Below are 115,343 nucleotides of genomic sequence, written 5' to 3'. Positions count from 1 at the left end.
TTTACCACGCAAAGAACACGCGCTCCGTTCGCATCGTCTGGCTGTGTGAGGAGCTGGGCATCCCATATGAACTGAAGACACTCAATTTTGCGCCCGCCGATCTTCAATCGGAGGCCTATCTCGCGATCCACCCTCTCGGAAAAGTTCCTGCCGTGGACGAGGACGGGCTGATCCTCAATGAATCAGGCGCGATTACCCAATATCTTCTCGCAAAACACGGCAATGGCCGGCTCGAACCGAAACACGGCACGCCCGAACACGCCCAATTCCTGCACTGGTTTCATTTCGCCGAGGCAACCTTCATGGGTCCGCTCGGCAACATCGCCCAGCACGCCTTCATCCGTCCGGAAGCAGACCGCATTCCGCAGATAGCTCTCGAAGGCCAGCAGAACGCAAAGAAGATGCTCGACGTGCTGGAAAAGGAACTGTCGGACAAGCCTTATGTTTGCGGCGCGGAGTTTTCGGCCGCCGACATCATGCTTGGATATGACCTTCTGCTCTGCAAGCTCTTCGGGCTGCTCACGCCAGACCATCCGAAGGTCAGCGCCTATTTCGCACGCCTGAGCGAACGCCCGGCCTTTCAAAAGGCAACCGCCTGACCGAAGGAAGGAACGCCACATGACAATCCAGGTGAAGCCGATTTCCGGCGCTCTCGGCGCTGAAATCGAAGGCGTGGACCTGTCCAAGGACCTCTCCAACGAGACTTTCGACGATATCCATCAGGCATTTCTCGACCATGTCGTGATTTTCTTTCGCGACCAGCAACTCAGTCATGAACAGCACAAGGCTTTCGGCCGGCGCTTCGGCACGCTGAACATCCATCCTTACGTGAAGGGAATGGAGGGGCACCCGGAAATCATGCAGATCGTGAAGGAGCCGGAGGATCGCTTGAATTTCGGCGGCGGCTGGCATTCCGACATGTCGTTTCTCGAAGAGCCGGCTCTCGGCTCGATCCTTTATGCGAAGGAAGTCCCTCCCTATGGCGGCGACACGCTATGGGCGAACCAGTATCTCGCTTATGAAACACTGTCGGACGGCATGAAGGCGACGCTCGACGGTCTGAAGGCCGTACATACGGCAAAGGGCGAATACAGCGAGCGGGGCGCTTCCGCCCAGGCACGAAAATCCATGGATGTCGCAACTGCCGGTGACGACACACCCTCCTATGAGCACCCTGTGGTGCGCACGCATCCGGAAACCGGCCGCAAGGCGCTTTATGTGAACCCCGCCTTTACCGAAAAATTCGTCGGCTGGACGAGGCGCGAGAGCCGGCCGCTTCTGAATTTCCTGTTCGAGCACTGCACGCAGGAGCCTCTCACGTGCCGCTTCCGCTGGACAGCGAACGCCCTCGCCTTCTGGGACAACCGCGCCGCGCAGCACTTCGCACTGAACGATTATCACGGCCATCGCCGTCATATGGAACGAGTGACCGTAAACGGCGACCGGCCTTTCTAGGCCGGAATCGCGCAGTTGTGATGCAGCAAGGCACCTCCCGAACCGCTATGCTCCACTTAACGGAACGGAGCCGGCTGCATGGAATCCCTCTATTACGTCCTTACCTATGCGTGCCATCGCAAGTGCAGGCATTGCTACGACACGCGCTTCCGGCCCTATGTCCGCGATGAATTGAAAGCTGTCGTCGGCGAAGGCACCGCCAACTTCAAACGTATCATCGCGAACCTTCCCGACAGAATGACCTATCTCGACCCGGCACATCCAAATCCGGACGGTACGCCGTCGGAGCGGGTCGGCCGCCTGATCATGGCGGGCGGCGAGCTGTTGCTCGATCCTGTTCGCGAGACGCTCTTCTATCCCGCCCTCGAAGCCGCGCGAGAAAAATATGGCTCCCGGGGCGTCCGGCTCAGCATGCAGACGACCGGAGATATCGTGACCCCGCGGATGCTGGATGAACTGCGGGAGCGCGGAATCTGGATGATCGCCATCGCGAGCCTCGACGATTACCACGTCGGCATGGAAGGCGATAAGCGGATTATATTCGTGGAAAAACTGACAAGCATGCTTGAAGCGGCCGGCTTCAACGCGGTGCCCGATCCCGCCAGCGGGCGCGACCATCTCACAGAGGACGGCCCGTTTTATGTTTTCTTTGGCGCACAGCCCGGAAAGTGGATCGCTGAACTCTGGCCACGCGGCCGTGCCTGGGAGGACGGTCTCTCGAGCGCCGACATGAAAACCAATTTCTGTGCGCGCTGGTCCGGTGGAAAAAATTTCCTCAATCATGGCTGGGCGGGCGCGGAGGTTTCGATCGAGCCGAACGGCGATGTCTTTCCCTGCTGCCTGAAAACGAAACTCCCGATAGGCAACCTGACTGAAGAACGCCTGGTCGACATCCTCGACAGCCTGAAGGGGCATCCTGTGTTCGAGGCACTCAATGCAGGAGAGCCATGGCGCATGGGCGAGAGTCTGGGATGGAGCAGCGAGGCTTTCCATGCGGCCGCTCACACCACAACGCCGCAAGGGAAGCCTTATGCCAATCTCTGCATTGGCTGCGACCGCTTCCACGAGGAAAGGCTCGGCCCGGTCATAGCCGCGATAAGGGAAAAGCGCCGCGCCCTAATACAGACGGCGGATTGAAAGCAAGATTTTCCCTTGGAACCTCCGACCCGGGCAGGCATCATCGCCATGAATCGGAACGGACGGGGGAAAACGTGGCCGGATCATCGAAACTTGCACAAAAACTCATGTTTGTCGTTGCCGCGCTGGTACTGATGCACGGCTCGCCTGTCATGGCCGAAACCGCCTTGCCGCCGGAAAGCGACCCTGCGGCGCGCGGCCTCGCCGTCGTCGAGGAAATGGATGGCCGGGACCGTGGCTGGGGCGACGCGCGCGCGAAGCTGAAAATGATCCTGACCAACTCGGCGGGAGACACGAGCGAGCGTGAACTTCGCCTGATGATGCTGGAGGTGACGACGGCCAATGAAGGCGACTTGAGCCTGATGATTTTCGACAAGCCGCGCGACATCGAGGGGACGGCATTGCTGACCCATGCGCATGTGAATGCGCCGGACGATCAATGGCTATACCTTCCTGCCGTGAAGCGCGTGAAGCGTATTTCCTCCGCCAATAAGGCAGGCCCCTTTGTCGGCAGCGAATTCGCCTTCGAAGACCTCGCGGCCCAGGAGGTTGGAAAGTTCACTTACAAATGGCTTCGCGATGAAGCCTGCGGCGCCCTCACCTGCCATGTCGTCGAGCGGGTGCCCGCCTATGAAGGTTCCGGCTACACGCGCCAGATCGTATGGATCGATACCACCGACTACCTTCTGCGCAAGACGGACTATTACGACAGAAAGGAAAGCCTGCTCAAGACGCTCGAGTTTGGCGAATACAAGAGCTATCTCAACGGTATCTGGCGTCCGCAAACGCTCGAAATGGCGAACCATGAAACCGGCAAGAAAACAAAACTCGTCTGGGAAAGCTACGAGTTCAAGACAGGGTTAACGGGAAATGATTTCTCCACGGCAAGCCTCGAAAGAGCCCGCTAATCGCCGAGGGCGTTCGCGGACGGTTAAGGCTGTTTGCGTAAGATAGTTGCTTCGGTTGCGTTACGAGGTTGGGTCGGTGGCGGGCGCAGGTTCAGAATCAGGGCGAAGAATCCCGTACTTATTCGTTGCAGCGGCCCTCGCTCTGCCGGGCGCCGTCAATGCGGGTGAGTTCGAGCTGCGCGGCATGATTGAGCCCGAAGCGCGCATCTTTACGCAAACAGCATCCAGCCCGAGACAAAAAGACACGACACTGGCGATAGCGGCCGAAGCGACCGCAAAATATTTCTGGGACAATGCCGATCAGTCCTTCGTCTTCACGCCCTTCGCGCGCCTCGATCAGCATGATAACCGCCGAACCCATTGGGACATTCGCGAAGCGCGCTATGCCCTCTATTCGGGTAAATGGGAGCTCCGCGTCGGTTTCGACAAGGTCTTTTGGGGCGTCACCGAAGCCGTTCACCTTGTTGATGTGGTGAACCAGACCGATCTGCTCGAGGACCCGGTCAAACAGGAAGTGAAGCTCGGGCAGCCCATGCTACGGCTACGGACGGCTCAGGAGTTCGGAACCTTCGATGTTTTCCTTCTTCCCTACTTCCGGGAGCGCACCTTTCCCGGAGCGGATGGCAGACCGGCAACGGACATTCCCGTCGATACGAACCTGACGACCTACGAGAGCAGCGCCGAAGAATGGCATACCGACTTCGCCGGCCGCTACAGCAACACATTGGGCCCATTCGACATTGGCCTCGGCTATTTCCAGGGAACGGCTCGCGATCCAATTCTGCAGCCGGCATTCGATGGCGCCGGTAATCTCGTTCTGGCGCCCTTCTATCCCCAGATGAAGCAGGCATCGCTGGATCTGCAGGCGACCATCGGCGCATGGCTTTACAAGTTCGAAGGGTTCGGGCGGCGTGAGCTTGGCGACAACTATGCCGCCGCAACAGGCGGCATCGAATATACATTTTATGGTGCCTTCGGCAGCGATGGCGACCTCGGCACGGTGGTGGAATACAGCTATGACAGCCGGGGCATGAACCAGCGCAACCCCTACCAGAATGACGCATTTCTCGCGCTGCGCTGGAGTGCCAACGATACGGCGTCGACGAGCATGCTTGGCGGCATTGCAGTCGATACGGAGACCGGCGCGCTGGGGTTTCGCCTGCGCGGCGAACGGCGGCTCGCGGAAGACTACCGGCTCTCCATCGAGGCTTATGTTTTCGGTAACGTACCCACGCGTGACCCCGTCTACCACATCGCCGACGACGATTATGTGCAGATCCGTATCGCTCGCTTCTTCTGAGCTGCCTTATACCTACTCGGCCGGCGCCGGAGAAACGCGCGCCGCCTTTGCGGCAATGCGCCGCTCGCGCGCTCCGGCGATCAGAAGATAGACGGTCGGCACTACGAAGAGTGTCAGCAGTGTGCCGAAACTGATCCCGCCCACGATCACGAGGCCGATCGAACGGCGGCTTTCCGCGCCCGCTCCGTCAGCAAGCGCCAGCGGCAAGGCGCCAAGCACCATCGCGCCCGTGGTCATCAGAATGGGCCTCAATCTCAGTCCTGCCGCTTCCACTACAGCGTCGTAAACGGAGCGGCCCTTCTCGCGCAGCTGGTTCGAGAACTCGACAATCAGAATGCCATGCTTGCTGATGAGACCGACAAGGGTAATGAGCCCAACCTGACTGTAGATATTAAGCGTCGTGTTGGTCAGGAACAGCAGCAACAACGCACCTGCAATCGAGAGCGGAACGCTGACGAGAATAATCAGCGGGTCGACGAAACTTTCGAACTGCGCCGCAAGCACGAGATAGATGAACAGCAACGCCAGCACGAACGTGACCGCGATAGCGCCGGATGACTTCACGAATTCACGAAGCTGGCCATCGACATCCGTCTGCGCGTTGGATGGCAAAATCCGCGCCGCCGTATCTTCAAGGAACGAGAGAGCCTGCCCCATGGAATAGCCCGGCGCGAGATTTGCCGAAATCGTTGCAGCGCGAAGCTGATTGAAACGGTTGAGCGAATTGGGTGCAACGCTTTCGCTCACCGTCAAAAGATTGGAGAGCTGCACCATTTCTCCCTTGCCGCCCCGGACGTAGATATTGCTGATGTCGGTCGGCGTGCGCCGCTCATCTTCGGCAACCTGAACAATCACGTCGTATTGCTGCCCGCCTTGCTCATAGCGTGTGATCTGCCGGCTACCGAGCAGGGTTTCCAGCGTGCGGCCGACCGTCGACACGTCGATCCCCGCATCTACCACCTTGCTTCTGTTCACCTCGATATCAAGCTGAGGCTTCTGCAGCTTCAGGTTTGAGTCCGGATTGACGAAACCCGGATTGTTCCGGATTTCATTCATCATCAGCTCGACATAATGGTCGAGTTCTTCATAGGTACCGGATGCCTGAATGACATATTCAACGGGCTGCGAACGGCCGCTCTGGCCGAGAGAGGGCGGGTTGACGCCGAAGGCCAGAATACCGGGAATACGCGCGAGTTTGGGCTGAATCTCGTCGACAATTTCCTGCTGCGTGCGCGACCGCTCACTCCAGTGCGCGAGGCGAGAAAAGGAAACAAGATCGGTAATCTGGGGGAAACCGGAAACGACCAGATAGCCGGCAACCTCCGGAATATCGACATAGATGCTTTCGATCTGCTTCGCATAGCGCGCGGAGAACTCAAGCGTTGCCCCCTGCGGCGCCTGACCGACGACAAGCAGTGTGCCCCGGTCTTCGATGGGCGCGAGCTCCTGCTGCAGTAGAAAGAACAATCCGACGCACGACAAAGCAATGATTGCAGCGACCCCGACAACGACGCGGGTCATGGACAGGGCACGTTCGAGTGAACGCTTGTAGGCGCCATCGATGCGGTCGAGCTGCCGGCCGAGCCAGCGCTGCACTCTGCCCTCGCTCGTCTCGTGCCTTAGAAGCTTCGAACAAAGCATCGGTGTCAGAGTGAGAGCCACAAAGCCGGAAACGATCACCGTGCCGGCAAGGGTCAATGCAAACTCGAGAAAGAGCTTGCCGGTTCGGCCTTCCGCGAAACCGACGGGTGCGTACACAGCGGCAAGGGTCAGCGTCATGGCGATGACGGCAAACGTAATCTCTTTAGAACCGGTGATGGCCGCCTGAAACGGCGTCATCCCTTCTTCGATATGCCGGTAGATATTTTCCAGCATCACAATGGCGTCATCGACCACAAGGCCGATAGCAAGCACCATCGCCAGCAGCGTCAGCGTGTTGATGCTGAATCCGAGCATCAACATGATCGCAAAGCTGGTAATGAGCGAAATCGGAATCGTGACCACGGGAATGAAAGACGCACGCAGCGTTCGCAGGAAGACGAAAATGACGAGCACCACAAGGACGATCGCTTCACCGATCGTCTCGTAAACGGACTTGATCGATTCCGCGATAAAGATCGACGTATCGTAGCCGACGGCTGATGACATTCCGACCGGCAGCGTCGGCGCCAGATCGTCGAGCGCGCGCCGTACACCGGCAGCCACTTCAAGCGGATTTGCCGTCGCCTGCTTTACGACACCAAGCGAAATTGAGGTCTCGCCATTATAGGTCGCCGAGCGCCGGATGTCGGCCGCCGCCACCTCGACGCGCGCGACTTGCGCAAGCCGGACCTGAAACCCGTCAGCCTCTTTGACGACAATATTTTCGAACTGTTCCGGCGTCTGCAGCGCCGTTTTCGCAAGCACCGTGAACTCGCGGTCCAGGCTTTCGATACGGCCCGAAGGAATTTCGGCATTCTGCGCCCGGATCGCATTCTCGACGTCCTGAACCGTGAGGTTGTAGGCCGCCAGGCGCAGGCGATCTATCCAGATGCGCATGGAATATTCGCGGCCGCCGAAAATGCTTACCTGCGCGACGCCGGGCTGGTTCTGCAGACGGTCCGTCACGATACGGTCGAGATAGTCGGTAATTTCCAAAGCCGACATTCGATCGCTCTTGAAGGCGATATACATGATCGGCTGCGCGTCGGCCTCGACCTTCGCAATGATTGGCTCCTCGACGTCGTCAGGCAGTAAACCGCGCGCACGGCCAACACGGTCGCGTACGTCGCTCGCGGCCACATCCGGGTCCGTTTCCAGCGTAAAGCGCGCTGTCACCTGGCTCTCTTCGGGACGGCTGGCGGATGAGAGAACTTCGATGCCCTCGATACCCGCCATGGAGTCTTCAAGCGGTTGCGTCACTTCGCGCTCGACCACGGACGCGCTGGCACCGCGATAGACGGTCGTCACCGTCACGACAGGCTCGTCGATCGCCGGATACTCGCGTACGGAGAGTCGATCGTAGGAGACCAGCCCCAGAAGCATGAGGATAAGGCTGACCACGGTCGCGAAGACCGGGCGGCGGATAAAAAGCTCCGAAATATTCATGACGCCCGCTTTCCCCTTCGCGCTTACTCGCCCCGGGGGGCATTGGCCGCGCCGGGATCGCCGGCGGGCGAAACACCCGTCTCCGTCGCGGGCGTCGGTTCGACGGGCGCTCCATCTCTCACCTTGAGCTGACCGGCGACGATAACCACCTCGCCAGCCTCCAGCCCGGAGAGGATTTCAACACTGCCCGGAAGCCTTTCACCGATGGTGACTTCTTTCATTTGCGCGTGGCTGTCTACGACCACGAACACTGCCTTTGCTCCGGTCGGTGACGCGACGATTGCGGCCTCCGGCAGTACGATCGAGGTCCTTGTTTCCGTCACGATCTCGACGCGGCCGAAGATACCGGGTCGCAGAGCTCCCTCCTCATTGGGCAACACCGCACGCGCGCTCAATGCACGACCTTCGGTGCTGACAACAGGGTCGACGGCGCTGATGACACCTCTATAAGCGTTGCCCGGCAGCGCATCGAACAGAACCCGCACGTCCTGCCCCTTGCGAACATGCGTGAGGAACACCTCGGACACGCTGAAGTCGATCCTCAGATTGTCCACGTCGGCGAGCGTCGCAATAGGCTCTCCCGCGGTCAGATACTGCCCGAGGCTCACCTGCCGTAAACCGATGATGCCCGGAAACGGCGCCGTGATCGTCGCCTTGTCGAGAGCCGTTTTGGCGGCCGCGACTTCTGCTTCCGCCGATTTGAAATCATTGAGCGCTTCATCGCGGGCTCGCGCCGTGCCCGACCCCTGTTTGACCAGCTGCTCGGCACGCTGATAGTTCGCACGAGTGAGGGTGAGACGGGCCTCCGCCTGCATCAACCGCGCCTTCAGATCCTCATCATTTATGGTGATGACGAGATCGCCCGTATCCATCCGCTGACCGTCGACGAAATCGATGCTGGTAACGATGCCGTTTATCTCGGGTCTGATCGTGATCGCCTGATCGGCCTGAAGCGTCCCGAGAGCAGAGACCTTCACCTGAACCGGCTGCTGCGGAGCCTCCACGACCTCGACCACCGGCGGCGGGAAGGCCTGCTGCCCCTGCTGCCCGGAAAGGCGTGCATAGACCAGGTAGATAAAACCAAGCACCACAAGCGCGGCCAATGCACCAATGATCAGTGTACGCGGAGGAAGCTCTCTCAAAGACTGCATGAATGTCGCTCTCGGGGCTTTGTTCCACCTGTGGTGGCGGCCCATTATAATTCACGTGAGACAGGGCGGGGTGCTGCCGACACCGGCGCAAGACACTGGAAATAGGTCATTTGCACCGGCAGGAAAATGGCAATTTGCCAGCATATCCGCACAATTTGGCGAATGCCGTTGCGGCGGTCCGGAGTGGCAATGGTGGGCGTGACAGGGATTGAACCTGTGACCCCTTCGATGTCAACGAAGTGCTCTCCCGCTGAGCTACACGCCCATTGCCATTCGGGAGTGCGAGGCGCGGTCACGCCCCACCGGCATCAACATGCCGAAGGCCGTTCGTATATCTAGGAAAAACCGCAAAGACAAGCCGGAAACGGCGGTAATGGAGCAGCCTCAGGCAGCCGCCATCAGCCGGTCGACCTCGGCCACCAGATCGCGCAGGTGGAAAGGCTTCGACAGCACCTTCGCATCGCGGGGCGCCGCCACTTCCGGGTTTAGCGCCACCGCCGCAAAACCCGTGATGAACATGATCTTGAGGGTAGGGTCGAGTTCGGCCGCCAGCCGGGCCAATTCGATGCCATCCATCTCCGGCATGACGATATCTGTGAGCAGAATGTCGAAAATATCCTGTTTCAGACGGCCATGGGCCTCATCGCCCTTGCCGAAGGAAACGACCTCATGGCCGGCGTTTTCCAGCGCCTTGGACAGAAAACGGCGCATGGATTCATCATCTTCAGCAAGGAGAATACGTGCCATCGGCCCAGCCCAGTCGTTTTTCGTGTGGTCCACCCGTCCGGAAGCGCCCCGCGGAAGGGGAATCGCCACCTTGGCCCCGAGAGTAAGACTTGATGGGTAAACAGGATATGAAGCGATCGCAGGCGGGTGTGAGCACGCCTCCTCTTTTTCGAGGATCAGCGCAGGAGCCGGCACCACCCCGCACCCTTTTCGGCCAGCTTTTCCCGCTCACTGGTCGCTCCGGGCGAGCAGGCCGTGTATGCTCGACACATTGCGCCCCCGAGGCCGTGGATCACGAAACAGGCAGTCGGCGAACCAGAAGATGGATCTTGGTCCGGAAACAGCGGCAAGCGATTCGAACGCCGAAATGGCGCCTTTCGGAGGCGATGATGGCACGCTGTTCGAGCGCCCCATCCTGGTCGAAAGGCCGGAAACGCAACTGGTTCCCTTCGTTTTCAGCTCTCCCCACAGTGGCCGGTACTATCCGGAAGCCTTCGTAGCGGGATCAAACCTCGATCCAGTGACCTTGCGCCGTTCCGAGGACTGCTTCGTCGAGGAGCTTTTCGGCGGCGTGGTGCAACTGGGGGCGCCATTGCTCCAGGCCCGCTTCCCGCGCGCCTATCTCGATGCGAACCGCGAGCCCTATGAGCTCGATCCGACAATGTTTGCCGAGCCGCTGCCGCCTCACGTCAACACGCGCTCGCTGCGCGTCGCAGGCGGCCTTGGCACCATCGCGCGGGTGGTCGCCGATTCGGCCGAAATTTACCGCGCCCCCCTCGCCTATGCGGAGGCGGAACAGCGCATCAGGCATCTCTATATGCCGTTTCATGAAGCGCTCCGCGAGCTGCTGGAGGAAACGCTGACGGCATTCGGATGCGCGGTCCTGATTGATTGCCACTCCATGCCGTCCGTCGGCGGGCCTGCCGACGACGACAATGGCTTCGACCGCCCCGATATCGTGCTCGGGGATCGCTATGGCACCTCCTGCTCCGGCGCTTTGACAGCCGAGGCGGAACGCATCCTCAAGGACCTCGGCTACAGCGTCGCGCGCAATAACCCTTATGCCGGCGGCTTCAACACCGAACATTACGGACGCCCCTCTAGGGGCCTCCATGCCTTGCAGATCGAGATCAATCGCGCGCTCTACATGGACGAAGCCCGCCTCGAACGGACTGACGGTTTTGTGCAGGTGCGGGATGATATGGCGGCCTTCGCAGCCGAACTTGCCCGGCATGACCCATCCGCTCTCGCCGGCGCCGGCGTGCGTGGGGCGGCCTTCTGAGCGTTGCTACCCCCAGCCTTTCCGCCGGTTTTCGCTTTGGACAAAAAAAGGGGCCCTGGCGAACCAGGGCCCAAGTTTAGGGAGGAAACGCCCAGGAAGGGCTGCGGCACCAGGAGAAAGTCTCAACCAATGCCGCGATGCACAAGATGACATTGCGCTGCACACAAATCAAGTGAGAAATGATCGCGGTGCAGCAAAAAGATTCCTGCCCAACTTATTGGCAAACCGTACCTTTTTTGCCCCCGATCGGGGCATCCTATGCACGAATGTGCAGCGCAACATCACCCCTTTCCCGCCGGAAAAAGGTTTCTTAACGCCTGCGAGCCATGATGACGCCTGAAACAGCCGCGGGCTCCTGCCATGCGGCGAGGCGGGACGGGATCAATGGCTTCTCATCGGACATCGCGGGATTTCAACCTGCGCACAGGATTCTGCGGATTTCTGGCAGTGCTGATTGCAGCGACTGCCAGCCCGCATGCCGCGTTCAGCCGCGAGAGCGACGGCGCCGTGCACGATCCTGTGAATGCCTGCGAGGACGCGGCCATCCACCACGAACAGGCGAACGGCCTCCCCCGCGCATTGCTGGCGGCGGTAGCGCTTGCCGAGTCCGGCCGCTACAGCCCGACGACGCGCAAGGCACGCGCCTGGCCCTGGACCATCAACGCAGAGGGGCGCCCTTACTATTTCAAGACGAAGCAGGAAGCCATTGCGACGACGCAACGCCTCCTCGACAGCGGCATGCGCTCCATCGACATCGGCTGCATGCAGGTCAACCTTCGCTACCATCCCGACGCCTTCATCAGCCTCGAAGACGGCTTCGACCCGATGACGAACGTAGCCTATGGCGCGGAGTTTCTGATGCGCCTGCATGAGCGGGCTGGCTCATGGGAGAAAGCTGTCGCCCACTACCATTCGCAGACGGCCTCACGCGGCGGACGCTATTTCGCACGTGTCATCCGGATTTGGGAAAACGAACGCACGCGTGTCGCACAGCGCAGCTATGCTGCGGCGCCGCCGAAGATCGACGTCTCCGACTTCCTGAAGCCGGCGGTCGGACCGGGGGTGAGCGTGCTCGCAATGAACGAAGCCGCAGAGCCGACAGCCATCTCCTATCGCCCGGCACCGAAAGTTCTCGACGCGGCGCCGGAACAGAATGTGCGTGAGACGGCGAGCGCCGCAGTCGGCTTGCGCCTCTCGATTGCCGATCAAGATGTGGCCGAGGCCGCGAGCACAACCGAAAGGCGGGAGCCGCGCGTACTCGACCCGATGCCTGCCGGACCGACACGCGTCGCGGACGTTTCGATACCGGGCGCTTAAACAACGACTAAGCCGGGGGGCACCATGGTCGATAGTTTCAGCACCGCGCTTCGCAATCTCGCCGACGCCTTCAATCGTTCGGCGATCTGGCAGATCGTGGACATTCTCTCCGCACTTTTCATTCTGAGCATCGGTTGTCTGCTGCTGTCGGTCGTCGTCATCTTCATCATCGACCGTACACAGACGCAGCATGCAGTGCGGCGCAATTATCCGGTCATCGGACGCTTCCGCTATCTCTTCGAAACGCTGGGCGAATATTTTCGCCAGTATTTCTTTGCGATGGACCGCGAGGAACTTCCTTTTAACCGCGCGCAGCGCGCCTGGGTCTATCGCGCTGCGAAGGGCGTCGACACGACGGTTGCCTTCGGCTCGACGCGCGACCTCAGGCCGGCAGGCACAGTTACCTTCGCCAACTGCCCCTTTCCGACGCTCGATCAGAATGCCGCCGACACGGCCATTGTCGAAATCGGCCCCTATGCGCGCACGCCCTACCGGACGGCATCGCTCTACAATATTTCAGGCATGAGCTATGGCGCGATTTCAAAGCCCGCGGTGCTTGCCCTTTCCAACGGCGCGCGTATGGCCGGCGTCTGGATGAACACGGGCGAAGGCGGCCTCTCGCCCTTCCATCTCGAAGGCGGCGCCGACATCGTCTTTCAGATCGGCACCGCAAAATATGGCTGCCGCGACGACGAGGGATTGCTCTCCGACGAAAAGCTGAAAGCCCTTGCGGCACATGAACAAATCCGCATGTTCGAAATCAAGTTGAGCCAGGGCGCGAAACCCGGCAAGGGCGGCATCCTTCCCGGATCGAAAGTGACGCCGGAAATCGCCGCCATTCGGGGCATCGTCGTGGGACAGGATTCCATCAGTCCCAATCGCCATCCGGAAGTGAACAGCATTCCTGAACTGCTCGACCTCGTCTCCCATGTGCGCGACGTGACAGGAAAGCCGACCGGTTTCAAGCTGGTGCTTGGCGGCTATGAATGGCTGGACGAACTATGCGACGAGATCAACAGCCGCGGCATCGAGAACGCGCCTGACTTCATCACCCTCGACAGCGCCGATGGCGGCACGGGCGCAGCACCCATGGCGCTGATCGATTATGTCGGTCTGCCGATCTGGGAAAGCCTGCCGATGCTGTGCGATGCGCTGGAACGCCACAAGCTGAAGACGCGCATCCGCGTCAATGCGAGCGGCAAGCTCATCACGCCGGCCGAAGTCGCATGGGCGCTCTGCGTCGGTGCGGATTTCGTGTGTTCGGCGCGCGGCTACATGTTTTCGCTGGGCTGCATTCAGGCACTTCAATGCAACAAGAATACCTGCCCGACCGGCATCACCACGCATAACAAGAGCCTGCAGCGCGGGCTCGACGTGACGGACAAGGCGGAGCGCGTGCGCCGCTATGCCGAACGCGTGACGCATGAAGTCTGCGTGATTGCGCATTCCTGCGGCGTCAACGAACCGCGCAAACTGCGGCGCGAACATGCGCGCATCATGGGATCGGATGGTGTGTCGGTATCGCTTGCCGAATATTATCGCCGCTGGATACAGCCGGAAAGACGCCCGTCGCAGAACGGCCTTGGCCGCCCGCAATTCGACGCGGATGCCGCCTAGCCGGGAATGACGAGACGGAGAAACTGCGTGCCCTGCTCTATCGTCTGCGGCAGGAAGCCGCTGTCGTCGCCGTCAACTTCCACAGCGAGACCGTGCGGTGCGGTGACATCGATCCGCCGCGCCGGCAATACTTCCACGCTGCTCAGCCGCGCCGCAATGCCGAACCCTAGCGCGGCGAGATAAAGTGCGAAGGCGAAACGCGACTTTCCCTTGAAGAGAAAGAGAGTAAGCCCCGGCTGCGTTATGTCCGCATCCGGCGCAAGCACGAAGGGCCCCGCATAGTGGCGGCCATTGGTGACGACGACCCATGCGGCGCGCTTCTCTCGTCCGTCGACTGTGAGCAGAATGTCGCGGCCCGGGCCGCGCACCCATGCCTTGAGCCCGGACCAGATGAAGGCGCCCTTGCCCCACATGCGTTTCAGGCGCGGATCGATTGCGTGAACGACTTCGCCGTCAAAGCCGATGCCGACCATCATCAGGAATATCTTTCCCTGCACGAGGCCCGTGCCCATCAGCTCCGCGGGCCCGCCAAGCAGCATCGAGGCTACTTCCTCCGCCTGCGGACGGAGACCGATCTCGATGGCAAGCACATTTGCCGTGCCGAGCGGAAGAATGCCGAGCGGTACGCCTTGTCCAAGCAGGCCGCGCGCAACTTCATTGATGGTTCCGTCGCCGCCCGCCGCTACGATCACATCCGGCTTGCCCGATTGTGCCGCTGCTCGGGCGAGCTCCGTGGCGTGACCGGCCGCTGTCGTCAGCTCGATCGTGACATCGGCACCGGCCGCGCGAAGACGTCCGATGACAGCATCCAGCAGGTGTCTTTTGCGCCTGCCGGCGGTCGGATTGAGGATGATATGGATGAACCGGCGCAGCGCCAAAACGGGGCTCCAGAGGCCAACTGTCACGTAACTGTCACAAAACCGTTATGCGTTGCGACAAGGGATGAAATTCGATGCCGGAGGATTAGCCAGAAAAACTTGTCCCCGGTCAACCGGCCCTCTGAACCGGGGATAACCGGGCGCGATGCCGGAGGGATGTGGGGATAAAGCGGCTCGCCCGCCACCCGCCGGGCACTGTCACATAAACGTCATCGAACTGTCACAAGACCTTGTCAAAGGGCGCGCATAGTCCGGTCATCGAAAGACGGATCGGCTGGCCCGGAGGTACGGCAAGGCGCTCCGCAGACGGATGAATTGACCGGCGCATGAGGCGCAAAAACGATCGACGAGGAATATGACCCTGTTCGATACGACGATGTTCGATAGGCCGCGGCAGGCGAGCGAAACGGCGCCACCTCAATCCGCGAAGAAAGCCCGCAAGGAAGCAGCCCGTGCAAGGGCGAGGCGCGGCGGGCTCGACGAAAGATTGCTGGGGCCGCGCCCCAGGCACCGCAAACAGCACAGAACGCTTTTTCTCTCCGACATTCACCTGGGCACCCCCGGCTGCAAGGCCGAGCTGCTGCTCGACTTTCTCCGCCACAACGACGCCGACACCATCTACCTCGTCGGCGACATCATCGACGGCTGGCGCATCAAGCGGTCCTGGTACTGGAACGCGGCGCATAATGCGGTGGTGCAGGAACTGCTGCGCAAGTCGCGCAAGGGCGCGACCATCATCTATGTGCCCGGCAACCACGACGAGGCGTTGCGCGACTATACCGGCCTCAATTTCGGCGGCGTCGACGTCGTCGGCGAGGCGATCCACGAAACGGCGGACGGGCGGCAATTCCTCGTCATTCACGGCGACCAGTTCGACAGCGTGGTGAAATACGCGAAATGGCTCGCCCATCTCGGCGACCGCGCCTATGGCATGGCGCTCGCGCTCAACAACTGGCTGCACGAAATCCGCCGCTTCTTCGGCCTCTCCTACTGGTCGCTCTCGGCTTACCTGAAGAACCGGGTGAAGAACGCGGTCGAATATATATCGAGCTACGAACACGCCGTTGCCCGCTCGGCCCGCGAACGCGGCGTCGACGGCGTGATCTGCGGACACATCCACCACGCGGAAATCCGCGACTTCGACGGCGTGCTCTACTGCAATGACGGCGACTGGGTGGAAAGCTGCACCGCGCTCAGCGAAGACGAAACGGGCGCCCTCTCGCTCATCACCTGGCAGACCTTCTCCTGGGACACCGAACTCGCGAATGGCGAGACGGAACCGGCGGATGAAGACGACGCCCTGCTCGTACCCACGGCTGCCTGATATGCATGACACATCAGTAACGGCTCTCTCCCCTGCCCCGAGCAGGCGGCGGCGCGTCGCGCGCCTGCTCGGCCGGTTGCGTGGGAAGCCCTTGCCGCGCGATGTCGGCCGCTTCTGCGAGACGCTTCGCATCGTGATCGTGTCGGATGCGGCGCCGCCGCAGGTGAACGGCGTGGTGCGGACGCTGCAGCAACTGACGGCGCATCTGAAGGGCATGGGCCATGAAGTGACCTTCATCACGCCCGACATGTTCACGACCGTGCCGATGCCGACCTATCCGGAAATAAGGCTGGCGCTTTTTCCGGGCCGCAAGATCGCGCGCATGATCCGCGAGGCGAACCCCAACGCCATCCATATCGCGACCGAAGGGCCGCTGGGACTTGCCGCGCGCCGCTTCTGCGTCCGCAAGGGCATCCCCTTCTCGACCTCGTTCCATACGCGCTTCGCCGAATATCTGAATGCGCGGACCGGCATTCCGCTTTCATGGGGCTATGAATTCCTGCGCCGCTTCCACAGGAAATCCTCGGCGCTGATGGTGGCAACGCCTTCCTTGCAGAAGGAACTGAGGGAACGGGGATTCGGCGAGCCCGTGATCTGGTCGCGCGGCGTCGATACCGATCTCTACAGGCCCCGCCCGGACCTGATGGACGCGCATCCGAAGGGCCTCGCGCGGCCGGTCTGGCTCAATGTCGGGCGCGTCGCGGTGGAAAAGAATATCGAAGCCTTCCTCGAACTCGACCTTCCCGGCACGAAGATGATCGTCGGCGAGGGACCGAGGCTCGAATATCTGAAGAAACGCTTCCCGCAGGCGCATTTCACGGGGCCGCTTTTCGGCGCCGAACTCGCGGAAGCCTATGCGGCGGCGGATGTCTTCGTGTTTCCGAGCCGGACCGACACGTTCGGCCTCGTGCTGATCGAGGCGATGGCGGCGGGAACGCCGGTAGCGGGCTACCCCGTGCAGGGACCTGGCGACGTGCTCGCCTTTACACCGGATGGCATGAAAGCCGGCGCGCTGGACGAAGATTTGAAGACTGCCTGCATGGCCGCCTTGCGCCTCAACCGCGACGACGCGCGGGCCTATGCGATGAACTTCGCCTGGGAAGCCTGCGCCAAACAATTCATCGTCAACCTCGCGCTGGAGGAGATGTCGGCGGAGGAAACGGTGGAAGAGCGGGCGGCGATCGAGGTGGTGGGGTAGGTTTTCAGTTTGTCCCCTCCGCGTCATTGCGAGGAGCGGAGCGACGAAGCAATCCAGGGGCGGCAGGCGCAGTGCTTGCGGCCCCTGGATTGCTTCGCTTCGCTCGCAATGACGGGGTGAGGGAATGCACCTGTCCTGCCACCCTCCCCTTGGGGGAGGGTCGATAATTTGTGAGCGTCAGCGAAACAAATTTCGGGGCGGGGTCATCGCCCGAGCATCCGGTTCGCGAGCGATGATATTTGTCTTTTCTCCAGCGACCCCGCCCCAAACGGCTTGCAGCCGTTTGACCCTCCCCCAAGGGGAGGGTGGAAGAAAGGGACAATTCAAAATTACCCAACTAACCACCCGAACGCGCGGGCGATGGCAGCTTTGCCATCCGTTGTGACGGGCGCACCATGTGCGAACAGCAGTTTTTCGGCGGGCCAGGCGAGAATGCGCGTGATTGCTTCGCGGGCGGCGCGGCGGTTTGTGAAGGCGAGGCGGAATTTGCGTGGCACGGAGGGTTCCGGCGCGGACATGAGGTCGAGCTTCGCGACGATGGCGCGCCAGCCCGAGAACCAGCCGGCGGGAAAGTGCTGGATGATGTCGGTGAAGAGGACGGTGCCGCTCTTCACATGGAAGAACACAAGTTCGGTGGTGATGGCGTTCCCGCGCACGACCACCTGATCGATCTCGCCCGCCCAATCGGCGTCGGGCGCATCGCCGAGGTCGGCATCGAAGGCGATGTCCTTGCGTTTCTCGCGCAGGCCCGGCGGCGCGTAGAACTTCGCGGCCGGAAAAGCCTCCCGCCACTCGGGAAGAGACAAATGATGCAGCGAATTCGGCGCGACGATGTGACGAACCGGGCCGAGCGCCTCCACTTCCGCGCGCAACTCGCCGGTCAGCGACATCGGCGACCAAATGAAAAGGCCGCCATCGGCGAGCTTCACGATCGCCATGCGTGTGGGATAGCGGAAGCCGGCCACCTCGACAGTATCCGCGCTATCCGCAATCCAGATGTCGTCGCCGAAGGGTTTCAGCATGGTCATTCCACTCCTGTCGGCAAGCCGTCGATGCTTACCCGGTTCTTTTTCTGCCAGTAATCCGCGATGCCCTGCTCGCCCTGAGCGTCCGCCCAGTTGGTCAGCGAGGGGCGTTCGGCCTTGTAGTCGTGGAGGGGAACGCCGTAGCCGCAGGAGGTTTGCACGAGGTCGATGTCGAGGATGACGATCTGACGTGCGCCCGTGGGTTCATTTCCCGCGAAGGCGGAAGCGAGATGGCGCCGGTATTCATCCGTGCCCTTGCGGGCGATGCGGCCGCGTCCATAGAGGCGCAGGATCATCGGCGGGCCCGCAAAGGCGCAGAGCATGATGGTGAGGCGGCCATCGGCTTTGAGATGCGCCGCCGCTTCGTTGCCGCTGCCGGTATGATCGAGATAGACGACTTCATTGTCGCCGGTCACGCGCAGCGCATCGAGCCCCTTGGGCGAGAGGTTGATGCGGCTGTCCGCCGTGGCAGACGCCGTGAAGAAGATGTGCTGACGCCCGATGAAATCCTTGAGTTCGGGTGTGAGGCTCGGGAACTGCTTGGCCATTTATCCTCCTCTCAATCGCCGTCGATGACGGCGCGGGAATTCGTGTCGGGTATCGTCGCATAATAGGCGAGCGCCGCGAGCAGCACGAGGGCGAGGCTGCCGAAGGTCCAGCGATAGGTGAGTTCGAAGCCGAAGCCGGAGCGCAGGAGCTGGCCGATCAGCGCGCCGGTCAATCCCTGCAGCACGAAGACGCCCGCCATGTTGCCGAAATTGAGGACGGTGATGCCGCGCCCGGCGAGCCTGTCCGGAAAGAGCAACCGGCCATGCGTGAGCAGCAGCGGCGTGTAGCCCGCATTGAGGCCGAAGATCACGAAGAGCAGCGTGACGAGCCAGAGCGGCGGCGCATCGAGCAGGGCGAGGAGGCCGAGGATCGAGGCGGAGAGGAAAGCGCCCATGAGGATTGGTTTCTTGATGCTGCCGAAAAGCCGCTCGCCATAGCCCCAGAGGAGAAGGCCGACGACCTGGCCGCCCGTGATGCCGAGCAGGACATTGCCGCGGCCGCCGAGATCGAGTCCATGCACATCCGCGAGATAGGGCGAGGCCCAGAGCGTCTGCACGGTAGCGAAGCTCGCATAGCCGGTCGAGATCATCACGAAGAGCGGCGGCACGGCGGGATGGCGGATGACCTCGCCGAGCCCCTTGAGGCTTTGCCAGAATGTCTCGGGCGAGCGGGCGAGCGACGCATGGCCGGCGGGCGCGTCGCGGACGATGACGCCCATGATGATGGCGAGGACGGCTGTGAAAACGCCGGCCGCGACGAAGCTCTCCCGCCAGCCGATGGTTTCCGTCGCGTAGGCGAGCGGCGCGGTGGCGCCGATGGCGCCGATGGTGCCGATGGCGATCTGCAGGCCGGAGAGCGAGGCGAAACGCTCCGCCGGGAACCAGCGGCGATAGATCATGAGCGGGCCCATGAGCATGACCGAGCAGCCAATGCCCATGAGCACGCGGGCGAGCGTGAGCCCCGTGCGGCCCTCCGCGAGCGCGAAGGCGAAGCAGCCGAGCACGGCGATGCCGACCGAGCCGATCATGGTGAGGCGCGCGCCATAGCGGTCGAGAAAGATGCCGACCGGCACCTGCATGATGGCGAAGGAGAGGAAGAAGGCGCCGGACAGAATGCCGAGTTCTTCCGGGTGGAGGCCGAGATCCGCCGAGAGATTGGGTGCGATGACACCCGTGGACGAGCGCAGGAACTGGCTCACCGTGTAGACAAGGCAGAGAATGGCCACGAGCGCGACGATGTAGGCCCTGGAAGCGGCTGTCTGCGGCATGACGCGGACCCCTCCCTTCGGACCCTCGCGTTTTTTGGGAGGGATATGGGCAGAAACCGGCTTTCGATGCCAGAGCCATTTGCGCAAGAGGGGATGCGGGGAGCAGCGTTCTCAATCTTCCCACTCTCCCCCCAAGGGAGGGTGGGAGGTTTGGAGACTTGCCCTTGGGGCCTGAGCGCCTATCCTGACCACCCCCCAATTGTCACCGGAGTTCCGTCATGAACAGCCTTACCAGGATCGCCGCCGCGGCCGCCGCCCTCGCCTTTCTGGCGAGCCCCGCGCTTGCCGCCGAACGCTACGAGATCGACGGGTCGCATACGCATGTCGGCTTCGAGATCAACCATCTCGGCTTTTCGACGACTTATGGCCGCTTCAACGATGTGAGCGGCACCATCATGCTGGACGCGGAAAACCCCGAGGCGAGCAGTGTCGAGGTGCGGATCGTGACGGCGAGCCTCGACACGGCGCATGAGGAACGCGACAAGCATGTGAAGGGTGCGGATTTCCTCAACGTCGAGGAATTTCCCGAAATCACCTTCAAGTCCACCAAGATCGAGCGGACGGGAGAGACCACAGGGAAACTCACCGGCGATCTGACCCTGCATGGCGTGACGAAGCCGGTGACGCTGGAAGCGACGCTGAACAAGATGGGCCCCTATCCGATGGCCGAGGAAGGCCAGGAAATCCTGGCGGCGGGCTTCGACGCCAAGGGCACGCTGAAACGCTCCGATTTCGGCATGGATACCTACATCCCGATGATCAGCGACGAGGTGGTGATCGCGATCTCGCTGGAGGCGCAGAAGAAATAGGCGCGCCTCCCGGACAGCAAGATTCTCCAATCGGCCGGCAGCCTCCCGAAGTCATGATGGCGGGCGGTGCGGCGGCGGATTAGACTTGAGCCATGGTGAAAGCGACTGTCCTCAGCGAAGGTGCCGTTTCGGCGGTCGATTACCGGTGCCCGGCGGGCCCGGCCGGGGCGCCCTATGCCGAATGCCATGAGGTCTTCTCGATTTCCTATGTACGGAAAGGCTCGTTCGGCTACCGGGCGGGCGGGCAGACCCTCGAGATGGTGGCGGGCTCGGTGCTGGTGGGGCACCGGGGGGATGAATATATCTGCACACACGACCACCATGTCTGCGGCGACGAATGCCTGGCCTTCCGGCTCGACGAGGAACTGGCCGACACGGTGAGCGGCCGGCCGGAGCTGAGGCGGCTCGCGGCGCTGCCGCCACTGCCGGAAATGATGGTGCTGGGGGAACTGGCGCAGGCCGCCGCCGAGGGGCGGAGCGACATGGGTCTGGACGAGGCGGGGCTGATGTTTGCCGGCCGCTTTGCGGAGATCGCCACAGGCCGCAAGGCAGGCAAGGTGACGGCGAGCGCGCGGGACAGGAAACGCGCCGTCCACGCCGCCATGTGGATGGATGAATATGCACACCGGCAAATCGGCCTTGAAGGCGCGGCGCGGGAAGCGGGCCTCAGCCTCTATCACTTTCTCCGCACCTTCACGAAAGTGCTGGGCGTGACGCCGCATCAATATCTCCTGCGCGCGCGGCTGCGCCGCGCGGCAAGCCTGCTGGCCGACAGGGAACGCTCCGTCACCGACATTGCCTATGATGCCGGCTTCGCCGACCTGTCGAATTTCATTCGCACCTTCCGCCGCGCGGCGGGAATTCCGCCCGGCCGCTTCCGCGAGGCTGCGCGGGGCGAGCGCAATTTACTCCAAGCGAGATTGGCGCCGCCCGCCGCAAAGTGACCTCCAGTGGCGCGATGATGCGCCCGCGACGGAGGCAATATGTACGACCATATCGAATTGAAGGTGAAGGATCTCGCCAAGGCGGCCGGCTTCTATGAAGCCGTGCTGAAGCCGCTCGGCGCAAGGCTCTGCTACGAGGACGCGAACATGAAAGGCTTCGGCAAGACGAAAGTGCCCGGCCTTTATCTCGCGAAGGGAAGCGCGAACAAGGGCATCCACATCGCCTTTGCCGCGTCGAGCCGGGCGGCGGTAGACGGGTTCCATGAAGCGGGGCTCGAGGCCGGCGGCAAGGACAATGGGGCGCCCGGTATCCGCGCCGATTATGCGCCCACCTATTACGCCGCCTTCCTGATCGACCCGGACGGCAACAATGTCGAAGCCGTGTGCCTGAAATAGGAGGGATGGTCATGGCTTCGATCCGCAAGGACATAGAGATCGACGCGCCGGCAGCCGCCGTCTGGGACGCGGTGCGCGATGTCGGCCAGATCCACACCCGCTTCGTGCCGGGCTTCGTGACCGATACGAAGCTGGAGGAAGGGGCGCGCATCGTCACCTTCGCCAACGGGCTCGTGGTGCGGGAACTGATCCTCGACCTCGACGAGGACAGGCGGCGGCTCGCCTATGCCGTTTCGGGCAGCGAGATGATGAGCCACCACAGCGCCTCCTTCGAGGTGGTGCCGGAGGGAGAGGGCCGCTGCCGCCTCGTCTGGATCGCGGATTTCCTGCCGCATGAGGCGGCGGAACCCGTAGGCGGGATGATGACGGAGGGCGCCGCGATCATGCAGGCGGCGCTGGGACGGAAAGGCGGCGGCTGAGCCGTTAACCCTTGCCCGCTGCCCCCTTGCCGCAGATGCGAAGGAAGCCTTGTGGCGGGGGGACTTCCGGGCTATAAGGCGGCACATTTTTGGCCGCCCCCGCGCGCTTACGGTTTTCGCGCGGCAGGCCGCCTTTTTTACCCGGCGGTTACATGTCCATTCGGAATATCGCGATCATCGCCCATGTTGACCATGGGAAGACGACGCTGGTCGATCAGTTGCTTCGCCAGTCCGGCACCTTCCGCGACAACCAGCAGGTTGTCGAACGGGTCATGGACTCGAACGACCTGGAAAAAGAGCGCGGCATCACCATTCTCGCCAAGCCGACAAGCGTCGACTGGGTCGACGATGCGGGCGTGCACACACGCATCAACATCATCGACACGCCGGGCCATGCGGACTTCGGCGGCGAGGTGGAACGCATCCTCTCGATGGTGGACGGCGTGGTGTTGCTGGTGGACGCGGCCGAGGGCCCGCTGCCGCAGACCAAATTCGTGACCTCGAAGGCGCTGGCGCTGGGCCTGAAGCCGATCGTGCTCATCAACAAGGTCGACCGTTCCGACGGCCGCCCGGAAGAAGTGCATATCGAGGCCTTCGACCTTTTCGCCGCACTCGGCGCGACCGACGAGCAGCTCGACTTCCCCTGCATCTTCGCTTCGGCCCGCCAGGGCTGGGCCGCGGAAGACCTGAACGCGCCGGACGCGCGCGACAACGGGCTGAAGCCGCTTTTTGCCAAGATCATCTCGCATTTCCCGGAACCGGCGGCGCTGCATGACGGCTCCGAGAACGAGCCCTTCGCGATGCTGGTGACGACCATCGAGAGCGACCCCTATCTCGGGCGCATCCTGACCGGCAAGATCGAGAAGGGCACGGTCAAGACCAACATGAACGTGCAGGTGCTGCGCATGGAAGGCGGCGTTGTCGAACGCGGCCGCATCAGCAAGGTGCTCGCCTTCCGCGGCATCCAGCGCATTCCGGTGGAAGAGGCAAGCGCGGGCGACATCATCGCCATTGCCGGCCTGACACAGGGCACCGTTGCCGACACGATCTGCGACGCTTCCGTGACGGAACCGCTGAAGGCGCTGCCGATCGACCCGCCGACGCTTTCCATCACCGTTTCCATCAATGACAGCCCGCTGGCCGGCCGCGAAGGCAGCAAGGTGCAGTCGCGCGTGATCCGCGACCGCCTGATGCGCGAAGCCGAAAGCAATGTGGCCATCCGCGTCAGCGACTCGGAAGGCGGCGACGCCTTCGACGTGGCGGGCCGCGGCGAATTGCAGCTCGGCGTGCTGATCGAAACCATGCGCCGCGACGGCTTCGAACTCGGCATCTCGCGCCCCCGCGTGCTCTTCCGCGAGGACGACAAGGGCAACCGCCTCGAACCGATCGAGGAAGCAACCATCGACGTGGACGACGAGTTCACCGGCGTCGTCATCGAGAAGATGTCGAGCCGCAAGGGCGAACTGGTCGACATGCGCCCGACCGGCGCCGGCAAGACGCGCATCATCTTCCATTGCCCGTCGCGCGGCCTCATCGGCTATCACGGCGAATTCCTGACCGACACGCGCGGCACGGGCGTCATGAACCGCATCTTCCATGCCTATGAGCCCTATCGCGGCGAAATCGAAGGCCGCCGCAACGGCGTGCTGATCTCGACCGGCGACGGCGAAGCGGTGCCTTACGGCCTCTGGTATATCGAGGAACGCGGCACGCTGTTCATCTCGCCCGGCGAGAAGGTCTATCGCGGCATGATCATCGGCGAGAATGCGCGCCCCGACGATCTCGACGTGAACCCGCTGAAGGCGAAGCAGCTCACCAACATCCGCACGACCTCGAAGGACGAAGCCGTCCGCCTGACACCGCCCCGGCCGCTGACGCTCGAACAGGCGATTGCCTATATCGAGGCAGACGAGCTGGTGGAGGTGACGCCGAAGTCGATCCGGCTCCGCAAGCGCTATCTCGACCCGAACGAGCGCAAGCGTTTCGCCCGGGCAGGGTAAGGAACTCGAGCGGCACGCGAAGAATTTTTCGGGGCGGGGTTCAACCTCCGCCCCGATTTCATTTTTGCGAGTTGCTTGCCGTAGCTGCTGCAACCCCTCCCCATTTGCCTCCCCCGCCTCTCAATGCCACTCTTCTCCGAAAGAAACCGAGGGAGGAGTGAGACATGGCGGGCAATCCCGAATGGCTGGCCGAGGTCAAGGAAGCGGCGCTGGAGCCGGAACTTCCGATCGTCGATCCGCATCATCATCTCTGGGACCATCCGGGCTCGCGCTATCAGCTCGACGAATTGATGACGGATGTCGCGGAAGGCCACAATATCCGCGCGACCGTCTTCGTCGAATGCAAGTCGATGTACCGGGCGGACGGGCCGGATGCGATGAAGCCCGTCGGCGAGACGGAATATGTGAACGGCATCGCCGCGCAATCGGCGAGCGGCCAATATGGCGAGACGCGCGTGGCGGCTGGGATTGTCGGGTTCGCGGATTTGCGCCTTGGCGCGAAGGTGGACGCTGTGCTGGAAGCGCATATGGCGCGGGCGCCGGAACGCTTTCGCGGTATCCGCCATGCCTCCGCCTTCGACGACAGCCCGGATGTGCGCGCCTCGCATACGCTGCCGCCGAAGGGGCTGCTCGGCTTGCCCGAATTCCGCGAGGGCTTCAAAAGGCTTGCCGCATATGGGCTTTCCTTCGACGCCTGGCTCTATCACCGCCAGATCCCGGAACTCACGGCGCTTGCCCGCGCGAACCCGGAGACGCCGATCATCTTCGATCACTTCGGCGGGCCCATCGGCATCGGACCCTATGAGGGCAAGCGGGCGGAGATTTTCGCGCAGTGGAAAAAGGATGTGGCGGAGCTTGCCGCCTGCCCGAATGTCGTGGCGAAGCTCGGCGGCATCAACATGGCGGTGAACGGCTTCGGCTGGCACAAGCGCGCCAAGCCGCCGACCTCGGACGAACTCGTGGCCGCGACGCGCGACTGGTATCTTCATTCGATCGACGTCTTCGGGCCGGAGCGTTGCATGTTTGAAAGCAACTTCCCGGTGGACAAGCTCTCCTGTTCCTATGGCGTCTTGTGGAACGCCTTCAAGAAGATCGCGAAGGACATGAGCGCAGGCGAGAAGGCGGCGTTGTTCCACGACACGGCGGCGCGTGTTTATCGGCTGGATATATAGCTGGATATATAAACCACCCTCCCCTTGAGGGAGGGTGGAAGATTTAGAAGCGGGAATGCGCCCTCCCGCGCGAACGCAAAAGGCGTTATAAGCCCTTACACCACAGGGAACCGTCCATGCTCGATCACCAGCAAATCGACGAACTCGCGACATTCGCGCTCGAACTGGCGGATGCGGCGGCCGCCGTGACGCTGCCGCATTTTCGCTCGGGCCTCGCGGTCGACCACAAGGCGGGCGACCACAAATTCGATCCGGTGACGGCGGCGGACCGCGACGGCGAAGCGGCGATCCGCAAGCTCATCCTGGAACGCTATCCCGATCACGGCATATTGGGCGAGGAGCACGGCAACCACACGGGCACGAGCGGACTGACCTGGGTGCTCGATCCCATCGACGGCACGCGGAGCTTTATCTCGGGCGTGCCGCTCTGGGGCACGCTGATCGCGCTGAATGACGGCACGCGCCCGGTGATCGGCCTGATGGACCAGCCCTATATCGGCGAACGCTTCATCGGCAGGCCGGGCGGCAGCGAGCTGATCGGGCCGCAAGGCACCATGCCGATCAAGACCAGCGCCTGCACGAAGCTCGAGGACGCGCTGCTCGGCAATACCGATCCCGGCATGTTCAAGGTGGACGCGGAGAAGGCGGCCTTTCGCGAGATTTCCTCGAAGGTGAAGCTGCGGCGCTTCGGCGGCGACTGCTATTTCTATTGTCTCGTCGCGGCGGGCACGCTCGACCTCGTAATCGAAAGCGCGCTGCAGCCTTATGACATTCAGGCGCTGATCCCCGTGATCGAGAATGCCGGCGGCGTGGTGACGAACTGGACGGGCGGCGACCCGCAACAGGGCGGACAAGTCGTTGCGGCGGCGACGCCGGAACTGCATGAGGCGGCGCTGAAGATTTTGAGGAGCGCGGCGGCCTAGCTCTCTGTCTGCCTCTGCCACCCTCCCACAGGGGGAGGGTGAAGTTTTCTATTGATTGCCTATGCCCATGAACCTGTCGAAGGCCTGCCAGAAGGCGGCGCGGGCGGGATCGCGTTCGATCAGGATTTCGTGTTTTGCATCCGGGATCGTGACCAGCTCGCAGGCGGGGAGATGCGCCGCCGCGTGGCGCAATGCGAGCGGCGAGATGAGCGCGTCGCGCGCGGCTTCGCAGATGAGGACCGGTGTTTTTATCGAACCGAGCCAGCCGGGCGCGGCGGCCATGTCCATCGACCGGAAGGCGGCGCGAAGCCAGCCGACCGTGGCGCCGCCGAGGCCGAGTTTCGGCTCGGCCTGGACGAGAGATTGCAGCAGCGCATAGCGTTTTTCGTCGCTCGTCAGAATATTTTCCTCGAAGGGCGTCTCGTCCGCTGCTTTCGGCGTGCCGCCCGGCACATAGCGCCCGGCGAGACCCGCGGCATGGAAAGCGAAGGCGAGCGCGCGAATGGCGCGTTCGGCCGCGCGGCTGAAGCGGAGTCCAAGCATGGGCGCGGAAAGGACGATGCGAGAAAACCATTCGGGGTGATCATGCGCGGCGCGGATGAGGATTTGGCCGCCCATTGAATGCGCGAAAGCCGTCCAGGGCTTTGGAAAGGCGGGCGCCACTTCCGACATCAAAAGCGCAAGGTCGCTGTCGAAGGTGGCAAAGTCGTCTATATGGCCCTTGCGGCTGTCTGCAAGCGGACGATCCGAAAGCCCCTGCCCCCGCCAGTCGAAACTGACGACGGCGAAACCGCGCGCCCGCAACTCGCCCACCACCTCGAAATATTTTTCGACGAATTCCGTGCGCCCGCCGAAAAGAAAGACGGTGCCGCGCCCTTCCCGCGCGCCCGGCCATGTGAAGACGCGGAGCCGCACGCCCTCATTCGTGAGAAGCCAGCGCGCCTCGCCGCCTTCCGGCATCGGATTTCCGGACACGAGGATGATGGGAGCGGTCACTCCCGAAATCCGTCTTCGGTCGCATTCGACTGGCGCAGCATGATCGGCCGCAAGAGGCCGACGACATGGACATCGCCGACGATGCGGATGCGGCCCTGACGGAATGCTTCCGTGCGGTCGGCGCGCTGCTGGAAGATCGCAAGGTTGAGAACGGGGTCGATATGGACCGTGCAATCCGCCGGCTCGTCGCGGCGATGCACGACGTTCGGCTTTTTCGTGCCGTCGATGAAAACGACGCCTGCCCCCTCATGCACGAATTTGAGCTTCGCGCCGAGCGAGACATCGGGCGTGAGCGCGGCGCGGATCAGCGCCTCGATCTCGTCTTCCGCCTGCCTCGCGAGGCTGGAGGGCTTCATCTGCTTTTTGGTGTTCGCCATATGCGCTTCATCCCGTCTGCTTTTCCACAGCATATCATCCTCCGGCTGGCGCCCAACAGAGCTTTGGGCACCGGGGGATTTCCTTTAGGGTTTCGGAACTTCGCGAGACGAGGAGGATGGCCGACCGCATGAGCTGGGAAAAGGAAACGGACGAAATCCGGCGCCGCCGCGCGCTGGCCAAGCGCCAGGGCGGTGATGAAGCCGTGAAACGGCAGCATGAGAAGGGCCGCCTCACCATACGCGAGCGCATCGCCACGCTGGCCGACAAGGGCAGTTTTCGCGAACTCGGCGAGGGCGCGGGCGTGCCCCATTTCGACGAGGACGGCAATCTCGCCGATTTCGAGCCCGCCAATTACGTGCTCGGCTTTGCGACCGTGAACGGGCGGCGCGTTGCGATCGGCGGCGAGGATTTCACGCTGAAGGGCGGCTCTCCCAACCCGGCGGGCCTGCGCAAAAGCGTCTATGCCGAGGAACTGGCGCTCACCTACAAGGTGCCGCTGGTGCGGCTGCATGAAGGCGGCGGCGGCAGCGTGGCGGGATCGGCGGGCAAGGGGAAGACGCGGCCGCTGGGCGACCCTGTATTCGCGGAGCCGCGCTTCCGCTCCATCGGGCAGGTGCTGGGCGAAGTGCCGGTGGCGACGGCGGCGCTCGGCCCCGTGGCGGGAATGCCGGCGGCCCGCCTCGTCGCTTCCCATTTTTCGGTGATGGTGGAAGACGCGCAGGTGCTGATCGCGGGACCGAAGATCGTCGCCCGCGCACTCGACGAGAACCTCACCAAGGAGGAGCTGGGTGGATCGGACGTGCATTCGCGCTCCGGCGTCATCGACAATGTGACGAAGACGGAAGAGGACGCGCTGGCGGAGATCGCGCGCTTTCTCTCCTACCTTCCCGACAATGTCTGGCAATTGCCGCCGCGCATCGCCTGCACCGACCCCCGCGACCGCGCCGAGGAGGCCTTGCGCGACATCGTGCCGAAGGAGCGCCGCAAGCCGTTCAACATGCGAAAAATCCTCAAAGCGGTGATGGATGAAGGCAGCTTCTTCGAGATGACGAAGCGCTTCGGGCCCTCGCTCATCACGGGGCTGGCGCGGCTGAACGGCATCAGCGTCGGTGTGATCGCGAATGACTGCAATTTCTATGCGGGCGCGATGACCGCGGCGGCGGCGCAGAAGCTCCGGCGCTTCTCGGACATGTGCAACACGTTCCACCTGCCGATCGTTTCCTTCGTGGACGAGCCGGGCTTCATGATCGGCTCGGCATCGGAAAAGGCGGCGACCATCCGCCACGGCACATCCGCCATTGCCGCCGTGATGCAGAGCCGCGTGCCATGGGCGAGCATCATCGTGCACAAGGTATTCGGCGTGGCGGGCGCCGCGCATTTCGGACCGGACGGCTTCGTGCTGTCATGGCCGAGCGCGGTGACGGGGGCGCTGCCTGTCGAAGGCGGCGTCGCGGTCGCCTTTGCCCGGCAGATCGCGGAAGCGGCCGACCCCGAAGCGCTGCGCGCCGAACTGGAGGAAAAGCTCGCTGCCGGCCAATCGCCCTTCTCGCGCGCCGAAGGCTTTTCCGTGCATGAACTGATCGACCCGCGCGAAACGCGCGCGCGGCTTTGCGACTGGCTCGACTGGGTGGAGCCGCGCCGCGCCGTGGCGCTCGGCCCCTTCCTGACGACGATGCGGCCCTGACGCCCTGAAACACAGAAAGGCCCCGCAATGCGGGGCCTTTCCTCTTGCCCTTCCCCTCGATCAGTAATTCGAGAAGAGAATCGCGCCAGTGATGGCGCTGATGCCGAGCCACACGGCGATGTTGTTCCGGTCGCGGGCGCGGACGCGGTAGTAGTGGCCGTAATGCGGATGGTTTGTGTAATACACCGGCGCACCGAACGAGTGGTAGTGATGCTGCACCACATAGGGCCGCCAATGAGCCCAGGGCCGCGGGGCGTGATGATAATGATGCACGACGGGTGGCGGCCGATGGTGATAGTGCGGCGGCGGCGGCCTGTGATGGTAGCGAGGCGGCGGCGGCCTGTGCCCGTAGCGCGGCCCACCGCGATGACGATCGTAGCCGCGGCCATGATGATGGTGATCATTGCCGCGCACGAGCTCGACCTGGGCACCGCCCTGCACCGCTAGCGCAGGGACGACAGTCACCGCCTGGGCGGTGACGGGCGCCGCCAGACCAAGGGCGGCGGTGAAACCGGCGAGAACAAGGAATCTTTTCATTTTGTCCTCCAGATACTCGTATCAATCTCGTGCCCGTGCCAAGAATGGCCCTCCGCGACTGAACGCAGGATGGCGGCGCCGTTCATCTGGCATTCATGTTGAAACGAGGAAACGCGCCGAAAACGAAGAAGCTCCGCCGAAAGCGGAGCTTCTGCCTCTTTCCGTAATCGTGGGCATCAGTAGCGCGCGTCGAGCACCTTGCCCGTGAAGGGGCAGACCGAGAGATTGACCGGCCGGCCGCGGCCGTCGCGCGCCTTCACCGCATAGTAGTCGTCATAGGCAACGACATTGGTGAAGCTGGAATATTTCTGCTGCGTGAGGCCCTTCTGCCAGTGGCCGAAATCGCGGTATTCGGCCTGGGCGTAGGAGGGGCCGTTATAGCCGGGCGCATTGCGCGTGGAGAGCACCTTGCCGGTGCGGGCGGCGGCGCGGATCATCACCGGCTTGCCCTGGCGGTTGAGGCCACGCACCTGATAGACGCCCTTCTCTTCCTTGAGGCTCACGAGATCGAAGCTGTGATAGCCCTTGTTACGCAGCGAGGCGAGAAGCGGCGAGATGCTTGTCGCGCGGGCATCGTAACGGGGCTTGTAGTTCTTGACCGAGATACCGCCGACGGCGCCTGTCGCGGCGCTGGCCTTCGCGGTGACGAGGAAACCGCGCTGGGTGACGCCTTCGAATTCGTAGAAGCGCTTGTCGCGGCTGAGCTTGATGTCGGTGACGGTGGCGTTGGTCTTGCGCTCGAGATCGCGCACGACATTGGCCAGCGGCATGATGCGGCCCTGATGGGTGCGGTAATCATTGTAGTCGGTACCATAGCGCCAGCCGGAGGCGGCGGCAGGCAAGACCTTCGACGAACCGATGGTGATGGTGATGCCGGAACGAACATCCGCCTGTGCCGCGACGGGCAAGGCAAAGAGAGCGACGGCCAGTCCGGTCAGAGCGAGTGCCTTCTTCATGATCCTGTCTCCTTCAAATGGACCGGCTTTCCGGTCCTTGAGAGGGAGAATGGCAAGCTCGCGCTGAACCGAGGCTGGAGCGGCTATTCACAATCCATTCATTTCGGAAAATTACCCGCCGAGGAAAAGCCGGCCGACATCCGGGTTTTCAAGGAGGCCCGCCCCCTCGCCCGCCAGCGCCACGCGGCCCGCCACCAGCACATAGCCGATATCCGCGAAATCGAGGCCGCGCCGCGCATTTTGTTCGACCATCAGGATCGTCTTGCCCTGCTCCTGCTGCAACTCGCGCAGGATGTCGAACACCATGTCGATCATGCGCGGCTCGAGGCCGATGCTGGGCTCGTCCACCAGCAGGACCTGCGGCTCCATAATGAGCGCGCGGCTGATTTCGAGGAGACGGCGCTCGCCGCCGGACAAGACGCCAGCGCGCTCGCGGCGGCGCTTCGCGAGGCGGCCGTAATGCGAGAAGATACGCTCCGCCGCTTCATGCGCCTTGCCGTTATCGGCGAGGAGATAGCCGCCCATCAGCAGGTTTTCCTCGACGGTCATGTCGGGGAAGACGGAATTATCCTGAAGGATGTAGGCGATGCCGGCGCTGCGCAGCTTCTCACTCGGCGAAAGCCTGGTGACATCGCGGCCGGCGGCGAGGATGCGGCCAGCCGAAATTTTCGTGAAGCCGAATATGGAATGGAGGACGGTGGACTTGCCCGCGCCGTTCGGCCCGACAAGGCAGAGGCTCTGGCCCTTGCCGACCGCGAGATCGATGCCGTGGAGAATTTCCATCGCGCCGTAGCCCGCATGAAGCGCGTCGATGGCAAGGAGCGGTTCGCCCTTCGCGAGCGCGAGGATTTCCTCTCGCGGCACAGTGCGCGCTATCGCTTCCGCCTCGCGCGCGACATCGCCGGCGGAGAGGATGGTGCCGACAGTGCCCTCGCCATAGCCGCCTGCCAGATCTTTCCGCTCGTCTGCCATTACGCCACCCCGAGATAGGCATCGAGCACGCGGCGGTCGTCCCGGATTTCGTCCGGCGTGCCTTCGGCGAGCACCTGACCATGCGCAAGGCAGGTGATGCGATGCGCGAGGTTCATGATGACGCGCATATTGTGCTCGATCACGAGAAGGGTCACGCCGAGTTCCGTATTGGCGCGGCGCAGCCTGTCGATGAGCCCGTTGATGAGCGTCGGATTGATGCCCGCTGTCGGCTCGTCGAGCAGAAGGAGCTTCGGCTCGTTCATCAGCGCCATTGCGAATTCGAGAAGCTTCTGCTGCCCGAAGCTGAGGCGGCCTGCCTTTTCATCCCGCTTTTCATGGAGCCCCACGAAAGCGAGGAGATCTTCCGCGCGACGGATCGTGGCGGGCGGCACGGGACGGAGCAGCGCGACCAGCCCGCCATTCGTTTCGCGCGCGCTGATCGCCATGTTCTCGGCAGCGGTCATCTCGCCATAGATGCGCGTCTGCTGCCAGGTGCGGACAAGGCCAAGCCGGGCGATGGGCGCGGTGCGCAGATGCGAAATCGGCTTTCCCTCGAAAAGGATTTCACCGCTGTCGACGGCATGGGTGCCGGCAATGCAATTGAAGAGCGTCGTCTTGCCCGAACCGTTCGGACCGATGAGGCCCGCGATCTCGCCCTTTGCGACGCTGAGCGACACATGATCGTTTGCGACGACGCCGCCGAAACGCTTTGTGACATCGCGGATTTCGAGAAGCGCGCTCATGCGGACGCGCCCTTGCGCTCGCGGCGCTCCGCAACCCACCCCATGATGCCTTGCGGGAAGAAGACGACGATGATGACGATGAGGGCGCCGAGCGCGACACGCTGCCAGCCGAGAAGATAGGTCCAGAAAATTTCCTGCGTCACATGGAACACGAAAGCGCCGATGACGGGACCCCAAAGTGTTCCCTTGCCGCCGAGGATCGCCATCAGCACCATCCAGACACCGAAGGTCGCGCCCGCAAAGGCGACGTCGCGCGGGTCGATGAAGCCGATCATGTTGGCGGCGAGCCCGCCCGAGATGCCGAGAAAAAGCGCCGATACGCTCCACGCGAAAATCTTGATCTGCGTGGTGCGGAGGCCCATGGCATCGGCCTTGTCCTGATCGTCGCGTATGGCATTGAGCGCGAGGCCGAAGCGCGTGCCATAAAGCCAGCGGCAGGTGAGGAAGCAAAGCGCGGCGAGAGCGAGAAGCGAATAGCAAAAGAAGAATTCGCGCGAGCCGAGATCGCCCGGATAAAGCGGCAGCGCGAGGCCTGAGCCGGCGCCGACATAGTCCCATCCGCTCGCCGTCTCGCCTGCGGCAATGCCGAGACCGAGCGTGCCGATAGCGAAATAATGGCCGCGAATGCCGAGCATGGCCGCGCCGAAAACAACCGCCGCAAGAACCGCAAGCACGGCGCCCGCGACGAGGCCAAGCGCCAATCCCTCGAAAAAGGGAAGGCCCGCATCCCGCTGGATGACGGCGGCGGCATAGCAGCCGATGCCGAAGAAGACGATGTTGCCGAAGGAATTGTAGCCCATGCGGCCACCCAGCATGTCCCATGTGAGCGCAAAGACGACCATGAGCCAGAGGAAGGCAAGCTGCGTGACGAGTCCCGGCAGGAGGAAGGGCGCCGCAATGCCGAAAACGGCGAGCGCCGCCATGACATGCCAGTCGTTGATACGGCTCATTGGAGATGGCTCCGCTTGCGCGCCGCGCGCGCATGGCGCCAGACGAGAATGACGACCATCAGCGCGAAGACAAAGGCGATCTGGAATTCGACGCCGAGAATGAACCCTGCCGCATTCTCCAGCGCGCCGAGACCGAGCCCCGCCGCGACGACACCACCGACATTGCCGACACCCGCGACGACCACGACCATGAAGGATCGCACCGTGTAGGGCAGGCCGACATAAGGGTGGATCGTCCATGCCATGACCGCGAGGCTGCCCGCCGCGCCGCAAAGAGCGGCATTGAGCGCATAGGTCATCGCATAGACACGGTTCGTATCGATGCCGAGAATGCGCGCGGCACGCGGGTTCTGCGCCGTCGCACGAATGGCCTGACCGAGCCGCGCATGACGCAGGAAAAGCCAGAGCATGCCGCCCGCGACAAGCGCCAGACCGAAGGCGAGGATCTTGATCCAGGCAAGCGTCACCGTTCCATCGAGCATGTGAAGGGAGCCGAGATCCGCATCAACCGTTCGCACTTCGGAGCCGAACAGGAGATTGGCGAGCTGCTGGATCAGGATGGAAAGACCGAAGGTTGCGAGAATGGAGATGAAGATGTCCTTGTCCACGACGCGGAAAATGACCACGCGATAGACGAGCCAGCCGAAACAGAACATGACGACGGCGGAAACGGGCACACCGAGAAGCGGCGGCATGCCCGACTGAACGAGCAGGAAGGTGACATAGCCGCCGAGCACGACGAGTTCGCCCTGCACGACATTGACGATGTCGAGCACGCCCCAGACCAGTGCCATGCCATAGGCCGCCAGCGCGAAGATGGCGCCGATCAGCAAGCCGTTGAGAAGGACATCGGCGGCGAGCGGCGGGTACTGGAAGAAGAGCAACAGATTGTCGAACACGAATTCAGGTTCCCGGAGTTCAGCGTGTCGGCCAGGAAGGTGTTGGCCAGCGTACCTTCGCTTCGGCAAAAGCTTCCGGATAGACGACGACATATTTGCCGTCCTGTACCTGGAAGAGGACTGTCGGCTTGGAGATGTTCTTGCCGGTCTCGTCGAATTTCACGGGCCCGTAAAACGTCTTGATGTCCGTCTCCGCCAGTGCATCGCGCACGGCGTCCGGCTCGAGCGACCCGGCGCGCTCGAAAGCATCGGCGAAGACCTGCACCGCCGCGCTTGACTCCGCCGCCTGATAGGGAGCCGCGTGGCCGTAGGTTTCTTCGTAAAGCGCTGCATAGTCCGCCGCGCTGCCGAAAAGCGCGTCGGAATATTTCAGCGTCGAGGCCCATTGCGCGGCGCAGAGGGTGTATTCGGCGATCTTTCCGAACTTCTCCGCAATCTGCGCGCTGTCGCAATGCGTGATCGCGACCATCGGCACATCGACGCGCTGATCGGCAAGCTGGCGGACCACGAGCGCCGCCCCCTTGTCATGGCCCGAGACGAGCAGCAGGTCGGGCTTCAGCACCTTCGCCTTGGAAAGCGTGGCCGACATATCGTTCAGTTCCGGCGGCAGCTTGTCGTCGATCACGATCTTCATGCCGAATTTCGCGGCATCTTCCATGACGCCTTCGCGCACATCCTGCGAGAAGGGATCGTTTTCAAAGGCCATCGCGACGCGAAGCTTCGACGGGTCCTCGTTCACGCTTGCGGCAAGCTCGACCGCACCGCGCAGATATTGATCGGTGGTGGAGAGGACCGCGAAGAGATAGCGGTAGCCTTTGCGGAAGAGAGAGACGGCGGCGCCGTTCGCCTCGACCATCGGCACGCCGTATTTTTCGGTCACGGGCGCGATCGCCTCGGTGAGGCCGGAGGAATAAGGGCCGAGAAGATATTTGACCCCATCCTGCTGGATCAGCCGCTCGACAAGCTGCGCGCCGCGGGCGGGCGTCGATTCATCATCATAGTAAATGACCGCAAGATTGTAGCGCTTGCCGGCGACCGTGACGCCGCCCTCCTCATTGATGCGCTTCACGGCAAGGTCGTAGCCATTGCGTGTGAAGGCGCCGTTGGAGGAATATTTTCCTGTCAGGGAGACCGCCGCGCCGAGCCGGATGGTGCCGATTTCCTCGGCAGGGGCAGCCCCGGCCCAGAGCAAGGCCGTCCCCAGAAACAGGCTCGCTGCAACGCGCTTCATCGTCTCTCCCCCCTGCATCGAAATTCGTATTCGAGGACCTTATACCCATCTTGAAGGGACATTGGGAAATTCCCAGATATGCCCTGCCGGGCGCCGGAATACCGGGCCGGCATGGACGAGGCGGCCACCGGCCAGACGGCGGTGGGCCCCGCCTTGAAGATGATCACATCGCTTCAAGAAGGATGTAGCTATGCGCAGTTTCGACTTTTCCCCCCTTTACCGCTCGACCGTGGGCTTCGATCAGCTTCAATCGCTGCTCGATTCCGTGACCCATGAAACGGTCCCGACCTATCCGCCCTACAATATCGAGCGGACCAGCGAAAACGACTACCGGATTTCCGTCGCCGTCGCCGGCTTTGCCCAGGACGATCTCGACCTCGAGGTGAAGCAGAACGTGCTGACCATCAGCGGCAAACGCGCCGAGCCTGAAGGTGCGAACTACCTTCACCGCGGCATTGCGGGCCGCAGCTTCGAGCGCCGCTTCCAGCTCGCCGACCATGTCGAAGTGAAAGGCGCCCATCTCGAAAACGGGCTCCTGCATGTCGACCTGGTGCGCCGCGTGCCGGAAGAGCTGAAGCCCCGCCGGATCGAGATTTCCGCGCCGGCCAAGGGCCAGAAGACGCTGGAAGGCAACCTGGCAACCGCAGCGGACTAAGCGAGCGGCAGTCGAGAATGCGAGGGGCGCCCGAGGGCGCCCCTTTTGCATTTCAGGCGATCTTCAGGCGCGTCTCGACCAGCGATGGGTCGCCATCGATGCGGTGACGCGTGAAGCCGAGATCGTCGCACATGCTGAGCATGTTGCGGTTTTCGCGGAGCACATGGCCGAAAATTTCACCGATGCCGCGAAGACGCGCATAGTCGATCAGTTTCTGCATCAACGCGTAGCCGAGCCCATGACCGTGGTGATCGCTGCGGACCAGAATGGCGAATTCCGCCCGCTCCCGGTTCGGATCTTCCGAGAGACGGCCCACGGCAGCGGCTTCCTTCGACGTTTCATCGGTGAAAACAACAAAAGCCATTTCCCGGTCGTAGTCGATCTGCGTGAGACGCGCGGCGAGCTGGCGCGGCAGCTTTCGCAACGGCGACAGAAAACGCAGACGCACATCCTCTGCATCCGTGTGTTCCAGAAGATCGTCGATCAGTGCCGCATCCTCCGGGCGGATCGGACGGAGCGGGTAAGAACGGCCCTCCCGGTCGGCAAGGCTCGCTTCAAGCGAGGTGGGATAAGGCCTTATCGCGAAGCGCGACGTGCCCTTGCCTTTCGCCGGCTGGATACGGACGCGGGCGTCGAGCGCGATCACTCCGTTTTCATCCGCCCACAGGGGATTGATGTCGAGTTCGGCGACCTCCGGATTGTCGGCGGCAAGATCGCCGAGCGCCATGAGCGCGGATGCGATCCCCTCCCGGTCCGCCGGCGGGCGGCCGCGATAGCCCTCCAGCAGGCGCGAGACGCGGGTGCGGGATATGAGATCGTCTGCAAGCGCCCGATTGAGCGGCGGCAGCGCCATCGCCTTGTCGCGCACCACCTCCACCGAGGTGCCACCCTGCCCGAACAGGAGGACCGGACCGAAAGTCGCATCGTCCACAATGCCGAGAATAAGCTCGAAAGCATCCGGCTTCCTCACCATCTGCTGCACCGTGAAGCCCTCGATCTCCGCGCCGGGACAGAACCGCGCGACCCGCGAAAGCATGCGCGAGGCGGCTTCCGACACCGCCTCGGCATTGTCGAGGCCGAGCGCGACGCCGCCAACATCGCTTTTATGCGTGATGTCGGGAGATAGAATTTTCAATGCCACCGGATAGCCGATCTCGTCCGCGGTTCTGGCCGCTTCGGAGGCGGAGGAAACGATGCGCGTATCGACGACGGGAACGCCATAGGCGGCGAGCAGATGCTTTGCTTCCGCCTCACTCAACCATTCCCGCTTTTCCGCAAGCGCCGTTTCGACAAGCCGCCGCGCGGCCGGCAGATCATGGTTCGGATGCGCCGGGCCCGCGGATGGAATTTCGAGCAGAAGCCGCTGATTGCGCTCGTGCCGGACATGCAGCATGAAGGCGCGCACGGCACTTGTGGGCGTTTCGTAAGTGGGAATGCGATGCGTCTGAAATGCCTCGCGCGCGGCGCGCGCACCCTTGTCGCCCAGCCAGTTCGTAAAGACGGGCTTGCTCGACGCCTCAGCCTTCTCGATGACGGCATGGGCGGCGGAGAGATTGTTCACCACGGCGGTGGGGCAGTTCATCACCAGCACTGCATCCGTTCCTTTATCCTTCAGCAGTGCTTCCATGGCATGTGCGTAACGCTCCGCGCCCGCATCGCCGATGATGTCGACGGGATTGGCGCGGCTCTATGTACGCGGCAACACGGCGTCCAGTGCCTCGATCGTCTCCGGCGAGATATCGGCGAGCCGCCCGCCCTCGTCGATCAGGAAATCGGTTGCAATGACGCCGACGCCGCCGCCATTGGTGAGAATGCCGAGACGGTCGCCGAGGATCGGACGCCGTTCCGAACGGGCGGAAAGCGTTTCCACCGCATCGAAGAGGTCTTCGATGCCGTCTTCGCGCAACATGCCCGCGCGGCGGAAAGCGGCCTGATAGACGGCGTCCGAGCCGGCAAGCGCGCCCGTATGCGAAGCGGCGGCACGTGCGCCCGCTTCATGGCGCCCTGACTTGATGACGATGACGGGTTTCAAGCGCGACGCCTGACGCCCTGCGGACATGAACTTCCGCGCATCCCGGACGGATTCGATATAGAGCAGGATGCTTTTCGTATGCGGATCGGCGGCAAGGAAATCCAGCATGTCGCCGAAATCGACATCCGACATGCCGCCAAGCGAGGCGACATGCGAAAAGCCGATACCCCTGCTGGTCGCCCAGTCGAGGACGGCGGTGACGACGGCACCCGATTGCGACACGAAGGCGACATTGCCCTTCTCCGGCTGCACATGCCCGAAGGACGCATTGAGCCCGTTTCCCGGTGTCATGATACCGAGACAATTGGGCCCTGCGATGCGCAGCAGATGCGGCTTCGCGGCCTCCAGCATCTCCGCCTGCAAGGCGCGGCCTTTTTCGCCCAGCTCGCCGAACCCGGCCGTGATGACCACCGCGGCCTTCGTCCCCCGCGCGCCAAGCTCCGAGATGAGGCCGGGAACGGTCTGCGGCGGCGTCGCGATGACGGCGAGATCGGGCGTGCCGGGAAGGCTTGCCACGTCCTTGTAGACCTCCACCTCGCCTATTCGGCCGCCGCGCGGATTGACCGCCCAGACCGGGCCCGGCAATCCGGCCGCCAGAAGATTCCTGAGCAGCACATTGCCCACCGACCCCTCTCTGGCACTGGCGCCGACAAGGGCAACGGACCGGGGGGCGTACATACGCTCGAGATTGCGGATCGACATTCAGGCTCCTGAATTGCTCCAACTCCTGCCCGCCGCCGGGCAAAGCCACGCAAACTATTGAAAATCATGGAAAATATTTGCGCAACCTTAACACGCGAATCGATCCGGCTTAGGCACCTCTTAACTCCCTTCCTGCTATGAAAGCTGCGTCATCCGTGGGGGATGGGGGCACCTTTTAGGAGCCGGATAACCACCAATCGGGCCTTGCGCCCGGCTGAGCGACAGGGACATGCGCGGGCAAGCCTATCCCAGATTCGACTATCGCATGCTTCGCTCCCTTGTGGGGCCGACGGCCCGCGACGTCGCGCTGAAAATGTTCGCCCTCCTGATCGCGCTCGTATTGATCCAATCCCTTGTCGACTATTACCAGCTGCGCAGCGTGATGTTCACCAGTGTCGAGCAGCGGGCGTCGATGGTAGCCGACCACCTCGCCATGCGTTCGCAGCTCGATGGCGACTTCAACGTCGGCGAAGCGAGCCAGGCGGTTTCCCGCGAGGCGCTCTGGCATGATGATTTGCTGGGGGTCTATCTCATCGACGACACCGGCAATGTGCTGGAGGGCGCGGAGACGGCGCGCATCGCCAATACGCCCGCCCTGTTTGCTCATCCGGAAATCCGGACCGCGATCAACGCAAGCTTCATCCTCGAGCGCCCGCAAAGTTTCAAGGCAAGTTTTGACGGCATCGATGGCTGGGTCTATGTCGCGGCGATACCTGGAACAAGGCTGGGCAGCTTGACCGTGGTCAGCCTGCAATCGATGCAGAGCGAACTCGCCGCGGCCGCGCTCTCCTCGCTCGTGCGCAGAATGTTGACGACCGTTATTCTCATGGGTGCGCTTTTCCTGGTGCTGCACGCCGCCGTGATCGGCCCGGTGCAGAGACTGGCCACCGCCGTTCGCAATAGTGTCGGCGGATATTTCGATCCGCCCAGCGATATTCCCAAAGGCGAACTCAGCGACCTTGCCCTGCTTTTCGGCCAGGTTTTCGGCCGGTTGCAGCATAGTCTTCGCGACAACGAGCAGCTCGCGCTCGTCGCCAACGGCACTGACGCCGGTGTGCTCATAGCCGACCGCACGGGGCAGATCGTCTGGGCTAATGCGGGCTATCTGCGGATGACCGGGCTTGAGCGCGAGGACATCGAAGGACGCTTGCCACGCGACATTCTGGTTCGCCATGCAGGCATCGGCGCCTTGAAGATTCTTGCGGAAAGCGCCGCCGACGGCGAGGGCCGCAACGTCGAGATGATCGGCCTGACGAAACAGGGAACTCAATACTGGGCTTCTATCGAAATACGGCCGGTCCGCGATGCAAAGGGTTCGATCCGCAACTACATCGTGGTCGAGAACGATGTGAGCCGGGCAAAGCAGACCGAAATCAAACTGAAACGAAGCCAGCTCGAGCTTCAGGACCGCGTTCTCGACCTGCAACACACATCGCTGCAACTTGAACAGGAGCGCGCGAAACTCACTCGCACAGCCCAAGATCTCTCGATTGCGAAAGAGGCGGCGGAAAACGCGAACCGCGCCAAATCGGCCTTCCTCGCCACGATGAGCCACGAACTGCGCACTCCGATGAACGGCGTCCTGGGCATGGCCGACCTTCTTCTTTCCGGCCCTCTGACACAGGAACAGCGCGACGGCGTTACGACGATCCGCGAGTCGGGCGAATGCCTGCTGACGATCCTCAACGATATTCTCGACCTCTCCAAGCTCGAAGCAGGCCGCCTCGAACTCGAACCGGAACCGACATCGCCAATGACCGTTCTCGAGACGGTTGTCGAAGTGCTGCGCCCGAATGCGAAGGAGAAGGGGCTAGTCCTGACGAAGAGCGAAGAAGGCCATATCCCGCAACGGATCATGAGCGATCCGACGCGGCTTCGTCAGATTCTTTTCAATCTTGTCGGCAACGCGATCAAGTTCACGCCACAGGGCGAGGTCAGCGTATCTCTCGCTGCCAGGGCCTGCGACGACCCGGACACAGCCGAACTCGTCTTCACGGTGCGCGACACAGGCATCGGCATTCCGGAAGCCATGCTGCCGCGTCTTTTCACGCGCTTCCAGCAGGCGGATTCTTCGATCTCGCGCACATATGGCGGCACCGGCCTCGGGCTCGCCATTACACGAGAACTGACCACGCTCATGAACGGCACCATAGAAGTGGAGAGCACCGAAGGAAAAGGCAGCTGCTTCACTGTGCGCCTGCCTGTCCGTGTGTTGAGCGAAGGAAAGGCAGACACGCAACCGGCCGCGGCCGGACAAACCCCGCTGCCGGGAACGAATGCGCCATTGAGAGTGCTGCTCGCCGAAGACCAGCCCGTGAACCAGAAGCTCATGTGTGCGGTGATGGAGCGGCTTGGCCATCAACTGACCATTGCCGAGAATGGCGTGGAAGTTATCCGCAAGCTGCGCGAGCAAAGCTTCGACATCATTCTCATGGATATCCAGATGCCGCTGATGGACGGCATCCAGACGACGAAGGTGATCCGTGCCGTCGACGAACCCTGGAATGACATACCGATCGTCGCACTGACCGCCCATGCAATGGAGGGGCATTGCGAGCTTTATATGGCCGCGGGCATGAACGGCTTCGTATCGAAGCCGTTCAAGATCGACGTTCTGGTGGAAGAAATGGCGCGCGCTCTGTCCGAAGCCTCCATGCCGCCCTCCCCATCACGCGAAACCGAGAAAGCCGCCAGCGGGGAAGCCAAGGGTTCGCCCGCGGAGGACGCGCTTGAAAAAATGCTGGAAGAACTCGAGCGGATGGCCGGATAACCGGTCAGTCTTCGCAATCACCGGTCAGGATACGGAGCTTCTCTATGATCCGTTCGCCGGTTTCGCCGCCACTGCCGGAAATGTCATTGTCGGAAACCGTCTTCAGCATGCGGATATGCATCTGTACGATATTGAGCTCGGCCGGCGTGACGCGGGCACTGCTGCGCAGGTAGCGGCAGAAGGAAGCGCCAATGTCCGTAACGAGATCGTAGCCGAAGGAGCCGCCCTGCCCTTTGATATTGTGCGCAATGCTGTGAAGCTCGTCGAGGATAGGCTCGACGGGAGCACCGCCTTCCAGCCGCGACCAGACTTCCGCAAGAGAGGCGACGTCGATGGCGAGTTGCTGGCGATAGGTGTCGCGCAGTGCGTCGACCGCGGCTTCCGCTTGCGCGATCAGGTCCGCGAACTCCGACGCCTTTTCATCCTTCGGAATCATTTCCCACCCGATGCCCTCAGAGGCCCGATGCCTGACGGTCAGCGTAACGGAAAGTACGTTAATGAACGTTGAAACCTAACCGGCGGCGAGGCCGAGAAAGCTGTCTATTTCAGCGGCGCTGGTCTGAAATGAGGTGACAAGCCGGACGGAACGGGCCTGATCGTCGTCACCCGGCATAGGCCAGGGATGAAACCGCGCTCCGGCGTCCCGCAGATGCTTGATGAGAGAAACGGGCAGCCGCACGAAAACCTCGTTGGCCTGCGGCTCCAGATGCAGCGTGGCGCCGGCGGTTTGAGCGAGCCCGGCGGCAAGGCGCGTAGTCATCGCATTTGCATGAGCAGCCAGCCGAAGCCATAGATCATCCGTCAGATAGGCTTCGAGCTGGGCCGAGAGAAACCGCATCTTGGATAGAAGGTGTCCCGCACGCTTCCGGCGAAAGGCCAGATCCTTCGCCAGGTCCGGATTGAAGACGAGGACGGCTTCCGCTGCCAGCGCGCCGTTTTTGGTGGCGCCGAAGGACATGATGTCGATGCCCGCCTTCCAGGTCATCGATGCGGGCGAAACCTCGAGCGAGGCAAGCGCATTGGCGAAGCGCGCACCGTCCATATGGATGCGCAAGCCACGGCCCCGCGCGATTTCGGCAAGCGCTTCGATTTCGGCAATCGAGTAGACGCTGCCCATCTCGGTCGATTGGGTGACGGTAAGGGCGGATGGTTGCACATGATGGACGACGCCCTGCGGAAGCGCGGCGAGCGAGGCGGCAAGCGCGCGCGGGTCTATCTTCGCGGCAGCGCCGCCGACGGGCACAAGCTTGGCGCCACCGGAGAACATTTCCGGCGCACCGCATTCATCCACGTGAACATGCGCAAGTTCATGACACATCACCGCCCCATGGGACGGCGTGAGCGTGGCGAGAGCAAGGGCATTTGCCGCCGTGCCGGTCACCACCGGAAAGACAGCCACCTCACGCTCGAACAATTCGGAAAAGCGCCGCGTCAGGCGCGTGGTCACGTCGTCGGCGCCGTAAGAAGCCGCCGTGCCGCCATTGACGCGGGACAGTGCCTCCAGAATTTCCGGTGCCGCGCCGGCTGCATTGTCGCTCGTGAAATCCATCGCCATCCTCATTTTCCGCGCGAGTATTCACGAATATGCGGCATCTGTCAGGCGACGGCTTCAACGCGCTCCGGCTTTCCGGACCAGAACCAGGCCATGCTGGGCCGCGACAGGCCGAGCATCATTCCGCCAAGCGCGGCCGGATGAAGCCAGAGCTGGTCGGAGGGAAGATGCGGCGAACGGTCGGTGGGCCTGTCCAGGGTATATCCCGCTCCCGCCGCCATGGCGCGCTCGGCGATCAGATTGATCTGCGAGGTTTCGGCGAAAGCCATATAGAGGCTCTGGCCGAATTTCCGGAAATAGCGGTCCATCGTGGTGCCGGGCGTTGTCGGCTCGATGACTTCCAGCCGGTCGAGCTTGTCCTTCTTGAACAGTGTCAGCGTGCCGCGATAGCCGAATTTGTCGGATACGATTTCCGAGTAGTTGCCGCCGTCGAGGCCGAAAAGCTCGTTGAGCTGGCGTGCCACTCCCGGCGTATCGGCGGAAAGCAGCGTCGCTTCATATAGAAAGTCGATGAGACCGGCAGGCGCCCGAGCCTCATCGCCGCTCAACACCACGCGCAGGCCCTCGATCCCCGTGTCCGCAACATCGAGATGGAGCTGGCCACCCTCGCTGAGTGGCGCGATACCCTTGCCGCGAAGCCGTGCTTCAAGGGCGGGAAGATCGGCGCTCGCCGCCCCCGCCGCATATAAATGTCCGCCGCGCCGGGCCACAGCATCCGCAATCTTCCCCGTCCCATCCGGCTCCAGCAATTCGACGGCGCCTGTGCCGATGCGCAAGGTCAGACGTTTGGCGGCAAGCCCGCTGATCCGGTCCTCGCCTTCGGGTTCGGCGCCCAGAATGTCGACCCAGCCCTGAGATGCTTTCTTTATATCCGGCACCGCCAGTTGCACCCTGTCGATCCTGCTCAACATTCGCCTCTCCCGCTTGTTCTTGCCCCGAAAGCATGTCAGAGACAGTTGCGAGGCGAAACTGTGGATTTTTCCCCATAATATCTGTCGTTTAGCCCGCTCCGCTATAGGTCAGCATTCCTGTCTTATTTGCTTGATTCAAACCGGCGGGTTTGGCATGATCCGGCCACTGGCAAAGCTTGGCTTTTCCGGTGCGAACGGCCGACCCGAAAAGGGCACGGCCGACCCAGTAAGCCTCGGCTCCGGGCAATAGGAGCACCAAGCAGAAAGCTCCGTCGGAGATGGCGGCACTGCAAGGGTATGCGAAGAGCGCCGCTCGTCCGATTGATGGGAGGCGTCCCGGGCATACCGGAAGGTGGACCGCGAAAGCGGTCCGGCGGTGACTTGTCTCGCCGGAATTTCGGGCCGGGACTTTTGCGATAACGCGCGATCCGCTAGCGTCCCCGGCCCCGAGGAATCGGGGCTCCGGCCGGAAGGTTCGGGGAGGAGGCGGCGTGCGGATAGAGAAATGAGAGGCGACCTGCCTCGCGAATGGGCCTGAAGTCCCAGGAGCAGGTCTGGGTGGAAGGATTGATGGGTATGACGCAGAAGCGGGACGACATGAGCCGGTATCCGGCCACGCATCTGGCAGGACTGCCGGAAGCGCAGGGTCTCTATGACCCCCGTAATGAACATGATGCCTGCGGCATCGGCTTCGTGGCGAACATCCACAATCGAAAATCGCACAAGATGATCGAGGATGGACTGCGCATTCTCGAGAACCTCGAGCATCGCGGTGCTGTCGGCGCCGACCCCAAGGCGGGCGACGGCGCGGGCATCCTCATTCAGATTCCGGACGCGTTTTTCCGCAAGGAAGCGAAGAAGCTCGGCTTCGAGCTTCCCGCGGAAGGCCATTATGCCGTCGGCCACATGTTCCTGCCGAAGGACCCGGCGGAGCGCCAGAAGATTTGCACGCTTGCCGAAAAGGTCATCGTCGAGGAAGGCCAGGTCTTCCTGGGCTGGCGCGACGTGCCTATCGACAATTCGGATCTCGGCTATTCCGTAAAGCCGACCGAGCCCTTCCACCGGCAGGTCTTTGTCGGCCGCGGCACGTCCTGCAAGGACCAGGATGCTTTCGAGCGGAAACTCTTCGTCATCCGCAAGCGCATCTTCAACACGCTCTTCCATGAAGGCGGCACGATACCGAAGGGGCTCTATATCGCCTCCCTTTCGTCGCGCACCCTTGTCTACAAGGGCATGCTGATGGCGGCCCAAGTCGGCAAGTATTACACCGACCTGACCGACCCCGACATGGTGACGGCGCTTGCGCTCGTTCACCAGCGGTTCTCCACCAACACATTCCCGACCTGGAGCCTCGCGCACCCCTTCCGCATGGTCTGCCACAATGGCGAGATCAACACGAAGCGCGGCAACGTGAACTGGATTCAGGCGCGCTATTCGTCGATGCAGTCGGATCTTCTGGGCGACGACCTGAAGAAGCTTTGGCCGATCGCCGTCGAAGGCCAGTCGGACACGGCCTGCTTCGACAACGCGCTCGAACTTCTCGTCATGGGCGGCTATTCGCTGTCGCATGCGATGATGATGCTCATTCCCGAAGCCTGGGCGGGCAACCCCCTCATGGATGCGGAACGCCGCGCCTTCTACGAGTATCACGCCGCGCTGATGGAGCCGTGGGACGGCCCCGCCGCCGTGGCCTTTACCGATGGCCGCCAGATCGGCGCGACGCTCGACCGCAACGGCCTGCGGCCCGCGCGCTATTACGTTACCGACGACGGCGACGTGATGATGGCGTCCGAAATGGGCGTACTGCCGGCACCTGAAGAAAAGATTGTCGAGAAGTGGCGCCTGCAACCCGGCAAGATGCTGCTGATCGACCTTGAGCAGGGCCGGATCATTTCCGATGCCGAAATCAAGGCGCAGCTCGCGAAGCTCCATCCTTATCAGGACTGGTTGAACGCGACGCAGATCCAGCTTGAAGACATGCCGGCGCCCATCCTGCCGGCGACGCAGCCGACATATGCCTCGTTGCTCGATACGCAGCAGGCCTTCGGCTACACGCAGGAAGACATCAAGTTCTTGATGACGCCCATGGCGATGGAAGGCCAGGAAGCCGTCGGCTCGATGGGCACCGACACGCCCATCTCCGCGCTCTCCTCGAAGTCGAAGCTGCTCTATACCTATTTCAAGCAGAACTTCGCGCAGGTGACGAACCCGCCGATCGACCCGATCCGCGAAGAACTGGTGATGTCCCTCGTCTCGTTCATCGGGCCGCGGCCGAACCTGCTCGACCTCGAAGGCATGTCCTCGGTGAAGCGCCTCGAAGTGCGTCAGCCGATCCTGACCAATGAGGATCTCGAAAAGATCCGCATGATCGGCGAAGTCGCCGACAATCACTTCCGTACGCAGACGCTCGACATCACCTATGATGTGAACCGCGGCGCGGAAGCGATGGCGGAAATGGTGGAGCGGCTCGGCGCACGTGCACAGGAAGCCGTGGAACAGGGCTACAACATTGTCATCCTGTCGGACCGGCTGGTTTCGGCTGACCGTGTTGCCATCCCGGCTCTGCTCGCGACCTCGGCCGTTCATCACCATCTCATCCGGCAGGGCCTGCGCACGTCCGTCGGTCTCGTCGTCGAAACGGGCGAAGCGCGTGAAGTGCATCACTTCGCCTGCCTGGCGGGCTATGGCGCCGAAGCGATCAACCCCTATCTCGCCTTCGAGACGCTGGCCAGCATGGTTCCGCATCTCGACGAGGGCCTGACGCGCCGCGAAGTTGAAAAGCGCTACATCAAGGCTGTCGACAAGGGCCTGCTCAAGGTCATGTCCAAGATGGGCATCTCGACCTACCAGTCCTATTGCGGCGCACAGATTTTCGACGCCATCGGCCTGCGCAGCGACTTTGCCGCCAAGTACTTCACCGGCACCGTATCCATGATCGAAGGCGTCGGCATCGAAGAGATCGCGGAGGAGACCATCCGCCGTCACCGCCTGGCATTCTCCGACGCGCCTGTTCTGAAGAACGCACTTGAAGTGGGCGGCGAATATGCCCTGCGCATCCGCGGCGAAGACCACGCATGGACCTCGGACAGCGTCCGCGACCTGCAGCATGCCGTGCGCGGCAACAGCCAGGACAAGTACCGTTCCTTCGCGCGCCAGATCAACGAGCAGAACGAGCGCCTGTTGACCATCCGCGGCCTGTTCGAGATCAAGAACGCCGAAGACGACGGACGCAAGCCGATTGCCGTCGATGAAGTCGAACCTGCCGTCGAGATCGTCAAGCGCTTCGCGACGGGGGCAATGTCCTACGGTTCGATCAGCCGCGAGGCGCACACCACGCTCGCCATTGCCATGAACCGCATCGGCGGCCGCTCCAACACGGGCGAAGGCGGCGAGGAAGCCGACCGTTTCGTGCCGATGCCGAACGGCGACAGTATGCGCTCGGCGATCAAGCAGGTGGCCTCGGGCCGCTTCGGCGTAACGGCGGAATATCTCGCCAATGCCGACATGATCCAGATCAAGATGGCGCAGGGCGCAAAGCCCGGCGAAGGCGGACAGCTGCCTGGCCACAAGGTTGACGCGGTGATCGCCAAGGTGCGTCACTCGACGCCGGGCGTCGGCCTTATCTCGCCGCCGCCGCACCATGACATCTATTCGATCGAAGATCTTGCCCAGCTCATTTTCGACCTGAAGAACACGAACCCCGCCGCGCTCGTCTCAGTGAAGCTCGTGTCGGAAGTGGGCGTCGGCACGGTTGCCGCCGGCGTTTCCAAGGCCCGCGCCGACCATGTGACGATCTCGGGCTTCGAGGGCGGCACGGGTGCCTCGCCGCTGACCTCCATCAAGCATGCGGGTAGCCCCTGGGAAATCGGTCTCGCCGAGACGCATCAGACGCTTGTGATGAACCATTTGCGCAGCCGCATCACCGTGCAGGTCGATGGCGGGCTCCGCACCGGCCGGGACGTCATCATCGGTGCGCTGCTCGGCGCCGACGAATTCGGCTTCGCCACCGCTCCGTTGATCGCGGCCGGCTGCATCATGATGCGCAAGTGCCATCTGAACACCTGCCCCGTCGGCGTGGCCACGCAGGACCCGGAGCTACGCAAGCGGTTTGTCGGCACGCCCGAACACGTCATCAACTACTTCTTCTTCGTCGCCGAGGAAGTCCGCGAATTGATGGCGGCAATGGGCTACCGCACGTTCAACGAAATGATCGGGCAGATGCAGATGCTCGACAAGCGCAAGGTCGTCGAGCACTGGAAGGCGAAGGGGCTCGATTTCTCCAGGCTCTTCCACAAGCCGCCGCCCAGCCCCGGCGTCGAAATCTACCGTTCGGAAGCTCAAGACCACCGGATCGACGATGTCCTGGATCGCCGACTCATTGCCGAGGCGCAGGATGCTATCGAGCACAAGAAGCCGGTACAGATCGAACTCCCGATCAACAATACCGATCGCGCGACGGGCGCCATGCTCTCCGGCGAAATCGCGAAGCGGCATGGCCATGCGGGCCTACCGGACGAGACGATCCATGTGAAGCTCAAGGGCACCGCGGGCCAGAGCTTCGGCGCCTGGGTCGCAGCAGGCGTCACCCTCGAACTCGAAGGTGAAGCCAACGACTATGTCGGCAAGGGCCTTTCCGGCGGACGCCTCATTGTCTACCCGCCCGCCAATTGCCGCATCGTGCCGGAAGAAAGCATCATTGTCGGCAACACCGTTCTCTACGGCGCGATCAACGGCGAATGCTATTTCCGTGGCGTTGCCGGCGAGCGCTTCGCCGTCCGCAACTCCGGCGCTATCGCCGTTGTTGAAGGCACCGGCGATCACGGCTGCGAATACATGACGGGCGGCATCGTCGTCGTGCTCGGCGAAACCGGCCGCAACTTCGCGGCCGGCATGTCGGGCGGCATCGCCTATGTGCTCGACGAAGACGGCAAGTTCGAACAACGCTGCAACCTCGCCATGGTCGATCTCGAGCCGGTGAAGGAAGAGCACGACATCATGGAGCGGCGTCGCCACCAGACCGGCGATCTCGAGAGCCACGGCCGTGTCGACGTGATGAGCGACATGACCCGGTTCGATGCCGAGCGTCTGCACCAATTGATAGAGAACCATGCGCATTACACGAATTCGTCTCGTGCGCAGGCTATTCTGAATAACTGGGAAGCCATGCTGCCCAAGTTCCGCAAGGTGATGCCGGTGGAATACCGCCGCGCCCTGAAGGAAATGCAGCGCGCGCAGGAAACTGCGCAAGCCATGGCCGTAGCGGGAGAGTAAGTGTTGGGAAAGATCACAGGCTTTCTGGAAATCGACCGGCAGGACCGCAAGTATCTGCCGGCCGCGGACCGCATTCGCAATTACAACGAGTTCGTCATTCCGCTCGCCGAGGAGGCGATAAAGGACCAGGCGGCGCGCTGCATGGATTGCGGCATTCCCTATTGTCACAACGGTTGCCCGGTGAACAACCAGATCCCGGACTGGAACGACCTCGTCTATCATTCGGATTGGGCGGAAGCGTGCCGCAACCTTCACTCGACGAACAATTTTCCCGAGTTCACCGGCCGCATCTGCCCCGCCCCATGCGAGGCGAGCTGCACGCTGAACCTCACGGACGCGCCCGTAACGATCAAGACGATCGAATGCGCGATCGTCGACCGGGGCTGGAAGGAAGGCTGGATAGCGCCGCAGGTTCCGGCCGCGAAGACGGGAAAGCGTGTTGCCATCGTCGGGGCGGGCCCCGCAGGCATGGCCGCTGCCCAGCAGCTTGCGCGGCGCGGCCACGAAGTTCACCTTTTTGAAAAGCATCAGAAGGCCGGCGGCCTGCTTCGCTATGGCATTCCGGACTTCAAGATGGAGAAGCTCCACATCGACCGGCGTGTCGCGCAGATGGAAGCCGAGGGCGTGGTCTTCCAGTATGGCGTCCATATCGGCGTCAACAAGGATGCGAAAGCGCTGCTCGCCGAGTTCGACGCCGTTATCTTGACAGGTGGCTCCGAGAAGCCGCGCGATCTGCCGGTGGAAGGCCGCGAGCTTTCCGGCATCCACTTCGCCATGGAATTCCTGCCGCAGCAGAACCGCCGTGTGTCCGAGGAATCGATCGGCCAGGTCGAACCGATCCTCGCCGGCGGCAAACATGTCGTGGTGATCGGCGGCGGCGACACCGGCTCCGACTGTATCGGGACCTCGTTTCGTCAGGGCGCGGTGTCCGTGACGCAGCTCGAGATCATGCCCGCGCCGCCGGAGAGAGAGAACAAGCTGCTCACCTGGCCCGACTGGCCACTCAAGATGCGGACATCGTCGAGCCAGGCGGAAGGCGCCACGCGCGATTTCGCGGTGATGACCCGTCGCATCATCGGCAAGAACGGTCACGTCACCGCAATCGAATGCGTGCGTGTGGACGAGAAGATGCAGCCGGTGGCCGGCAGCGAATTCGAGATCAAGGCCGACCTCGTGCTGCTCGCCATGGGCTTCGTGCACCCCGTTCACGAAGGCATGTTGAAGGAACTGGACATCCAGCTCGATCAGCGCGGCAACGTGGCTGCCGACACCGCAACCTACAAGTCGAACCTCGGCAAGGTGTTTGCGGCCGGAGACATGCGCCGAGGCCAGTCGCTCGTCGTATGGGCCATCCGCGAAGGCCGCCAGGCTGCCCGCGAGGTAGACCTGTTCCTCATGGGGGAAACGACACTTCCGCGCTGACAGAATGACAACGCGACACGTCAAAGCCCTCGTGAAAAACTCGCGGGGGCTTTTTACATGAACGGAGCGAAGCTCGATGCGCCCTGCCCTGCAAGACTATGCCGACGGCATTCGCGTGATGCTGCCCCTCATCCCGGGTTCCATACCCTTCGGCATGATCGCGGGCGCGGTGGCGGCGGAGGTGAAACTTTCTGCCGCGCAAGGCATAGGCGCATCCATCATCATGTTTGCGGGCACGGCACAACTCGCCACCATGCAGCTCATTGCAGAAAACGCGCCCGCCCTGGTCGTCGTCCTGACCGGGCTCGTCATCAATTTACGGTTTGCCATGTACAGCGCATCGCTGGCGCCTCACTTCGCCGGACTCTCCAGTGCGAAGCGCAACCTGCTCGCCTATGTGATGACGGACCAGTCCTACGCTCTCAGCATCACGCGCTTTGCACGTGACAACGAAATGAGCGGCGCGGCGAAATTCCGCTTCTATATCGGCGGTGCGCTCCTCATGTGGGTTTTCTGGATCGCCGCCACCGCCGCGGGCTATTTTCTCGGCAACAAGGTGCCGCCCAGCTGGTCGCTGGATTTCGTCGTACCGCTGAGCTTCCTCGCGCTTCTCGTTCCCGGCATTCGAGATAGCTCGACGGCAACGGCCGCCGCTGTCGGTGCTGGCATCGCGGTCGCTGCCTGGACCCTGCCGTTCAACCTCGGACTCTTCCTCGCAGCCATGTGCGGGATCGCGGCAGGCTATATCGTGGAAAACAGGTCTAGCCGCAAGGACCTGGACGCCGGGAAGGATTTATGATGGACAGCAATACCGTCTGGCTCATCATCATTGCTGTTGGCATCGGCACTTTCGCGCTGAGATTGTCGTTCATCCAGCTCGCAGGCCGCGTTGCTCTTCCCGCGTGGGCAGCGCGGGCGTTGCGTTTCATACCGGCCGCAGTATTGAGCGCCATCATCCTGCCGGCCGTCTTGCGCGGCGCCGATGGCTCCCTCGACATAGCGATCGATAATCCTCGCCTCATCGCCGGCGCGTTCGCCACCCTGATCGCATGGTGGACGAAGAGCGTGCTTGCAACGCTCGCGGCCGGCATGTGCGCTCTCTGGATTCTTCAGGCTATTTTCTAGGAGCTTCAGCCCTGCCGGTCATTCAACATACCGCGCAGAAGCCCCACACCATTTCTGGTTCTCGCCCGCTCACCGTCGAGACGGGACCTGACCTCCGACCATTCCGTACGGCGCAGTTCGGCTATGCCTTCGTCCATGTAATGGGCAGGCGCATCGAAGCCGTTCTTCGACATCTGTTCGTGCCATGTGCTGGAGAGCGCCACCACCGCATTCTGCAAAGGCCCGACCTCAAAGCCGTTTACCCAGGTCACGAGCCTCTCGCTGCTGAACACGAGTAGAAGAACGACGACAATCGCGAAGGCGCGCGCTACACGCGCGACTGCCCGCCGCGTTTCCTCCGCATCCTTGAGTTCCGCGCGAGATGCGGCTTCCCATCCGTCATCCAGTTCGTTTTCTATGTCGCGAAGCAAATCGAGCATGGCGGCCTCAGAACTGGAAATAGATGAAAGGTGCGACGCCCTCCGGCGCGAGCGCCCAGATGAGCCAGATACCGCCGCCAAGCAGCATTCCGAGCACGGGTGACGGTAACCACTGGATGCCGCGCGCGAGCCAACGGCCGAGATGGCGCGGCGTGAACTGGAAGAACATCGCGAGCAAAATCAATCCAACGACGAAGGGCGTTGCATACTGGCTCGTCTCCGACCAGCGGAAGAAACCGGCGAGATAACTGCCCGCGGTCGAGAAGCTGTCGGCCCGAAAGAATATCCAGGCGAAGCAGACGAGATGGAAAGTCCAGACAATGCCGACAAGATGCTGCGCACCATTGCCGATGGACGCCAGTATCCCGGCATGAACGGGATGCGCGGGCGCGAATTCATCCAGCTTCCTTCGCGCGAAGCGTTCCAGCGCAAGCATGCTGCCGTGAAACGCACCCCAGAATACGAACGTCCATGCTGCACCATGCCAGATGCCACCGAGAAACATCGTCAGGAAAAGATTGCGGTAGGTTCTGGCTTCCCCGTGACGGTTGCCGCCAAGCGGCACATAGAGATAGTCGCGAAGCCATGTGGAAAGGGAAATGTGCCAGCGCCGCCAGAAATCCTGAAGGCTCGATGCACGATAGGGCTGGTCGAAGTTTTCAAGGAAGCGATAGCCGAGAAGCGCCGCCACACCAATCGCGATATCGCTGTAGCCCGAAAAATCACAATAGATCTGGATTGCATAGCCATAGATGCCGACGAGAAGATCGAGCGCACCGACGGCAGAGGGATCGAAAAAAACCGGGTCGACCAGCTCGGTCGCCAGATAATTCGCGATCACCATCTTCTTTGCCAGTCCCGACAGGATCAGCACCACGCCGACATCGATATGCGCCCGGGTGAGCGCCACCGGCCGGTGCAGCTGCGGCAGAAAATCCGCCGCGCGCACAATCGGTCCCGCGACGAGCTGCGGGAAGAAGGAGATGTAAAGCATGACGTTGACGAGCGACTGCTCAGCCTTCACATGCCCTCGATAGACATCGACGACGTAAGAGATGCCCTGAAAGGTGAAGAAGGAAATGCCGACAGGCAGGATCACCTGCATGAACGGTAGATCCCTCTCGAGCCCTGCCGTTTCAAGAACGGCGGCAAACGATGTCAGGAAGAATCCGTAATATTTGAAGAAACCGAGGATCGAGAGGCCTGCCGCAACGGCGACGCCGACGATCAGTTTTCGAAGCGCCACCCCTTCTGTCCGCGCCAGGGCGAGACCGGCCAGATGATTGATGAGCGTCGAAAGAAACAGCAGGCCGAGAAAACGCCAGTCCCACCAGCCATAAAAGAAATAGCTGGCGGCGAGCAGCACAAGCTTTCGGATTTCCGGCTTCCAGCGCACGGCCCAGCTGACCGTGAACACGATCAGAAAAAATATGCCGAACTCGATGGTCGGAAAAAGCATGCCGTCCGCCACTCACGCACATGTCGCCCAAACTAACCATCAGGGGGGCATGACGGCATTAACTGCATATTCCCCGGACAGACCGAAAAGCTCAATAACTCAATGCATTTATAGTTAATCCGGCGATGGTTTCGTGGGCGCACAAACACCCTCGCCATGCAAGCCGGTCATCAAAGCCTCCCATAGACGCGCCGATAGCCGCTCTGCCCCTTTCCGCCGCAGATGAACCCGGTCGGCATACATCAAAGGCGGAGAAGCACGCGCCCAATCATCGGCGCTGCACCGCCCGCCCATCGCCGCCGCACCATCCCAGAAAAAGCCGCCACGCCCCTCAGCCAGGGCACGCTGTGCATCGCGCAAGAGGGCGAGTTTCGGCGGCGTGGCCCAGCCGCCGCTGCAGGCTTCGCCTGACCCGCGTCGCGCGCCATCGAACGGTCCCAGCAGGGCGATGGACGCTTCAGGCGCCGCCGACGCCATAAGACTGATGAAGCCGCCGAGCAGGGCGCTGTAGGCTTCAACGTCGAGGCCGTTATTGTATCCCTCATTGGTGCCGTAGCCGAAAATGACAAGGTCCGGCTTCAGCGCCGCCACCTGCGCGCCGACAATATCCTTGTCCCACCGGTTGGTGATCGCTGCCGTCGCGGCAACGATGCCGTAGCTATCATAGCGAACGCCGGCCCCTTTGCGCGCCACCGCCCAACCGAGAAGATGCACAGGGCCGGAACCCGACGGCCGCAACGTAGCGCGGCGCGCATCCGCCGCCGGCACGGTAATCCGCAACAGGCCGGGCTTTGCCATGCGCGTCGCAAGCTTCAAGGCAGCGGCATTGTCGAGCTTCAGCAGCACGGCGCCCGTATCCGGCCCGCCATAGAGCTCGAGTTCGATCCGCGAGAACGGCTCGGCCGCTTCGAGAGTCATCACTGCATCGGATGTTTCGGCGCTTGCGCGAAATCCTTGCAAGCCAAACGGCCCGGAGGCATCGGCGGGCAAGCTTGAGGCGATACTCCATGGGCCCGTCATCGCGAGGTTGAAGCCGTCGGGCGCGTAGTATTGGAACGGCACGCCCGGCATCAGCCCGCGGCCTGCACTGCCGAACCGTTCCTCCCAGCGGGTGCGCAAGCCGCGCGTGAACGTGTCGAGAGAGATGTGGCTGTCGCCGAGATGAAGAATGGTGAGGGGGCGCGAGCGTTCCCCCGCCTCTATATCTCTTATCGCCGAATGAAATTGTTCAAGGCCGCGTGGAGAATTTTCACATTCGGCCGCTTGCAATGGCGTAACGAAAGCCGCGAACACCGCTAATGCGAAGCGTGGGACGCAACGCGCCGCGCGCTTTCGACTAGTTTGTCGCGCCAAGCCAGAGCCAATCGTCGGATCGGCCGGGCCGCCTGTCCGCCATGTCATACTTCGCCTCGCCGGGCGTTGCCGTTGTTTCTTCCACGGCGCGCAGCATCACTGGCGCGGTGGTAGCGATGCGCGGAGCCGTAGCCTCCGTGATGTCGGCCAGGATCGCATCCGCAACCTTTCCGCTCAGAAGTTCATAGCCCGCCATCGTGAAATGGATGCCGTCTTCCGCGCGGAGGAGACGCGTGCGGCCGAAACGGTCCTCGCCATAGGCGGTGTAGCTTCCGTCGGCGCCCGATGCGAGGCCCTCGGTTCGCACGAAGTCCACACCATTGGCGAGCGCCCGCTCCTCGAATATTTCGTTGAAGCTCGCCATATCGGCACCGAAGCGCGGGCTGCGCATCACCGGCAATTGGAGCCAGTAAATACGGGCACCCGTTGCCTGCAGCGTCGCTGTGAAGTCATCGACGCGACGCTTGTAGACCTCGCGCCAGTTATCGTCGAAAAGCGCATAGCGCACGCCGTTTTCGACGATCGGCTGACGGTCGTTGGTGCCCATGACGACGACGGCGATGTCGATTTTCGTCTCCGCCGCGATCTCGCGGACGGCCTCGTTCCAGTCGTAATAATCCTGACGTGAAAAGCCTGTGGCGACGCGGGATTTCTTGATGACGTTGAACCGTTTGTCCTGCCGCAGCACGTGATAGAGGCCCGCCCACATACCGTCGCCGAGCGAGTCTCCCAGCACGACGACGTTGTAACGATCCGTCTTCGCCGCCGGAGCGGAAACCGCAAGCTCTTGTTTTTGTTCAGGAATATCGACCGGAGGCGTGATCAGCGCCGCGCTCTCGACAGAGGGAGGCGCGAGACGCAGCGGCTCCGCTTGCGCGCTTGCCCACCAGAAGGCGGCGAGCGGCAGCACGAAAGCGAGTGCCAGCGCGAGACGCAGCCGGCTTCCCGATTCGGATTTCACGATGGCCCGCCCCGCCATTTCGCCCCCAAGACACTCAAAATACTCAACGATTCCAGGCAGTTGTGACGCATATCCGCCGCCGCAACTTTTTCCGCCGCATGGCCCTGCTGTGCAGACATCATGCCCGCCGGAAGCCACCCCTGATGGCCCGGAATGGGACAAATCTTAAACCTGTGGCGGTCCATTTGCCTAGACCGTCATCAAACTGTCACCGGACTGTCATGAAGAAAAACCGGGCGGCGCCATCGCGGTTCCGGAAAATATTTAATCCCCGGTTTTGGCCTAGGTCGCGGTGCGGAGAAGTTCCGAGACGACGCGCTCAAGGTCCTTGAGCGAGGCGCAGGTGACCGCCTTGTCGCAATAGGGCTGGAGCTTGCGCATTTCGCTGTCCCCGGAATTCCACATCGTGCGCGGCTCCGGGTTGAGCCAGATGACGCGGCGGGCGCGGGCGTGAATCTTTTTCAGGATATCGCCGCGCGGGTCGCCATAGTTGGAGCGGGCATCGCCGAGGATGATGACCGTGGTGCGATGGTCGACATCATCGAGTGCGATGTTTTCGAAATCCATCAGCGCCTGACCGTAATCCGTGGAGCCGCTGCCGAAGTCCCGCAATACCTCGACCAGCGCATTTTCCAGCGTCTCGCGCTCGAACAATTCCGTGGTCTCGCCAAGCTGGCCGGAAAAAGCGAAACTGCGGACGCCCGGCAGAACCTCCTGCAGCGAATAAAGGAACATGAGCAGGAAGCGCGCCACCTGCGCGACCGACCCGGACACATCGCAAACCGCCATGACCTTCGGACGGTCGATCTTCGTCTTCTTCCAGATCGTGTGGAACAAGAGCCCGTCGAACTCGATATTGGCGCGGATCGTGCGCCGGACATCGAGCGTTCCCCGCCGCGCCACCTTCTTGCGCCGTGAGTGGAGCGCGATCAGCCGCTTCGCCATCTTGCGAACCAGCTCACGCATGATCCGCATATCGGAACGGTCGATGTTGGAGAGGCGCACTTGCGAGAGAACCTCCTCACGCAACTGCCGTCCGGCATTGGCGGTGAAGATTTCGAGCTGCTTCTCGACATAGTCGCGAACCTGCCCGCGCAACTCGTCGCGCGCCTCGCGCAAGCGTCCGGCGCCTGCTTCGTTGCCGCGCCGCTCGCGATTGTCGATCTCGTCATTGAGACCGTCGAGCCCCATGATTTCCATGATGCGGCGCGTATACATGCCGCGCTGCGTGAAAAGCCTTATGCGGTTCAGTTGCGCGCGGCGCGCACCCTCGGCAAGCGCCATCTGCAATTCGGCCTGGTCGCCACGCTCAAGCATTGCCACGAGATCGGGCGAGGGCGGCGCATCGGCATCGCCTTGCCGCTCGCCGCTCGTGCCGCCGCCGCCCGGCGCTGGCATACCGCCCGACTGCGAACCCTCTTCGCCATCCTCGCTGTCGCCCTCGCCGCCGTCACTCTCCTGCGGCTCCGCCTCTTCGCTGTTTTCATTGGCGGCAGGGGGCCGGTCCTTGAACTGCTCGAAGGAGAAGAAGGTATCGAAGGTCTCCTCGAAAGCCTGCTTCTCATCCTCGCTTTTGGCGAGCACCTGCGACAAGGCATTGCGAAGTGTCTGCCTGTCGTCGAGGCCGACGATCCCCACGACATTGCCGGCGTCGATCGACTCCGAGGTCGAGACACGAATATCGGCCGCGCGAAGCGCCCTGATGAAATCGCCGAGGACTTCGCTCATGGGAGAAGCCCCTACCCCGCCTGCACGGCTTTCGACACCAGTGCGTTCACCTCGCCATCGACATTGTCGATGTCGTCCTGGAATTTCAGCAGCACGTTGAGCGTGTTGCGGACGAGATCGGCGTCGAGTTCGCGGGCATGGAGGAGGACCATGGTGCGCGCCCAGTCGATGGTCTCGCTCACCGCCGGAAGCTTCTTCAGGTCGAGCTGGCGCACCCCCTGCACGAAGGCGACAAGCTGCGTGCGCAGACGCGCCTCCATTTCCGGCACGCGCGACGCGATGATGCGCTGCTCCAGATCGGAATCCGGGAACGGAATGTAGAGATGCAGGCAGCGGCGCTTCAGCGCGTCGCCGATCTCGCGCGTGTTGTTGGAGGTGAGGAAGACGATCGGCGTCGTGCGCGCCTTGATCGTGCCGAGCTCGGGAACGGAAATCTGGTAGTCGGAGAGAAGCTCCAGCAGGAAAGCCTCGAACTCGTCATCCGACTTGTCGATTTCGTCGATCAGCAGCACCGCACCGCCCGGCTGCCAGAGCGCCTTGAGAAGCGGACGCGGCTCAAGAAATTCTTCCGAAAAGAAGGTGTCGTCGAAATCATGCAGCCGCGCCATGGACTCCTTCAAGCCCTGCGCGCCCGACATCAGATCACCGAGCTTCTCCTTCAGCACCTGCGTATAGAGAAGCTGCTTGCCGTATTTCCACTCGTAAAGCGCCTTCGCCTCGTCGAGACCTTCATAGCACTGGAGACGGATGAGCGGCTTGCCGACAAGCTCCGCCGTCGCCTTGGCGAGCTCGGTCTTGCCGACGCCGGGCGGGCCTTCGATGAGCAGCGGCTTTTGCAGTTTTTCCGCGAGAAAGAGCGAGGTGGCGATATGCGCGTTGCAGATATAGCCGCGGCTCTCGAACCCCTTGCGGACGGCCTCGATTTCCGCGTGAGCGCCTGTTTCTTCGACTTTATTCAACTGAACGACGAGAGGCGCGACGGCCCCTTCCCTGATTGGTGTAATTTTTATTGGGGCAACCTAGCACAGCGCGACAAGGCCCCGTCATGCCAAAGCCTCCCCATTCTGTACAGGCCCGGCAGCCATGTTGAACGCCCTTGAACACATCAGGCGAAGAGGATATCACGGCCGTTTTTGCCAAAACTCGCCCATTGGGTTGATTTTAATTGAAAAACTCGCCCATTGGGTTATATTCAATTCATGCAGACGGTGGCCGAGACCAGCATCTTCCAGAAACGCGCGGCGGCCCTTCTGAGCGAGGACGAATACAGCGAGTTGATCGCGTTTCTTGCCGAAAATCCGGAAGCGGGCGATGAGATCGTGGGAACGGGCGGCGTGCGCAAGGTCCGTTTTGCCGCCGGTGGCAAAGGTAAAAGTGGCGGCGCCCGGGTCATCTATTACTACTACGCCGAGAACGCCCCGCTTTATGCGTTGATGATCTACGACAAGAACGAAAAGGCCGACCTCTCCGCCGCGGATCGAAAGGCAGTTTCGGTCCTGGCCGCCGCGATCAAGAAAGCGGCGAAACAGAGAAAGTAGAAGAGGAGTATCGACAGTGAGCGATTTCGCCAAGGAACTCATCTCTTCCATGGAAGAGGCGCTCGAACATGCCAGGGGCGGCAAGACCGGCGTCCGTGTTCATACGGTTGCACCCGTGGATGTGAAAAAGGCCCGCAAGGCGCTGAAGATGACGCAGCCTGATTTCGCGCGGCTTGTCGGCACCAGCGTTTCCGGTTTGCAGAAATGGGAGCAGGGAAAGCGGCAGCCGGGCGGGGCGGCGCGAACGCTCATCACGCTTATCATGCGCGCGCCAGAAGCGGTGCGGGACGCTCTCGAGGAACGCGACGAAAAACTGTCGGCCTGATCACGCCTTGACCAACTCTCCCATCAGCCATTGTTGGTGCTGGTGGATCGCCGCTTCGAGAGGGCTGAGGCGGCCGGGCACCGCCATGCGGCTTTCAAGCCCTTTCTGAACGCCTTCGCAGGCGGCGATGTCCTCGATATGGACAGCGGTGGCCGCTTCGCGGAGAAATTCCTTCAACGCCTCCGCGTCCGGCACGTCGAGCGAGCGGGGATGGGCGAAGAGATAGATGGTGAGGCGGAAGCTGCCGGCACTTTCGATTTCCATGCGGTACCAGGTGACGGTGTCCACAAAGACGGCGAGCAGCATCGAGGGATAGATGTTGAAGACGGAGAAGCCGCGCCGCGCTTCGTCCGGTATGTCGGGCAGCGGCGGGAAGAGCGGTTCGGAGAGTTCATTACCCTTGTGCGGCATCCGCAATGCCGCGAAGGGGCCGCGCGCCTCATCCGCTTGGGACATGGCGGCCGGGTAATTCGGCTCGAAGGTTTCCGGGTGGATGGCGAAATGGTGATAGGCCTCCATGAAATTGTCGGCCAGCACCTTCCAGTTGTATCGCTGATCGAAGACGACGCGGCCGACGATTTCGAGCTCGTCCATCTTCCAGGGCGCCAGCTCTTCGCCAAGCGGCGCGAGGGCCGCGGCGAGCGGCGCTGCACGCCCGTCGAGATTGACGAAGATGAAACCGTTCCAGACCTCGCAGGCGAAGGAGGGGAGCGCGCAGGCAGCTTCATCGAGCGGCGAGGCGCCCTCCATCAGCGGCGCGGCCATGAGCGCGCCATCCAGCGCATAGGTCCATTTGTGATAGGGGCAGGAAATCGTGCCGGCATTGCCCGCCCCTTCCGCGAGCAGCATGGCGCGGTGACGGCAGACGGCGGAGAGAGCGCGCACGACGCCGTCACGGCCGCGCACGATGAGAAGGGGTTCGCCCGCGACGTCGATGCGGAAACGGTCGCCCGGCTTCGGGATTTCGGCGACATGGCCGACCGAGACCCAGTTGCGGCGGAAGATCCGTTCCTTCTCGGCCTCGAATATCTCCGTCGAGGTGTAGAAGCGGGACGGCAGGAGGCGGGCATCGGCAAGCGGCCGCCCGACGGCGGCTGCGCCTTCCTTCAGGAGTTCCGCGATTGGCTGCATGATCCGCTCCTGTTTCGACCGTTCGGTTGAAATTAGGATGGGAAGCGGGGGAGTGTCAAATGATGTCGTGGGCCTACCCTCCAACACGTCGTCATGGCCCGGCTTGTCCGGGCCATCCACGTCTTCAACTTCCAGAGATGCCGACAAGACGTGGATGGCCCGCATTAAAGCGGGCCATGACGGGGGTGTGTTGAGAGGGTGTCGGGAGAAACGGGACGTGAGTAGATCAACGTCCCCCTCCCCAAACGGCTTTCAGCCGTTTGACCCTCCCACAGGGGGAGGGTGGTAGAATTTGCCAAACGCTTCCCCTACTCCCGGACGATGACCGGGAGTTCGGTGATGCCGCGGATGAAGTTGGAGCGGAGATATTTGGGGTCGCCGACGACTTCGACCTTCTTGAAGCGCTTCATGATCTCTTCCCAGAGGATGCGCAACTGCATTTCGCCGACGCGGTTGCCGATGCAGCGATGGATGCCGAAGCCGAAGGAGAGATGGTGGCGCGCGCCTTCGCGGTCGATCAGGAATTCATTGGCGCGGTCGATCTTGCTGTCGTCGCGGTTGCCCGAGACGTACCACATGGCGACCTTGTCCCACTTCCTGATCTTCTTGCCTCCAAGCTCCGTATCTTCCGTCGCCGTGCGGCACATATGGGCAACCGGGCTCTGCCAGCGGATGATCTCCGAAACCATGTTCGGGATGATGTCCGGGTTTGCGATCAGCTTGGCATATTCATCCGGATACTGATTGAGCGCGAGGACGCCGCCGGTGATGGAATTGCGCGTCGTGTCGTTGCCGCCGACGATGAGGAGCAGCATGTTGCCGAGATATTCGTTCGGCGGCATGTTCTTCGTGGATGGGCTATGCGCGAGCAGCGAGATGAGATCCGAACCCGGATTGGCGAGCCTGTCTTTCCAGACGCCGTCGAAATATTCCCAGCAGTTCCAGAGTTCCTTGAAGCCTTCTTCCGGCGTCTCGAAATATTCCGGATCGCCGAGCCGCTCCACCGTGTCCGACCAGTGAATGAGCTTGTGGCGGTCTTCCTGCGGCACGTTGAAAAGCGTGGCGAGGGTGCGGCCCGTCAGCTCCACCGACACCTGGCGCACCCAGTTGAACGTTTCGCCGCGCGGCAGCGCATCGAGAATGAGGCCGGCGCGCTCGCGGATCAGCGGCTCGAGATCGGCGAGGTTCTGCGGCGTGAACATCGGCTGCACCGCCTTGCGCTGCTCGTCATGCTTGGGCGGGTCTTCCATGATGAACATGGGCAGATAGGTGAGCGGATCGGGCTCTCCCTCGATGCGCTGGCCGCCGAGGCGGATGCCGCCATTTCGGATGTCGGAGGAGAAAATCTTGTGGTTGGTGTCGACATGCATGATGTCTTCGTATTTCGTCACCGACCAATAACGGCCGTAAGGCCCGGTCTCGTTCAGGTGAACCGGGTCTTCCTTTCGCAGCCGCTCGAAATAGGGAAGCACTGTGTTGGCGGCGAAAAGCTCGTCATGCGCGGGGTCGAGTTCTTCGAGCGGAATGGACCAGGGATCCCGATTGACGTCGATCTTCCACTTGGCGGCGAGATCCGCGTTACTCCGCGTGTAATCCCGCCCTACCGACACTTGCTCGCTCATGGCCGCCTCCTCCGGTTGTTGGGGCTTAATGTATGCCTCAAACGGAAAGAATCCAGCGCGACAGATCGCCGTCCCTCTGTGGAGCGGGTCGAAATTTGTAGAGCGCGAAAGGAGGAAATATCGGCGCGAAGTGAAACGCTCAGCGTTTTGCCGCTTCCACCTTCACCGAGTCCATGTCTCGTCCATCCGCCAGCACGCCGCGCACAAGGAGCGTGGCGACCTGCTCCGCGGTTTGCGCCATGCGGGCACGGTCTTCGCGCTCGGCCCATGTAACCGAATATTCCGTTGCGGCAAGCATGGCCTGTGCGACGGTGGCGGCATCGCAAGCCACGAATTCGCCTTTCGCGTGACCCTGCTTCAATCGGGCGGCGAGCCAGGCGAGAAGTTTCTGGCGCTGCTTCCAATAGGCGCCCATGCGCGCATCCGAGAGGCTGCCATGCGAGAGAAGCCAGGTGCAGTCGTAAGGCGCTGCGCAGAGCAGCTCGATATCGGAACGGAGATAGAGATAGAGCCGCGCGGCCTCGGAGAGCGCCGCCTTGCCGAGCCGCCGCTGCGTGGCGAGCGCGGGCGCGAGCACATCCTCGACCATCGCATGGACGATCTCTTCCTTGGAGGGGAAGTAGTAGTAGAGGGAGGCCTTCTTCAGCCCCGCCTCAGCCGCGATTTCGCGCACGGAAGCGCCGGCGATGCCCTTGGCACGGAATAGCCGGGCGGCGGCGGCGATGATGTCGGCGCGAGGATCGGCCGAGGGCGCGGCATTGGCGCGAGGTCGCCCGACGGCCCGGCTGCCCGTTTCCGATTTTCCGCTGCTGCCTTTCAACGCCTGCCCCTTCATGCCGCGACGCGAACCGGCCCCGACGCTAGCACAGGCGCCGCCCCTGTTCATGCCCGGACCGGGGGCCGAACGCGACTGCACATGGGCGGCGGTAGCGCCGGGCGGCACCGGCGCTATAATCCCCGCCTCGAAACCCCGGGATATAATCCAGAACGATAAAAGAGGCAGGGAGCGCCATGACCGCAATCAACGATGTCACCACGCTTGAGACGGTGGGCGAAGTCGCCGTACTCACGCTGAATTCGCCGCCCGTGAACGCCCTTTCCGCGCCCGTGCGCGAGGGGATCAACAACGGCATCAAACAGGCGATGGAGAACGACGCCGTGAAGGCGATCGTGCTGATCTGCGAAGGCAAGACCTTCATCGCGGGCGCCGACATCACCGAATTCGGCAAGGCGCCGGCGGGCCCGAGCCTGTTCGATGCGCTCAACATGATCGAATTCGCCTCGAAGCCCGTTATCGCCGCCATCCACGGCACGGCGCTGGGCGGCGGCCTCGAAGTGGCGCTGACCTGCCATTACCGCGTGGCTGTGCCCTCCGCCAAATGCGGATTGCCGGAAGTGAATCTCGGCCTGCTGCCGGGCGCGGGCGGCACGCAGCGCCTGCCGCGCATCGTCGGGCCCGAAAAGGCGCTCGAAATGGTGACGAGCGGGAGCCATGTCGGCGCGAAGAAGTGCCTGGAGATGGGGCTCGTCGACGAGCTGACGGAAGAAGGCAAGCTGCGCGACGGCGCCATCGCCTTCGCGAAGAAGATCGTCGCCGAGAAACGGCCGCTGAAGCGCGTGCGCGACCTGAGCGACAAGGTGGAAGCGGCGCGCGGCAAGCCGGAGATTTTCTCCGAGTTCCGCAAGGCCAACGCCCGCAAGTTCCGCGGCTTCCTCGCGCCCGAATACAACATCCAGTGCATCGAGGCGGCGGTGAACCTGCCTTTCGATGAAGGCATCAAGGTGGAGCAGAAGCTCTTCCGCGAACTCGTCACCGGCACGCAGTCCGCCGCGCAGCGCCATGTCTTCTTCGCCGAACGCCAGGTCTGGAAGCTGCCGGATGTGCCGGCCGACACGCCGACCATCCCCGTCAACAAGGTCGGCATCATCGGCGCCGGCACGATGGGCGGCGGCATCGCCATGAACTTCCTCAATGTCGGCCTCCCCGTCACCATCGTGGAGACGAAGCAGGAAGCGCTCGACCGGGGCATCGCAACCATCCGCAAGAATTACGAGAACTCGGCGAAGAAGGGCCGCTTCTCCATGGAGGAAGTCGAGAAGCGCATGGGGCTTCTCACCGGCTCGCTCGAGATGGAGGCGCTGGCCGACAGCGACCTCGTGATCGAGGCCGTGTTCGAGAACATGGATGTGAAGAAGCAGGTCTTCTCGAAACTCGACGCCATCGTGAAGCAGGGCGCGATCCTCGCCACCAACACGTCCGCCTTGAACATCGACGAGATCGCGACCGCCGTGAAGCGGCCGGAAGCGGTGATCGGCCTCCACTTCTTCTCGCCCGCCAACGTCATGCGGCTCCTCGAAGTCGTGCGCGCCGACAAGACCTCGAAACCCGTCATCGCGACCTCCATGCAGCTCGCGAAGAAGATCGGCAAGATCGCCGCGCTTGTCGGCGTCTGCCCCGGCTTCGTCGGCAACCGCATCCTGGCACAGCGCCAGCGCGAGGCGCAGAAGCTGATCCTCGAAGGCGCCATGCCCTGGGATGTCGACCGCGTGCTCTACGATTTCGGCCTGCCGATGGGCCCCTTCGCCATGTCGGACCTTGCCGGGCTCGATATCGGCTGGTCGAAGGAGAAGTCGCAAGGCGCGACGATCCGCGACGTGCTGTGCGAGATGGACCGCCGCGGCCAGAAGACGGGCGCGGGCTTCTACGATTACGACGAGAACCGCAACGCGAAGCCCTCGCCGGTCGTGGAAAAGATCATCCTCGACTTCGCCCAGAAGAAGGGCATCAACCGCCGCAAGATTTCGGACGACGAGATTCTGGAACGCTGCATCTATCCGATGATCAACGAGGGCGCAAAGATCCTCGAGGAGGGCAAGGCGATCCGTTCCTCCGACATCGACATCGTCTGGATCAACGGTTACGGCTTCCCGGTCTATCGCGGCGGCCCGATGTTCTACGGCGACACGGTGGGCGCCGACAAAGTGCTCGCCAAGATGAAGGAATTCCAGGCGCAGATGGGCGACGACTTCAAGCCCGCGGCGCTTCTGGAAAAGATCGTCGCGGAAGGCAAGAAGTTCTCGGACTTCTGATCGAATGACGGGGCGGCACCGCAAGGGCCGCCCCGAATTGCTTTTGGGACCTTCAGCGCCGCCGCCAGTTAAGGAGAACCGCATGACCATTCGCCTCTACGATCTCGCCGCGACGGAAGGCCGCCGCCTCAGCCCCTTCTGCTGGCGCAGTAAATATGCGCTGGCGCATAAGGGCCTCGCTTTCGAGACGGAGCCTGTCGGCTTCACCGATATTCCGAAGCTTTGCGGCGGCCAATACAAGACCGTGCCGATCATCGAGGATGGCGGCAAGACCGTGTGCGACAGCTGGGCGATCGCCGATTACCTCGATGCGACCTATGGCGACAAGCCGCTCTTCACCTCGCCGCAGGAAAAGGCCGGCGTGCGCTTTTTCGATACGTGGTTTTCGCTCGAAATCATGACGCGTATGTTCCGCATGTTCGTGCTCGACATTCACGACCGCGCGCGGCCCGAGGACCAGCCTTATTTTCGCGAGAGCCGCGAGAAGATGATGCGCGGCGCGACGATGGAGCAATTCGTGGCCGGACGGGAAGAGAAGCTGCCGGAACTCCGCCACGCGCTGCGGCCGCTGCGCATGACGCTCGCGGGACAGAAATGGCTCGGCGGCGAGGTGCCGAACTATGCCGACTACATCGCGCTGGGCGGCTTCCTCTGGGCGGCATCGGTGCTGACGCTGCCGCCGCTCGAAAAGGACGATGCGCTGCACGACTGGCTGAAGCGCGGCTTCGACCTCTACGGCGGCCTCGGCCACAGCTCGAAGACGGAAGCACTGGCCGCCTGACGCGGCTACTCGAAAGCCCGCTCGAAGATACCGGCATTTTTCTCGGCAAAGCGTGTCGTGAGATGATCGGGGTCGTGATAGACCATCGCGCCGTTGCGCCTGCCGTAGCAGAAACGCCTGTCGCACAACACGTCCTCGATGCCGATCCATTTCACATTCTCCGCCCGCCGGAGGGGAGAAAGAATGGCCGCCACTTCACGCCACTCCTCGCGGTAGGCCTGCGCGGAGATTTTCTGGTCACGTGAGCCGCCGAACATCATCGCCTTCGCCAGTGCTTCGGCACCGAAATTGTCGGAGACCGGGATGTCCCGGAACAGAATGAACTCCTTGTCCGGATAATCCGCCGCGAGCTGGACCAGGGCGTCCGGGACGGCATCCTCGCCTTCGACCAGCTCGGAGCCGCGAACATAGGTCTCGTCAATGGCTGCTTCCCAATAGACGACGATAATGACGAGATCGATTGCCTCATCGGCGAGGACCGCCCGCAACCGCCGGTCCATTCCGGCATATTGCTTCTCATGCGCAAGCATCCGATAGCTCAAGGTAGGCCGCCAGCCGGGATCGGTGAGCTGATAGCCTGCAAGCTCCTTCTCCTCCGCTGCCTCGAACAAGCCTGCAGCGGTGGCGGCGGCATGACTGTCGCCGACAAGGACGAAACTCGGCTTGGCCGCCGATGCGCCGCGAATGCAGAGATCTGTCAGCCTTGCCTGCCGCTCGGTCGCGTTGTGACACTCTTCGAAGCGCGCATCGCGGTATTGCGAATTCTCCAGCACGTTCCGCACCTCTTGCGGTAAACGCTGCGGAAGACCATCGCCGAGATAGACGAAGGCAGCCGCAGCCGTTGTAACCGCCATAGCACCGCCGGAAAGCGCAAAGAGGCGCCGCCGCGTGAAGAACTGCCTGTTGGTACGGAAGGGCGCTTCGACATATCGCCATGACAATATGGCGAGCAGGAGCGAGAGAAGGACCGCGGCGGCAAGATGATAAGCACCGGCAGCGGCACCATAGTAATATTTGACAAAGACGATCACCGGCCAGTGCCAGAGATAGAACGAGTAGGAGATGAGGCCGATGAAGCGGAGCGGCCATATGGCAAGCAACTGCCCTGCACTCGTCTCCCGGCCGCCCACCGCGTAGATGATCAACGCCGCGCCGAATGTTGGCAGCAGCGCCGCCGCACCCGGAAAGACGGTCGTTGCCGAATAGAAGATGGACGAAAAAAGGATCAAGCCTATACCGAAATAGGAAAGCCCCTCCGCCGCCAGACGGCCACGAACGGGACCGAGCACGCCGAGCGCGAGCAGCGAGCCGAGCATCAGTTCCCATGCGCGCGTCGGCAGCCAATAGAAAGTGGCGACCGGCTTGTAATAGGCACCCCATGCCGAAAGCGCGAAGGAGACCAGACTTGCCGCAACGATCAGCCAGATGAGCAAGCCCTGCGACCGCTTCAGACGCGCAAGCGCCCAGACGGCAAGCATCAGCACGACCGGGAAGAAGAGGTAGAATTGCTCCTCCACCGCGAGCGACCATGTGTGAAGCATGGGCTTGGTTTCGGCCGGCGCGTCGAAATAGCTGCCCGACTGCGCCCAGAAGAAGATGTTGGAGAGGAAAAGCGTTGCCGCGACGATGCTAGCCGCAAGATTTCCGTAGTCGTCCGGCAGCATGATGAACCAGCCGATAGCGGCCGTGACGGCCACAACGGCGAAGAAGGCAGGCAGGATGCGCCGCGCGCGCCGCTCGTAGAAGCGGATGATGGAAAACCGGCCCGCATCGATCTCCGTCTTGATGATGCCGGTGATCAGAAATCCAGATATGACGAAGAAGACATCGACACCGACATAGCCGCCCGAGAAGAGTGGGACACCCGCGTGGAACAGAACGACGGGCAGCACCGCCAGAGCCCGCAATCCATCAATATCGGGACGGTAATTCATGTCGACCGCAATCCCTTTTCAAGCGAAGGCCATCCGGCGCCTCACCGGCGCGGCTTGCCTTCAGCGAGGCCGAGTTGTGCTTCAATCCTGTTCGCAGCGAAACGGGCACCTTCAAGAGTGAGGTGCCCGTAGTCGAACTCCACCGGTACCTTGCCTCCAATCATGGAGACGCATTTTCCGGCGGGACAGATGATGTCGATCATCGATATGTAGGTCACGCCGTTTCGCTCCGCTATGGCGGCGACTTGTTTGCCGACCTCCACACGCGACCAGTCGACCGCCGAGGAAACGATCCGCGGGCTGTCGTGATAGAGGCTTCGCGCGAGCAGCAGGGGAACCGAACTCTCATATTCCGGGACCGGCCCGAGAACGATTACCTGTTCGACATGCTGCTTGAGGAAGGCGAGCGTCTCGTCAAGCTGATCGAGCTCATCTTCTTCCCAGCGCGCGGCGATGATGACGCCGTCTATATCCTGCTCTTGCAGAAAATCCTCGAAAATATACCGCATCGTGCTCGTGCAGCGCAGCGCGCCTGTTGCGCCCACGAACGGCATGCAGCCGGATGCCGTCGCCTGGAGGAAATGCCATTCGTCGATTTCGAGCGAGAGTGCGCGCCAGATATGGCCTGCATGGCTGTCGCCCAGAACAAGAAAATCCGGCTTCGCCGGATCGGGCGTAAGGCATTCTTTCTTGTCGATCGGCCTGCCCTCATGCACCAGCCCCAACATGCAGACGCCGGGCCGGAACTGATACTCATAGGCGGGCAAATCCCTGTAGGCGGAATATTGCGCCACCTTGAGCACATCGGGCGGAAATGTCCGCCCGACCTGCCCCATGGCCGCCATCGACCAGCCCGCGAAAGCCAGCACCGCCAAGGCGGCGGCGCCGGACATGACGACCCGCCCTGTCGGGAGAGAGCCGAGCCCGTAGCGGAACGGCTGCTCCACCAGCGGCCGCGACACGGCGGCGAGAAGGAACGACACGACAATGACAAAGGCAGTCGACCACCAATCGGCCAATGGCCCGAACACAAATGTGTAATAGACGATCACCGGCCAATGCCAGAGATACCAGGCATAGGAAACCAGACCGACATATTTGACCGGCGGGGTGCTCAGTACGCCGCCGATAAATGTGCCCTGCCCGTAAGCTATGACAAGAGCGGTGCCGAGCACGGGATAGAGAGCATTCCAGCCGGGGAAATAACTCTCTTCATCGAGCAGGAAGAGCCCGAGGCCGATGACGATGATTCCCGCGGCGGCAAGGAAGTGACGGAGCCGCTGCGACGACACGCGCGGCACCCATCCGACGGCGATCAATGCGCCGACACCCAACTCCCATGCCCGTGTCGGCAGAAGATAGAAAGTAGCCGAGGGTGACGTCACCACGCCGACGGCGCTGGCGGCGAAGGAAAGGACGACGGCGGCGAAAATCCACGCGCCATATCGCCGGCCGCCGAAACGATGGATGGCGATGATGAAAAAGGGAAAGAAAAGATAGAACTGTTCTTCGACCGCCAGCGACCATGTATGCAGCAAAGGCCGCAAGGCGCTGGGCGCATCGAAGTATCCCGAAGACTGCCAGAAGAAAATGTTCGACGAAAACAGCGAGACGGCGATGAGACTTTTCGAGAGTTCATCGAACTCGTTGGGAAGAAACAGGTAGTAGCCGATGATCGCGGTGACGATCAGGACCACGGCCAGGACGGGAACGATCCTCAATATCCTTCGGCGATAGAAATGCAGAATGGAAAATGTTCCCGCTTCCGCCTCGCCGACGATGATGCGCGTGATCAGATATCCCGATATGACGAAGAAGACGTCGACACCGGTATAGCCGCCCGACAGCTGAGAAAAACCTGCATGAAACAGAACGACGGGAAGGATGGCGAGAGCCCGCAACCCGTCGATCTCTGGGCGATACTTCATGTCGAGGTTCAAGCGTCTTCCTTCGAACTCATGACCTGCCGCTCCATGTACCGGACCGGCCCCGCGAGGAGCCGGCTGCCGCTGAAGGAAGCGTAACGATTAGACGCGAGCTCTTTTGCAGTATCAAGAAGAAGCTGGACCGCCGCCTAGGGAACCGCGATTGCCGCTATTTCCGGGTCCGGCGTGCGGAGATGCACTTCGCAGAGCCAGTCGCCGGTGGGAACGAGAGGTGTCGCCGTCTCGCCGGTTTCGGGGTCGGGTTCCGGCGTGCCCGGCACCGTTTCCGCCCAGGGGTAGACGATGCGGGCGCCGTCGAAGAGGGGGCCGCCCGCGCTGTCTCGCGTGACGAAGGGGCGGGGTTTGCCCGTTTGCGCCACTTCGAGAAGAGCCGCGAGCGCGGCGGGGCTTTCTGCTTTCAGCGTGTAGATATGCATCAGGAAATCCTTTCGATGCTCGAGAACTCGACGGCGCCGTTCAGGCAGGCGCCGCCGCCGAAGGCAGAGCCGATACGCGCTGCGGCAAGCGCCGGAAGGACACAGGAGCCGCCATGGGCACCACCCGCGACGCCTGTCGCCTCAAGGCTCCACGCGCCGTTGGCGCAGACATAATCGATGACCTTACGGCCGGGCGCGGCGAAAGCTTCGGCCGTCTCGAGAACCAGATCGTCGGCGCCGCCATTCCTCACCGAGAGGCGCAACTTGTTTCCCGTACCGATGGCAAGCGTGATGCAATTGCCGTCATCTGTGCCTCGGCTCCAGATCGTGCGCGGCGACGGATCGGAAAGCCGGACGAGATCGATGATGTCCCGGCCGCGAAAGCCTTCTCCGAGCGCGAAGGCAGGCGCGAGGACGTCGAATGCCGGGATGACGATATCGCTCGCGAAGCGCGTGGCGGCGGCGCCGCCGGTGACGATGGGCGGGACGGCGAAGCTGCTTTCGACGAGCTGGTTCAGGACGAAATGGACCGTGGCGCCCGGCCCTGCATAAAGCGCCCACCAGCGCGACGAACTGGAGGGCGCGTAGGCCGGGCCCTCCGCGGCCACATAGGCGGCGGAGGCCGGAAGATCCGTCCGCGCGCCGGAGACGGACGCGCCGCCCGACTGCGCAAAGCCGAGCTGGCAGGCGCTACCCCTGTAGTAGAGGGAGGGCGTGTGAGGCGTGGCGGAGGCGAACTGCCCGGCCGCCCATGCCCACGCAACGCCGCTGCCGGCGCTGTTGTCGAGCTTGTAGACCTTGCCGGAGGAACAGACGCCGGAAAGGCCAGCCTCGGCGAGAGCCGCCGCATCGTCGACCACCGAAAGCACCGCCGCCGCGCCGCCCTTCGAGATATTGACGAGCCCTGCGGGATTGGCGTTGTGGTTGGTGCAGCGGTTCTGGAACTGGCCCCAGACATCGAGGCCGATGCCGGGCAGAACGGGCGCTTCATCGGCAGCGAAAACATGGAGACCGTCTTCGCCTTGCATGAGCGCCGGCGAGGAACGTACACAGACGAACATGTCGCCGGGCGATGCGGCATGGCCGGCACGCAGATAGGCACCTGTCGCGAAATCCGCCGACCAGGCCACGGGCTCCGGCAACAACACGGCCTCTCGCATCGAGGGCGCGAAACGCCGCCATTGCGGCGGCGCGGAGAGCTGCCAGGCGATGTCGCCGCCCAGCGGGAAAGACGTCAGTCTGCCGATATTCGACATGGGAATGCTCCTGTCCAATGGATCGGGGACAGTCTGGAGCAGCCCATGCGAGGCGGGGATTAGTGGAAGGTCAGAATTCCCAGCCGGGGCCCGGGATTGCCCGATAGGCTTGCGTCAGCGCATCGGACCAGGAATGGCGGAGGCCGGTGAAATAGGCATCGTCATCCTTGATGCGCCGCTGCATCGCGACCTTGAGGGCGTTGCGGCGATAGACCATGAGATCGATCGGCATGCCGACCGAGAGGTTGGAGCGCATGGTCGAATCCATGGAGATCAGCGCGAGCTTGAGCCCATCTCCCAGCGCAGTGTCGTAGCTGAGCGCGCGGTCGATGATGGGCTTGCCATATTTGTGCTCGCCGATCTGAAGATAGGGCGTGTCTTCCGTCGCCTCGATATAGTTGCCCGCCGAATAGACCTGGAAGAGGCGCATCTCGCCATTGCCGACCTGGCCGCCCATCAGGATCGAGACATTGAAATCGCCCGCCTGCGCCTCGAGAGAGGGACCGTCGATGCGATAGACCTCGCGCACGGCCTGGCCCATGAGCTGGGCGGCGCGGACCATGGTGGGCACGGTGTGCAGCGTTTCCAGTTCGTCGCCGTCGCGCACCCGCACGCCCTGCTCCACCGCCATGTTGACGGCGGCCTGGCTGACCGCGAGATTGCCCGCCGTCATGATGCCGATGACGCGCTCGCCGGGATGTTCGATCGTGGAGAGCTTGCGGAAGGTGGAGATGTTGTCGACGCCGGCATTGGTGCGCGTGTCCGCCAGCATCACCAGCCCGTCCTTGAGCCGAAGGGCCACACAATAAGTCATCGGGTCGCGTCTCCCGGTTTCGCCCGGCGCCTGCCGGACCTTACCTGTTTGTCGTTAGCATCACTGCTGCTGGGCGGCAGCGTCATCCACCTTGAGGCGGACCTCCATCGTCTCCTCGCCGCCGCCGCGCCGGAGGCCCCGGATGGGCGCCGTCTCCAGATAATCGAGACCGGAGGCGACACGCACGTGGGCAGCCGTCGGGCAGGTGCGGTTGGCGACGTCGAATCCGACCCAGCCAAGGCCGTCAATATAGGCCTCCGCCCATGCGTGGCTAGCCTCATATTCGGTGTCGCCGACATCCCAGAGATAGCCGCTCACATAACGCGCCGGGATGCCCGCAAGCCGCGCCGCCGAGATGAAGACATGGGTGTGGTCCTGGCAAACGCCGAAGCCGCTGGCCAGGGCCTCCGCCGCCGTCGTGGCGGCATGGGTTTCGCCGATCCGGTAATCGACCGCATCCCGCACCGCGCCCATCAACCGGTGGGCAATATCGAGCGGCGTCCCGTCCGACGCCTCGCGGACCGTTTCGCTGAGCGCCGTGATCGCATCGTCGGGCGCGCTGAGTTCCGTCTGGCGCAGGAAGAAGACGGGGGGAAAAGGCTCATAGGTGCCGAGCACCACGCCGCCCGTGTCCTGCGTCTCGACCTCGCCATGGACGGTCAGCGTGATCTCGCTATGCAGCCTCTCGATATAAAGCGTTTGCAGGACATTGCCATAGGCGTCCCTGCTTTCGGTGACGGTGCCGAAGGGCGGTGGCGTGAACCGCCAGGAAAGGACCTTCTGGCAGCCATTGTCGAGCGGACGCAGGCGAAGCATCTGCATCGAATAATTGGCCGCCGCCTCGTAGCGGTAGGTGGTTTCCTGATGGATCTGGATGCGCATGAGGGGATCGTATCACATCAGATAGCTGCGGCTGATCTCAATACCGAGCCGGTCGTTCTGTTCGATATGGTCGCTCAGGAACTCGTGCAGGCCCTGGCGGAAGACATCCTCGACCTGGCCGAAACGGAGCCGCGAATAGATTTGCCCGGCGATGCGGTGGCATTCATGGCGCTGGCCATATTCCTCGGCAAGCTTGTCGAGACAGTTCTTGATCTCGGCCGAACAGCTGATGAGGGAACGCGGCATCTCCTCCCGCATGATGAGGAACTCGGCGATGAGCCAGGGCTTCAGCCCCTCGCGGTAGACGGCGTTGTAGCTGCGATAGCCGGAGACGGCGCGCAGGATCGACGCCCATTGGTAATAGTCGATGCCGCCGCCGACCTCGGCATGTTCGGGCAGGAGGACGTGATACTTCACGTCGAGGATGCGCGCCGTGTTGTCGCTGCGCTCGATGAAGGTACCGAGCCGCGTGAAATAATAGCTGTCGCGGCGGAGCATGGTGGCGACGGTGCCGCCGGTGAAGAGGAGCGAGCAATCCTTTACCCAGTCGAGGAAACGGTGAAGACCGCTGCCGCGCACGCGCGCCTCGTTCCAGCCGGGCAGCGCGAGCCATGCGGCGTTGAGGCATTCCCATTGCTCGGTGGTGAGCGCGGTGCGGACGGCGCGCGCATTGCGCCGCGCGGTCTCGATGCAGGCGCGGATGCTGGACGGATTTTCCGGGTCGAAGGCGAGATAGGAGATGACGTTTTCCGGCGTCGCCTCCTCATGCTTCGCATAGAAACCTTCCTCGCAACCGGAGACGACGACCGTCGAATGCCATTCGCTGCCATCCGCCTCCGCGATCGACGGCATGAGCGAGAGGCGATCCGTGACGCGGAGCGTGCGCGCGAGGTTTTCGGCGCGCTCCATATAGCGCGCGATCCAGAACAGGCTGTCGGCTGTGCGGCTCAGCATCGCATCAGTCCTTCAATACCCAGGTGTCCTTGGTGCCGCCGCCCTGGCTGGAATTGACGACGAGCGAGCCCTCGCGCATGGCGACGCGCGTGAGCCCGCCGGGCACGACCTTGATCTCCTTGCCGGAAAGAATGAAGGGCCGGAGATCGACATGGCGCGGCGCCACGCCTTCATTGACGAAAGTCGGACAAGTGGAAAGCGCGAGCGTCGGCTGCGCGATGTATTTTTCCGGGTAAGCCTTCACCCGCGCGCCGAAGAGTTCCAGCTCTTCCTTCGCCGCCTTCGGCCCGACAAGCATTCCATAGCCGCCGGAGCCGTGCACTTCCTTCACCACCAGTTCGGCGAGATGCTCAAGCACATAGGCGGCATCTGCCTTTTCCGCGCAGCGCCATGTCGGGACGTTCTTGAGGATCGGCTTTTCGTCGAGATAGAACTCCACCATCTTCGGCACATAGGTATAGATCGCCTTGTCGTCGGCGATGCCGGCACCGACGGCATTTGTGAGGTTCACATTGCCTGCGCGATAGGCGTTCATCAGGCCCGCGACGCCGAGTGCGGAATCCGCCTTGAAGGTGAGCGGGTCGAGAAAATCATCATCGACGCGGCGATAGATCACATCGACGCGCTTCGGCCCCTGCGTCGTCCGCATATAGACGACATCGTCCATCACATAGAGGTCCGGCCCCTCGACAAGCTCGACGCCCATCTGGTCGGCGAGGAAGGAATGCTCGTAATAGGCGCTATTGTAGATGCCTGGCGTGAGCACGACGACGGTCGGCTCGCCCGGACAATTGCGCGGCGCGACGGAGGTGAGCGTGCGCATCAGTTCGTCGCAATAATGATCGACCGGCGCGACATTGTAGCGGGAGAAGAGATCGGGGAAGAGCCGCATCGTGATTTCACGGTTCTCCAGCATGTAGGAGACGCCGGACGGCGTGCGGCAATTATCCTCCAGCACATAGAATTCTTCCGGCCCCACACGCACCATGTCGATGCCCGCGATATGCGTGTAGACGTTGTGCGGAACGGCGACGCCCTGCATCTGGTAACGATAGGTATCGTTCAACAGAACATTGTCGCGCGGCACGATGCCGGCCCGCAGAATTTCCTGACTGCCATAGATATCGGCGATGAAGGCATTGAGAGCCCTGACGCGCTGGATCAGGCCATCGGAAATCTGCCGCCACTCGGCTGCTTCGAGAATGCGCGGGATGATGTCGAAGGGAATGATGCGTTCGGGATCGCCACCCTCGCCATAAACCGCGAAGGTGATGCCGATGCGGCGGAAAAACGTCTCCGCCTCTTCCCGCCGGAGCGTGAGAATATCGAGCGGCGTTTCATCCAGCCAGCTCTGCAGCGTTCTGTACGCCGCACGAACCTCGCGGCCGGGCGTCCCCATTTCGTCGAAGATGGCGTGCGCCATCGATTCTCCTGCCACTGTGGCGCTTGTCTGCGCCTTTTGAGCCTATAGGGAGAGCAAAAGCGATGCCATTCCCGGAAACATGGCGTTTTCGGCTTTTGCAGGAAAAAAACCACGCCTTCTGTCCAGTTTTTGGTCGGCGGCGGCTCCAGCCGCCGAGAAAAGAGGCAATGCGCTCAACGGCCGCGCAGCTTCTCCAGCAGCTCATGCGTCGGATAGCCGTCCGCCGGAAGGCCGAGGCTTGCCTGGTAGGCGCGAATGGCCTTGCGCGTATTGAAGCCGATGATGCCGTCGACCCCGCCCGTCTCGTAACCCTTGTCGAGCAGGAGCTGCTGAAGATCGTGGCGTTCCTGACGCCCAAGCGGCCGGTCGCCGCGGGGCCAGGAGGCGACGATCTCTCCCCTGCCCTTGAACCGGTCCGCGAGCAGGTTCACGGCGAGCGAATAGGAGGTCGAGGCGTTATAGGCGAGCACAGTACGGAAATTGTTCATGACGATGAAAGCAGGGCCGCGATAGCCCGACGGCAGGAAGATCGATGCCTTCTCGCCCATCTCGCCACTCGGGAACGGGCGCCCGTCGATGCGGGCGACGCCAAGCTTCTGCCATTCGCCCACCGGCTGCGACACCGACATATCTGCCTCGCCGTAATCGAAGCCTTGCGGCAGCTTCACCTCATAGCCCCAGACGGCACCGCGCTGCCAACCGGAATTGCCGAGATAATGCGCGGCGGACGCAAGCGCATCCGCATGCGAATTCCAGATGTCGCGGCGCCCGTCGCCATCGAAATCGACGGCATGGGCATTGTAGGTGGTGGGAATGAACTGGGTGTGGCCCATCGCGCCCGCCCAGGAACCGGTCATGCGCTCGGGCGCAATATCGCCGTTCTGGATGATCTGAAGCGCGGCGATGAGCTGCGAACGTCCATATTCGACGCGGCGGCCTTCAAAGCCAAGTGTCGCAAGCGAGCGAACGACGCTCATCGTTCCCTGGAAGGAACCGTAATTGGATTCGAGACCCCAGATCGCCACCAGCACATGACGGTCGACGCCATAACGCGCCTCGATCCGGTCAAGCAACGCCTTGTTCTCGGCGAGAAGCCGCTTGCCCGTCGCGACGCGCGTATCGGACAACGCGCCTTCGAGATATTCCCAGACCGGCCGCGTGAACTCCGGCTGGCTTTCATTGGCCTCTATGACTTTCTCGTCGAGCCGCACGCCCTTCATGGACCGGTCGAAAGTGGCCGGAGCGATACCGGCCTTGAGCGCGTCCTCGCGGAAGGCGGTGAGCCAATCCGCGAAGGCCGGCGCGTCGGCACTGACCGGCGGAGCCATGGGCACACCGCGCGGCACATCGGTCGAAGCGGTGGCGCCGCAGCCTGCAAGGGCAAGCCCGAACACGACGCCAAGCGGCGCCGCTATCCGCACAAAGGAACGGAGCCTTGAAAGACGGAAGCCGGGCATCGAACGCACTCCAACGGATATCGGGCCAGAGGAAACCATGGATGAGACGCTATCACGCTCCTCAAGAAAATCGCAGATAGCATCCTCCCCTGTCAGTCCATTAACCGTTCGCTGGAACGTCCGTATGCAGAACCGCCACACCGCCGACTTCAAGCCGGGGTTGGCCGAGCACAAACTCACTAGCGGGGAAATAAGGCGAGATGTCGGCGGCGGCCGGGCCGTAGTTGAAAACGAAGCGGTAAGGCCCACGCCGGCGGCTGCGCAAGCCGGCTGGAAGCTCGCCCGTTGCGAGGCCCGCCTCCCGCGCCAGCCGCTCCACTACCCCGTTGAGGAATGCGTCGTCCGGCCAGCCGGCGAGGTAATGCGCGCGGCCCTTGCGGGTGAAGGCCGGATGCCCGTCTTCCGTCTCCGCCAGCACCTCGACGCCCGCCTCCGGAACGACGAATTCGCGCCAGCGGTCGAAGCTGTAGTTTTCATTGTCGTAGCGGACGGGAACGGCGCCGTGGGGCCGGAAACTCTCGGCGCGCGTGACCTTTACGCCGAGCAGGCCGGAGAGGATGCCGGGAGCGAGATTGTCCGGTATCCGGTGAGACGCTGTGCGGCTGCCGCTGCGTGCGGCAATGAGGAGCGTTCCCTTGCAAGCCGCGAGCGACGCGGCGAGACGCTCCGGCACATGCGGCATGGAAGGAACGAGGACAAGCGCGTAACCGCTCACTTCGGCATCGGGCCCGACGACATCGACATCGAGCCCGAGACGGCGGAGCGAGCGGTACATCGCAAAGACCTGCTCCACATAGGAGAAGCTGCGCCCTTGCGGCTGCACGCGGAGGAACCATGCCGCCTCATAGGAAAAGACGAGCGCCACCCGTGCGGAAGCGGACGCACCGAGCGGACCGAGCGAGGCGAGATCCTGCGAGAGCTGCTTCACTTCATGGAAGGCGCGGTCCGGTTCGCCATCCGGCAGGTTGAGCCCGGCATGAAACTGCTCCTGCGCGAAAGGCGCCTGCCGCCAGCGGAAGTAAGAAATCGTCTCCGCACCATGCGCGAAGCCCTCAAGCCCCCAGAGACGGACGAGACCGGGCTGCGCATCCACGTTGTAATGCGCCCAGTTCACCGGGCCGGGCTGCTGCTCCATGACCCAGAAGCGGCCACGGCCGGCACCCCGATAAAGATCGTGGTGGAATGCCTGAAGATCGGGATCGCCCGTGCGCATAAAGGCGGTCTTGTGAGCGGCGTCGCCCGGAAAGACGTCGAGACTTCCCAGCGGATAGGAATCCCAGGTTGCAATATCGAGGTCCTTCATCACCTCGTAGTGATCGAAGTCGAGAAAGAAGGTCATGAAATTGTGGAGAATGTCGCGGCCGGGCGAAAGGGCGCGGATGATTTCGACCTGCACGCGATTGAACGCCGCGACCTGATCCGACGAATAGCGATGAAAATCGGCGCGATGTGCCGGGTTCGCCTCCGTGACCGTGCCGGAAGGCAGGTCGATCTCATCGAAGCTGCGATATTCCATGCTCCAGAAGACATTGCCCCAGGCATCGTTGAGCGCGGCGACCGATCCGTAGCGATCGCGCAGCCAATGACGAAAGCCGAGCCGCGCCTCGTCGGAATAGGAAAGCACCGTGTCGTGGCAGCCATATTCATTGTCGGTCTGCCAGGCGACGATGGCCGGATGCTGCCCGAATGTCTCAGCCAGCGCCTTCACGATACGCGCACATTCGCGCCGGTATCCGGCATGGGAGAAGCAGTAGTGGCGGCGCGACGCAAAGCCGCGGGGCCGCCCATGCCGGTCTACCGGCAACATGTCGGGCATCGAATCGACCAGCCATTTGGGGGGCGTTGCCGTCGGCGTCCCGAGAACGACCTGGAGGCCCTCGCCATGCAGCGTATCGAGCGCGCGGGATAGCCAGTCGAAATCGTAAGTTCCCGGCTCCGGCTCCAGCCGGGACCAGGCGAACTCGCCGATGCGGACGCGGGAAATCCCCGCCTCACGCATGCGCCGGGCATCCTCCGGCCACATGGCTTCCGGCCAGTGCTCCGGGTAATAGCAGACGCCGATCGAGACGTCGGTGAGGCTTTGAGCTTGCGGCATGGTTTCTCCCTCTGCCCACCAGATTGCCGGAAACGCCGGCGCTTGCAAGAGCGCTCCTCATGGCCAATGCTGGCCCCGCCAAAAGGGGAAACGACATGACCAAAGTCTGCATGATCGGCGCGGGCAGCACTGTTTTCATGAAAAATCTGGTGGGCGACATCCTGCTGAACGAGATGTTCGCGGATTGCCACATCGCGCTGCACGACATCGATGAGGCACGGCTGAAAACTTCTGCCATCGTGGCGGGAAAGATCGCCGATGCGCTTTCGGTTTCACCCGAGATCACCGCGACGACGGACCGGCGCGAAGCTCTTGCGGGCGCCGACTTCGTGATCGTCATGATCCAGGTCGCGGGCTACAAGCCGGGCACGGTTGTCGATTTTGAAATTCCGAAAAAGCATGGCCTGCGGCAGACCATCGCCGACACGCTGGGCGTGGGCGGAATCATGCGCGGACTGCGGACCGTGCCCGTGCTGCTCGATATCGCAAACGATATGCGCGAGCTCTGCCCCAGGGCGCTCATGTTGCAATATGTAAACCCGATGGCGATCAACTGCTGGGCGCTGAACCGGCTGGCGCCCGACATCGCCCATGTCGGCCTCTGCCACTCGGTGCAGGGTACGGCTTACGAACTCTCCAAGGATCTCGATGTCGACTACAAGTCGCTGCGCTATCAATGCGCCGGCATCAACCACATGGCGTTCTATACGAAATTCGAACGCGAACTGCCGGACGGCACGCGCGAGGATCTCTACCCGAAACTGAAAGAGATTGCGGCGCGGGGCGAGGAACCGGGCTGGAACAAGGTACGCTATGAAATGCTCCGCCGGACTGGTTATTTCGTAACCGAATCGAGCGAACACTTCGCCGAATATGTGCCGTGGTTCATCAAGCGCGACAGGCCGGACCTGATCGAGAGATTCAACATTCCGCTCGACGAATATATCCGCCGCTGCGAGGAGCAGATCGCGGCATGGGACGCGCAGGAGCGCGAACTCGTTTCGGCGAACCGGCTGGAGGTGAAGTTCTCCGGCGAATATGGTGCGAAAATCATGCGCGCGGTCGTGTCGGGCAAGCCCACCGTCATCAACGGCAATGTCGCCAATAACGGCCTCATCGACAACCTGCCGGCGGGGGCCTGCGTGGAGGTGCCTTGCCTCGTCGATGCGAACGGCGTGACGCCGACGCGGGTGGGAGCCCTGCCGCCGCAGCTCGCGGCGATGATGCAGACCAATATCAACGTGCAATCGCTGACGATGGAAGCCATAGCCACCGGCAAGCGCGAACATATCTACCATGCCGCCATGATGGACCCGCACACGGCGGCGGAGCTTTCGCTCGACCAGATATGGGCGCTCGTCGACGACCTGATCGAGGCACATGGCGACTGGTTGCCCGCCTACCGCTAGCCGCCGATTTCGGTGTCATTTCCCGGCCCTGAATATAGACTCGCCTGTGATTCATCCTTCCGTTGCCGATCGGAGACGACGCATGCCGCCAAGCAGAACCTCGAGCGACGTGTCACTGTCGACGGAATGGCAGTGGAAGCCACTTCTGGGATGGAGCATAGCGGCGCTGCTTTTCGCTGCTTCATGGCTGTGGCCGGCGACGCGGGCCTGTTGGGACCTTTTGGATGCGGCGCTCTTCCGCGCGCTGAACGGAACTGTCGCCTGGGGCGAGCCTTTCGCTATCTTCTGGGCCCTGGCGGACAGCGGGCAGTTCCTCGCATTTCTGCTGTTAGCAAGTTTCGTCATTTATTTTCGCGTCATCGCGCGCGGCGATCTCGACCGCTTTCGCGACGGCCTCGGCTTCGCGGTTTTCACCGCCCTTGTTCTGGCGGTTGCCTTTTTCCTTTTGAAGACTGTGGCGCAGCCCCGCCTTTCGCCCTCTCTCGTTTTCGAGACCTATCATTCGATCGGAAATCTGGTGCCCTGGGCGCAGACGACTGAAAATTCTTCCGCCAGCTTTCCCGACATCCGCACATCCCTGATGATTGTGCTTGCTGCCCTCTGGTGGCGCGGCCTCACATGGCGGCTCGGCCTTGCAGGCGCGGCGCTCGCGTTCCTCTTCACGCTGCCCCCCATCGCGGCAGGCGCACACTGGCCCACAGATGCCGCGGTTACGGGCGGCACACTCGCCATGCTGACATTGGCGATCATGAGCGGCACGCCCGCCGCCGCATGGATTACGCACGCCGCTGCCCGTCCGGCGGGATGGGCGATCTCGCGCTGGCAAGGTTTTGTGAACGAACTGAGCCCCGAGGGTCTCGACAATCCAAACCCGACGCGGCAGGTGCTGCGCGGCATGTGCGTCGGCGCGGCCGACCTCGTTCCCGGCGTCAGCGGCGGTACGATGGCGCTTATTCTCGGCATCTACAAACGGCTGATCGCCGCCATCGCGCATGTCGACAAGGAATTTCTGCAGCTTCTGCTTCGCGGACGGCTGTTGGCCGCCGCGCGCCATATCGATTTCATGTTCATTCTGCCGCTGGGCATCGGCGTTCTCCTGTCGCTGATCATTTTCAGCCGTGTCGTGCCCCTGTCTTTGATGGTGACGCATCTGCCGGAAATCACCTTCGGCTTTTTCTTCGGCCTCATCGCCGCATCCATCGTCGGCCTCATTTCACATATTGAGCCTAAAGGCTTCGCGAGTTGGATATGGATGGCTCTCGGCGTCTGCCTTGGCCTCCTGGCGGCGGTTCTCGTTCCTGTCCAGACGCCGGATGCCTGGTGGTTCATTTTTCTGTGCGGCATGGCGGCCATCGCCGCAATGCTCGTGCCCGGCATATCCGGCTCGTTCGTGCTGCTCATTCTCGGCAAATACACGGATGCGATTGACGCGCTGGGACGGCTCGACACTGCCTTCCTGCTGCCGCTGCTTGCCGGCGTGGTGACGGGTGCGCTCGCCTTCTCGCGCGCGATTGCCTGGCTGCTGAACCACTATTACCGGCAGACGATCCTGACGGTGATCGGCGTACTGGGTGGCTCGCTGCTGGCCGTGTGGCCGTTCAAGGACCGTCAATACGAGATGGTCGGTGAAAAGACGCGTCTCGTTGCGGCACATCCCTATGTACCGACCAATCTCGACTGGACGGTGATTTCGGGCGTCGTGGCCATCCTGGCGGGCGTTTTCCTCTACCGCCTGCTTGACCGGCTGGCACAGCACACGGAGCAAACGGACACTGTGTGAACCACCGGTCACCGCCTCTTAATCAAGGTTTAAGCGGCGCCGTGCTTCACTGAGCCGGCATGTTAACCGTGTATAATTGCATAACGGTCGAACACGACCTGCGCCTCGTGGTCCTGGCGGCGCTTCTGTGTCTGTTCGCGAGCTTTTCCTCGATCAGCCTTTTCGCGCGTGCGCGGGAAGCCGGGTTGCGACAACGCTCGCTCTGGGTTCTCGCATCCGGATTCGTCGCCGGCTGCGGCATATGGGCGACGCACTTCATTGCGATGCTCGCCTTCCAGCCGGAAACGCCGACAAGCTACCAGCCGGGCCTGACATTCGCCTCGCTCATGATCGCGATCATGTTTGCAACCATCGGCTTCGCCATCGCGGACCGTTACCGGCCTTCAGGAACAGGCGGCGCCGTTGTGGGCCTGAGCATCGGGGCTATGCACTATGTCGGCATGGCCGCAACCAGCATGCACGGCCAGATGATCTGGGACCGGGACTATGTCGCCGCGTCGATCGTCCTTGGCGTGGTACTCGGCGCGGCGGCAACGCAAGCGGCCGGTTCTCTTTCGGGCCTGCGGGGACGCATCATCGGCGCAGGCCTTCTGACACTGGCCATTGCCTCACTCCATTTTACCGGCATGGCGGCCGTCACCGTGAGCTACGACGCGGCTGCACAGGTCGCATCCAACGCCGTCGAGCCTTATACCGTCGCGATTGCCGTCGCCGCGGTGACGCTTCTGATCGTTATTCTGGCTTTTGTCGGCTCCGCCGTGGAGCGGCATCTCGCCGACCGGTCGGTGCAGGAAACGATACGTCTCCGCGCGCATGTGCTCGAACTGGATGAGACCCGCAAGCAGCTCGAAAAGACCTCTGCCGAGCTTCTCGTCGCGCTGCAAAGCGCTTCATCGGCAGATCAAGCGAAATCGCAATTCCTCGCGACGATGAGCCACGAGCTTCGCACGCCTCTGAATGCCATTCTCGGATTCTCCGAGATCATGGCCGCCGAGACTTTCGGCCCGCTCAACAATGCCCGCTACAGCGACTATGTGCAGGACATATTCAAGAGCGGCAAGCACCTGTTGTCGTTGATAAACGACGTACTTGATTTCACGCGCGTGGATGCGGGGGAGCTGCATCTTCATGAAGAAGATATCGACCTCGAAGAAGCGGTGACAGACACCATTCGCATGATCTCGGCGCAAGCCAAGGCGCAGAACATCGCGCTCGACTATGAGATTGCCGCGGACCTGCCGCATCTGATCGCCGATCACCGCCGTATCCGTCAGGTGTTGCTGAACCTTCTCTCCAACGCGGTGAAGTTCACGCCGGACGGGGGCGAAGTCCACATCGGAGCCCTGGTCGCGGACGGCGCGATGCTGCTGCGCGTCACCGATACGGGCATCGGCATCGCCGCGGAGAACATTCCGCTGGCACTGGAACGCTTCGGACAGATTGATTCCGATCTCTCCAGAAAATATGAAGGAACCGGCCTAGGTCTTCCGCTTGCCAAATGCCTGATGGAACATCACGGCGGCTGCCTCGACATTGCGAGCGAACTCGGCCGTGGCACCACGGTGACGGTTACATTCCCGCCTGAACGCGTGGTGGCGGCAGCGCAGCACCCACTCCCCATGCGGGCATAGCTCACGCCTGCACGAGCCACGCCTTCGGATGAGCGGCCGATACTTTCTTCCACCAGACTTCCCTGCCCGCCGGCAACAGCGCGACAATACATCCGCCAAAACCCGCGCCGGTGAGCCGCGCGCCATAAGCACCGGCTTCGAGCGCATCATCGACAAGACGGTCAAGCACCGGCGTAGAAACCTCGAAATTTTCCGCGAGCGAGCGATGGCTCTCCACCATCAACATGCCGAAGCCGCGCAGGTCGCGCCGCTCAAGCGCCGCCACGGCAGCAGTTACCCTCGTATTCTCGCTGACAACATGACGGGCGCGCTTGAGAAGTCGCACATCGGAGATCCCGGCAAGATCGTCCGGACCCGCATCGCGCAGTGAAACCATGCCAAGGAGCCGCGCCGCTTCTTCCACCGAGCGGCGGCGTTCATTATATTCGCCATCGACGAGCCGGCGTGCCTCGCCGCAATGGACAATGGCGAAATGGAATTCAGGCGGCACTGGCACAAGGCGCGTGCCGTTGCTCCGGCAATCGAGGAGCAACGCCTGACCGGGACGGCCCACGGCACTCGCCATCTGATCGAGGATGCCGCATTGAACGCCGCAATAGACGTTTTCCGCCGACTGCGCGAGCCGCGCCACTTCCATGTCCGGCAGCTTGGCACCTGACAAATCCAGCGCCGCGCGCAAGGTGGCAACCTCTAACGCAGCCGACGAAGAAACGCCCGCCCCTTGCGGGACATCGGAACTCACCAGCACCTCGACCGGCGGAACGGCAAATCCCGCCTGCCGGAGTACCGCAAGCGGCCCCGCGATATAGTCCGTCCAGTCGCCACGCGCGGGCGCGGCAGGATCGAACGGCGCCGTCTCGTCCAGATCGAGGCTGTGGGCGCGAAACGCCGGCGCAGGTGCCATCGCCACTCGTGTCTCGAGCGCGAGCGGCATCGGCAGGCAAAAGCCGCCTGCATAATCCGTATGATCGCCGATGAGATTGACGCGGCCGGGCGCGGAGGCTTCCGCCGCCGCATCGCGATTGAATATCTCCTTGAAGATTTCCCTCATAGGCCGCCTACCGCTCGCAAGCGCTCAGCCGCCAGCTCCGGCGGCACGTCCACCAGAAAGACGCCGGAGCCCTGCTCGACGCCGGCAAGATATTTGAGTTTGTCTCTATCGCGCAGGAAGGGGCGGATTTCTATCGTCATGTGGAAACTGTTCTCGAAGCCACGGGGCGCGGTCTGAACAATGAGGATGTAGGGCATCGGTTTTTCAAACAGCAAGTCGAGCCGGCGCACCGAACGGCGGAGAAGGCGCGCCATTGCTTCGATCTCGGATGGCTGCAGCGACTGGGGACCGGGAACGCGGCGCCGCGGCACGATCCAGGTTTCGTATGGATAGGTCGCGAAGGGCGGCACCAGAGCAAGAGCCTCCGCCTCATCATCGAGCAGAAGCGTGGGGTCGATACCATCGATCAGGCGCGAAATAACCGGCGCTTCCATTTGTGCTTCCGCGGCCCGCGCCGCGCGCGCGGGCAGGAAGGGAAAGGCATAAACCTGCCCGTGCGGATGGTGCAGCGTTACGCCGATTTCCTCGCCCCTGTTTTCAAAAGGAAGGACATAAGGAAACTTCTCGCCGAGCACGGAAATGCGCGCGCCCCAGACTTCGATCAGAAGCGCCAGCCGATCGAGAGAAAAGCTGCCGAGCCCGCCCACGTGATCGTCTGAAAAGACAATGACCTCGCAGCGGCCCGACGCCGGCGCTGTTTCGATGCCCGGCAGCAACGGCGCGACGGATGACGCCGCGAAAGCCGGAAACCGGTTTTCAAAAACCGCGATCTCGAAGGAGCTGAAGGGAATTTCTCCAGGCTTCCCCTCCCTCGCCGGACACAAGGGACAAGCGGCGGCCTGAGGCAGAAATGTGCGCCCCTGCCGCGAGCCGGAATAGGCGACCCATTCACGCTGCAATGGATGCCAGCGCAGATGCGGCGCAACGCCGGGAGGCTCCTCCGGCAGCGTCTCTCCCGGCGGCTCATCATGCAGAACACGGCCATAGAGCAATAGCTCCCGGCCGCCCGGAAGATGGTGTTCTCTCAAGCTGTACAGATCGGCCTCCCCTGATCGCCCACAGCCCCATTATAGCCGCGCTAACCTGAAGTTAACCACGCTCGCAATGACCGAAGCGGGACAGCCCTTTCTGGCGCGCGACTTGCGCTCTCACCGACCAGTTGTCGCATTCGGATACAGGTAGCGTGGGCATCGTGAGCGTACTGGAAAAGCAGATCCCGGCCTTTGAAGCCGCAACCCCCATCCCCGTTTCGGAGGTGGCAGGCTTTGAGGACACCTATCGCGAGGAGACGGGCGCCGGCACGCGGCTCACGCCGCTGGCAGACCGCTTCATGCTGCTGGTCGGCGATCTCGGCGCATTGGCGCTGGCGCAGATCGTTGCCGGATCAATCGCTTTCGGCATCAATGTGCAGGTTTTAAACACGGAATTCGGCGCTTTGGAGGCCGGCGAGCTGACAAGCCGTCTCGTGCGCATCGGCTTTCTGCTGATGCTGCCTGTGCTGTGGTGGGCTGCCAAAGGCCATTATTCGAAGCGCACTCCCTTCTGGGCCGAAGCCAAGGAAATCGTCAAAGGCATCGCGCTGGTCGCGCTGGTCGATGGCTTCCTGCAATACCTGACCAAGGATTACTTCTCCCGCCTCTGGATGCTGCAAGCCTGGCTCTGGGCGCTGGTCTTTATCCCGATGGCACGTATCGCGATGAGACATGTCCTGAAGCGGTACGGGAGCTGGACAGCGCCGGTGCTTCTGATCGGCTCGAAAGAGAACACTCTTGAAGCCGCGCAGGTGCTCGAATCCGAGCCTTATCTTGGCTATGACGTGGCCGGCACGCTCGACCTCGCCGAACTGACCTCGGACCGGAACGCCTCCAATCCGTCGAGCCTGCTCTATCGCGCCGGCGGCCAGCTCTCCGCCGCGCTGAAGCTCGCCTGCGAACGCCACGGCGCGCGTTTCGTCGTGCTCGCGCCCTCGCCCGAGGAAATGGCGAGTCTCGACCACATCCTGCGCGCGCTGCATCGCGCCCGCATCGCCTTCTCGATCATCCCGCCCGTCAAGGGCATCGGCGTGATGGCGCTCGAAGCCGGCAATTTCTTCAGCCACGACCTCGTGATGCTGACACTCGCCGATAATCTGAACCGGCCGATGGCGCGCCTCATGAAGCGCAGCTTCGATCTTGCCGTCGCTTCGCTGGCGCTGGTTCTGCTCGCGCCTTTCTTCTGGACGGTATCGGCCCTGATCCGCCTCGACGGCGGCCCGGCCTTCTTCAGCCACCGCCGCGTGGGAGAGAAGGGGCGCGACTTCATGTGCCGGAAATTCCGCACCATGCATGTCGACGGCGATGCCATTCTGAAGAACGTTCTCGAAAACGATCCTCTGCGTGCGGCCGAATGGGCCCGCGACCAGAAACTGCGCAACGATCCGCGCGTGACGCGCGTCGGCGAATTCCTTCGCAAGACGAGCCTCGACGAGCTGCCGCAGCTCATCAACGTGATCCGCGGCGAAATGAGCCTGGTCGGGCCCCGCCCCGTCACCTATTCCGAAGTGCTGCGCTATGGCGAGGACGCGGAATACTACCTCTCCGCGAAGCCCGGCATTACCGGCCTGTGGCAGGTCAGTGGCCGCAACGACACGACCTATATGCGCCGCGTCGAACTCGACGCGTGGTATGTGAAGAACTGGTCGCTCTGGCAGGACATCGCCATCATGTTCAAGACGTTCCCCGCCGTTCTGCTGCGCCGGGGCGCCTGCTGAAGCCGCCTAGAGACCGGGTTCAAGATCGTTGCCGACGGATGCGCCGCGCTTTGCCGCCCGGCGCATTCGTCTTTTCACCTTCGTCTCCTGCCACCTTCTCCCAACCTTGACGATGACGATACGCCTCCAGCGGCGGCCGCGCGGGTGATCGAGGGTGAGGATGGTAAGGCCGACCGGAATGGCGGCGGGCCCCGGCGGCCCGGGAATGATGCCGAGGATGACGAGGCCGATGCCAGCCCCCAGGCGGCCGGCACGGCTGCGCGGAACGGGAAGCCGGTATTTGCCGATCTTTATCTTCATGTCTAGCGTTCACGCTGGTTCAACGGAGCGGCAGCCCGCGCGGCAGGCCTTGTAGATACGCGATGCATGCGGCAACTCCGTCGCGAGTTTGTAAGATTTTGTGGCGCCCATTGAAGATAAGCCTCCGCTGACAAAGATGTAGGGGAGGAATTCAGCCCCGGAGGAGTGTCCGATGAGCGCCGCGCAACAAGCCGCAACCGCCCCTGTCGCCAGCCAGAGCGGGAGCCGGCTTTCGTTCAAAACCAGGAACCGGCACTTCGCGGCGGGAAACGAGCGCCACTGGTATAATGGCGACCCGGTCATCACCGCCTATTTCAATGCGCTCTCGGCGATGTTTCCCGATGGCGAGCGCTTCTTCTGCGACACGGTGCGAAAGCAGAAACACAAGATCGGCGACCCGAAGCTTCAGGACGAGATAAGGGAATTTCTAGGGCAGGAGGCGATCCATTCCCGCGAGCACCAGTTATATAACGACCGGATCGCGGAGCTGGGCTACCCGATGCGCAAGATTGAAGCGCGCTCCGCCCGCATGCTGGCGCTGGCAAAGAAGGTCCTGCCGCCGCGCGCGCAGCTCGGCCAGACGGTGGCACTGGAGCATTTCACCGCGATCCTCGCCGACCAGTTACTGACGGACCGCGAGATATTCCGCGACCAGGCAACGCCCGAGGAATATGAACTCTGGATGTGGCATGCGGTGGAGGAAACGGAACATAAAGCCGTCGCCTTCGATGTGCTGAAAGCGGTCTCGTCAAAGCCCGCCTTTTATCTGAACCGCGTCCGCGCGCTGCTGATGACCACGCTCTTCTTCAACGCAAATCTCTTCATGCATATTCGCGACCTGCTGAAGACGGACGGGCTGCATTGGAGCCCGCGCGCATGGGGCAGGCTCTTCGCCTATCTTTGGGTGCGTCCCGGCTCGCTGCGAAAGGCAATCCCCGCCTATCTCGACTGGTTCCGCCCGGGCTTCCACCCCTGGGACCATGACAACCGCGACCTCGTCGCGGCGTGGAAGCAGGAGCACAACGAAGCGCAGATCGCTGCTTCAGCCGCGTAGGGCGAGATAGGCGTCGCAGATTTCCACCAGACGGTCGCGCCCGAAGCTTGGGTCATGGCCGCCATGAACCACTCGCACCTTCATGCCGCGCAACCGGCGGATTGTCGCCAGATAGACGGCGATGTCGGAATCGGGAAGTTCATCGAGCAGCGGCCCGTCATAAACGGCATCGCCGGAGAAAAGCGTGCCCGACGCCTCCTCCCAAAGCCCGATCGACCCCGGCGAATGGCCCGGCAGGTGAAACACCGAAAAGCGCCGGTCACCGAGATCGACGGCATCCCCTTCCTCGACGAGGCCCGTGGCATGGGTGGAGACCACACGGTAGGCCGCGAGATCGAAGCCCTTATGAGGTAATGCATCGAGGAGCGGCGCGTCGCCCTCCCCAAGCCCGTAGCCCGACAGGCTTGCCCTAAGCTCCGCCGGAAAACCCGACGCGGTAAGGGCCGCGAACTCCCTGTAGTCCTCCATGCGCGGCGCCTCGAGACGATGCATGAGGCGGATATCGAATTCATGCAGACAGCCGACATGGTCGTAATGGATATGGGTTGCCACCGCGATGAGAGGCTTGTCGATGAGATCGGCTATCTCGTTTCTGAGCGAGGCGACACCCACACCCGTATCGACGAGGAGATCGCGGTCACGTCCCCGCGCAAACCAGATATTGCAACGGATGAGCGGGTGGACATGCGGCTCCCACAGGAGCGTGATGCCATCGCCCATCTCCCTGCGCTCAAACCATCGCCCGGCGATTTTCAATACGCTTTCCTCTTCGCTGCGGGATACCAGCTTCCCTTCCGTCCCGATCCTAGCCGGAAGACAAACGGGTTTCCGCCCGAAAACACCGGGCGCGCAACGGAGATAAACGCGTAAGGGCCCGCTCGCTCAGGCGAAGAACGACCAGATTCCCATGGCCCCGAGGGTCAGGAAGGCGCCGTACCCGTAAGGAAGAAGCTTCCTGATCCTGCGCCGGCTCCAGAACGGTGTCGGCCAGGACGGCGGAAACCCGGACAGGCCAGCTATCGCCTCTTCGCCGCCTTCTTCGTCGCTGACGATATGGATCTCGGCAGCGATGACGGCACCTCTATGCGTGACGAGCTTGGCACATTTCAGTTCCCCGCTGATCCTGCTCGACGAACGGAGGATGACCTCGCCCGAACACATGAGCGTTCCATCGAACGTGCCCGCTATTTCAGCGCGGAGAACGGTTGCCTGCCCTTCGACACGGCCGGTAGCGCCGATCGAAAGTTGCGCCGCCCGCAAATCCGCGTTTATCGCGGCGCCATCGACGAACATGGAGCCTTGCGTGTCGAATGAGCCCTCAAGGATGCTGTTCTCGCCGATCGTTATATCTTCATTGCCCGCCCTCAGAAGACGGACAGGCGCGTCCGCGCGAGCGGGCTGTCTGCTTTCGCCTTTCGGAGAAAGACCGGGCGCCGCTATGGTTGATGCGTTTGAGTTGGTGAGTGTCACTTGTCTCTCCTGTCGTACAAAGCCGTTTGCGACCGGCCGCTCCCTTCTCACAGCGAGTGAGCAACGTGCGGGCAAAGCAAGCTGACTTCGTATTCGGAGAGCCTGATTTTCACCGCCATCGATCGCAGGGAATAACCTGCATCGAAGCGATGTAAAAAAACCTTTCGGTTACCGTAAAACGCAACCGTTACGGACCTAATCTCGCAAGAACAAAAACCGCTTTGGTTCCAATCGACAGCAATATGCAGCGCGGTAGAGACTATTCGGCAGCCGGCTTCTTCACATCGCGCCCATAAACATCGTCAAAGCGGACGATGTCGTCCTCACCCAGATAAGACCCGGACTGAACCTCGATGATGCTGAGCGGTTCGTCGCCGGGGTTGGCGAGACGGTGGGTAGTGCCGACCGGAATATAGACGGACTCATTTTCTTCGAGGACTTTCACGGTTTCCCCGACAGTGACCTGCGCTCGTCCTTTCACCACCACCCAGTGTTCCGCACGGTGATGATGCATCTGCAGTGAAAGGGCCGCTCCCGGATGAACCATCAGATGCTTCACCTGGTGACGCTCGCCCGCATTCAGCGCCTCGTAATAGCCCCATGGCCGGTGAACGCGGTTATGCGCCTTGTGCTCCATCCGTCCGGCAGCAGCGATACGCTCGACCACTTTCTTCACATCCTGCACATGGTCCCGCGAAGCGACGAGAAGAACATCGCCAGTTTCCACGATAACCAGATTGTCGACGCCGATCGTGGCCACAAGGCCCGATTCCGCCCGGATATAAGAGTCGCGCGTATTCACCGCGATAACGTCGCCGGCGAGCACATTGCCGCCCTCATCCTTTTCGCCAATTTCCCACAGCGCCGACCACGAGCCGATATCGCTCCAGCCCATATCGACCGGCACGACGGCGGCCTCCGATGTATGTTCCATCACCGCATAGTCGATGGAGTCGGAGGGACAGGCATTAAATGCCTGGGGATCGAGCCGGAGAAAGTCGAGGTCGAGCACTCCTTTCACCACGGCTTCCGCGGCGCAGGTCGCGATCTCGGGACAATGGGCGCGCATTTCATCCAGAATGCGATCCACACGGAACATGAAAATACCGGCGTTCCAGTCATAGCCGCCTTCGGCGAGATAAGCTTCGGCCTTGGCCCGATCCGGCTTCTCAACGAACCGCTCGACGGCGAAAGCCTCACCGCCTGGAAGCGGCTGTCCCCGCTTCACATATCCGTATCCAGTCTCCGGCGCGGACGGCAGGACGCCGAACGTAACGAGCTTTCCGGCTTCCGCGAGCGCTTCCCCCTGAGCGATTGCGCGACGGAAGGCTGCAACGTCGGCGATGTGATGATCGGCGGGCAGAACAAGCAGGATGCCCTTCGGATCCCGCGCCTGCACAAAGGCGGCAGCAGCAGCGGCAGCCGGTGCCGTGTTCCGGCCTTGGGATTCGAGAATATGCGCGAAGGGCGTGATACCTGCTTCTCTCATCTGCTGCGCGATGATGAAACGATGTTCATCGTTCGAGACGATAATCGGCGCGGAGAAATGCGCATCCTCCACGACACGCAACGCCGTTTCGAGCAGCATGGCGCGCTCGGAAACGAGAGGGAGGAGCTGTTTGGGGTAAAGCGCACGGGACGTCGGCCAAAGCCGCGACCCGACGCCGCCTGACAGAATGACCGGATAGATCATGCGCTCGCCCGTCCCGTTTAAATGAGGCTGCAATCGAACCGCCCGAGGCGCCCCCCGGGCATCAAGGCTTCAGGATAGTGGATTTGCGAGAAAATTTCATCCTGCTTCACCTCTAGGTTAACGCATCCAAGCCTCAGCCGCGTAACTTGCGGGCAGCCGGGATAAATGCGAAACCAGAATCGATGTCGCGAGTTATCTCACGAGAACCTGCCAGGGCACCTTTCAAAATGACCACTTCCCCCCGCAAGATCCGCAAGGTCGTCTTTCCCGTTGCCGGCCTCGGCACCCGCTTTCTGCCGGCGACCAAAGTCATTCCAAAGGAAATGATGACCGTCGTCGACAAGCCGGTCATTCAATATGCCGTGGAAGAGGCGATCGAGGCGGGTATCGAACATTTTGTATTTGTGACAGGACGCGGCAAGGGCGCCATCGAGGATCACTTCGATCTCGCTTACGAACTTGAGGCCACGCTTAAGGCGCGCGGCAAGAAAGCAGAATTCGAAATGCTGCAAGAAAGCCGCCCTGCTGCCGGAACAGCAAGCTTCGTTCGCCAGCAAGAGCCGCTCGGGCTCGGCCATGCAGTATGGTGCGCACGTGACATCATTGGTGATGAGCCGTTTGCTCTCGCCCTCCCCGACATGCTGATCCATGGCGCCCGTGGCTGCTTTGCCCAGATGGTCGATGTTTACGAAGCTCATGGAGGAAATGTGATCGCGGTTGAAGAAGTGCCCCATGAGCACGTCAACCGCTACGGCGTAGTCGCTCTCGCGGAAAACCTCGGTAATGAAACGCATCGGGTTACCGGCATGGTCGAAAAACCGAAAGTTGAGGACGCGCCATCCAACTTGATCATTTCCGGCCGCTACATTCTGCAGCCGGAGGTTTTTTCAAAGCTGGCCGTGCAGAAGCCGGGCGCAGGCGGCGAGATTCAGCTGACGGATGCGATGATTGCGTTGATGGGCGAGCAGGATTTCTTCTCCTACCGCTTCGAAGGCACCACCTATGATTGCGGCGACAAGATCGGCTATCTCGCCGCCAATGTGGCGCTTGCCCTGTCGCGGCCGGATATAGCGCCCAAGTTCCGGCCGGTCCTCGACGAATTGACCCGCAAATAACGTGAACGCACACGCCGCCGAAGCCTAGAAGGCGTTTTTGCCGATGAAGCCGTAGAACGGCGTCATTATGATGATCTTCAGATCAAGCCACACCGACCAGTTTTCGATGTAGTAGAGATCATGCTCGACTCTGCGGCGCATCTTTTCGGGCGTATCGGTTTCGCCTCGATAGCCTTTGACCTGCGCCCAACCCGTCATGCCGGGCTTCACCTTGTGGCGGTTCGCATAACGATCGAGAACTGCCGAGTAGTACTCATTGTGCGCGATGGCATGCGGCCTCGGTCCTACCAGCGACATTTCGCCGATGAGCACGTTGAAAAGCTGCGGCAGCTCATCGAGGCTCGTCTTGCGCAGAAACCGTCCGACACGGGTTACGCGCGGATCGTTACGCGTTGCCTGAACGACGCGGCCACTACCTTCCGCAACATACATTGTCCGGAACTTGTAAAGGTTGAAAACCTCGTGGTTAAACCCGTGGCGCTTCTGCTTGAATATTACCGGCCCCCGGCTGTCGAGCTTTACTGCGGCGGCAACGAGAAGAAGCAGCGGCGCAAAGCCTATCAGCAGCAACGCCGCAAGCACGCGATCCTCAATGCTCTTGATGATGGGAGCCCAGCCATCCATCGGACGCCGCTCCAGCTCGAGCACCGCCAGCCCTTGATAGTTGAGCAATCCCTTGGGCGGAATGCGGAATGCCGCAGCGCTCGGACAAATCCTGATGTCGGTAGGCAACAAGGAAAGCTGTTCCACCAAATTGGCAATTCGCAGCTCACTCGTCAGCGGCATGGCAATCAGAACCTCGTCGATCCTGTGCTTCTGACCGAAAACGATCAAATCCGACAGACCACCGCGCACGGGAACGCGGGGAATCTGGTCCGGTGGCAGGTCGTCAAAGACGCCTATCACGCGAAGGTTCATGGAGGACGTACCGATACCGCGTATGACGCTTTCCGCGATTTCGCCGCTGCCATAAATAACAACGTTCCGCGCGAAGGAGCCGAGGGCCACCAGCCATTGGAGGAAGCGCGAACCGGCAAAATGAAGCGACAGAACAAGTACCGTGGATAGGCCGAACCACGCGACAAACCAGCCGCGGGAATATTGTTCCGAAATTTTCAAGAGATAGCCGATACCAACGAGCAACAAGGCTGTGACGAAGAGGCCTATCAGTATCCGCCTCTTCTGGCCTCGCCCATTGCTCAATGCGTTGAACTGATAAATCCCCTGATACTTCAGCATCGCAACGGCAAGGACCGCGCCCACCCCGCCGATGACCGCGTAGGGGGTTGAATTTCTCGTAAGGTCGAGGAACTGGCCGATATAGGCCCATTTAGCAATCAGAGCGGCGACAAAGATGATGACGCCATCGGCACACATGGTGATATCCGAAATCACCTGCTTGGAGATAAGGGGCTGGTCTTTGAGGAAGTCGCCTGAGGCCGGATAAGCCTCTCTGCTGCTGCGCGCGGCCGCTGCGACGTCACCTGTTACACCCGGTGCGGCGAGGACGATCTCGTCGTCTGTCTGGTCGCCAAACCCTCTCATTGAGCGGTCTCTCCAAGTCGCGGTGTGTACCAACGATAGCGCATAACAGGACCCTTCGCATCCGCACAAAGCATAGTGAGGTTAACGGACGGCGGCAGCTTGCTACTACTACCGCAGCATGGCGGTATCTTGACGGGTTCACCTCGGTCCAATGCCTCGGGGGCCCGCATTTACGACAGGCTTTTGTCACCATAGATCGTGATTGTATCCGCCCCGCATACAAGCTCTTGTGAAAACACAAGCAGTGAACAGGAGTTCCAAAGTGGAGGCAATTAATGGACAGGCCGCGTCAATCGGACGCAACCCTGGCCTCGGCTTCGGACGGAGCAGCCATTCGTTCGATATCCGCCATCACCATTTCCCTCACCAGATTTTCGAAGCCCACTTCCGGGCGCCAGCCCAGTTCGGCTCTTGCCTTGGATGCATCGCCAAGGGTCATGCCGGCATCGGCGGCGCGGAAGAAGGCCGGATCGATTTCGACAAGCACCTGGCCACTCGCGGCATCAACGCCTCGCTCCCTCACTCCCGATCCTTCCCATATGATCCGGCTGCCGATGACCCCGAAAGCGAGCTCTACAAATTCCCTTACCGAATGAGTCTCGCCGGTCGCGAGAACAAAGTCGTCCGGCTTCTCCCGCTGCAGCATCAGCCACATGGCACGAACGTAGTCGCCGGCATGCCCCCAGTCACGGCGCGCATCGAGATTGCCTAAACTCAGAGGGGTTTTCTCCCCTCGTTGGCTCGCCGCAACGGCAAGCGATATCTTGCGCGTTACGAAAGACGGACTTCGATAGGGACTTTCGTGATTGAACAGAATGCCATTCGACGCAAAGACGCCGGTAGCATTGCGAAAATGGACCGCCGCTTCGAATGCAGCCCGCTTGGACGCCGCATAGGGATTGAGAGGATGGAGCGGCGTCTTCTCGTTTTGAGGAACACCCCGCGCATCGCCGAATATTTCCGAGCTGCACGCCTGAAAGAACCTGCTGTGCCGCTCGTGGCCCAATTTCACCAAAATCTCGAGCAGCCGCACGGTGCCCGCTGCATTCACGTCGGTCGTATAGGCTGGATCTTCCAGGCTTGTCTGAACATGCGTCTGCGCGGCGAGATTGTAGATCTCGTTCGGCCGCACTACACGCAACACATTCTCAAGCGTATCGCCGTCCCGCAGGTCACAAACGTGAAGGTGAAGCCGGCCGCGCAACTCCCCGAAACGGGAAAACCTCGCCCGGTCCAGCCGCGCCGGCGCGCGCGCTAGCCCATGGACGATATATCCCTTGCCGAGCAGCAACTCGGCGAGATAGCCGCCATCCTGGCCGGTAATCCCGGTAATCAGCGCAACAGGCGCTTCCACTGGAGCGTTGCTATGTTCAACGAACGCCAAATACTGAACCTATCTGGTTATGAACAGGCGCGACGCCCGCAGGGGAATGCCATGTCCGCTGGCTGCCAGCCCCACAATACCTGAGTTTTACAAAACTCAAGCAGGTTGAAGCTCAGTCATGCCGCCCGATCCGGCTGGCTTCCCTGGCTACCGTCTTGAGATCGGCAGCGACCATTTCGGCCACCAGTTCAGGGAACTGAGTCGTATGCCGCCAGCCGAGTTTCTGATGGGCCTTGCTCGGATCACCCAAAAGAACGTCAACCTCTGTCGGCCGGAAATAGCGCGGGTCGATTCGGACAAGGACTTTACCGTTTACGGCATCCACGCCTGTTTCGTCGGCGCCCTCGCCTTTCCACGCGATATGCCTGCCGACTTCCGCGAACGCCAGTTCAACAAATTCGCGCACGGAATGCGTCTCGCCGGTCGCGAGAACATAATCGTCCGGTTCATCCTGTTGAACGATGCGCCACATCCCCTCGGCATAGTCGCGCGCATGACCCCAGTCGCGCCGCGCATCGATATTGCCGAGATAAAGAACGTCCTGCAGACCAAGCTCAATGGCCGCCACCGCCCGCGTTATCTTGCGCGTCACAAAGGTTTCACCGCGCGTCGGCCCCTCGTGATTGAACAATATGCCGTTGGAGGCATGCATCCCGTAGGCCTCGCGGTAATTCACCGTGGTCCAGAAAGCGTAAAGTTTCGCGACGGCATAGGGGCTGCGGGGATAAAAAGGCGTTCGCTCATTCTGCGGGGTTTCCTGGGCCTTGCCGTAGAGCTCCGAAGTCGATGCCTGGTAGAACCGGACCGTCTCCGACATGCCGAGAATGCGTATCGCCTCCAGCAAGCGCAATGTACCGACTGCATCTGCATTGGCGGTATATTCGGGTGTTTCGAAGCTCACATGGACATGGCTTTGTGCCGCAAGATTGTAGATTTCGTCCGGCTGGGTTTCCTGCACGATACGGATCAGGTTCGTCGCGTCGGTCAGGTCGCCATAGTGCAAAAACAGGCGCACGCTATCGAGATGCGGATCCTGGTAAAGATCGTCGATGCGGCCGGTATTGAAAGATGAAGAGCGGCGCTTCACACCGTGGACAATATAGCCTTTGTCCAACAGCAATCGCGCGAGCCAGGCGCCATCCTGTCCGGTAATGCCCGTTATAAGGGCCCGTTTCGGTCTCGAAGCCGTCACACTCTTTCCCCATCGAAATGCTCGGCCCAAACCCGGCCTCGGAACGAGGGAATTGAGCGTTTTTCCGGCCTCCGCGCAAGTCCTCGCTATATTCTGTAATAGCCCCGATACCAGTCGGCGAAAGCGGCAAGGCCCTCGCGGAGACCCGTCTTGGGAGAGAAGCCGAGATCGCGCTCAATGGCGGTAATATCCGCAAACGTCCGGGGTACGTCGCCAGGCTGCATAGGCTCGTACTGGCGCACCGCCTTCACACCCAGCACTTCCTCCAGAATGTCTATAAAGCGGCCGAGACGTTCGGGCTTATTGTGCCCGATATTGTAAATGCGGTGGGGAGCCCCCTTGCCGGCAGGCGCATGGTCGAGTGCCGCCACCGTCCCGCTTATAATGTCGTCGATATAGGTGAAATCCCGCCACATATCCCCATCGTTGAAGACGCGGATGGGCTTTCCCTTGAGCATGGCCTCGGTAAATATCCAATAGGCCATGTCGGGGCGCCCCCAGGGCCCGTAAACCGTAAAAAATCGCAATCCGGTCTGTTTGATGCCGTAAAGATGAGCATAAGCATGGCTCATCAGTTCATCGGCCTTTTTGGTGGCCGCATAGAGCGAGACGGGATGATCGACGGGATCGGCCTCGCTGAAAGGCACCTTCTCATTGCCGCCGTAAACCGAACTGGACGAGGCGTAGACCAGATGCTCGACAGTTCCGAGACCCCGGCACAGCTCCAGGATTTCAAGATGGCCGGTCAGATTGGACCGCACATAGGCCCGCGGATTTTCAAGGGAATACCGGACACCGGCCTGGGCGGCCAGATGCGCCACCTTGGCAATACGACGCCCGCTGACGGCTTCAGCGAGAGCATCCTTGTCTGAAATATCGGCCCTTACAAAAGAAAACCCGTTGCGGCCGGTTAGCCGTTCGAGCCGTGCAGCCTTGAGAGCCGGGTCGTAATAATCATTAAGATCATCGACGCCAACCACCTCGTCACCCCGGTCGAGAAGATAGTGGCAAAGATAACTGCCGATAAATCCGGCAGCGCCTGTCACTAAAATCGTCATCATGTTCCCTTGGAATGAATAGCCGCCGATCACGAGAGAAGATGGGCCACAAGCGAGGGTGAATGCAACCCAGCCCGCGCGAACGCTTCATTTAAGTTCGCAAAAACGCTATGACGTAACCGGGAGGCAAACTTGAGCAGAGGCGTAGTATGCGAATAGCAATGATTGGATCGGGTTATGTCGGGCTTGTCTCGGGGGCCTGCTTCGCCGACTTTGGCCACACGGTCACGTGTGTCGATAAGGACGAGCGGAAGATCAACGCATTGCTCCAAGGGGAAATTCCGATCTACGAGCCGGGATTGGACGTCCTGGTGAATGGCAACCGCTTCGCAGGCCGCCTCTCCTTCACGACCGACCTTTCCAGCGCCATGAAAGATGTCGATGCTGTCTTCATCGCCGTCGGCACCCCCACACGCCGAGGAGATGGTCACGCCGATCTTTCCTATGTTTATGCGGCAGCTGAGGAAATCGCCGCCCTGCTCTCGCGGTACACGGTTATTGTGACAAAATCCACCGTGCCCGTCGGTACGGCCGACGAAGTTGAAGCGATCATCCGCCGCGTCGCTCCGGAGGCTGACTTTTCGGTTGCCTCCAATCCTGAATTCCTGCGCGAAGGCGCTGCCATCGACGACTTCAAGCGGCCGGACCGGGTTGTGGTTGGCGCCGATGATGAGCGAGCAAGAGAAGTTCTTCGAAAGCTTTACCGCCCGCTCAACCTCAACGAGACGCCGATAATGTTCACAAACCGGCGCACCGCTGAACTTATCAAATATGCGGCCAATGCTTTTCTGGCGACCAAGATCACCTTCATCAACGAAATGGCCGATATTTGCGAAAAAACCGGCGCGAATGTTCAGGATGTCGCGAGAGGCATCGGTCTGGACCGGCGCATCGGATCCAAATTTCTTCATGCCGGACCTGGCTATGGCGGATCCTGCTTTCCAAAGGACACCATGGCGCTCGTTCGCACCGCAGAACAGTACCAGGCACCCACCCGCATCGTCGAAGCGGTCGTGGAAGCCAACGCCGCCCGGAAGAAGCGCATGGTGGACAAGATCGAGAGCGCCTGTGGCGGCTCGGTCAAAGGAAAGACAATCGCCATTCTGGGCCTTGCCTTCAAACCGGAAACGGACGACATGCGGGACGCACCGTCACTCGATATCGTGCCCGGCTTGATTGATCGCGGCGCCACGGTTCAGGCCCACGATCCACAAAGCATCAAGGAAGCAAAGCACCTCTTGCCCGATAGCGTGATCTATTGTGATGACCCTTATTTGACAGCCAAGGACGCAGATGCCGTGGTGATCATCACCGAATGGAACGAATATCGTGCGCTCAATATCGAGCGTCTTGGAAAAGCGCTTCGCCGGCGGGTGATGATCGACCTTCGGAATATCTACAAATCAGAGGAAATCGTTCCCCTCGGATTCGACTATACGAGTGTCGGCCGCTAGCGCGGGGAGAACACGCCGAACCACTGGCTGTTTAACCCCCAGGGCAAGGCGGGGAATGGTGAAAAGCATTCCTCCTGAAGCTTGAACTCTTGCATGAGTTGCGTCCGGAGCTCTCGCCAGTCGAAGCCCTTATGCGACAAATATTACGAACCGTGGTAACGCGGCACCGGTTTGAGGAAAATCGCCCCCCGCACAAGTTCGGAAAAGCTGTATTTCCAGGCTGACTTGCGAATGAACTGCGCATTTATCACCTTGGGGATGAGAACCGGCCCCAGCATGATCGGCACACTTATGATCACACGGCCATCGGCCTTGATGGTGTCCTTGGTGAGTGTCACAAATTTGCCGATGTCTTCCGGCAACAGGTGTTCCAGAACCTCAAAGGCGGTTACCAGATCATAGCGACACCCTCTGGCGTCTTCTTCATGCGTAAAGCGCCTGTACCCCTCGCCTTCCCCCTGCATCAGGGGTTCATAGCCGATGAGATCGGCGGCCGGAGCAAATTCCCGGACGCGGCGTAACATACGTCCATCGCCGCAACCGTAATCGAGCATCACGCCATCGGGCTTCAGATACTTGGCGATAAGCCTATCCGCATTTCCGTAACGCGCCCGATGTGCGAGACGCGCCATTGGATTTGGAGCGTTGTAGGTCTGCCTGTCATACGCAACCATTGCAAATCTCCTGACCGGTCCGCCATCGCGAATGCTTCATTCTGCATTTAAATGAATGCCAATTCCATTCATTAAAAAGTGGCTACCGATGCCGTGGAACAATAACGGCGCTTCCCGCTGCGCCCTAAATTGAACAAGAAAATCGGCTGAATTTCTGTGATACTGAAGCTGTGTCAGCAAAAGAGTACAGTCCGTGGATACCCCGGGGACATGTGGAGCGGATGAGCGAGCCCGTGCCTAAAATTGTTCACGTTATCACCCGTTTCGTTAACGGCGGAGCGGACGAAAATACTCTCCTGACCTGCAATCATCAGGCTGAGGCTGGGTTTGAAGTCTGGCTCCTTTACGGGAACGAGTTCACGAAACGGATGCTCGACCTTCTCGATCCGAGGGTAAACGCCATTGCCGTTCCCTCCTTGGTGAGGGATGCATCTCCCTTCAACGATCTGATCGCGCTTGTGAGCCTCGCGCGACTCTACCGGAAAATCCGTCCGGACATTATCCACACTCACACAAGCAAGGCCGGGTTCGTGGGCCGCCTGGCCGCCTTGGCCGTTCCGAGGGCCGCCGTCGTCCACGGGGTTCATATCCTTCCTTTCACAGACGAACCGTTTCTTAAACGGACAATTTATCTCCTGCTCGAAAAAGTGGCAGCTCTGCGGACACATGCCTTCATCGATGTGAGCGACGGTATGCGGGACCTGTGTCTTGCGAACGGATTGGGCAATGTGACAAATCATTTCGTGGTCCGGAGCGGCATGGATGTCGAACGCTTCCGCCGCGCCGCACCGGCAAACGACATTGCCACGCTGCGCCATGAAACGCCGGGTGCAGTGGTAATAGGCTATGTGGCGGTTCTCGAGCGCCGAAAGCGTCACAGGGAGCTTCTGCAAACTTTGCTGCCCTTGCTCGGCCGCCATAAGAGCGCACTGCTCGTCATGGCCGGTGACGGCCCCGAACGCCCCCTTCTCCAGAAAATGATCGACGAGGCGGCACTTGCAGCCCGTGTGCGGATTCTCGGATTTCGGAATGATGTGGAGAGCGTCCTCGCGGCTTGCGACATTTGTGTCTTCACCTCCCAGCGGGAAGGCTTGCCGCGCTCCATCGTTCAATACGGTCTCGCCGGAAAGCCCATCGTCGTCACGCGCCTTCCTGGCATCGAAGCGGTGGTAAGGCACGGAGAGAATGGATACGTAGTTGCCTCCGATGATTTCTCCGGCTTCGCATCGTCAATCGAGAAGCTGCTCGAGAACCCGGACCTTCGGGCGCGCTTTTCACAGGCAAGCGCCGATGCCGATCTGTCTCCCTGGGACGCACGGGTGATGGGCGAAAAAATTCATGAAGTGTACGCTCAGCTTTTCTCGGACCGGGGCGGCCGGCCGCGCGGACAGCGAGCATGGCCGCTCTCGGCGGAACGTCAAAATTCAGATGTGGCCGAATGCTGAATTTTCTTATTCCGGTTAGCGCCGTAACACTTTTTCTCGCCACGAAAATGAGTCTTGGCATTATCCAGCTGAGGCCCTTCGACATTCTCGTCGCCTTTATCCTGCTGCTCGTGGCAATACAGCCCAGGCTGTTCATGAGGGCGAGGCTTGATCTCGGCTTTCTGATCCTCCTCCCTTTCTTTATCGTCCACACGCTTTCCGCGTTCGGGTATTACACCGGTAACGGAATACGCGAGTTGTTCCAGGTAACGCTGATCCTTGGCTTTGCATTCGTCTTGAACGCGGTGGGCGATCGCCTCGACTACAAGCTCATGGGGAAAATACTCCTCATCGGCCTGATCGGCGTAATGATCTACAATATCGGCTGGCACATTTCGCAAGGGCAATGGTCCGGCTGGAAACGCCTCAACGATCCCAAGGCGGCTTTTACCTTCCTGCCCATGTTGTTGTCGGTTTTCATTCTGTTCGCGCCCGACGCCCGCCGACGCCTTTACTGGGCGTTGTGGATTGTAGTCGGCATTGCCGTATTCCTTTCGGGCGAACGCAAGGCGCTACTCGCGTTCGGCATCATTACCGTTGCACTTCTCAGCCGTGGCCGCTTCGTGGCTGCCATTCCCGTGTTGGCCGCCGGCATTTTTGCTCTCTCGATTCTCGCGACGCTAGTCGATGACCCCTACATCACCAGGCAGGTAAACACGCTGCTGGAACCCACGACCACGGATATCTCTCTTTCAGCAATGGCAGAGGGACAGATGCCCACATCGTTGAGCAACGCCGCGCGAGAGTTTTCGTTCGAGCAGGTGAAGCGCATGTCTTCCGAAAACCCGCTCTTCGGAATTGGCACCAACGCCTACACGGATATCATGCGAAGAGAGTTCGCTTTTCTTCCGTCTTTTCTCCTGGTCAGCATTCACGGCGAATTTCTACGGATTATCGTAGAGAACGGCATTGTCGGCCTCGCCTTCTACATCCTGATATGGGTAGTCGCGCTTCTGCGAAACTTGAAGGTTGCCCATCATCTCCAGCTGAACCGGCGCATAACGCAAGCGCAGGCGCGCATTCTGCCCATCTTGCTTCTGCTTCCACCGGCCTTCTATGTCGGCTTCGAGGCAACCGGCACGCGCGTCTTCATGGCAACGATTCTTGCATCCATGGCCCCCAGCCTGGTCTTTTGGGCCGTCTCGCAGAGAGCAAGGCCCGCCGCAAGCACGAGACGGGTCCAGACCGGCATCGAAGAGAGCACCGCAACGAGTTAGTACGGCATCCGTGTTCGAGCAGGAAAAGGTTGCATGGCCATAACGGTAATCATGACTTGTCACAATGAAGAGCAATTCATTGAACAGGCGATAAGAAGCGTCGTGGATCAGACTGCCTATTCGGAGATCGCCGAAATTATCGTCGTAAATGATGGTTCAAGTGACGGCTCGCAAGCTCTGCTGGAGCAATTGTCCGATGAAATAGACAAGCTGCGGATAATTCCTGCTGACGGCATAGGCCTCCCGGGCGCAAGAAACCTCGCACTGAAGGAAGCCCGGGGAGATCTCATCGCCCTCCTCGACGGTGACGACTACTGGACGCCGGGAAAAACAGCCGCCCAACTGGCCGTTTTGGCAAAGGCGCCCACCGTCGGACTTGTCTATAGCGATTTCTACGATTTCACCCTTCCAGACGCTTCTGATGCGCGTCTTGTTCTTGTTCGCGCATACCAGGCCTCGAACGACAAGTTGCTTGAAGAGTATTTCATTCACGACGCGCCGGTTATTCCCTCCACGGCAATCATCCGGCGGGCGGTATTCGACGATGTCGGTCCGTTCGACGCCGAAATACGCCTCGGTGAAGACACGGAAATGTTTCTTCGCATTGCCGAAAATTGGCGCTTTCAACACGTACCCGGCGGCTTTCTTTACAAACGCCGCCATGGGAAGAACCTGACGGCGAGGCTCGGCGGATTGTTACCCGTCGCGATCCGTCTCACCGAACGGTTTACCGCGCGTAACCCTCGGTTGAAGCCTCTCGCCGCGAAGCGAATGGCACGTCGATATGCTGCGACTGCCAATGATTGCGCGAAGCATGGCGAAAGAAACGAGGCTCTCGGCTATCTGTGGCAGGCCTTTCAGTCGGATCCGCCTTACTGGCGCATCTATGCCTATCTCGCGATATCTCTGCTGCCGGCCTGGATCGGCCCGGCCCTCCGTCAATCCTTCTGGACTGTACGACGCGCCATAAGAGGCCGGACCGCTTGATGAACTGGATTCGCGAATGAACGAAACCACGCCCCGCGGAAGCACACCGGCTTTATGCGTGATCGCGTTCGAATATCCGCCCTTTCCGGGCGGCATTGCGAGCTATGCGCATAATCTGGCGACGGAAGCGTCGGCTTTCACAAAAGTGTCGGTGGTAGCGCCCGTCTATCCGGATACGCACGACACCGATCTCCCTGTCTCTCGGCTGCTGAGCCACCACAAGCTCACGCTGCGTGGCCTGTTTTCGACCCTGCGTCACATCGCCCGGCTGGATCGCAACACACTCAACCATGCGGCGGACATTCGCGCGGCCATAATCTGCCTCGTGGCGCGCATCCTCATGGGCCGCCATTACATAGTGATGGCACATGGCAGCGACGTGGCGAAGTTCGACCGCTGGTCTCCTTCCAAGCTTGTGGCATGGGCCGTCTATTTTGCCGCCGACCGTGTTCTCTCCAATTCCGATTTCACGAAGTCGATTTACGACCGCAATTTTCCGCGCTGCGCGCCCTGTTTCACCGTCCCGCTCGGCGTCGGAGAAGACTGGTTTGTCGAACCGGCAGGCGCCTTCGAACATCCGGACCTCGCAGCAATACCGGAAAGCGCCGAGGTGATCTGCACCGTCGGGCGGCTTGAGCCTCGCAAGGGACATCTCCTGGCGCTTGATGCCATAGCCGAGTATCAGGCCACCCATCCGGAGAAAACGATCAACTATGTTGTCTGCGGCCGCACCGTGGATAAGATTTACGAGCAGGCGATCCGGGACAAGGCGGCGGCTCTCGGCATTGACATGAAGCTCGCTGGCGCCGTCTCTCGCGATGATCTCGGGCGCCTGTACAGGAGAGCATCGATGCAGCTTCTATGCGCTCTGCCGCTGCCTGGAAAGATTGAGGGCTTCGGGCTTGTGCTGCTGGAAGCAGCCGCCCTGGGATGCCCCTCGGTCGCGACGCGCAGCGGCGGCATTTCCGAGGTCGTCGCCGACGGAGAAACCGGCATCCTCGTCGGCTCCGAAACCGCCAAGGCCATCGCCGGCGCGATACATGACCTGAATGCCTTGAAAGAAAAGATTCCGGTGGCTCAACTGTGCCGCGCGCATGCCCGCAAATTCTCCTGGGCCGAAACGGCGCGCCGGACCTACAGCAATCCCGCCTAGATTACCGGCAAGTGTCGCTATAGGCCTGCCAGAGAGCATGGCGGTCGAGCCCGCGCGCCTTGTTGAGGAAGGCGATTGCCTCTTCAGCATCGGTTTCGCCGGAGAGAAGCTTGATGTCGCGAATATCTTCCCGCCACGTCTCCACATAGGACGAAAGCTTGCCGTAGCTGTTGTCGATGGCGAAGACCGGCTTGCCGAGCAGCAGTCCGAGGATAAAGCCGTGCAGGCGCGACGTAATCCACACATCATGCCGAGCCATCCGGCGGGCAACTTTATCCACCTCGCCGCGGATGATATTGAAGTAGGCGGCTTCCAGTCCGAAGGAGAAGCCCAGCCGCAGCTCCAGCTGCGCGAGTTCGTCAAACACGCGCTTCCAGACGCGCAAGGATGTGTAGTTCACATCCTCCCAGTCGAGAAATTGCGCCTTGTGCGCCTCGATCGCCGCGAAGGAATCCCCCGCTTCTTCGTCCTTTCGAATGAAGAACAGCGGATTTGACGCCTGTTCTCCTCGACTCCCGATCCGCTGATGGAGATCCGGCCAGAGCTGATGCGCCATGTCGGGCACCAGCCTGACCTTTTCGCCGAACAGCGGCCGCGCCAGCGCCTCGCTTGCCCTGTCGCGGACAAAAAATGTGAGATCGGGATGCCTCATCATTTTCTCGGCGGACCGCTTGAGCTTCTCCTTGTCCTTGAAGAAGATCGTTTGCGGAAAAATCAGAACCTTGTGGTCTGGATATTCCTCGATGATGCGCTCGCGGTAATTCTGGATATGCGGGTAGAGATCGCCGAAATTGCCGCCGCCCTGCAGGACGATCGTATCCCCCTCACCGATCGGCAGGCGGCCGCGCGGCGGCGTGTTCTTCAGCGTCCGCGACAACCGCACTTTCAGCCCATGCCGCTCGAAGAATTTCAGCGTGCCCAGCATGATGAGCAGGTCGCCGACATTCTTGCCGAGCGGGTAGTCAAGATAGGCGATGCGCCTGTCGCCGGGGACAAGTCCGGCAATCTCGTCATGCCGCGCGGCAAGAGCCGTCATGCCTGCATGGCGCGGTGCGGAAAGGTCACTCATGGCTGGTCATGACCGAAATGATTTTCTCGACGACGACTTCCGGCCGAAATTTCCCTGCATGTGCAGCCACTTCCGCCATGTAGCGAGCTTCTTCATCGGGAGACGCGAGCAGCCTTGCGCACAGGTCACGCGCCTCGACGAGCGCCTTGGCAAGGCTCGCCGGATCGTCGGGATTGAAGGAAATGCCGAGGCCGCCGGTCGTTTCCGGCAAGCCGCCGCGATCGGTATGGATGACGACGGCGCCTGCGGCGAGGGATTCGAGGCTGACCGCGCCGAAGGGCTCTTCCCATAGGGAAGGCACCAGCGAAAAGGCGGCGCGGCCCATTTCGCGTGCCGTTTCGCCGCGCTGCAAATGGCCGACATAATCCACATGGCTCACTTCGCCGGCCGCAATACGCCGTTCGACCTCGGCGACGAGGCTGCCATTGCCGATGACCCGGAGCCTGTCGACGCCAAGGGCGGCGCGGATATCCGCCCAGCGGTCGAGCAGATAGAGGATGCCTTTTTCCGGCTCGAGCCTCCCCACAAACACAGCATTTGCGCGGTCTTTTGCAGGGAGGATGATGTCGGCGGTGATGTGATGCGGGTTCGCGAAGGGATGCGTGATCGAATAGTCCGGGAAGCCGCTCCGCCGTCCGACATAGGCACTTGTCATGAAATGCCGCGCGCGCGGCAACACGGCGCGGCGCAGCATATCGATGGAAAAAGGCGAGGAAGAGAGCCGGAAAGCGCTTTCCGAATGGTGGCGGAGCGCGAAGGGACGCTTCAGAACAAGCAGGGGATAGATGAGCTTGATGGCGAGGTTGGACAGGATGAGGATATCCGCTTCCCGATAGAGCCGGAAAAGCTGCCACGGCATCGGCCGGCGGATCACCCTGTGGCCATAACCCTCGGTGGGGCCTGGACTTAGCGTGACGACGGTGACGTCATGGCCAGCCGCGACGAAGCCCTTTGCCAGGATCGATACATTGGTCGAAACGCCGCCGATATTCGGCAGGAACCCATGTGTCGCAATAACGATTTTCATGCTGCCTGCCCGCCGGAGAGGTGCCCGTATAGCTGCCGGTAGGAACCGGCGACGTTGCTGATGTCGAAATGCGCCCGGGCATAAGTCTCCGCCGCCGCCGACATGCGCTGCCATTCTTCAACGGAGGTGGCGGGGACAAGCCGCAAACCGCGCAGCAAATCCTCATGCGAAATGCTGTCGAAAAAGAAGCCGGTTATCCCCGGTGTGATGTGATCGACACAACCGCTGACCCGCGTTGCGACCGGAACGACACCATGCGCCATCGCTTCGAGCATCGCGTTGGAGAGGCCTTCCGCATTGGAGGGCAGCAGCAAATAGCCGTAGTCCCGCAGGATCGTACCCGGATGATCGACGAAGCCGCGATAGGTGACGGCCGGATTGCCCGCCGCCGCCAGCGCCGCTTCAAGCTGCGGCAACTCGCGCCCGCGCCCGTAGAAATCGACGGTGAGCGAAGCGCCATCCGCAAGCTCACATGCGGCACGCGCAAGCTCCGGCGCGTTCTTGTCGGGCGCCAGGCGGCCGAGGAAAAGGGCGCGCCGCGAACGGACCTCCGCAGGCGCACCGGGAGCGGGCGGCGCAAGCGGCAAACCATTGGGAATGATGCGGATTTTCTCGGCCGGCACGTTGAAACGCAGCAAATCTTCCTCGATCGATTTCGTGGTCGCGATGAAAATATCGGTGTGCCGGATGACGAAATTACGGCCCGGCGCGCCAAAATATTTGCGCGACCCTATCGCCTTGATGTCCGCCCCCTCGCCGCCGGTGGCCGATTTCAGAATGGCGGGAATGCCGAAAAACCGGTTCGCGAGCGCGCCGACAAAGGCATGAATGCGGATCTGATGACCGTGAATGACGTCGATCTTCGCCCGGTTGCGCCAGACCCAGAAGAAAAGCTGCACCGCCCAGATCAGCGCCGCGGGCAGATAACGCCCGGAAACCTGTGGGCTTGCATAGGTCCAGAAATAGCGGACCGGCACGCCTCGGTCGTCCGTCCAGCCGGCCCGCGCATATTTGCGCGTACTGGCCAGCATGATCACGTCTTCCCCGCCATCGCGCAGGGTGTGGCTCAAAAGCCGCGCCTGCTTGTCGAGCCCGCCACTCGAATTCGTGTCGTCGTAGTGGCAGATCATCATCACGATCACGAGGGGAAATCCTGCTACTTATCCTCAACCGGCACAGGGGAGAGATTGCCCCGCCCGGCAGGCGAAAGCCAGCCCGGATGCTGCAGCGCGGCAGCAAAACAGCCCCAAAAGCCGGGGCCCGGAGGCCACTGTCACGCAACCGTCGCGAATTTGTCGCAAAGCGGAAAGGCGAGGCCGGACAGATAGATAGAGGCGGGTTCTCGCGCTGCGGACGAGGCGCGGAAATGACCGTCATTGAACTGTCATGAAACCGTCATGCGAGAATTGCCGGGACGCGGAAGAGAACTAATCCCCGGGGCAGGCGGGACGCGCCCGGTGCCTCCCGATAGACAAGACGGTCTAGCTCTCAAGTGCACGGCGCCGGCGCGCCTTTCCGAGATACTTGTTGAGAGGCCCGCGGATAAGTTTGCTCCGAAGCTGCGCCTGCAAACGTTCGGCGAAGGTCGGCCCTCGCGACACCATGCCCGCCACGCAGTCATAGCCCAGTTGCTCCAGCAGCCATGCTGCCTTGCTTTCGAAAAGTTCAATCTCATGGGGGGTGAGGCCCTGACGCCATGCCTCGGCCTGCGCCTTGTTGACCTGCTGCCCGACATGCCGGTGCTGGCCCTGCGTATAGGAGGGAACATCCGTAGACGGATTTTCGATCATATCCCCGGTAAAGGAAATATCCATCGCCTCGCAAATACGCCGAAGCTCGGCTTCCGGCTCGGCCAGTATGTCCTCATAGCGGACGCGGTGAACCTTGCCGGGCAAGGACGCCTCGGCGGCGAGACCATAGGCCGTGCGCGAGGTCCAGAAATCGGCCGCAGAGAGAATTTCGTTCGCGCCCCAGTCGAGCGGAATGACGGAGCGCGCCACCGCCCGCCCGTCGCGAACGATATGCACGAGGCCCGCATCCGGGAAGGTGTCGACCAGGAACCGCGCCCAGCGGATATTGTCCGGCCGGTGATCGACCCAGACCCGCCAATCGGGCTTGCCGTTTGCCCGGGCATAACAATCGACCGCATCGAAAATGACGGCCCGGTAGATGCTCCACGGATCGTTCGGCTGCTCGATTGCAAGCGGACGGTCCTCGATTTCGACATTCCAGAAGCGGAAGCGCCAATGGCCGGAGATGAAACCGCGCATGGCATCGACGGTGGCGGGAATTTCGCCGCCTTTTATGGCCTTCGCGAGAGGTATGAGGAAATCGGATTCAGGCGGCGCGATACATTCGGGCGATGCGCCCAGCATGGCCGCCAGCATCGTGGTGCCGCTGCGAGGGCATCCACCCGCCAGCAAATACCGCCTCTCGATCATCACCATCACACGCCACACACAAAACACATCGGACTTGAATTATCGCCTACCCTTTTGACTGTGGTGTGAAGTTTTCATGTCGAGAATATGACAGCATAACGCCAAATCAGATGCGCTGTATAATGGCGCTGTCCCTACTGGTTGAATTTGCATCAAACACCGAGCTGTGCGCTACAACGCGAACAGGCAACCATTCATTCAGCTCGGCAACATATTGTTCAAGAGGCGCGTCGTCTTGATGCCCCTCATAGATCATGAACCGCCAAGGCAGGTTCTTTATGTCGCGCAACCAACCGACATGCCCTCGGATTGCAAGATAATTGAGCACACCATCGTCGCGATCAATTGTCTTTATATGATCCGGCAAGCTTTCAAACAGATTTAGGTCGTCGGAAAGATGCGCAGGTGTATGCGAGAACCGCGTACACCCAATGGATAAAAGTGTTTGATGAGATGCATCCACGACGTGAGGCATATCCCAACCATGAACCCATGCCGCACCCCGTCGCAGATATTCGGCCCCCATGAGGCCGAGGTTGCAACCCACATCCATAACAACTTTTCCAGAAAGATCGACACCTGCTGAGGCAAGCAAGCTGTCATAGATTTTCATACGCTGCGCCGGAGACCGCTTTGCCGGTAGAGGGATGCCGGGGATCTCTTGATAAAGATAGCTCCCGCCCAAAAGAATACTTTTATTTCCAAAATGGCTCGCACCGGAAACTGCGCGCGCCGTCTCCTTTAGATGCCGGTCGTAGCGGCCCAATATGAAATTATGCACGTCCACGTAAAGAGGTTGCTGTCCTGAAACGACAACGACATTTCCATTTCCGTCTGGCCGTTGAAAATCCCTGCTTTCCCAACCGTCGCCACTAACAAGCCTGATCATTCCCTCTCTCTCAAGAGACTTTAGCCGAGAGACGACGCTGTCGAGTTCATCCGCACTCGGAGCAGACCCTTCTACATGCTCGACCACGTATGCAGTGCGTTTATTCCCTGCTTCATCGACCATCTCTACCAAATCATAGAGTCGCGGGCTTATTCCTTTCAGGCACAGAAAATTATATAAAAGGGTCTGGCTTTTGTGACTTCCAGACAGCAGTTGCTGAGCCTTTCGCCCCGCAAACAAGCGAGAATAAAACGCATCAACGCCTCCAGCACTCTTGCTTACTTTCAGGCCCACATTCGAAGGGTAGCGATCCAGAAGAAATGCTAGTGAAGACTTCCGCCAGTTGCTCGGAGACAAGTAGTACGAGTCATGCCCTTCCGGCGCGCCCATAATTCCCAGCCATCGAGAAAAGGCGTCCATATCGTCCAGATTTTGGAGTCCCGATATTTGCACGGAAGAATGCGCTTGAACGGGCAGACTTTTTTTCCATTCCCGTTGAGATGCGATGGCATATCGCCAAAGCGTGGGCCATGCCATCGACAAAGTCTTGAGCTCTCTCCATAGAGGATATGCCCGGCGTAGGGCAGTATCGACGAACGAAGGTTTGACTTTGCGCCACTTGCGTCGAAGTTCCGATGTCATATGAGCCCCACTGTTTTGCTTTAAAAAATTCGCGCTACGCTACCGCCCAAATGTCCTGGAGCGTTTTCTCTTACTTATTTTTTCGACAACAACATCTCTGAGCCACTCGCCCTCGGCACCGAAGATGCTTATTAAAAAACGATACGCCAACATTGCGCATACCGCCAAAAGGGCTCCGGTTACAACCAGTATGACGGGCCCCGAAACTCCAAACTCCAACATTGCAAGCTTGCCTGCCAGCGCTATACCCCCCACCGCAAGGGCGATGGCGAAATGACGCAACAAGGCCCCACCGATCTTCTTGAGCGATATATTAATCAGCTTGCGACACATCAGCAGCGTAAGCCAGAAGTTCACCGCAATTGCAATTCCTACACCAGTGGCCACGCCGGATATGCCCCAAAACTGCCCAAACGCCGCCCCGGCTAGCACTGCGGCAGCATATGTCCACTGACGAGCCGCTCCGCGATAAGTCGCCCCTACCGCACGCCACAAGGAGTCCCCCAATTTGTAGGCCGTGCGGAAAACCAGCGTGACAACCAGAATCTGGAACGGCAGGACGACGCCGCCCCACTGCCCGCCGAGAACCGTGAGGATCAGTTCATCCGCGAGGACGATCAGCACAAAGCTCAATGGCAGGGTTATCATCGCCACGACGCCGGTAAGCCGCTCATAGGCGCGGGCGAGGCGCTCCTTGTCATCCTGCACGCTCGCCATGGCCGGGAAGAGCACCTTGTCGACCACGGTGCCGAAAAGATTGGCAGGCTGCATGATAAGTTGATAGGAGCGCGCATAGATGCCGAGCGCCTCTGCCCCCAGCCAGCGGCCGACGACCAGATTATCCGCATTGAGGGCGGAGAAATTGCCGAGCCGCGCCAGCGTGTGGCCGCCGCCATAATTCAGCAATTGCTTCATCGCGCCGCTATCCAGCGCCAGCGAAAATTTCTGCCGGACCAGAAAGCGATAGGCGACGCGCAGCAGGAATGCCTGCGCCAGAAGGCCGATGGCAAGCGCCTCCGCCCCCCAGCCGAGCGCGGCAAGCACGATGGCCGCCGGCGCATAGCCGAAAATATAGCTGGCGGATTCAACGGCGGCCATGTCGCGGAAGCGCATGTTGCGCTGGAGAAGGCCCTCTGCGACGATCGCCATGCCCTTCAGCGGAAAAACGAAAGCCAGCACGCGGACCACATCGGCAACCCCGTCGATGCGGAAGAAGCCTTCGATGGCGGGCGCCGAGAAATAGAAGATGGCGCCGGTGATGAAACCCATGGCGAGAGAGAGCGTCTGGCCGGTCTTTATATGCGTGTCGGTCAAATCCACCCGCTGGACAATGGCCGGGCCGACGCCGAGCTGCGTGAATATGTTGAGCAGGCCGACCACGACCATCGCCGCGCCGACCACGCCGAAATCATGCGGTGTCAGCAGGCGCGCCAGAACGGCGAGGACCAGCATCTTCATGACCGCCTGGACGACGGAGCCGCCGAAGGTCCAGAAGGCACCCGTCAATGATTTCTGCACAAGGGTGCCCGGCTTGTGCCGGGCGGGCTCGGCGCCGCCGGTTTCCTTTCCGGCACCCGGCCGCTCGCCATCATCGAAGCTCAAGATCCGGACCCCTTTTAAAACGCCGCTGCTGCGATACTATCCGAATGGGCGGATCATATCGCGCTGGTTTGGCGAAGATTCTCTTGCAATGATGGTGCCGCACCCGGCCCCGCTTCTGCTTTTCCCCGGCACCGTCCAGAAGGCTCCCGCTCCATGTCGTTCAGCGCCCCCGCTACCGGCAGCCCCGGCCTGAAATACCGCCGGGACATCGATGGTCTTCGGTGCATCGCGGTGCTGTCCGTGGTTCTTTACCATGCGGGCGTGCCGGGCATCACCGGCGGCTTTGTCGGGGTCGATATTTTCTTCGTCATATCGGGCTATCTGATTACCCGCATTCTCTTTGACGAGGTCGCGGAGAAGCGCTTTTCGCTGCTGAATTTCTACGACCGGCGCATCCGCCGCATCCTGCCGGCCTATGCCGCCGCGGCCATTGCCGCCTCCCTCGCCGCCTGGTTCATCCTGCCGCCGGGCGAGATGGAGAATTACGGGGCGAGGCTCGCCTCCACGGCGGCCTTCGTGTCCAATTTCTATTTCAGGATGGAGACCGATTATTTCGCGCCGGCGGCGGGCGACAACCCGCTGCTGCATACATGGTCGCTGTCGGTCGAGGAGCAATTCTATTTGCTCTGGCCGCTCGCCATGGCGCTGCTGGCGACGTCTTTCTTTCTGCCTTTCCGCCGCGCGCTTGTCTGGCTTGCGCTGGGGGGCTCCTTCGCCCTTGCCTGCTACGCGGCGGTGGCGAGCCCGATGGCGGCATTCTATTACTCGCCGCTGCGCGCCTGGGAGTTGCTGATGGGTGCCGTCATTGCGCTCGGCTTTATGCCTGTATTCGAACGCAGGACGAATGAAGGCCTGGCATGGGCGGGACTGGCGCTCGCCATCGCGCCCTGCTTCATCTATGTCAGTGGACAGACGATCTTTCCCGGCCTCACGGCTCTCTTTCCCTGCCTCGGCGCGGCGCTCATCATCATCTCCGGGCGGCACGAGACGACCGCGGCGGGGCGGCTTCTTTCCTGGCG

97 protein-coding genes and 1 tRNA gene (2 of these 98 running past the window's edge) are annotated in these 115,343 nt (G+C 61.6%); 40 read left to right on the top strand and 58 right to left on the bottom strand.

Annotated elements, in window-relative coordinates; genetic code table 11:
• From PLAV_RS10155 to PLAV_RS10135, 5 genes are all read left to right on the top strand, one after another.
• Positions 1–599: the 3' portion of a glutathione S-transferase family protein gene (locus PLAV_RS10155; protein WP_012110923.1), read on the top strand. It extends 10 nt beyond the left edge of the window; only the last 599 of its 609 coding nucleotides appear in the window; its start codon lies off the left edge, out of view; it ends in the stop codon at positions 597–599.
• A 19-nt stretch (positions 600–618) separates the two neighbouring features.
• Entirely contained in the window at positions 619–1,455 is an 837-nt protein-coding gene (locus PLAV_RS10150; protein ID WP_012110922.1) for a TauD/TfdA dioxygenase family protein, read from the top strand.
• Between the two features lie 78 nt (positions 1,456–1,533).
• Complete coding sequence (locus PLAV_RS10145) at positions 1,534–2,592, top strand: radical SAM/SPASM domain-containing protein (protein WP_012110920.1); 1,059 nt, start codon at positions 1,534–1,536, stop codon at positions 2,590–2,592.
• A 74-nt stretch (positions 2,593–2,666) separates the two neighbouring features.
• Positions 2,667–3,500 carry an outer membrane lipoprotein-sorting protein gene (locus tag PLAV_RS10140; RefSeq protein WP_012110919.1) on the top strand — a complete coding sequence of 278 codons (834 nt, stop codon included), beginning with the start codon at positions 2,667–2,669 and terminating at the stop codon, positions 3,498–3,500.
• A 184-nt stretch (positions 3,501–3,684) separates the two neighbouring features.
• The gene (locus PLAV_RS10135) at positions 3,685–4,800 is read left to right on the top strand and encodes a hypothetical protein (protein WP_049767760.1); all 1,116 of its coding nucleotides are present in this window, start codon (positions 3,685–3,687) and stop codon (positions 4,798–4,800) included.
• Between the two features lie 12 nt (positions 4,801–4,812).
• Here PLAV_RS10135 and PLAV_RS10130 read toward each other — a convergent pair whose 3' ends face one another.
• The 4 genes from PLAV_RS10130 to cpdR form a co-directional block, all read right to left on the bottom strand.
• Complete coding sequence (locus PLAV_RS10130; RefSeq protein ID WP_012110916.1) at positions 4,813–7,887, bottom strand: efflux RND transporter permease subunit; 3,075 nt, start codon at positions 7,885–7,887, stop codon at positions 4,813–4,815.
• Between the two features lie 23 nt (positions 7,888–7,910).
• Positions 7,911–9,038: an efflux RND transporter periplasmic adaptor subunit gene (locus PLAV_RS10125; protein WP_168713190.1), complete on the bottom strand. Its 1,128-nt coding sequence runs from the start codon at positions 9,036–9,038 to the stop codon at positions 7,911–7,913.
• Positions 9,039–9,228: 190 nt separating this feature from the next.
• A tRNA-Val gene (locus PLAV_RS10120) sits at positions 9,229–9,303 on the bottom strand.
• A gap of 119 nt (positions 9,304–9,422) precedes the next feature.
• Entirely contained in the window at positions 9,423–9,785 is a 363-nt protein-coding gene (gene cpdR, locus PLAV_RS10115; protein ID WP_012110912.1) for a cell cycle two-component system response regulator CpdR, read from the bottom strand.
• Between the two features lie 346 nt (positions 9,786–10,131).
• On the opposite strand from cpdR, the gene PLAV_RS10110 reads away from it, so the two are divergent.
• The 3 genes from PLAV_RS10110 to PLAV_RS10100 all read left to right on the top strand — a co-directional run bounded on the left by PLAV_RS10110 (position 10,132) and on the right by PLAV_RS10100 (position 13,980).
• The gene (locus PLAV_RS10110; RefSeq protein WP_143710200.1) at positions 10,132–11,046 is read left to right on the top strand and encodes an N-formylglutamate amidohydrolase; all 915 of its coding nucleotides are present in this window, start codon (positions 10,132–10,134) and stop codon (positions 11,044–11,046) included.
• Positions 11,047–11,430: 384 nt separating this feature from the next.
• Positions 11,431–12,363 (top strand): transglycosylase SLT domain-containing protein, encoded by a 933-nt coding sequence (locus PLAV_RS18945; RefSeq protein WP_012110909.1) that lies wholly within the window; start codon positions 11,431–11,433, stop codon positions 12,361–12,363.
• 24 nt (positions 12,364–12,387) lie between these two features.
• Entirely contained in the window at positions 12,388–13,980 is a 1,593-nt protein-coding gene (locus PLAV_RS10100; protein WP_012110908.1) for an FMN-binding glutamate synthase family protein, read from the top strand.
• Here PLAV_RS10100 and PLAV_RS10095 read toward each other — a convergent pair.
• Positions 13,977–14,858, bottom strand: a complete 882-nt coding sequence (locus PLAV_RS10095) for a diacylglycerol/lipid kinase family protein (protein WP_049767758.1) — start codon at positions 14,856–14,858, stop codon at positions 13,977–13,979. The two genes, PLAV_RS10100 and PLAV_RS10095, sit on opposite strands and share 4 nt — an antisense overlap.
• 355 nt (positions 14,859–15,213) lie before the next feature.
• Between PLAV_RS10095 and PLAV_RS10090 the strand changes: the two genes are divergently transcribed.
• Complete coding sequence (locus PLAV_RS10090) at positions 15,214–16,182, top strand: UDP-2,3-diacylglucosamine diphosphatase (RefSeq protein WP_012110904.1); 969 nt, start codon at positions 15,214–15,216, stop codon at positions 16,180–16,182.
• 1 nt (position 16,183) lies between these two features.
• Positions 16,184–17,380, top strand: a complete 1,197-nt coding sequence (locus tag PLAV_RS10085) for a glycosyltransferase family 4 protein (protein ID WP_143710199.1) — start codon at positions 16,184–16,186, stop codon at positions 17,378–17,380.
• 329 nt (positions 17,381–17,709) lie between these two features.
• Here PLAV_RS10085 and PLAV_RS10080 read toward each other — a convergent pair whose 3' ends face one another.
• The 3 genes from PLAV_RS10080 to PLAV_RS10070 are packed head-to-tail and all read right to left on the bottom strand — an operon-like array spanning position 17,710 to position 20,221.
• A complete protein-coding gene (locus PLAV_RS10080) occupies positions 17,710–18,402 on the bottom strand; it encodes a DUF4336 domain-containing protein (RefSeq protein ID WP_041535941.1) in 693 nt (230 codons plus the stop codon).
• Between the two features lie 2 nt (positions 18,403–18,404).
• Positions 18,405–18,953, bottom strand: a complete 549-nt coding sequence (locus PLAV_RS10075; RefSeq protein ID WP_012110900.1) for a pyridoxamine 5'-phosphate oxidase family protein — start codon at positions 18,951–18,953, stop codon at positions 18,405–18,407.
• An 11-nt stretch (positions 18,954–18,964) separates the two neighbouring features.
• Positions 18,965–20,221, bottom strand: coding sequence for an MFS transporter (locus PLAV_RS10070; protein ID WP_012110899.1), 1,257 nt, complete (start codon positions 20,219–20,221; stop codon positions 18,965–18,967).
• A gap of 218 nt (positions 20,222–20,439) precedes the next feature.
• On the opposite strand from PLAV_RS10070, the gene PLAV_RS10065 reads away from it, so the two are divergent.
• From PLAV_RS10065 to hisN, 7 genes are all read left to right on the top strand, one after another.
• The gene (locus PLAV_RS10065; RefSeq protein ID WP_012110898.1) at positions 20,440–21,030 is read left to right on the top strand and encodes a YceI family protein; all 591 of its coding nucleotides are present in this window, start codon (positions 20,440–20,442) and stop codon (positions 21,028–21,030) included.
• A 92-nt stretch (positions 21,031–21,122) separates the two neighbouring features.
• The gene (locus tag PLAV_RS10060) at positions 21,123–21,974 is read left to right on the top strand and encodes a helix-turn-helix transcriptional regulator (protein ID WP_012110897.1); all 852 of its coding nucleotides are present in this window, start codon (positions 21,123–21,125) and stop codon (positions 21,972–21,974) included.
• 39 nt (positions 21,975–22,013) lie between these two features.
• A complete protein-coding gene (locus PLAV_RS10055) occupies positions 22,014–22,370 on the top strand; it encodes a VOC family protein (RefSeq protein WP_012110896.1) in 357 nt (118 codons plus the stop codon).
• Positions 22,371–22,381: 11 nt separating this feature from the next.
• Positions 22,382–22,789 carry an SRPBCC family protein gene (locus PLAV_RS10050; RefSeq protein WP_012110895.1) on the top strand — a complete coding sequence of 136 codons (408 nt, stop codon included), beginning with the start codon at positions 22,382–22,384 and terminating at the stop codon, positions 22,787–22,789.
• Positions 22,790–22,941: 152 nt separating this feature from the next.
• Positions 22,942–24,789 (top strand): translational GTPase TypA, encoded by a 1,848-nt coding sequence (gene typA, locus PLAV_RS10045; RefSeq protein ID WP_012110894.1) that lies wholly within the window; start codon positions 22,942–22,944, stop codon positions 24,787–24,789.
• Positions 24,790–24,953: 164 nt separating this feature from the next.
• Positions 24,954–25,961 carry an amidohydrolase family protein gene (locus tag PLAV_RS10040; protein WP_012110893.1) on the top strand — a complete coding sequence of 336 codons (1,008 nt, stop codon included), beginning with the start codon at positions 24,954–24,956 and terminating at the stop codon, positions 25,959–25,961.
• A gap of 116 nt (positions 25,962–26,077) precedes the next feature.
• Positions 26,078–26,884: a histidinol-phosphatase gene (hisN, locus tag PLAV_RS10035; protein WP_012110892.1), complete on the top strand. Its 807-nt coding sequence runs from the start codon at positions 26,078–26,080 to the stop codon at positions 26,882–26,884.
• A 48-nt stretch (positions 26,885–26,932) separates the two neighbouring features.
• Here the strand turns inward: hisN and PLAV_RS10030 are convergent, their stop codons facing one another.
• Both PLAV_RS10030 and PLAV_RS10025 read right to left on the bottom strand, forming a co-directional pair.
• Positions 26,933–27,880: an alpha/beta fold hydrolase gene (locus PLAV_RS10030; protein WP_083762551.1), complete on the bottom strand. Its 948-nt coding sequence runs from the start codon at positions 27,878–27,880 to the stop codon at positions 26,933–26,935.
• On the bottom strand, positions 27,877–28,257 hold the full coding sequence (locus PLAV_RS10025; protein ID WP_168713189.1) for an SCP2 sterol-binding domain-containing protein: 381 nt from the start codon (positions 28,255–28,257) through the stop codon (positions 27,877–27,879). Before PLAV_RS10025 ends, PLAV_RS10030 begins: the two co-directional genes overlap by 4 nt.
• Before the next feature lie 128 nt (positions 28,258–28,385).
• Here PLAV_RS10025 and PLAV_RS10020 point away from each other — a divergent pair, with 128 nt between their 5' ends.
• Positions 28,386–29,942 (top strand): acyl-CoA carboxylase subunit beta, encoded by a 1,557-nt coding sequence (locus tag PLAV_RS10020; protein ID WP_012110889.1) that lies wholly within the window; start codon positions 28,386–28,388, stop codon positions 29,940–29,942.
• A gap of 60 nt (positions 29,943–30,002) precedes the next feature.
• On the opposite strand, the gene PLAV_RS10015 is transcribed toward PLAV_RS10020, so the two are convergent.
• The 7 genes from PLAV_RS10015 to PLAV_RS09985 all read right to left on the bottom strand — a co-directional run bounded on the left by PLAV_RS10015 (position 30,003) and on the right by PLAV_RS09985 (position 36,230).
• The gene (locus PLAV_RS10015; RefSeq protein WP_012110888.1) at positions 30,003–30,479 is read right to left on the bottom strand and encodes a hypothetical protein; all 477 of its coding nucleotides are present in this window, start codon (positions 30,477–30,479) and stop codon (positions 30,003–30,005) included.
• A gap of 176 nt (positions 30,480–30,655) precedes the next feature.
• Complete coding sequence (locus tag PLAV_RS10010; protein WP_012110887.1) at positions 30,656–31,435, bottom strand: PepSY domain-containing protein; 780 nt, start codon at positions 31,433–31,435, stop codon at positions 30,656–30,658.
• Positions 31,436–31,546: 111 nt separating this feature from the next.
• Positions 31,547–32,407, bottom strand: coding sequence for an ABC transporter ATP-binding protein (locus PLAV_RS10005; protein ID WP_012110886.1), 861 nt, complete (start codon positions 32,405–32,407; stop codon positions 31,547–31,549).
• Entirely contained in the window at positions 32,407–33,150 is a 744-nt protein-coding gene (locus tag PLAV_RS10000; RefSeq protein ID WP_012110885.1) for an ABC transporter ATP-binding protein, read from the bottom strand. Before PLAV_RS10000 ends, PLAV_RS10005 begins: the two co-directional genes overlap by 1 nt.
• Positions 33,147–34,100 (bottom strand): branched-chain amino acid ABC transporter permease, encoded by a 954-nt coding sequence (locus PLAV_RS09995; RefSeq protein ID WP_012110884.1) that lies wholly within the window; start codon positions 34,098–34,100, stop codon positions 33,147–33,149. Before PLAV_RS09995 ends, PLAV_RS10000 begins: the two co-directional genes overlap by 4 nt.
• A complete protein-coding gene (locus PLAV_RS09990; protein ID WP_012110883.1) occupies positions 34,097–34,999 on the bottom strand; it encodes a branched-chain amino acid ABC transporter permease in 903 nt (300 codons plus the stop codon). Before PLAV_RS09990 ends, PLAV_RS09995 begins: the two co-directional genes overlap by 4 nt.
• Positions 35,000–35,018: 19 nt before the next feature.
• Positions 35,019–36,230 (bottom strand): amino acid ABC transporter substrate-binding protein, encoded by a 1,212-nt coding sequence (locus tag PLAV_RS09985; protein ID WP_012110882.1) that lies wholly within the window; start codon positions 36,228–36,230, stop codon positions 35,019–35,021.
• A gap of 190 nt (positions 36,231–36,420) precedes the next feature.
• Between PLAV_RS09985 and PLAV_RS09980 the strand changes: the two genes are divergently transcribed.
• Positions 36,421–36,885 (top strand): Hsp20 family protein, encoded by a 465-nt coding sequence (locus tag PLAV_RS09980; RefSeq protein ID WP_012110881.1) that lies wholly within the window; start codon positions 36,421–36,423, stop codon positions 36,883–36,885.
• Between the two features lie 52 nt (positions 36,886–36,937).
• Here the strand turns inward: PLAV_RS09980 and PLAV_RS19895 are convergent, their stop codons facing one another.
• Together PLAV_RS19895 and PLAV_RS19890 are read right to left on the bottom strand one after the other, a co-directional pair.
• Positions 36,938–38,512, bottom strand: coding sequence for a bifunctional acetate--CoA ligase family protein/GNAT family N-acetyltransferase (locus tag PLAV_RS19895; RefSeq protein ID WP_245545117.1), 1,575 nt, complete (start codon positions 38,510–38,512; stop codon positions 36,938–36,940).
• Positions 38,513–38,572: 60 nt separating this feature from the next.
• Positions 38,573–39,619, bottom strand: a complete 1,047-nt coding sequence (locus tag PLAV_RS19890) for an acetate--CoA ligase family protein (protein WP_245545115.1) — start codon at positions 39,617–39,619, stop codon at positions 38,573–38,575.
• Between the two features lie 265 nt (positions 39,620–39,884).
• On the opposite strand from PLAV_RS19890, the gene PLAV_RS18940 reads away from it, so the two are divergent.
• The gene (locus tag PLAV_RS18940; protein WP_168713188.1) at positions 39,885–42,389 is read left to right on the top strand and encodes a PAS domain-containing hybrid sensor histidine kinase/response regulator; all 2,505 of its coding nucleotides are present in this window, start codon (positions 39,885–39,887) and stop codon (positions 42,387–42,389) included.
• A 4-nt stretch (positions 42,390–42,393) separates the two neighbouring features.
• On the opposite strand, the gene PLAV_RS09965 is transcribed toward PLAV_RS18940, so the two are convergent.
• From PLAV_RS09965 to PLAV_RS09955, 3 genes are all read right to left on the bottom strand, one after another.
• Positions 42,394–42,825: an Hpt domain-containing protein gene (locus PLAV_RS09965; protein WP_012110878.1), complete on the bottom strand. Its 432-nt coding sequence runs from the start codon at positions 42,823–42,825 to the stop codon at positions 42,394–42,396.
• 75 nt (positions 42,826–42,900) lie between these two features.
• Complete coding sequence (locus PLAV_RS09960) at positions 42,901–43,938, bottom strand: threonine aldolase family protein (protein ID WP_012110877.1); 1,038 nt, start codon at positions 43,936–43,938, stop codon at positions 42,901–42,903.
• A gap of 47 nt (positions 43,939–43,985) precedes the next feature.
• Complete coding sequence (locus PLAV_RS09955; protein ID WP_012110876.1) at positions 43,986–44,852, bottom strand: VOC family protein; 867 nt, start codon at positions 44,850–44,852, stop codon at positions 43,986–43,988.
• A gap of 576 nt (positions 44,853–45,428) precedes the next feature.
• On the opposite strand from PLAV_RS09955, the gene gltB reads away from it, so the two are divergent.
• From gltB to PLAV_RS09935, 4 genes are all read left to right on the top strand, one after another.
• On the top strand, positions 45,429–50,123 hold the full coding sequence (gltB, locus tag PLAV_RS09950) for a glutamate synthase large subunit (protein WP_049767869.1): 4,695 nt from the start codon (positions 45,429–45,431) through the stop codon (positions 50,121–50,123).
• 3 nt (positions 50,124–50,126) lie between these two features.
• The gene (locus tag PLAV_RS09945; protein WP_041535940.1) at positions 50,127–51,545 is read left to right on the top strand and encodes a glutamate synthase subunit beta; all 1,419 of its coding nucleotides are present in this window, start codon (positions 50,127–50,129) and stop codon (positions 51,543–51,545) included.
• A gap of 76 nt (positions 51,546–51,621) precedes the next feature.
• The gene (locus PLAV_RS09940) at positions 51,622–52,344 is read left to right on the top strand and encodes an AzlC family ABC transporter permease (protein WP_012110873.1); all 723 of its coding nucleotides are present in this window, start codon (positions 51,622–51,624) and stop codon (positions 52,342–52,344) included.
• A complete protein-coding gene (locus PLAV_RS09935) occupies positions 52,341–52,670 on the top strand; it encodes an AzlD domain-containing protein (protein WP_012110872.1) in 330 nt (109 codons plus the stop codon). The genes PLAV_RS09940 and PLAV_RS09935 overlap by 4 nt, the downstream gene beginning before the upstream one ends.
• A 5-nt stretch (positions 52,671–52,675) precedes the next feature.
• Here PLAV_RS09935 and PLAV_RS09930 read toward each other — a convergent pair whose 3' ends face one another.
• From PLAV_RS09930 to PLAV_RS09905, 6 genes are all read right to left on the bottom strand, one after another.
• The gene (locus tag PLAV_RS09930) at positions 52,676–53,089 is read right to left on the bottom strand and encodes a hypothetical protein (protein ID WP_012110871.1); all 414 of its coding nucleotides are present in this window, start codon (positions 53,087–53,089) and stop codon (positions 52,676–52,678) included.
• A gap of 7 nt (positions 53,090–53,096) precedes the next feature.
• Positions 53,097–54,548 (bottom strand): MBOAT family O-acyltransferase, encoded by a 1,452-nt coding sequence (locus PLAV_RS09925; protein WP_012110870.1) that lies wholly within the window; start codon positions 54,546–54,548, stop codon positions 53,097–53,099.
• A 114-nt stretch (positions 54,549–54,662) separates the two neighbouring features.
• Positions 54,663–55,841, bottom strand: a complete 1,179-nt coding sequence (locus tag PLAV_RS09920) for a GDSL-type esterase/lipase family protein (RefSeq protein WP_041535939.1) — start codon at positions 55,839–55,841, stop codon at positions 54,663–54,665.
• Between the two features lie 43 nt (positions 55,842–55,884).
• Positions 55,885–56,862, bottom strand: a complete 978-nt coding sequence (locus PLAV_RS18935; protein ID WP_168713187.1) for an SGNH/GDSL hydrolase family protein — start codon at positions 56,860–56,862, stop codon at positions 55,885–55,887.
• A gap of 282 nt (positions 56,863–57,144) precedes the next feature.
• The gene (locus PLAV_RS09910) at positions 57,145–58,590 is read right to left on the bottom strand and encodes a vWA domain-containing protein (protein WP_012110867.1); all 1,446 of its coding nucleotides are present in this window, start codon (positions 58,588–58,590) and stop codon (positions 57,145–57,147) included.
• A gap of 11 nt (positions 58,591–58,601) precedes the next feature.
• The gene (locus tag PLAV_RS09905) at positions 58,602–59,549 is read right to left on the bottom strand and encodes an AAA family ATPase (RefSeq protein ID WP_012110866.1); all 948 of its coding nucleotides are present in this window, start codon (positions 59,547–59,549) and stop codon (positions 58,602–58,604) included.
• A 222-nt stretch (positions 59,550–59,771) separates the two neighbouring features.
• On the opposite strand from PLAV_RS09905, the gene PLAV_RS09900 reads away from it, so the two are divergent.
• Together PLAV_RS09900 and PLAV_RS09895 are read left to right on the top strand one after the other, a co-directional pair.
• A complete protein-coding gene (locus PLAV_RS09900; RefSeq protein ID WP_245545112.1) occupies positions 59,772–60,128 on the top strand; it encodes a type II toxin-antitoxin system RelE/ParE family toxin in 357 nt (118 codons plus the stop codon).
• A 16-nt stretch (positions 60,129–60,144) separates the two neighbouring features.
• Entirely contained in the window at positions 60,145–60,453 is a 309-nt protein-coding gene (locus PLAV_RS09895; protein ID WP_012110864.1) for a helix-turn-helix domain-containing protein, read from the top strand.
• On the opposite strand, the gene PLAV_RS09890 is transcribed toward PLAV_RS09895, so the two are convergent.
• The 3 genes from PLAV_RS09890 to PLAV_RS18930 all read right to left on the bottom strand — a co-directional run bounded on the left by PLAV_RS09890 (position 60,454) and on the right by PLAV_RS18930 (position 64,026).
• A complete protein-coding gene (locus PLAV_RS09890) occupies positions 60,454–61,584 on the bottom strand; it encodes an aromatic ring-hydroxylating oxygenase subunit alpha (protein WP_012110863.1) in 1,131 nt (376 codons plus the stop codon).
• A gap of 308 nt (positions 61,585–61,892) precedes the next feature.
• Positions 61,893–63,206, bottom strand: coding sequence for a cytochrome P450 (locus PLAV_RS09885; RefSeq protein ID WP_012110862.1), 1,314 nt, complete (start codon positions 63,204–63,206; stop codon positions 61,893–61,895).
• A gap of 139 nt (positions 63,207–63,345) precedes the next feature.
• Positions 63,346–64,026: a TetR/AcrR family transcriptional regulator gene (locus PLAV_RS18930; protein ID WP_049767757.1), complete on the bottom strand. Its 681-nt coding sequence runs from the start codon at positions 64,024–64,026 to the stop codon at positions 63,346–63,348.
• Positions 64,027–64,226: 200 nt separating this feature from the next.
• Between PLAV_RS18930 and PLAV_RS09875 the strand changes: the two genes are divergently transcribed.
• The gene (locus PLAV_RS09875; protein WP_202944040.1) at positions 64,227–66,296 is read left to right on the top strand and encodes a 3-hydroxyacyl-CoA dehydrogenase NAD-binding domain-containing protein; all 2,070 of its coding nucleotides are present in this window, start codon (positions 64,227–64,229) and stop codon (positions 66,294–66,296) included.
• 82 nt (positions 66,297–66,378) lie between these two features.
• Complete coding sequence (locus PLAV_RS09870) at positions 66,379–67,077, top strand: glutathione S-transferase family protein (protein ID WP_012110859.1); 699 nt, start codon at positions 66,379–66,381, stop codon at positions 67,075–67,077.
• A gap of 5 nt (positions 67,078–67,082) precedes the next feature.
• On the opposite strand, the gene PLAV_RS09865 is transcribed toward PLAV_RS09870, so the two are convergent.
• The 10 genes from PLAV_RS09865 to PLAV_RS09820 form a co-directional block, all read right to left on the bottom strand.
• Entirely contained in the window at positions 67,083–69,011 is a 1,929-nt protein-coding gene (locus PLAV_RS09865) for an acyltransferase family protein (protein ID WP_012110858.1), read from the bottom strand.
• 41 nt (positions 69,012–69,052) lie between these two features.
• On the bottom strand, positions 69,053–70,939 hold the full coding sequence (locus PLAV_RS09860) for an acyltransferase family protein (protein ID WP_041536581.1): 1,887 nt from the start codon (positions 70,937–70,939) through the stop codon (positions 69,053–69,055).
• 146 nt (positions 70,940–71,085) lie between these two features.
• The gene (locus tag PLAV_RS09855; protein WP_012110856.1) at positions 71,086–71,373 is read right to left on the bottom strand and encodes a hypothetical protein; all 288 of its coding nucleotides are present in this window, start codon (positions 71,371–71,373) and stop codon (positions 71,086–71,088) included.
• Positions 71,373–72,629, bottom strand: coding sequence for a hypothetical protein (locus tag PLAV_RS09850; RefSeq protein ID WP_012110855.1), 1,257 nt, complete (start codon positions 72,627–72,629; stop codon positions 71,373–71,375). Before PLAV_RS09850 ends, PLAV_RS09855 begins: the two co-directional genes overlap by 1 nt.
• 70 nt (positions 72,630–72,699) lie before the next feature.
• Positions 72,700–73,443 (bottom strand): proteasome-type protease, encoded by a 744-nt coding sequence (locus tag PLAV_RS09845; RefSeq protein ID WP_012110854.1) that lies wholly within the window; start codon positions 73,441–73,443, stop codon positions 72,700–72,702.
• Positions 73,444–73,503: 60 nt separating this feature from the next.
• The gene (locus tag PLAV_RS09840) at positions 73,504–74,325 is read right to left on the bottom strand and encodes a transglutaminase family protein (protein WP_012110853.1); all 822 of its coding nucleotides are present in this window, start codon (positions 74,323–74,325) and stop codon (positions 73,504–73,506) included.
• 12 nt (positions 74,326–74,337) lie between these two features.
• Positions 74,338–75,279, bottom strand: coding sequence for an alpha-E domain-containing protein (locus tag PLAV_RS09835; protein WP_012110852.1), 942 nt, complete (start codon positions 75,277–75,279; stop codon positions 74,338–74,340).
• 4 nt (positions 75,280–75,283) lie between these two features.
• On the bottom strand, positions 75,284–76,702 hold the full coding sequence (locus PLAV_RS09830; RefSeq protein WP_012110851.1) for a circularly permuted type 2 ATP-grasp protein: 1,419 nt from the start codon (positions 76,700–76,702) through the stop codon (positions 75,284–75,286).
• Between the two features lie 173 nt (positions 76,703–76,875).
• Positions 76,876–78,159, bottom strand: coding sequence for a lytic murein transglycosylase (locus PLAV_RS09825; protein WP_012110850.1), 1,284 nt, complete (start codon positions 78,157–78,159; stop codon positions 76,876–76,878).
• 100 nt (positions 78,160–78,259) lie between these two features.
• Entirely contained in the window at positions 78,260–80,254 is a 1,995-nt protein-coding gene (locus tag PLAV_RS09820; RefSeq protein ID WP_012110849.1) for a beta-galactosidase, read from the bottom strand.
• A 95-nt stretch (positions 80,255–80,349) separates the two neighbouring features.
• Here PLAV_RS09820 and melA point away from each other — a divergent pair, with 95 nt between their 5' ends.
• The 3 genes from melA (at position 80,350) to PLAV_RS18920 (ending at position 85,074) form a co-directional block, all read left to right on the top strand.
• A complete protein-coding gene (gene melA / locus PLAV_RS09815; RefSeq protein WP_012110848.1) occupies positions 80,350–81,663 on the top strand; it encodes an alpha-glucosidase/alpha-galactosidase in 1,314 nt (437 codons plus the stop codon).
• Between the two features lie 82 nt (positions 81,664–81,745).
• The gene (locus PLAV_RS18925) at positions 81,746–83,443 is read left to right on the top strand and encodes a DUF368 domain-containing protein (protein ID WP_012110847.1); all 1,698 of its coding nucleotides are present in this window, start codon (positions 81,746–81,748) and stop codon (positions 83,441–83,443) included.
• A 59-nt stretch (positions 83,444–83,502) separates the two neighbouring features.
• Complete coding sequence (locus tag PLAV_RS18920; protein WP_012110846.1) at positions 83,503–85,074, top strand: sensor histidine kinase; 1,572 nt, start codon at positions 83,503–83,505, stop codon at positions 85,072–85,074.
• 1 nt (position 85,075) lies between these two features.
• On the opposite strand, the gene galK is transcribed toward PLAV_RS18920, so the two are convergent.
• Both galK and galT read right to left on the bottom strand, forming a co-directional pair.
• On the bottom strand, positions 85,076–86,125 hold the full coding sequence (galK, locus tag PLAV_RS09800; protein ID WP_012110845.1) for a galactokinase: 1,050 nt from the start codon (positions 86,123–86,125) through the stop codon (positions 85,076–85,078).
• Positions 86,122–87,153, bottom strand: a complete 1,032-nt coding sequence (gene galT / locus PLAV_RS09795) for a galactose-1-phosphate uridylyltransferase (protein ID WP_012110844.1) — start codon at positions 87,151–87,153, stop codon at positions 86,122–86,124. Before galT ends, galK begins: the two co-directional genes overlap by 4 nt.
• Before the next feature lie 155 nt (positions 87,154–87,308).
• Here galT and wbaP point away from each other — a divergent pair, with 155 nt between their 5' ends.
• Positions 87,309–88,874: an undecaprenyl-phosphate galactose phosphotransferase WbaP gene (gene wbaP / locus PLAV_RS09790; RefSeq protein ID WP_049767755.1), complete on the top strand. Its 1,566-nt coding sequence runs from the start codon at positions 87,309–87,311 to the stop codon at positions 88,872–88,874.
• A gap of 6 nt (positions 88,875–88,880) precedes the next feature.
• On the opposite strand, the gene PLAV_RS18915 is transcribed toward wbaP, so the two are convergent.
• The gene (locus PLAV_RS18915) at positions 88,881–89,174 is read right to left on the bottom strand and encodes a hypothetical protein (protein WP_012110842.1); all 294 of its coding nucleotides are present in this window, start codon (positions 89,172–89,174) and stop codon (positions 88,881–88,883) included.
• A gap of 172 nt (positions 89,175–89,346) precedes the next feature.
• Between PLAV_RS18915 and PLAV_RS09780 the strand changes: the two genes are divergently transcribed.
• Positions 89,347–90,228: a metal-dependent hydrolase gene (locus PLAV_RS09780; protein ID WP_012110841.1), complete on the top strand. Its 882-nt coding sequence runs from the start codon at positions 89,347–89,349 to the stop codon at positions 90,226–90,228.
• Here PLAV_RS09780 and PLAV_RS09775 read toward each other — a convergent pair.
• The 3 genes from PLAV_RS09775 to PLAV_RS09765 form a co-directional block, all read right to left on the bottom strand.
• The gene (locus PLAV_RS09775; protein ID WP_012110840.1) at positions 90,217–90,984 is read right to left on the bottom strand and encodes an MBL fold metallo-hydrolase; all 768 of its coding nucleotides are present in this window, start codon (positions 90,982–90,984) and stop codon (positions 90,217–90,219) included. The genes PLAV_RS09780 and PLAV_RS09775 overlap by 12 nt on opposite strands.
• A gap of 126 nt (positions 90,985–91,110) precedes the next feature.
• Complete coding sequence (locus tag PLAV_RS09770) at positions 91,111–91,698, bottom strand: bactofilin family protein (RefSeq protein ID WP_041535937.1); 588 nt, start codon at positions 91,696–91,698, stop codon at positions 91,111–91,113.
• 259 nt (positions 91,699–91,957) lie between these two features.
• Positions 91,958–93,391 carry a mannose-1-phosphate guanylyltransferase/mannose-6-phosphate isomerase gene (locus PLAV_RS09765; protein ID WP_012110838.1) on the bottom strand — a complete coding sequence of 478 codons (1,434 nt, stop codon included), beginning with the start codon at positions 93,389–93,391 and terminating at the stop codon, positions 91,958–91,960.
• Positions 93,392–93,618: 227 nt separating this feature from the next.
• Between PLAV_RS09765 and galU the strand changes: the two genes are divergently transcribed.
• Positions 93,619–94,506 carry a UTP--glucose-1-phosphate uridylyltransferase GalU gene (galU, locus tag PLAV_RS09760; protein WP_012110837.1) on the top strand — a complete coding sequence of 296 codons (888 nt, stop codon included), beginning with the start codon at positions 93,619–93,621 and terminating at the stop codon, positions 94,504–94,506.
• Between the two features lie 24 nt (positions 94,507–94,530).
• Here galU and PLAV_RS09755 read toward each other — a convergent pair whose 3' ends face one another.
• The 4 genes from PLAV_RS09755 to PLAV_RS09740 all read right to left on the bottom strand — a co-directional run bounded on the left by PLAV_RS09755 (position 94,531) and on the right by PLAV_RS09740 (position 99,685).
• Positions 94,531–96,051 (bottom strand): undecaprenyl-phosphate glucose phosphotransferase, encoded by a 1,521-nt coding sequence (locus PLAV_RS09755; protein WP_012110836.1) that lies wholly within the window; start codon positions 96,049–96,051, stop codon positions 94,531–94,533.
• 289 nt (positions 96,052–96,340) lie between these two features.
• On the bottom strand, positions 96,341–97,405 hold the full coding sequence (gene gmd / locus PLAV_RS09750; RefSeq protein ID WP_041535936.1) for a GDP-mannose 4,6-dehydratase: 1,065 nt from the start codon (positions 97,403–97,405) through the stop codon (positions 96,341–96,343).
• Between the two features lie 142 nt (positions 97,406–97,547).
• Positions 97,548–98,627, bottom strand: a complete 1,080-nt coding sequence (gmd, locus tag PLAV_RS09745; protein WP_012110834.1) for a GDP-mannose 4,6-dehydratase — start codon at positions 98,625–98,627, stop codon at positions 97,548–97,550.
• An 86-nt stretch (positions 98,628–98,713) separates the two neighbouring features.
• Entirely contained in the window at positions 98,714–99,685 is a 972-nt protein-coding gene (locus PLAV_RS09740; RefSeq protein WP_012110833.1) for an SDR family NAD(P)-dependent oxidoreductase, read from the bottom strand.
• Between the two features lie 149 nt (positions 99,686–99,834).
• On the opposite strand from PLAV_RS09740, the gene PLAV_RS09735 reads away from it, so the two are divergent.
• Positions 99,835–101,139 carry a UDP-glucose dehydrogenase family protein gene (locus PLAV_RS09735; RefSeq protein ID WP_012110832.1) on the top strand — a complete coding sequence of 435 codons (1,305 nt, stop codon included), beginning with the start codon at positions 99,835–99,837 and terminating at the stop codon, positions 101,137–101,139.
• Between the two features lie 143 nt (positions 101,140–101,282).
• On the opposite strand, the gene PLAV_RS09730 is transcribed toward PLAV_RS09735, so the two are convergent.
• Positions 101,283–101,813: a class I SAM-dependent methyltransferase gene (locus tag PLAV_RS09730; protein ID WP_012110831.1), complete on the bottom strand. Its 531-nt coding sequence runs from the start codon at positions 101,811–101,813 to the stop codon at positions 101,283–101,285.
• 221 nt (positions 101,814–102,034) lie between these two features.
• Here PLAV_RS09730 and PLAV_RS09725 point away from each other — a divergent pair, with 221 nt between their 5' ends.
• The 4 genes from PLAV_RS09725 to PLAV_RS09710 are packed head-to-tail and all read left to right on the top strand — an operon-like array spanning position 102,035 to position 106,654.
• The gene (locus PLAV_RS09725) at positions 102,035–103,258 is read left to right on the top strand and encodes a glycosyltransferase family 4 protein (protein WP_012110830.1); all 1,224 of its coding nucleotides are present in this window, start codon (positions 102,035–102,037) and stop codon (positions 103,256–103,258) included.
• Positions 103,252–104,514, top strand: coding sequence for an O-antigen ligase family protein (locus PLAV_RS09720; RefSeq protein ID WP_012110829.1), 1,263 nt, complete (start codon positions 103,252–103,254; stop codon positions 104,512–104,514). Before PLAV_RS09725 ends, PLAV_RS09720 begins: the two co-directional genes overlap by 7 nt.
• A gap of 33 nt (positions 104,515–104,547) precedes the next feature.
• The gene (locus tag PLAV_RS09715) at positions 104,548–105,501 is read left to right on the top strand and encodes a glycosyltransferase family 2 protein (RefSeq protein ID WP_012110828.1); all 954 of its coding nucleotides are present in this window, start codon (positions 104,548–104,550) and stop codon (positions 105,499–105,501) included.
• A gap of 16 nt (positions 105,502–105,517) precedes the next feature.
• Positions 105,518–106,654: a glycosyltransferase family 4 protein gene (locus PLAV_RS09710; protein WP_012110827.1), complete on the top strand. Its 1,137-nt coding sequence runs from the start codon at positions 105,518–105,520 to the stop codon at positions 106,652–106,654.
• A 1-nt stretch (position 106,655) separates the two neighbouring features.
• Here the strand turns inward: PLAV_RS09710 and PLAV_RS09705 are convergent, their stop codons facing one another.
• The 6 genes from PLAV_RS09705 to PLAV_RS09675 all read right to left on the bottom strand — a co-directional run bounded on the left by PLAV_RS09705 (position 106,656) and on the right by PLAV_RS09675 (position 114,324).
• Positions 106,656–107,723, bottom strand: coding sequence for a polysaccharide pyruvyl transferase family protein (locus tag PLAV_RS09705; protein WP_012110826.1), 1,068 nt, complete (start codon positions 107,721–107,723; stop codon positions 106,656–106,658).
• Positions 107,716–108,750 (bottom strand): glycosyltransferase family 4 protein, encoded by a 1,035-nt coding sequence (locus tag PLAV_RS09700; protein WP_012110825.1) that lies wholly within the window; start codon positions 108,748–108,750, stop codon positions 107,716–107,718. The genes PLAV_RS09705 and PLAV_RS09700 overlap by 8 nt, the downstream gene beginning before the upstream one ends.
• Positions 108,747–109,883: a glycosyltransferase family 4 protein gene (locus PLAV_RS09695; RefSeq protein ID WP_012110824.1), complete on the bottom strand. Its 1,137-nt coding sequence runs from the start codon at positions 109,881–109,883 to the stop codon at positions 108,747–108,749. The genes PLAV_RS09700 and PLAV_RS09695 overlap by 4 nt, the downstream gene beginning before the upstream one ends.
• Positions 109,884–110,231: 348 nt before the next feature.
• Positions 110,232–111,191 carry a sulfotransferase family protein gene (locus PLAV_RS09690; protein ID WP_012110823.1) on the bottom strand — a complete coding sequence of 320 codons (960 nt, stop codon included), beginning with the start codon at positions 111,189–111,191 and terminating at the stop codon, positions 110,232–110,234.
• A 106-nt stretch (positions 111,192–111,297) separates the two neighbouring features.
• Entirely contained in the window at positions 111,298–112,722 is a 1,425-nt protein-coding gene (locus PLAV_RS19500) for a hypothetical protein (protein ID WP_012110822.1), read from the bottom strand.
• Positions 112,723–112,761: 39 nt separating this feature from the next.
• Complete coding sequence (locus PLAV_RS09675; RefSeq protein ID WP_012110821.1) at positions 112,762–114,324, bottom strand: lipopolysaccharide biosynthesis protein; 1,563 nt, start codon at positions 114,322–114,324, stop codon at positions 112,762–112,764.
• Between the two features lie 153 nt (positions 114,325–114,477).
• Between PLAV_RS09675 and PLAV_RS09670 the strand changes: the two genes are divergently transcribed.
• Positions 114,478–115,343: the 5' portion of an acyltransferase family protein gene (locus tag PLAV_RS09670; RefSeq protein WP_012110820.1), read on the top strand. The gene runs 1,162 nt beyond the window's last position; only the first 866 of its 2,028 coding nucleotides appear in the window; the start codon lies at positions 114,478–114,480; its stop codon lies off the right edge, out of view.

The organism is Parvibaculum lavamentivorans DS-1, from assembly GCF_000017565.1.
GTDB lineage: Bacteria > Pseudomonadota > Alphaproteobacteria > Parvibaculales > Parvibaculaceae > Parvibaculum > Parvibaculum lavamentivorans.
This window is presented reverse-complemented; position numbering and strand designations above follow the sequence as displayed.

Excerpts from the sequence above, each read along its gene's own strand:
- PLAV_RS18915 (WP_012110842.1), bottom strand. The coding sequence starts at position 89,174 with ATGAAGATAAAGATCGGCAAATACCGGCTTCCCGTTCCGCGCAGCCGT.
- PLAV_RS09690 (WP_012110823.1), bottom strand. The coding sequence starts at position 111,191 with ATGATCGAGAGGCGGTATTTGCTGGCGGGTGGATGCCCTCGCAGCGGC.
- PLAV_RS09940 (WP_012110873.1), top strand. The coding sequence starts at position 51,622 with ATGCGCCCTGCCCTGCAAGACTATGCCGACGGCATTCGCGTGATGCTG.
- PLAV_RS09860 (WP_041536581.1), bottom strand. The coding sequence starts at position 70,939 with ATGAAGTATCGCCCAGAGATCGACGGGTTGCGGGCTCTCGCCATCCTT.
- PLAV_RS10000 (WP_012110885.1), bottom strand. The coding sequence starts at position 33,150 with ATGAGCGCGCTTCTCGAAATCCGCGATGTCACAAAGCGTTTCGGCGGC.
- PLAV_RS09980 (WP_012110881.1), top strand. The coding sequence starts at position 36,421 with ATGCGCAGTTTCGACTTTTCCCCCCTTTACCGCTCGACCGTGGGCTTC.
- PLAV_RS19895 (WP_245545117.1), bottom strand. The coding sequence starts at position 38,512 with ATGGAAGCACTGCTGAAGGATAAAGGAACGGATGCAGTGCTGGTGATG.
- PLAV_RS09845 (WP_012110854.1), bottom strand. The coding sequence starts at position 73,443 with ATGACTTATTGTGTGGCCCTTCGGCTCAAGGACGGGCTGGTGATGCTG.
- PLAV_RS18940 (WP_168713188.1), top strand. The coding sequence starts at position 39,885 with ATGCTTCGCTCCCTTGTGGGGCCGACGGCCCGCGACGTCGCGCTGAAA.
- cpdR (WP_012110912.1), bottom strand. The coding sequence starts at position 9,785 with ATGGCACGTATTCTCCTTGCTGAAGATGATGAATCCATGCGCCGTTTT.
- PLAV_RS09985 (WP_012110882.1), bottom strand. The coding sequence starts at position 36,230 with ATGAAGCGCGTTGCAGCGAGCCTGTTTCTGGGGACGGCCTTGCTCTGG.
- PLAV_RS09735 (WP_012110832.1), top strand. The coding sequence starts at position 99,835 with ATGCGAATAGCAATGATTGGATCGGGTTATGTCGGGCTTGTCTCGGGG.
- typA (WP_012110894.1), top strand. The coding sequence starts at position 22,942 with ATGTCCATTCGGAATATCGCGATCATCGCCCATGTTGACCATGGGAAG.
- PLAV_RS09850 (WP_012110855.1), bottom strand. The coding sequence starts at position 72,629 with ATGTCGAATATCGGCAGACTGACGTCTTTCCCGCTGGGCGGCGACATC.
- PLAV_RS09855 (WP_012110856.1), bottom strand. The coding sequence starts at position 71,373 with ATGCATATCTACACGCTGAAAGCAGAAAGCCCCGCCGCGCTCGCGGCT.
- PLAV_RS09820 (WP_012110849.1), bottom strand. The coding sequence starts at position 80,254 with ATGCCGCAAGCTCAAAGCCTCACCGACGTCTCGATCGGCGTCTGCTAT.
- PLAV_RS10055 (WP_012110896.1), top strand. The coding sequence starts at position 22,014 with ATGTACGACCATATCGAATTGAAGGTGAAGGATCTCGCCAAGGCGGCC.
- PLAV_RS10135 (WP_049767760.1), top strand. The coding sequence starts at position 3,685 with ATGATTGAGCCCGAAGCGCGCATCTTTACGCAAACAGCATCCAGCCCG.
- PLAV_RS10040 (WP_012110893.1), top strand. The coding sequence starts at position 24,954 with ATGGCGGGCAATCCCGAATGGCTGGCCGAGGTCAAGGAAGCGGCGCTG.
- melA (WP_012110848.1), top strand. The coding sequence starts at position 80,350 with ATGACCAAAGTCTGCATGATCGGCGCGGGCAGCACTGTTTTCATGAAA.
- PLAV_RS19890 (WP_245545115.1), bottom strand. The coding sequence starts at position 39,619 with ATGTCGATCCGCAATCTCGAGCGTATGTACGCCCCCCGGTCCGTTGCC.
- PLAV_RS09730 (WP_012110831.1), bottom strand. The coding sequence starts at position 101,813 with ATGGTTGCGTATGACAGGCAGACCTACAACGCTCCAAATCCAATGGCG.
- PLAV_RS09865 (WP_012110858.1), bottom strand. The coding sequence starts at position 69,011 with ATGAATTACCGTCCCGATATTGATGGATTGCGGGCTCTGGCGGTGCTG.
- PLAV_RS09705 (WP_012110826.1), bottom strand. The coding sequence starts at position 107,723 with ATGAGTGACCTTTCCGCACCGCGCCATGCAGGCATGACGGCTCTTGCC.
- PLAV_RS09925 (WP_012110870.1), bottom strand. The coding sequence starts at position 54,548 with ATGCTTTTTCCGACCATCGAGTTCGGCATATTTTTTCTGATCGTGTTC.
- PLAV_RS10145 (WP_012110920.1), top strand. The coding sequence starts at position 1,534 with ATGGAATCCCTCTATTACGTCCTTACCTATGCGTGCCATCGCAAGTGC.
- PLAV_RS18925 (WP_012110847.1), top strand. The coding sequence starts at position 81,746 with ATGCCGCCAAGCAGAACCTCGAGCGACGTGTCACTGTCGACGGAATGG.
- PLAV_RS09725 (WP_012110830.1), top strand. The coding sequence starts at position 102,035 with ATGAGCGAGCCCGTGCCTAAAATTGTTCACGTTATCACCCGTTTCGTT.
- PLAV_RS10080 (WP_041535941.1), bottom strand. The coding sequence starts at position 18,402 with ATGCTGAAACCCTTCGGCGACGACATCTGGATTGCGGATAGCGCGGAT.
- PLAV_RS09765 (WP_012110838.1), bottom strand. The coding sequence starts at position 93,391 with ATGATCTATCCGGTCATTCTGTCAGGCGGCGTCGGGTCGCGGCTTTGG.
- PLAV_RS09870 (WP_012110859.1), top strand. The coding sequence starts at position 66,379 with ATGACCATTCGCCTCTACGATCTCGCCGCGACGGAAGGCCGCCGCCTC.
- PLAV_RS18945 (WP_012110909.1), top strand. The coding sequence starts at position 11,431 with ATGGCTTCTCATCGGACATCGCGGGATTTCAACCTGCGCACAGGATTC.
- galU (WP_012110837.1), top strand. The coding sequence starts at position 93,619 with ATGACCACTTCCCCCCGCAAGATCCGCAAGGTCGTCTTTCCCGTTGCC.
- PLAV_RS10100 (WP_012110908.1), top strand. The coding sequence starts at position 12,388 with ATGGTCGATAGTTTCAGCACCGCGCTTCGCAATCTCGCCGACGCCTTC.
- PLAV_RS09890 (WP_012110863.1), bottom strand. The coding sequence starts at position 61,584 with ATGCAGCCAATCGCGGAACTCCTGAAGGAAGGCGCAGCCGCCGTCGGG.
- PLAV_RS10075 (WP_012110900.1), bottom strand. The coding sequence starts at position 18,953 with ATGGCCAAGCAGTTCCCGAGCCTCACACCCGAACTCAAGGATTTCATC.
- PLAV_RS10125 (WP_168713190.1), bottom strand. The coding sequence starts at position 9,038 with ATGCAGTCTTTGAGAGAGCTTCCTCCGCGTACACTGATCATTGGTGCA.
- galK (WP_012110845.1), bottom strand. The coding sequence starts at position 86,125 with ATGAGGGAAATCTTCAAGGAGATATTCAATCGCGATGCGGCGGCGGAA.
- PLAV_RS09695 (WP_012110824.1), bottom strand. The coding sequence starts at position 109,883 with ATGATGATCTGCCACTACGACGACACGAATTCGAGTGGCGGGCTCGAC.
- PLAV_RS10150 (WP_012110922.1), top strand. The coding sequence starts at position 619 with ATGACAATCCAGGTGAAGCCGATTTCCGGCGCTCTCGGCGCTGAAATC.
- PLAV_RS09930 (WP_012110871.1), bottom strand. The coding sequence starts at position 53,089 with ATGCTCGATTTGCTTCGCGACATAGAAAACGAACTGGATGACGGATGG.
- PLAV_RS09830 (WP_012110851.1), bottom strand. The coding sequence starts at position 76,702 with ATGGCGCACGCCATCTTCGACGAAATGGGGACGCCCGGCCGCGAGGTT.
- gltB (WP_049767869.1), top strand. The coding sequence starts at position 45,429 with ATGACGCAGAAGCGGGACGACATGAGCCGGTATCCGGCCACGCATCTG.
- PLAV_RS09780 (WP_012110841.1), top strand. The coding sequence starts at position 89,347 with ATGAGCGCCGCGCAACAAGCCGCAACCGCCCCTGTCGCCAGCCAGAGC.
- PLAV_RS10015 (WP_012110888.1), bottom strand. The coding sequence starts at position 30,479 with ATGAAAAGATTCCTTGTTCTCGCCGGTTTCACCGCCGCCCTTGGTCTG.
- PLAV_RS09965 (WP_012110878.1), bottom strand. The coding sequence starts at position 42,825 with ATGATTCCGAAGGATGAAAAGGCGTCGGAGTTCGCGGACCTGATCGCG.
- PLAV_RS09910 (WP_012110867.1), bottom strand. The coding sequence starts at position 58,590 with ATGAGCGAAGTCCTCGGCGATTTCATCAGGGCGCTTCGCGCGGCCGAT.
- PLAV_RS09935 (WP_012110872.1), top strand. The coding sequence starts at position 52,341 with ATGATGGACAGCAATACCGTCTGGCTCATCATCATTGCTGTTGGCATC.
- PLAV_RS09955 (WP_012110876.1), bottom strand. The coding sequence starts at position 44,852 with ATGTTGAGCAGGATCGACAGGGTGCAACTGGCGGTGCCGGATATAAAG.
- PLAV_RS09740 (WP_012110833.1), bottom strand. The coding sequence starts at position 99,685 with ATGACGATTTTAGTGACAGGCGCTGCCGGATTTATCGGCAGTTATCTT.
- PLAV_RS18920 (WP_012110846.1), top strand. The coding sequence starts at position 83,503 with ATGTTAACCGTGTATAATTGCATAACGGTCGAACACGACCTGCGCCTC.
- PLAV_RS10070 (WP_012110899.1), bottom strand. The coding sequence starts at position 20,221 with ATGCCGCAGACAGCCGCTTCCAGGGCCTACATCGTCGCGCTCGTGGCC.
- PLAV_RS09715 (WP_012110828.1), top strand. The coding sequence starts at position 104,548 with ATGGCCATAACGGTAATCATGACTTGTCACAATGAAGAGCAATTCATT.
- PLAV_RS10130 (WP_012110916.1), bottom strand. The coding sequence starts at position 7,887 with ATGAATATTTCGGAGCTTTTTATCCGCCGCCCGGTCTTCGCGACCGTG.
- PLAV_RS10050 (WP_012110895.1), top strand. The coding sequence starts at position 22,382 with ATGGCTTCGATCCGCAAGGACATAGAGATCGACGCGCCGGCAGCCGCC.
- PLAV_RS19500 (WP_012110822.1), bottom strand. The coding sequence starts at position 112,722 with ATGACATCGGAACTTCGACGCAAGTGGCGCAAAGTCAAACCTTCGTTC.
- PLAV_RS10060 (WP_012110897.1), top strand. The coding sequence starts at position 21,123 with ATGGTGAAAGCGACTGTCCTCAGCGAAGGTGCCGTTTCGGCGGTCGAT.
- hisN (WP_012110892.1), top strand. The coding sequence starts at position 26,078 with ATGCTCGATCACCAGCAAATCGACGAACTCGCGACATTCGCGCTCGAA.
- PLAV_RS10110 (WP_143710200.1), top strand. The coding sequence starts at position 10,132 with ATGGCGCCTTTCGGAGGCGATGATGGCACGCTGTTCGAGCGCCCCATC.
- PLAV_RS10090 (WP_012110904.1), top strand. The coding sequence starts at position 15,214 with ATGACCCTGTTCGATACGACGATGTTCGATAGGCCGCGGCAGGCGAGC.
- PLAV_RS09825 (WP_012110850.1), bottom strand. The coding sequence starts at position 78,159 with ATGCCCGGCTTCCGTCTTTCAAGGCTCCGTTCCTTTGTGCGGATAGCG.
- PLAV_RS10005 (WP_012110886.1), bottom strand. The coding sequence starts at position 32,407 with ATGGCAGACGAGCGGAAAGATCTGGCAGGCGGCTATGGCGAGGGCACT.
- PLAV_RS09720 (WP_012110829.1), top strand. The coding sequence starts at position 103,252 with ATGCTGAATTTTCTTATTCCGGTTAGCGCCGTAACACTTTTTCTCGCC.
- PLAV_RS09835 (WP_012110852.1), bottom strand. The coding sequence starts at position 75,279 with ATGCTGAGCCGCACAGCCGACAGCCTGTTCTGGATCGCGCGCTATATG.
- PLAV_RS09700 (WP_012110825.1), bottom strand. The coding sequence starts at position 108,750 with ATGAAAATCGTTATTGCGACACATGGGTTCCTGCCGAATATCGGCGGC.
- PLAV_RS10065 (WP_012110898.1), top strand. The coding sequence starts at position 20,440 with ATGAACAGCCTTACCAGGATCGCCGCCGCGGCCGCCGCCCTCGCCTTT.
- PLAV_RS09960 (WP_012110877.1), bottom strand. The coding sequence starts at position 43,938 with ATGGATTTCACGAGCGACAATGCAGCCGGCGCGGCACCGGAAATTCTG.
- PLAV_RS10085 (WP_143710199.1), top strand. The coding sequence starts at position 16,184 with ATGCATGACACATCAGTAACGGCTCTCTCCCCTGCCCCGAGCAGGCGG.
- PLAV_RS09710 (WP_012110827.1), top strand. The coding sequence starts at position 105,518 with ATGAACGAAACCACGCCCCGCGGAAGCACACCGGCTTTATGCGTGATC.
- PLAV_RS10010 (WP_012110887.1), bottom strand. The coding sequence starts at position 31,435 with ATGAAGAAGGCACTCGCTCTGACCGGACTGGCCGTCGCTCTCTTTGCC.
- PLAV_RS09755 (WP_012110836.1), bottom strand. The coding sequence starts at position 96,051 with ATGAGAGGGTTTGGCGACCAGACAGACGACGAGATCGTCCTCGCCGCA.
- PLAV_RS09885 (WP_012110862.1), bottom strand. The coding sequence starts at position 63,206 with ATGAGCGAGCAAGTGTCGGTAGGGCGGGATTACACGCGGAGTAACGCG.
- PLAV_RS10025 (WP_168713189.1), bottom strand. The coding sequence starts at position 28,257 with ATGGCGAACACCAAAAAGCAGATGAAGCCCTCCAGCCTCGCGAGGCAG.
- PLAV_RS10020 (WP_012110889.1), top strand. The coding sequence starts at position 28,386 with ATGAGCTGGGAAAAGGAAACGGACGAAATCCGGCGCCGCCGCGCGCTG.
- PLAV_RS09995 (WP_012110884.1), bottom strand. The coding sequence starts at position 34,100 with ATGAGCCGTATCAACGACTGGCATGTCATGGCGGCGCTCGCCGTTTTC.
- PLAV_RS09840 (WP_012110853.1), bottom strand. The coding sequence starts at position 74,325 with ATGCGCATCCAGATCCATCAGGAAACCACCTACCGCTACGAGGCGGCG.